Origin of the sequence: Paracoccus sp. 22332 (genome assembly GCF_052045125.1) — a bacterium.
GTDB classification, from domain to species: Bacteria; Pseudomonadota; Alphaproteobacteria; order Rhodobacterales; family Rhodobacteraceae; genus Paracoccus; species Paracoccus haematequi_A.
On sequence record NZ_JBQEOI010000002.1, the window covers coordinates 245,838 to 358,966 of the forward strand.

Sequence of the window (113,129 nt, forward strand, 5' to 3'; positions counted from 1 at the left end):
GCCAGGCCGTACAGCAGGCGGCTGGCCATCAGCATGTTGATCAGCGCGGAATTCGCCACCGCGAACATGCCGATGAAGGGAAAGATCGTGTCGAAGGGCAGGTTCGGCGCGCCCGCGCGGACCACCTGCGTCAGTGCCGACCCAAGGTCGGGGTTCGACAGGTCGCCGACCGGCACCAGGGCCACCGCGCAGATCGACACCAGGATATAGATGACCCCGGTGATGCCCAGGCCGGTCAGCATGATGCGGGGGAAGATGCGGACGGGATCCTTGACCTCTTCGGCCATGTTCACGGAATCCTCGAATCCGACCATGGCAAAGAAGGCCAGCGCGGTCGCGGCGGTCAGCGACAGGAAGGCGCCCTTTTCCTGGGACGAATGAAAGACCATCACCTCGGAAAAGTCGGCGCGGCCCTGGGCCATCGCATAGAAGCCCACGAAGATGATCATCAGAAGCCCGGTCAGTTCCACGCAGGTCAGGACGACGTTGGCCTTGACGCTTTCGCCCACGCCGCGCAGGTTGATCGCCGCGACAAGCGCCATGAAGCCAAGCGCGATCAGCAGGATCCCCGCGCTGCCCTTGGCGAAGCCAAGCCGGAAGCCGTCATTCAGGAACCCCGCGAAGGCGTTCGACGCGGTCGAAGCCGAAGTGATCCCCGAACACATCACCGTAAAGGCCACCAGGAAGGTCAGGAAATGGACGCCGAAGGCCCGGTGAGCATACAGCGCGGCGCCCGCCGCCTGGGGATAGCGCGTCACCAGTTCCAGATAGGACATCGCGGTGATGGTGGCGACCAGGAAGGCCACCAGGAAGGGCGCCCAGGCCGCGCCGCCGACCTCGGCCGCGACGGTGCCGGTCAGGGCATAGACCCCGGTCCCCAGGATGTCGCCGACGATGAACAGCAACAGCAGTTTCGGCCCCATGACGCGATGCAGTTCCGGCTGATGCGTGGCCGGCGCGGCGGTCCCTACGTGAGTGTCTGGCATGTCCCACCTCCTTGACATCACATTAATGTCAAGTCTGTGCCTCCGGTTGCATCGCGGCAAGCGGAATCGCCGGGACTGGGCGCACCAGTTCCGATCCGCGCGCTCGCAGGCTGTCGGTCAGAAAGGCGATGACCGCCCGCTCGCGGCGCATCGCGCGCACGTCGCGATGGCAGGTCAGCCAATAGCTGCGGGTCAGCGTCACCTCGTCCGGCAGGACGATCCGCAGTTCGGGATATTTCGACGCGATGTAATGCGGCAGCACCGCGATCCCCAGGTGATTGCGCGCCGCAGCCAACTGGTTGAAGATGCTGCTGCTTTTGATCGAGGCGCGGATCCCCGGCAGGATTTCGTTCAGATAGTCCAGGCCGGGGGCGAAGATCATCTCCTCGATATAGCCGATGATGCGGTGCGGACGCAGGTCGTCGCGCCCGGCGATGGGCGGATTGTCGGCCAGATAGGCGTCGGTCGCATAGAGGTGCAGGGTATAGTTCGCCATCCGCTCGGATCGGTATGGCCCGTGGGAGATCGGGTCCAGCGTCACCGACATGTCCGCCTCTCGCCGGGACAGGGACAGCACCTGCGGCATGGTCACCAGCTCCAGCGAGATCAGCGGAAACTGCGCGATGAATTCGGGCCAAAGATGCTGTGAAAACAGGCTGGCAAAGCCCTCCGGCGCCGCCAGCCGCAGCGGCCCGGCCTGCCGCGACGCCGCGCCCTGCTCCACCGGGATCTGGTCGGCCGCCTCCTCCATCCGCTCGGCGGTCTCGATCAGGCGGCGGCCGGCGGGGGTGGGTTCGTAGCCGCGCGGATTGCGTTCGAACAGCCGCGCGTTCAGCGCCTGTTCCAGCCGGTCGATCCGGCGCGAGACGGTGACATGCGACGTGCCCAAGATCCGCGCCGCGCGCGACAGTTGCCCTTCGCGGGCGACGGCAAGGAAAAACTGAAGGTCGTCCCAACTGAGCGTCATTGTTCAAATTTGTACAGAACCTGAACGAAATTAGACCGTATTGAACGCTTGTGTCAAAGTGACTTTAGGGTCATCCTTTCGTCGAACGACGGCTGGAGGAGAGGCTGTCGTCACCAGGAACAGGGCATCATTCCGGCTTGCGGCATCGACCGCGGCGCTGCGGTGTCATGCCTAAGGGAGGTTGAATGCGTAAACTTTTGTTGTCGGCAGCATCCGTCGGGCTGATCGCCGCCCCCGCCGTGGCCGAGGTCTCGGACGGCAAGGTCAAGATCGGCATCCTGAACGACCAGTCCGGCGTCTATTCCGATTTCGGCGGCAAGAACTCTTATGAAGCGGCCCTGATGGCGGTCGAGGATTTCGGCGGCACGGTTCTGGACGCCCCGGTCGAGGTCGTGACGGCGGACCACCAGAACAAGGCCGACATCGCCTCGAACATCGCGCGGCAATGGTACGACACCGAACAGGTGGACAGCATCATGGAACTGACCTCGTCCTCGGTCGGACTGGCGGTTCAGGCGCTGAGCCGCGAGAAGCAGAAGATCACCATCAACACCGGCGCGGCGACGACCGAACTGACCGGCGCGCAATGTTCGCCCTATGGCTTCCACTGGGCCTATGACACCCACGCACTGGCGGTGGGGACCGGCGGCGCCCTGGTGCAGGAAGGCGGGGACAGCTGGTTCTTCCTGACCGCCGACTATGCCTTCGGTTATTCGCTGGAAGAACAGACCACCGCCTTCGTCACCGAAAAGGGCGGCAGCGTGGTCGGATCGGTGCGCCACCCGCTGGCCTCGACCGACTTTTCGTCGTTCCTGCTGCAAGCGCAGGCTTCGGGCGCCAAGGTGATCGGGCTGGCCAATGCCGGGGCCGACACGCAGAATGCGATCAAGCAGGCCGCGGAATTCGGGATCACCCAGGGCGGGCAGAAGCTGGCGGCGTTGCTGTTCACGCTGGCCGACGTTCACGGCCTGGGGGCCGAGGCCGCGCAGGGCCTGAACCTGACCGAAAGCTTCTATTGGAAGCGCAACGCCGAATCCGAGGAATTCGGCCGCCGCTTCCTGGAGCGCACCGGATCCATGCCGAACATGGTCCATGCCGGCACCTATTCGGCGGTTCTGTCCTATCTGAAGGCCATCGAGGCCGCCGGCACGGACGAGACCGAGGCGGTTGCCGCCAAGCTGCACGAACTGCCCGTCAACGACGTGTTCGCCCAGGACGGCAAGGTCGGCGCCAACGGCCGCATGATCAAGGATGTCTATCTGATGGAGGTGAAGGCCCCCGCCGACATCACCGAGGACTGGGACTATTACAACGTCCTGGCGACCATTCCGGGCGATCAGGCCTATCTGGATCCCGCGAAAAGCGGCTGCCCGCTGGTCACGCAGTAAGGCGCGCCCATGACCGTTGCGCCTGTCATGACGCAATCCGAGCCGCGGGCGGTGTTGTCCGCCCGCGGTCTGGGAAAGGATTTCGCCGGGTTCACGGCGGTCAACAACGTCGATCTGGATGTCGAACACGCGCGCATTCATGCGCTGATCGGGCCGAACGGGGCGGGCAAGACCACGGTCTTCAACCTGCTGACCAAGTTCCTGCAACCGACGCGCGGCAAGATCACGCTGCTGGGCCAGGACATCACCCGGACCAAGCCTGACAAGGTGGCCCGGATGGGGCTTGTGCGGTCCTTCCAGATCTCGGCCGTCTTTCCGCATCTGACGGTGCGCGAGAACGTCAAGGTCGCGTTGCAGCGCCCGGCGGGGCTGGCCGTGCAGTTCTGGAAGCCCTTGTCCGCGCTGGACCGGCTGAACGCACGGGCGGACGAGTTGATCGACCACCTGGGCCTGACGCCCTATCGCTATCACCGCGCCGCCGACCTGTCCTATGGCCGCAAGCGCGTGCTGGAGATCGCGACGACCCTGGCGCTCGACCCGCAGGTGCTGCTGCTGGACGAGCCGATGGCCGGCATGGGCCAAGAGGACGTGCGGATGGTGGCCGACATCATCCGCGATGTCGCGCAGACCCGCGCCGTGCTGATGGTCGAGCATAACCTGAACGTGGTCGCCGACATCTGCCACCACGTCACCGTCCTGCAACGCGGAGAGATCATCGCGACCGGCGACTATGCCACCGTGTCCGCCGATCCGCGTGTGCGCACCGCCTATATGGGAACCGAGGAATGACGGCGCCGCTTCTGGAAACCGCCGGGCTTCAGGCCTGGTATGGCGAAAGCCATGTGCTGCACGGCGTCGACCTGCATGTCCACGAAGGCGAGATGATCTGCATCCTGGGCCGCAACGGCATGGGCAAGACCACCACGCTGCGCACGATCATGGGCATCCTGCGCAAGCGCACCGGCCGGATCACCTTCGCCGGCCAGGACATGATGTCCGTGCCCCTGCACAAGACCGCCCGCGCGGGCCTGGGCTTCGTCCCCGAGGAGCGCGGCATTTTCGCGACCCTCTCGGTCGAGGAAAACCTCATGCTGCCCCCCAAGGTCGCCGATGGGGGCATGTCCGTGGCCGAGCTCTATGACCTGTTCCCGAATCTTCGCGAACGCCGCAACAGCCCCGGCACCAAGCTGTCGGGGGGCGAACAGCAGATGCTGGCGATGGCGCGGATCCTGCGCACCGGGGCGCGCTGCCTGCTGCTGGACGAACCGACCGAGGGCCTGGCCCCGGTCATCATCAACGCCATCGGCGAGGTGCTTCGCAAACTGAAACAGCGCGGCATGACCGTGGTGCTGGTGGAGCAGAACTTCCGCTTCGCCGCCAAGGTCGCCGACCGCTTCTATCTGATGGATCACGGCACGATGACCGCCGAATTCCCGGTATCGGACCTTCCGAACCGGATGGACCTGCTGCATCGGGAACTGGGGGTATGACATGACCATGATCTTCGGTATCCCCGTCCAGGCGCTGTTGGGCCAGCTTCTGGTCGGCCTGATCAACGGTTCCTTCTACGCGCTGCTGTCGCTGGGCCTTGCAGTCATCTTCGGCCTGCTGCGCGTGATCAACTTCGCCCATGGCGCGCAATACATGCTGGGCGCCTTTACCGCGCTGCTGCTGCTGACCGTGGGCGGCGTCAACTACTGGCTGGCGCTGATCTTGGCGCCGCTGATCGTCGGGCTGTTCGGCGCCATCATCGAACGCACGATGCTGTCGCGCCTGTACAAGCTGGACCACCTGTATGGGTTGCTGTTCACCTTCGGGCTGGCTTTGGCCATCGAGGGCACCTTCCGGTATTTCTACGGCGCCTCGGGCATGCCCTACGCGGCGCCCGGCGCGCTGACCGGGGCGGTCAACCTGGGCTTCATGTTCCTGCCGATCTATCGCGGCTGGGTGGTGATCGCGTCCCTGATCGTCTGCCTGGGGGTCTGGTTCCTGATCGAGAAGACCAAGCTGGGCGCATACCTGCGCGCCGCGACCGAGAACCCGACCCTGGTGCAAAGCTTCGGCGTGAACGTGCCCTTGCTGCTGACGCTGACCTATGCGTTGGGCGCGGGACTTGCGGCCTTCGCGGGGGTGCTGGCGGCGCCGGTCTATCAGGTCAGCCCGCTGATGGGATCGAACCTGATCATCATCGTCTTCGCGGTCGTCGTGGTCGGCGGCATGGGTTCGATCCTGGGGGCCATCGTCACCGGCTATCTGCTGGGCGTGGTCGAGGGGCTGACCAAGGTCTTCTACCCCGAGGCCTCGAACATCGTGATCTTCGTCATCATGGCCATCGTCTTGATCCTGCGCCCGGCGGGCCTTTTCGGAAAGGATGCCTGATGTCCGGCAAATCCGAACCCATCGCCACCGAACAGATCGCCGTCCATCCCAAGGCCGGCCAGATCCAGCTGGCGCTGCTGGCGGTGATCGCGGCCGCGCTGCTGCTGGCGCCGCAGTTCCTGTATCCGATCTTTCTGATGAAGCTGCTGGCCTTCGGCCTGTTCGCGGCGGCCTTCAACCTGCTGCTGGGCTATACCGGCCTGCTGTCCTTCGGCCACGCCGCGTTCTTCGGCGGGGCGGCCTATTTCACCGCCCATGCGGTCAAGGTCTGGGGCTGGCCGCCCGAGGCCGGGATCCTGCTGGGCGTCCTGGGTGCCGCCGCCCTGGGGTTGGTGATGGGCGCCATCGCCATCCGCCGCCAGGGGATCTATTTCGCGATGATCACCCTGGCCCTGTCGCAGATGTTCTTCTTCTTCTGCCTGCAAGCGGGCTTCACGCATGGCGAAGACGGCATCCAGTCCGTGCCGCGCGGCCGCCTGTTCGGCCTGTTCGACCTGTCCGACACGATGACCATGTATTACTTCGTGCTGGCGGTGTTCATCCTGGGGCTGCTGATCATCTGGCGCTTCGTGAACTCGCCCTTCGGGATGATCCTGAAGTCGATCCGGGAAAACGAACAGCGGGCGATCTCGCTGGGCTATTCGGTCAGCCGCTACAAGCTGGGGGCCTTCGTCATGTCGGCGGCGCTGGCCGGGCTGGCGGGGGGCGTCAAGGCGCTGATCTTCCAATTCGCGACGCTGACCGACGTGTCCTGGCAGATGTCGGGCGAGGTGATCCTGATGACCCTTCTGGGCGGCATCGGCACGCTGGCGGGCCCGGTCGTCGGCGCCGGGCTGGTGGTGACCTTGCAGAACTACCTCGCCACGTCGGATTTTCCGGTCACGATCATCACCGGCGTGGTGTTCATGGTCTGCGTCCTTGTCTTCCGCCGCGGCCTGATCGGCGAATTCTTCGCCAGCAAGCTGGGCCGCAAGCTTGGGTTCAGGGCCGAAAACTGATGGAAAGCTACGATTACATCGTCATCGGCGCGGGGAGCGCCGGTTGCGTCCTGGCGAACCGCCTGTCCGCCGATCCCAGGGCGCGGGTGCTGTTGCTGGAAGCGGGTGGCCGAGACAATTACCACTGGATCCATATTCCGGTCGGATACCTGTACTGCATCGGCAACCCGCGCACCGACTGGGGCTTCAAGACCCAGGCCGAGGAAGGGCTGGGGGGGCGGTCGCTGCTTTACCCGCGCGGGCGGGTGCTGGGCGGCTGTTCGTCGATCAACGGCATGATCTATATGCGCGGTCAGGCAGCGGATTACGACCACTGGCGCCAGCTTGGCTGCACCGGCTGGGGCTGGGACGACATCCTGCCGCTGTTCAAGGCGCAGGAGGATTTCTATCGCGGCGCCGACGACGCCCATGGCTCGGGCGGCGAATTGCGGGTGGAAACTGCCCGCGTCCGCTGGGCCGTTCTGGACGCCTTCATGGACGCGGCGGAACAGGCGGGCATCCCGCGCACGGATGATTTCAACCGGGGTGACAACGAGGGCGGCGGCTATTTCGACGTGACCCAACGCGCCGGATGGCGGTGGAGCGCGGCCAAGGCCTTCCTGCGCCCGGTTCTGTCGCGCCCCAACCTGCGCGTGCTGACCGGAGCCGAGGTCGAGCGGCTGGTGATCGAACAGGGCGAAGTCAGGGGCGTCGTCTTCCACCATCAGGGCCAGCGGAAAGAGGTCCGGGCGGTGCGCGAGACCGTGCTGTCGGCGGGGGCCATCGGATCCGTCCAGGTGCTGGAACAATCCGGCGTGGGCCGGGGCGAGGTGCTGCAAGCCGCAGGCATCGCCCCGCAGATCGATGTGCCGGATCTGGGCGAGAACCTTCAGGATCATCTGCAACTGCGGCTTGTCTACAAGGTCAAGGGCGTACCCACACTGAACGAAAAGGCCTCGCGGCTGCTGGGCCGCGCGTCTATCGGGTTGGAATACCTGCTGAAGCGGTCCGGTCCGATGTCGATGGCCCCCAGCCAGTTGGGAATCTTCGCGAAATCCGGCCCCGACAAGGCCACGGCGGATCTGGAATTCCACGTCCAGCCGGTCAGCCTGGACAAGTTCGGCGATCCGGTCCACCCCTTTCCGGCGATGACCGCCAGCGTCTGCAACCTGCGGCCCGAAAGCCGGGGTTCGGTCCATGTCACCGGCCCTGATTTCCGCGCCCATCCGGCGATCCGGCCGAATTACCTGTCCACGCCGGGGGACCGGGACGTGGCCGTGCGCGCGATCCGGCTGGCGCGCAAGATCGCCGCGCAGCCCGCCTTCACGCGCTTCGATCCCAGCGAGCATGTGCCGGGCATCGCCTTTCAGACCGACGACGATCTGGTCCGCGCGGCGGGCGCGGTGGGCACCACGATCTTCCACCCGGTCGGCACCTGCCGCATGGGCACGGATGACGGCGCGGTCGTGGATCCGCGCCTGCGGATGCGGGCGCTTGGGCGGTTGCGGATCGCGGATGCCTCGATCATGCCGACTATCACCAGCGGCAATACCAACGCGCCGGTGATGATGATCGCCGAAAAGGCCGCGCGGATGATGCTGGAGGATGCGCGGGGTTGATCCCGCCTTCCCCCGCCGCCTAAGCTGCCCGCGAAAGACGGGAACAGCATGGCCTTGCCCTTCACCTGCGAAAAGCGCCCCGCCAGCGGCGCCCTGGGCGTCGTCGTGACGAACGCGCCGTTGGGTTCGGTCGCGGGGTCGGAAATGCTGGCGGTCGGCGGCAATGCCGTGGACGCCGCCGTGGCCGCGCTGCTGACGCTGACGGTGGTGGAACCGATGATGGTCGGCATTGCGGGCGGCGGCATCGCCCATCTGCGGCTGGCGGACGGGCGGCATGTGGTGATCGACGCGCTGTCGGTCGCGGGGCAGGGCGCGCGGCCGGACATGTTCACGCCGGTCTCGGACCTGCCCGACGCTTACATGGAGACCGAGGGTCGGCGGAACCGGGTCGGCCCTTCGGCGGTGGCCGTGCCGGGCAATCTGCGCGGCTGGTTCCTGATGCAGCGGCGATACGGGCGGCTGCCTTGGGCCGATGTGGTCGAACCGGCGGTCCGTGCTGCCACGCGCGGCTTTGCGGTCAGCCCCTATCTGCACGGCGCGATCCGCGAACACGAGGCAGACCTGCGCGCCGATCCCGAAATCGCCCGCTTGCTGCTGCCGGACGGTGCGCCGCTGGCGCCGGGCGCGCGGCTGGTGATGGGCGACTATGCCCAAAGCCTGCGGCTGATCCAGGCGCAGGGTGACGCGGCGCTGCACGGAGGCGATCTGGGCCGCGCCCTGGCGGACCGGCTGGCAGACGGGGGCCATGTCACCCTGGCCGATCTGAAAGACGCGGGCGCCGTTGAACGCGTACCGATCTTCGGCAGCTATCGGGGCCACACCATCGTCGGCCCGCCGCCGCCCGCGTCCTCGGGTGTCCATATCGTCCAGATGCTGAACATGCTAGAACCCTTCGACCTGCGCGGCATGGGATTCGGCCATCCCGACACGATGGATCTGATGGCGCGGGCCATCGCGCTTGCGTTCGAGGATCGGCGCGCCGCATCCGGCGATCCCGATTTCGTGGATGTGCCGGTGGATCGCTTCACCAGCAAGGACTATGCCCGGCGGCGGTTGCCACATGAAAGCCGCGACACGACCCATGTCACGGTGGCTGACCGCGACGGCATCATCGTCAGCGCCACGCATACGATCAACGGGCTGTGGGGCGCCTGCTTCATGGTGCCGGGGACGGGGATCATCCCCAACAACTATATGCTGAACTATGATCCCCGGCCGGGCCGCGCGCTGTCGGTGGCGCCGGGCAAGCGGGTGCCGACCTCGATGGCGCCGATGATGGTGCTGCGGAACGGACGGCCGCTCTATGCGCTTGGCCTGCCGGGGGCGGTGCGGATTTTCCCGTCCGCCATGCAGGCCATCGTCAACCTGATCGACCACGGCATGACCCTGCAACAGGCGGTCGAGGCGCCGCGCCTGTGGACCGAGGGCCATCACCTGGAGCTGGAACCCGCCTATGCCCCGCAGGCCGAGGCCATGCGCGCGCGGGGCCATGACGTGCGGCTGGTCAAGACCATCGGCGGCGGCATGAATGCCATCGGCCTTGTGCCGGACGGGATGATGACCGGCGCGGCCTGCTGGCGCGCGGACGGCACCGTGATGGCGCAGGGCGGCGGATTGGCGCGGCCCGGCATCCGCTTCGTGATCTGAGGTGACATGACACGGGTTGTTCTGCTGGACCCCGCTGCCCCCGACCGGCTGGATCGCATCCGGCCGTTTCTGCCGCAGGGCTGGGTGCTGACCACGGCGGCCTCGCGCAGCGTGCAGGACCAGCTTGCGGCGCTGCAAGGGGCCAGCTTTGCCATTACCGGCGACATGCCGGTAACGGCGGCGATGATGGCCGTGCCGGGGCTGCGGGCGGTTCACAAATGGGGCGTGGGCTATGATTCCATCGACCTGGACGCGGCGCGCAGGCATGGGGTGCGCGTGTTCCGCACCACCGGGTCGAATGCGGTCGCGGTGGCGGAAACGACGCTGGGCCTGATCCTGGCCGTCAACCGCAACATCGCGCGCGGGCATCTGGGGATCGCCCAGGGCGGCTGGCCCAAGGGGCAGGTGGCGCCAAGCTCTGCCACGCTGTCGGGGCGCACGGTCGGCATTGTCGGCATGGGCCATATCGGCAAGGCCCTGGCGCGGCTGCTGCACGGCTTCGGCTGCCCGATCCTCTATACCAAGCGCACCCCCTTGCCCGCGGATGAGGAAACCGCGCTTGGCCTTCGCTTTGCGCCGCTGGATCAGTTGCTGGCGGCCTCGGACGTGGTGACGCTGAACTGCGATCTGAACGACAGCACCCGCAACCTGATCGACCGCGACCGGCTGGCGCTGATGAAGCCCGACGCGATTCTGGTCAACGCCGCGCGCGGCGGGGTTCTGGTGGAATCCGATCTGGCCCAGGCCATCCGCGAAGGCCGCCTGCGCGGCGCCGGCATCGACGTCTTCTCGGTCGAGCCGATCCAGCCCGACAATCCCCTGCTGGGCCTGGACCGCGTGGTCCTGACCCCGCATCTGGCGGCGCTGGATGCGGGCGGTTTTGCGCCCTCGGTCAGGCGGATGATGACGAACCTGCTGGCGGTGCAGCAGGGCACGCCGCCCCAGGGGATCGACGTGCTGGTCTGAGCCACGGAAAAAGGCGCCGCATCGCTGCGGCGCCTTTCGGGGTGGGTGGCGGCGGATCAGTCCGCGCTGGATTCGCCCAGTTGCAGGCCGGCGGGATGCACGGCCAGGCCGGTGACGGGCGAGGCATAGCCGCCGTCGGCGCGGCCGCCCAAAGCGGCCTCGAACTGGTCGCGGTCGAAGGCGCCGTGCCAGCGGCTGACGACCACCGTGGCGACCGCGTTGCCGATGAAGTTGGTGATCGACCGGCATTCCGACATGAAGCGGTCAACGCCCAGGATCAGCGCCATCCCGGCGACGGGAACGGTCGGCACCACCGACAGCGTGGCGGCCAGGGTGATGAAGCCCGCCCCGGTAACGCCCGCCGCACCCTTGGACGACAGCATCGCCACCAGCAGCAGCAGCACCTGTTGTTGCAGCGTCAGGTCGGTATTCGTCGCCTGGGCGATGAACAGCGCGGCCAGCGTCATGTAGATGTTGGTGCCGTCCAGGTTGAAGCTGTAGCCGGTCGGCACGACCAGACCCACCACAGGGCGCGCGCAGCCCGCCTTTTCCATCTTCTCCATCAGCGAGGGCAGCGCCGATTCCGACGAGGACGTGCCCAGGACCAGCAGGATCTCGGCCTTGAGATACGAGATCAGCCGGAAGATCGAGAAGCCGTTCAGCACGCAGACAGTGCCCAGGATCACGATCACGAACAGGGCCGAGGTCAGGTAGAAGGTGCCCACCAGCATCGCCAGGTTCATGATCGACGCGATGCCGTATTTGCCGATGGTGAAGGCAAAGGCCCCGAAGGCGCCGATGGGTGCGGCCTTCATCAGGATGTCCACCACGCGGAAGATCGCGAAGCTGGCCGATTCCAGGATGTTCAGGACGGGCTTGCCCTTTTCGCCGACCATGATCAGGCCGATGCCGAACAGGATCGCGACGAACAGCACCTGCAGGATGTTGCCCTCGACGAAGGCCGAGACCAGCGTGTCGGGAATGATCCCCATGACGAAGCCGATCAGCGAGGTTTCATGCGCCTTTTCCGCATAGCCCGCCACGGCCGAGGCATCCAGCGAGGCCGGGTCGATGTTCATGCCCGCGCCCGGCCGGACCACGTTCGCCACGATCAGCCCGACGATCAGCGCCAGGGTCGAGAAGGTCAGGAAATAGGCGAACGCCTTGCCCACCACCGAACCCACGCCGCGCAGCGATCCCATGCCTGCCAGCCCGGTCACGATGGTCAGGAAGATCACCGGCGCGATGATCATCTTGACCAGCTTGATGAAGCCGTCGCCCAGGGGCTTCAGCGCCTCGCCCGTCTGCGGATAGAAATGGCCCAGCAACGCGCCCGCCGTGATCGCGATGATGACCTGGAAGTACAGGTGCCGATAAAACGGCCGCTTGTCATGGGCCACGGGGTGCGCGGATGTATCCAGCTGCATGGGAAGGCCTCCTCCTGCCTGTATGTCGATTGGATGACGCATCTTAAGACTTTGGCAGGGCAGCCCAAAAAACTTGCGGCATAGCGGCAATGCGCTGAAAACATGGCTGTTTCTTGCAATTGGGGTGGCGAATCCGTGTGGTTTTCCGCACAGGAGGATCCTGTTAGTGTGGAAAGGGAAACACCTTGCCAAAAAGCCGGAGGCGCGCGGATTTGCAGGATGCCTTGCCCAGGACCGACGATTCGCCGCCCTTGTCGCGCGCGGCGGGATGGCTGGCGCTGCTGGCCCTTGCGCTGCTGGTGCTGGTTCCTGCGGCGGTCTTCTGGGGCGTCCGGGCGGGCGCTCTGGACAACCTGCGGGACGAGGGCATGGCCGCCGCGCAGTCGCGGGCGCTGACGCTGGAAAGCATCCTGGACCGGCAGCGCGCCGTGGTGGCGATTCTTGCGGATGACGCGATGATCCGGGCCACGCTTCGGCAGGGTTCCGACACCGACGACGCCGCATCCGCCAAGCTGGAGCGGCTGCGGGCCGAGACGCAAAGCACGGTCCTGTACCTGATGGACCCCACCGGGCGCACCATCGCCGCGTCGAATTGGAACCAGCCTGACAGCTTTCTGGACCACGACTACAGCTTCCGCGACTATTTCCGGCGCGCCAACCCGACCGCGATGGAATTCGCGCTTGGCACCGTCAGCGGGCAGCCGGGGCTGTATCTGTCCCATGATATCCGGGACGGCGCGGCGTTGCTGGGGGTGGTGGTTGTCAAGGTGCAATTCGACGCGTTGGAGGCCGCCTGGGCGCGCAGCCCCAATGCCACCCATGTGACCGAAGCCGGTGGCCGCATCATCATCACCACCGAACCGGGGCGGCGTTTCACCAGCGGACCCGTGGCCCAGGATGACAGCCTGGCCATCGCCCTGCCGGTGCGCGGGACGGGCTGGACGCTGTCCATGAACCTGCCGATGCACGAGGCGCGGCAGACCGCGCTTTATGCCGCCGGTGCGGCTGCGCTCGCGGTGCTGCTGCTGGCCGCGCTTGCCGAACAGGCCCGGCGGTCGCGGCTGCGCGCCGCACGCAGGGCCGATGCCGACCGCGCCTATCGCGCCGAACTGGAACGCGCCGTCGCCGAACGCACCCGCGACCTGTCGCAAGAGATGCGCGAACGCCAGCTGGCCCAGCAGCGGCTGGCGCAGATGCAAGCCGACCTGGTGCAGGCGAACAAGCTGGCGACCATGGGCCAGATCACCGCCGGTGTCGCGCACGAGATCAACCAGCCGCTGGCGACGATCCGGTTGCTGGCCGAGAACGGCCAGGCCATGGCCCCCGATGGCCCGGCGGTCGACAACCTGGCCCGCATCACCCGCATGGCCGACCGGATCGGCCAGATCACTGACCAGCTTCGCGGCTTTGCCCGCAAGGCCACGGGTCAGGTGGGCGCCGTGCCCCTGCGCCCGGTGATCGAGGCGTCGCTGCTGCTGACCGCCAGCCGCCGCAAGGCCAGCGACATGCCGGTGCACCTGCCCGACATTCCCGAAGGGCTGGCCATCCTGGGCGAGCGGGTGCGGGTCGAGCAGATCCTGGTCAACCTGCTGACCAACGCCTTCGAGGCGCAGGAGGACCGGCCCGATCCCTGGGTCCGCCTTGCCGTCCGCGCCAAAGGCGACCTTGTGACGCTGACCGTCGCGGATAACGGTCCGGGCCTTTCGCCGCAGGTCAGGGACCAACTTTTCGCGCCCTTCGCCACCAGCAAGGCGCAGGGGCTTGGGCTGGGGCTGGTCATCTCTCGCGACATCGCGCGCGATCTGGGCGGCGATCTGACCGCCGACGATCCGGTCGGGGGGCAGGGCGCCACCTTTCGCCTGACGCTGAGGAGAGCCGCATGACAGGACTGGTCCGGCTGGTCGAGGATGACGAGGATCTGCGCGCGGCCCAGGTCCAGACCCTGCGGATGGCGGGCTTGCAGGTCCAGGATTTCGGCCTTGCCGCTGATGCGTTGCGCGGCGTGACGCGCGATTTTCCCGGCGTGGTGCTGTCCGACGTAAGGATGCCCGGCATGGACGGGATGCAACTGTTCCAGCACCTGCACGCCATCGACCCCGATCTGCCGGTGATCCTGCTGACCGGGCATGGCGACGTGCCGATGGCGGTCGCGGCGCTGAAGGCGGGGGCCTATGACTTCCTGACGAAGCCCGTGGCGCGCGACGTGCTGCTGGCGGCGCTGAACCGGGCGCTGTCGGCCCGCGCGCTTGTGCTGGAGAACCGGGAATTGCGGCAGGCCAGCCATGACGCCTCTGACAGCTTTCCCGAGCTGGCGGGCGGCAGCGAGGTGATGGACCATCTGCGCGCCGCCCTTGACCGCGTGGCCCAGGCCGGGGGCAATGCCCTGCTGACCGGCCCGGACGGGGCGGGCAGGCTGATCGTGGCCCGCGCCATCCACCGCCAGGGCCCGCGCCGCGCCCGCGCCTTCGTGCATCTGGCCTGCGACGCCCTGGACGAGGCGCGTTTCGACGCCGATCTGCTGGGCGGCGACGCCATGGGACCGCGCGGCACCCGGCAGGCCGGGCAGTTGGAGCGGGCGCAGCGGGGCGTGCTGTTCCTGGACCGCGTCGACGCGCTGTCGCCGGCGATGCAGGCGCGGCTGTCGGCCATCGTCGAGGCGGGCGAGTTCTGGCCCGCCGGCGCCGCCGCGCCGCGGCCGATGGACGTGCAGCTTCTGGCTTCGACCCAGGCCGATCTGTCGCAGCGGGTGGCCGAGGGGCGGTTCGACGCGCGGCTGTTCTATCGCCTGTCGGGCACCGTCCTGCCGGTCCCGTCCCTGGCGGAGCGGCGCGAGGACATCCCGGCGCTGTACCGCCATTTCCTGCTGGCGGCTTGCGCGCGGCTGGACCGGCCCGCGCCTGCGATGACGGGCGCGGTCAAGGCGCGGCTGTCGGGGCATGGCTGGCCGGGAAACCTGCCCGAACTGCGCGGCTTCGCGGAAAGCCAGGCCATCGGCGTGACGCCCTTCGACGCGCCCGAAGGCGGCGATGCGCCGGGCCTGCCGGATCTGGTCGCCGCCTACGAGGCCGAACTGATCCGCGATGCGCTGCGGCTGGCGGGCGGCAACGCGACCGCCGCGATGGCGCGGCTGCGGTTGCCGCGCAAGACCTTTTACGACAAGCTGGCGCGGCACGGGATCAGGCCCACCAATTTCCGGCGCTGATCAGCGGGTCCGCCCCTCCAGCACGGTTTTCAGCACCAGCACCACAAGCGCGATCAGCGTCAGCGTGGACGCGGCGGCAAAGGCGCCGACGATGTTGAGGTCGTTGAACAACAGCTCGATCTGCAAGGGCAGGGTCATGGTCTGGCCCCGGATCGCGCCCGACACCACCGACACAGCGCCGAATTCCCCCACCGCCCGCGCCGTCGCCAGCACCGCGCCGTAAAGCAGCGCCCAGCGGATATTCGGCAGCGTCACCCGCCGGAAAATCTGCCAGCCCGACGCGCCCAGCGTCAGCGCCGCCTGTTCCTGTTCGGACCCCTGCGCCTGCATCAGGGGCAGCACCTCTCGGGCGACGAAGGGGCCGGTGACGAACAGCGTCACCATGACGATGCCGGGCAGGGCGAACAGGATCTTCACCTCGCCCGCCGCCAGCAGCGGACCCAGCAGCCCCTGCCGTCCGTAGAGCAGCAGATAGCAGACCCCTGCGATGATCGGCGAGATGGAAAACGGCAGTTCGATGATCGTCAGCAGCGCCTTGCGGCCCGGAAAGGTGAACCGCGCGATCAGCCAGGCCGAGGCGATGCCGATGGCAAGATTGATCGGCAGCGTGATCGCCGCCACGACCGAGGTCAGCCAGATCGCGTGCAGCGTGTCGGGCGCCAGGATGTTATGGGCGAAGACCGCAAACCCGCCAGAAAACGCCCGCCAGAAGATATAGACCAGCGGCACCACGACGATGAACAGCGTCAGCGCGACCGCCAGCCCGATCAGCAGGCGCGCGCCGCCCGGGTCGGGGCGCGGGGCGAGGACGGCGCTCATGCGGGCACCCTGCGCCGGGTCAGCCGCGCTTGCAGCCAGTTCGACAGCCCCAGCAGCACCATGGCGATGGCGACCAGGGTCAGCGCGATGGCGGCGGCGCCGTTATAGTCGTATTCCTCAAGCCGGATGACGGCCAGAAGCGAAGCGATTTCCGTCTTCATCGGCAGGTTCCCGGCAATGAAGATCACCGCGCCGAATTCGCCCAGCGAGCGGGCGAAGGCGATGGTCGTGCCGACCAGGAAGGCGGGCAGGATCGCCGGAAAGATCACCCGAGCGAAAATCTGCAAGGGCGTAGCACCCAGGGTCCGGGCAGCTTCTTCCTGACTGAGGTCCAGATCTTCCAGGATCGGCTGGACGGTGCGGACCACGAAGGGGATCGAGGTGAAGGACATGGCCACCGCCACCCCCCAGATCGTATAGACGACCGGGATTCCGGCAGGGGCCAGCACCTGCCCGTACCAGCCGTTTTCGGAAAACAGCGCGGTCAGCGCCAGGCCAGCGACGGCGGTCGGCAGGGCGAAGGGAATGTCCATCATCGCGTCCAGCAGCCTGCGGCCCGGAAAGCGATAGCGCACCAGAACCCAGGCCATCAACAGGCCATAGAGCGCGTTGAACGCCGTCGCCAGGGCGGCGGCGGTCATGGTCAGCCGCAGCGCGGCCAGGGTGCGGGGGGCGGTCACGATGGCCCAGAAGCGGGCGGGGCCGATCTCGGCCCCTTTCAGGAACAGGGCGATCACGGGCAGCAGCACGATGATGCCGACATAGGTCAGCGTCAGACCCATCGTCAGGCCGAAACCCGGCAACACGCGCCGCTGCCGCCCGCTGGCGGGAAGGGCCGCCGTCATGCTCATTGATTGACGAACACCGTGTCGAGGATGCCGCCTTCCGCAAAATGGTCGGCCTGCACCTTGTCCCAGCCGCCGAACACGTCATCGACCGTGACCAGCTTCACGTCGGGGAAGTTGGCGGCGAATTCGGCGGTGATCGCCTCGTCATGGACGCGGTTGAAGTTCTTGGCCAGGATGCGTTGCGCGTCGGGCGAATAGAGGAAATCCAGATAGGCCTTGGAAACCTCGGTGGTGCCTTTGCTTTCCGTGTTCGCGGTCACGACGGCGACGGGGAATTCCGCCAGCAGCGACAGCGACGGGGTGACGCGTTCCAGCCTGGCATCGGCATATTGCTGGGCGATGCCGCCGGTCTCGGCCTCGAAGGTGATCAGCACGTCGCCGATGCCGCGTTCGGCGAAGGTCGCGGTAGCCGCGCGCCCGCCCTGGTCGAAGACCGGGACATTGGCGAACAGCGTCTTCACGAAGTCCTGCGCCGCCGCCTGGTCGCCGCCGTTCTTGTCCAGCGCATAGGCATAGGCCGCCAGATAGGTATAGCGCCCGTTGCCGCTGGTCTTGGGGTTCGGGAAGATCACCTGCACGCCGTCCTGCGTCAGGTCGTCCCAGTCGTCGATATTCTTGGGATTGCCCTCGCGCACCAGGAAGGCGGGCAACGAATAATAGGGCGAGGCTTCGTTGGGGAAAGCCTCGCGCCAGTTTTCGTCGACCAAGCCGTCCTTGGCCAGCACGTCGATATCGGTTACCTGGTTGAAGGTCACGACATCGGCGGGCAGCCCTTCCAGGATCGCGCGGGCCTGTTTCGACGACCCGCCATGCGATTGGTCGATGGTCACGGTGCGGCCGGTTTCCGCCTTCCATTTTTCGGCAAAGACCGGGTTCAGTTCGGCGAACAGTTCGCGGGCAATGTCATAGGAGACGTTCAGGATCGCGTCCTGGGCCGCCAGGGGCGAGGCAAGGCTCAGCACAACGGCAAGCGCGGCAGACAGGCGGGTTTTCACACGGATCGTCACGGACGGGACTCCTTCAGGGCCTTGGGTGTTTCGACAGGGGCGGCGTCGGCGGGCGCGGCGCCGCCGGGAAAGATCTGGCCCGCGATGACGCGCAGGGCGACGGGTTGGTCCTTGCGCAGGTCGCGGCCCTGGCGGCGCGGCATCTCGGCCTCGATCCGGCAGGCGGCGGCGTTTTCCGCCACGATCCGCAGCAGCGCCCCGGTCGAGGCGATTTCCGTCACCCGGAAGGGCGCGGCGGGGTCGGGGACGGGCTGAATGTCGGCGGGGCGCAGGAACAGCGTGGCGGGGCCGTCCGGCAGGGCGCGGCGGGGCAGGGCGGTCAGGTCCAGGCCCGCCGCCTGCGCGCGGCCCGACCGGATCGTCACCGGCACCTCGACCGTCAGGCCCAGGAAGCGGGCGACGAAGGGTGTCGCGGGATGGTCATAGATCTCGTCCGGATGGCCGGTCTGTTCGATCACGCCGCCGTTCATCACCACCACGCGGTCGGCCAGTTCGAAGGCTTCCTCCTGGTCGTGGGTCACGAAGATGGTGGTGGTCCCGGCGCTGTCGTGGACGCCGCGCAGCCAGCGGCGCAGGTCGCGGCGGACCTGGGCGTCCAGTGCGCCGAACGGTTCATCCAGCAGCAGCACGCGCGGCTCGATCGCCATGGCGCGGCCCAGGGCGACGCGCTGGCGCTGCCCGCCCGACAATTCGGCCGGATAGCGGTCCGCCAGCCCGTCGATCTGAAGAAAGGCAAGCAGCCGGTCCACGGTGGCGGCGATCTGCGCCTTGCCGGGCCGGTCGGCGCGCGGCAGGACGGTCAGGCCGAAGGCGATGTTGTCGCGCACGGTCATGTGCGGAAACAGCGCGTAATGCTGGAAAACGAAGCCGATCCGGCGTTCGGCGGCGGATTTCGCCAGCCAATCGGTGCCATTGAAGGACAGCGCGCCCGCATCCGGCCAGTCCAGCCCGGCGATGATCCGCAAAAGCGTCGTCTTGCCCGATCCCGAGGGGCCAAGCAGGGCGATCAGCTCTCCCTTCCCGACGGTCAGGTCGATGCCGCGCAGAACCTGGGTCGCGTCGAAGCGCCGGGCAAGATGCGAGATGGCAAGCGACATGGGCGGACCTTCCTGATTGCGCGCCACAGTTAGCAATGCCGCGCAGGCTTGCCAAGGAACGGGGCTGGGCGTTCCAGGGGCCCGCCGGAGAACGGCATTCTTCGCGGACAACGCTGGGGAAAATCCCGGTCCGCCATGGGCCGTGACGCGCAGGCCTGGTTCGCGAAAGCGGGGACGGCGGCGCGACATTGTCCCTTTTTGCGCGCTCAGCGCCGCCAGATCCAGCTGTGCCCGGCCATGCCGCCTTGCAGCTTCGACAGCAGGCGCAGCATGGGCGTGCGCGGGCCGATGCCGTGGCGCAGCCGGTCCACAGCGACCTCGACCGGGCAGGGCAGCCCGGTCACCGGGTCGCGATAGCGGGGATAGGCGACCAGGCAGGCATGGACCAGGGCGGCCAGGTCGGGCCGTGCGACGCGGCGCGGCGGCACCGGCCCTAGGTCGCGGGTCAGGCCCCAGCCCGCATAAAAGGGCGCGCCCAGGGTCGTCACGGGGACGCCGCGCAGCAGCGCCTCGAACCCCATGGTCGAGGTGATGGTCCAGACCTGATCGGCAAGTGCCAGCAGGGCGACCGGGTCGGCGTTGACGGCCACCTCATCCGCAAGGCCCGAGGCGTCGATGGCGCCCCGCCGCAGCCCGGCCTCGACATCGGGATGGGGCTTGAAGATCAGATGCGCGTCGGGGTTCTCGCGGCGGACGCGGCGCAGCAGGTCCAGGTTCGTGCGTTCCGCCCCCGCGCCCAGCCGGATCGAGGCGTCGTCCTCGACCTGGCCTGGAACCAGGATGCGCGGGCGGTCGGTTGCGGCGGGGCGATAGCTGCCGGTCAGGTTGTATTTCGACAGGCCAGCGGCCCGGATCGCCGCGATCAGCCGTTCCGCGCGCGCCGCCCCGCCAGGAGGCGGACCGGTGGCGATCAGCCGTTCCAGGCGGCTTTCGCGCGCCGGATCGTAATAGATGCCCAGGTCGTCGGCCACCAGCGACAAAGGCGGCGTCAGGGCGGCCCCCAGCCCGCGCGACCGCAGGAACCCGTCCTCGACCCGGATCGCGCCCGGCACCGCGGCGGCCGCGCCCGCCCAGGCCAGGGTCACGCGGGGCGAGGGCTTGCCGGTAAAGCGGACGCCCGCCCCGTCGCCGAAGGCGCGGGCGATGGTCGGGCGTTTCCACAGCCGCATCCCCCCGGCCAGATGCCCGTCGCGATCCTGGCGAAAGGCCTGCGCCTCGGCCTCGATCTGGTCCAGGGCGCCGTCGAAATCGGTCAGGCGGTCGCGGCAGGGATCGTACCAGACCGGGGCGGACAGGTGGCTTGCGGCGAACAGCGCCTCGGGCGTGGCGGGGCCGCGCCGTCCGGGGGGCAGGGGATATTCGTCCTGGCTCAGCCCCCACCCGGCATGGAAGGGCTGTCCGAACAGCCGGGGGCGGTGGCCGGCGAGGATCGCCTCGTATCCCAGCTGCGAACTGACCGCATAGACGGCATGGGCGTTTTCCAGCAGCCGCCAGGGCGAGATCTCTTGGTCGCACAGGGCCTCGCCGGGCGCCAGGTCGGCGCGGTCCAGATGGCCGGGCCGCAGCCCCCGGATGGTTTCGGGATGGCTGCGCAGCAGGATCGGGCGGCCCGGATGTTCGCGCCGCGCCGCGTCCAGCATCGCCAGGAACCTGTCGCGCCCCGCGCCCATCAGCGACGCATCCCCGCACGTCTGGTCGATCACCAGCACATAGCCCGGACTGGGCGCGGGCAGGTCGGGCCGATGGGCGTTGTATTTCGACAGATCCGCCGCGCGCAGCCGTGCGATCCCGTCGCGGGCGCGCTGTTCCTGGGCCGAGGGAACACCACGCAGCACCAGGGTTTCGATCAACGAAGGGCGCGACGGGTCAAAATGCACCCCCAGCAGGTCGATCAGCAGGCCGACCGGTCCGCGCCGGGCGACATGACCCCGCGCGCGGCCCGGCAGGATGGACCGCAGGAAAGCGTCCTCGACCGTGACCAGGGCCGCGCCCCTGCGCCGGGCGACGGCGCGGCCGCGCCAGGCGGTCGGGCTGGCGCCCCAGACCGCCACGCTGTCGCCGGGGCCGGGCAGTCCCAGCCGCAACTTCCAGCCCGCAAGCGCCAAGATCCGGCGCAGGCGCGGTTCCCGCCAGAAGCCGCCGTTGAATGCGAAAAGCCGCCGGTGCTTGGCGCCGGCGGCTTGCGTTTCGTCCCTCACCCGTCTGTCAGTCGGTCAGGTTCTGGACGGAATTGGCAGAGTTGATCGGCCCGATCAGGGCTGCCAGCCGCTTCTGCCACTGAACATAGGGCGCCTCGGTCACATAGACCGTATCCTCGTCCCGGATCAGGAAGTCGCGGGCCAGGAACAGCCCGTTGGGCCGCGTGAGATCCAGGACATAGGCAATGCGCTGCGATCCCTGCACCGACTTGCCCAGCACGCGCGAGGCGACCTGTTCGGGTTCGTCGCGCAGGATGAACACGCCGGTCGGATCGGCCAGGTGAGAGTTCAGCCCCCCGACCATGGCGACGGCCTCGACGGCGTTGATCGATTCATTGCCCAGCGGAACGCGGGTCTGACCGCCAAGCGCGCCCAGGGCGGTGAAGCTGCGCTGATCTTCTTCGACCAGGATCACGTCGCCGGGGCGCAGCGCGATGTCGTTACTGGCGTTGGAATACAGATCCGTCAGCCAGACCTTGCCGGTGTTGTTGCCGCGTTTGACGGTGACCACCGCGATCTCGGGTTCGATGGACACGCCGCCCGCGCGCGCCAGCATCGCCGACAACGACCGGGTGGGCCGCTCGATCGGGTAGACGCCCTGAGCCGTGACCTTGCCCATGACCGATACCGTGGCGCCGTTGCCGGCCACCCGCGTCACCGTGACCTGCGGATCGGGCGTCTGGGTGGCAAGCCGTTCGGTGATGATCTGGCGCAACTGATCGGGCGTGTTGCCCGCCGCCTGGACCCGGCCCGCATAGGGCACGAAGATATAGCCGCCGCTGTCCACCTGGATTTCCTCCAACGCGGTCGAACTGTTCCCCAGCGAGGTCAGCAGCCCGTCATCCACGTTTTCCCAGATGGACAGGCCCAGCACGTCGCCCGCGCGGATCTCGTCGGCGCCGACCTGCCCGGCGCCCCGGAAGCTGTTCGAGAAACCATAGGACGGGGTGAAGTTCGTCGTGCGGGCAACGTGATCGTTCACATAGATCACATGCGTATTGCCGCCCTTTTCGACCGCCCCGGAATAGATCTCGGACTTGCTGGGGCCGGACCGGGGCAGGCTGCACGCCGCCAGCAGCGTCATCGCGGCAATCAGCGTCAGGCGCGCGGCCAGACCCGCCGCCGAACGGGCAGGAGAAAGCTTCACTGTCACCTCTCGAAACTCCTGTTCCTTTGCCCGGACTTGCTGTCCGGTTGTGCGCGCAATTCTAGACTGCGCGGTCGGCGGGCGCCACACCTTCCTGCGCGCTAGTCCAGAACTTCGCCGATCTGCTGGCGGCGATGACAGCGGCCCGCCGCCAGCGCCTGATACGGATCCTCGGGTGCCAGGATCAGATCGGCCACCAGCCGCAGCGCATGGGCGCGCGAACGGCGGGAATAGAACCCCCCCGGCACCTGGCTGGTTTGCAGCAGATAGTCGCGGAACAGGCGATAGGCGGCGGTGTCGGGCCGTTGGGGATGGGCCATGAAGTCGGCCAGCGCCTGTTCCGACACCAGCCCCGGCTTGCAATAGACGGCGCGACCCAGGGCCTTGACCGGCAGGCCGCGCCACAGCGCCTGCTGGGCCGCCGTCGAATTGACGGTGATCACCGCGCGGGCATGGGCGATCATGTCCGCCAGCTTGCCGCCCCGGACGTAATGCACCCGATCCGCCACGCCGTGCCGTGCCGCCGCGTCGCGGATCGACCGGCGGTTCCGGGCGCGCCCGTCCTCCAGCGGATGGGCCTTGAACAGCAGGTGGTGGTGACGGGGGGCGGAACGGGCGAATTCCGCCACCACCTGTTCGATGAACTGCCGGTTCAGGGAAAACGGTGAATGGCCCAGCATGTTGGAATCGTGTTCCAGTTGCATGGGCACCAGCAGATAGGGATCGCCCGACAGCCGGAAGCGTCGCCACTGGACCGCGCGGGTCAGCGAATGGACCGGCGTCAGGATCAGCCGGCCGAGGTTCAGGCGGAATTCGTCGAAGACCGGCAGGGCACGGTGGCTGGCGAACTGGCGATAGCGGCGGTTCGCGACCAGCACCAGGAAATGATACAGCGCCCCATAGGCCTTGTGCTGGCGCATGTCGCCCCAATGGGCGGGCGGGCGCCGGACCTCGGACGCGGTGTCGCGCAGCATCGCGCGCATGTCCGACAGAGAGATATTCAGCAGCGGCGAATACCCGTTCGACCCGCCGCGTTCATAGCTGATCCAGTACGGGCGCAGATAGCCTTCCTCGAACACGTGCAGCCGCAGGTTCAGCGCCTGGGCGGCGTGGCGGGCGACGGCGTGGATCGGGCGCATGTCGCCGTAAAGAACGATGTCCGTCACCCCCTTTTCGGCCAGGATCATCGTCAGATGGGCGGGCCAGTCCGCGCTGCTGCCGGTATGGCGCAGCAGATGCACGGGATCGGACCAGAAGAATTCGTCCCCCGCGTTGAAGGCGCATCGCCAGACCTGCGCGCCCGCCGCCCGCAGCAATCGGCCCAGCCGGTCGAAGAACGGGCCATGCGGTCCCTGCAACAGCAAGAAGACGCGCTGCGGGGACGCATCCCGCTGAACTTCCTGCATCGCACTGAAATCGTTACGAACTTGGAACACTGGGAGAACCCCACGAAGCGCAACACACGCGCGACACAAATTTTTCACAGGAAGGTTAACAAAGATTTAACGGCATGCCGGACTTGCGCCGGTTCAGGCCATCGCCTAGGTCTTTTCGCTGGAAACATGGGGTGCGCAGGTGTTCACAGGTATCATCACGGATATCGGCACGGTCGCGTCGGTGGAAATGCGCGGCGACATGCGCGCGCGGATCGATTGCGGCTATGACATGGCGACCGTGGACTTGGGCGCCTCGATCGCCTGCGACGGGGTCTGCCTGACCGTGGTCGACAAGGGGCCTGGCTGGTTCACGGTCGACATCTCGGCCGAGACGCTGTCCAAGACCAATATCGGCGCGAATGGCTGGCAGGTCGGGCGCAAGCTGAACCTGGAACGCGCACTTCGCGTGGGCGACGAACTGGGCGGCCATATCGTCAGCGGTCATGTCGACGGCGTGGCCCGCGTGGCCGAACTGCACGAAGAGGGCGACAGCCTGCGCCTGACGTTCGAGGCCCCGGCCGCGCTGGCCCGCTTCATCGCGCCCAAGGGATCGGTCGCGCTGAACGGCACGTCGCTGACCGTGAACGAGGTGGCAGGCAACCGCTTCGGCGTGAACCTGATCCCGCATACCCGGCAGGTGACGACCTGGGGCGGCGTCGCCCTGGGCGATGCGGTCAACCTGGAAATCGACACCCTGGCCCGCTATGTCGCCCGGCTGGCCGAGGCGATGGCCGCGCCGCTGCCCGCCGGGGCTTGACGCGGGACGGCTTTCGCGACATTGCAGCCGGTCTCTGTGACAAGGCCCGATCCATGACCGTGAACGACGACAAGCAGACCGACAAGCGCGCCGACCGCCGGGCGAAAAGCAGCGGGGCGCGCTTCTACGCCGTTCAGGCCCTGTATCAGATGGAGGCCGCCGGTCAGTCCGCTGACCGGGTGACGCGGGAATTCGAACTGTATCGCCTGGAGGCCGAGGACGAGGATGGGCAGTATCTGCCCGCCGACGAAGGGCTGTTTTCCCGCCTTGTCGATGCGGCGGTGACCTGGCAGTCGCGCATCGACCAGGCGACCGATCGCGGCCTGGTCGCCAAATGGCCCATCGACCGGATCGATCCCGTACTGCGCGCCCTGTTCCGCGCCGCCGGGGCGGAGCTGGTCACGCCGCAGACCCCGCCCAAGGTGGTCATCACCGAATATGTCCGCCTGGCCGAGGCGTTCTTTCCCGAGGGCCGCGAGCCGAAATTCGTGAACGCCGTCCTGGATCACGTCGCCCGAGAGCTGCGCCCCGAGGCCTTCTGACGCAGGCCCCACTTCCTGCTGCTTTTCTGTCGGAAATACCCTATATCCTGGATCTGTCGTCCGATTTGGGGTGCGTCATGCCGATCATGGTTCGTGTCTATATCCGCAGCGTCCTGATCGGCGCTGCGCTGGCCTGTTGCTTCGTGGCCGCGCTTTTGGCGCTGGATGTTGCGCATCTGCGGCACCTTGTCCTGAACAGCACCGTGGGCTGGCTGGCCGTGGTCATGCTGATCGCCTTCAACACCATCGTCTTTTCTGGGGTTCAGTTCGCCATCACCGTCACGGGCCAGGCCGAATCGCCGCCGTCGTCCGGCCGCCGGTCATGGATCGGGCGTCCGCCGACGAAAGAGGCGGTTCGGGTGCCGGTCACAACGGGGCCGCGAAAATAAACCTACTCTGGTTCCTGCGGCGCGATTGGGTGTGATATCGTGTCGATTATGCAACAGCTGGACACGTTGCCACGGGACAAAATTCCGCACAGATTTTAGGCAATCACGGGATTATTTCATCCACCTTGCCGGGCCACTGGCAAGCCAGCGAGATGCCGATGACCGATTTGGTTAATCGCGCCAAGAGGTTCCAAAGCATCGAATTGAGTTCCCGACTATCCTATCACCCGCATGTTTCGGCGGAATTTTGCCTGTTTTGTCTCTGTTCAAACCCTCTCACGTTTTCGGGACGTGCAGACGTTTTTCGCGGCCCTATGAACCAGGGCAGGGGGGGATTACTTCATCTTTCGCAGAGATGCTCTGGCGTCCCACAGACGTTCAGAACAACAAAACTCAGCTCGTGAGGAAAAGATGAAAAAAGTTACGCTGCTGACCGGCTCCGCCGCTCTGATCGCCGCACTGTCGGCTCCGGCATTCGCCCAGACCGAGATTGCGGCGGGTGCGGATGCGACCGGGATCTCGGGTATCAACGACCGGATCATCGATGTCGAGGACGCCGTTCAGGACGATTTCGACCGTGATAACGACGACGCGCGCTTCGGTAACCCGGATCGTCGCGAAGGTCTGTTCGGTTCGATCGCGTTGACTTATGCTGGCAGCACCGGCAACACCGAAAGCCAAGACTTCTCGCTGGCAGGACGTGTTTCGAACAATGCCGGTCCCTGGCAGCAGTCGGTAGGGATGCTGATCGAATTCGGTGAAGACGATTTCGGCAACAAGGACAAGGAAGAAGTGTCGACCATCTATGATGGTGCTTACTACTTCAACGACCAGTTCTATGCCTTTGTCCTGGGTCGCTTCAGTGTCGATGGTCTAGCCAACGGCGAGGCTGATTACGACGGCCAGCCCGACAACGAGATTGCCGAAAAGCTGGGCGATTTCGCCCGCGACGGCTTCATCGGCGTGGGTCCGGGCTATCGCGTGATCAACACCGAAACGACCGCTTGGCGGGTTCAGGCGGGTATCGGTTATCGCTATACCCAGACGGGCGCCCAGAAGGCTGGCTTCGATCTGGAATACGATCCGGTGACCGACAGCTACGACCGTGTTGCGGTCAACGATTCGTCCGATAGCGGCGTCGGCTATATCGTGTCGTCGCGTCTGTACCACCGCTTCAACGACATGGTGTTCATCACCAATGACACCGACTATCTGTCTTCGAAAGATTCGGATGACGTGATCACCAACCAATTCGGCGTCAACTTCCAGATGTCCGACCAATTGGCGACCCGCGTCAGCTACACCACCGAGTACCAGGAAAACCGTCCGATCCGTACGGACAACACCCTGGGCGTGTCGGTCGTCTACGGGTTCTGATCGCAGCCACAGTCATCGAAAGGGCGGCCCGCAAGGCCGCCCTTTTCGCATGTATTCGGTATGGAAAAACTGCCGATGCCAAGGGCTGTTGGGTCGGGTGGCGGGAACCGCAGCAACCGCGGCGGCGCGAGATTTCCCGAAAGCCTGGATTACCAGGTGGGCGCCGGGTAACGAGACCAGGGTCACGCCAGAGCCAGCCCCCTCGGAAAAGTTATAGGCCAGTGGAAAAATGGCCGCGCGCGAGAGGAGCAGAAACCCGCCATCCCGAGAGATAGGCGCGAGGCAGGGCCACTTCAAGCGCCTTGAAGGATGTTGCCGCTTCGTTCTATAAACGGGCCATGACCCATCTGGATCCGACCCTTCCCGCCATGCCCGGCCACCGTCTTGCGCGCGGCGTGGGTCGGCTGTTGCGCAGCATGGATCACGCGGTGCTGACCGAATTCTCGCCCAGTCGCGGCCTGCGGGTGGATGTGATCAGCATGGGCCCAAAGGGCGAATTCTGGATCGTCGAATGCAAAAGCTGCCGAGCGGATTTCATGGGCGACCGCAAATGGCAGGGTTACGTCGAATGGTGCGACCGCTATTTCTGGGCGGTCGATTGCGACTTTCGCTCGGAACTTCTGCCCCCCGACACCGGGCTGATCTGCGCCGATGCCTATGGCGCCGAAATTCAGCGCATGGCCCCCGAGACCCGGCTGGCAGGCGCGCGCCGCAGCAAGATCATGCGCGACTTCGCCCGCGCCTCGGCGTTGCGCCTGCAAGGCTTGACCGATCCCGATGCCCTTACCGCCGGGGTTTTTTAGGCTTCCCCCCGGTCTTTCCCATGCTACGCGCGGCTTCGGCCGCGGCCAGCAGTTCCTCGGCGATTTCGGTGGCTTCCTCGGGATCGAAATCCAGCGGCAGGTCGATCCCTTCGGCTTGCAGATAGATGCGCACCATGCCCTGATCGGTGGGGCCGACTTGCAGATTGGCCGCAATGTCGCTTTGGCTGTTGATGCTCATGACCGTCATCCTTCTGTGATGGGTTTCTGTAGCCTGCATGAATTTTCACGGCAAGTCGGGCTTGCAACGGGACCGAACCGGCGTTACAGAACGCATCCGTGCCGCCTTAGCTCAGCTGGTTAGAGCGCTAGATTGTGGATCTAGAGGTCCCCCGTTCGAGCCGGGGAGGCGGTACCATTTCCCCAAGGTCCGGCATTCAATTAATCTTCTGCGGTGCGGAACAATGCCCTTGTTCCATGTGTTTAAGCCCTGATGGTGACAATCACACCGGAGGACATTTTCCATGGCTGAACACAATCCCACCGCGAACGACCTGAAAAAAGACGCCGCCGCCGCAGGGCAGCAGGCCAAGCGCGACCTGAACGAGGGCGCCCGCAAGATCGGCGAGGATATCCGCGATACGGCCGAAAAGCTGGCAAACAACTCGGGCGCCGAGAACCTCAAGGAACGCGGTGCGGAACTGGCGCAGAATGCCCGCGAAACCGCGCAGGATTACGTTCACCGCGCCCGCGAGGTTGGCGGCGAATATGCCGGCCGCGCCAAGGCCGAGGCCGAGCGGCTGTACGAGACGGGCCAGCAGAAGGCTTCCGAGGTCGCCCATTACGCCGAGGAGCGGTATGACGAAGTGTCCGAAATGGTTCGGCGCAATCCCGCGCAAGCCCTGGGCATCGCCGCCGGTATCGGCTTCCTGGTCGGCCTGATCCTGGCCCGTCGCTGAGGTTTCCCATGTTCGACTATGCGCAGCGTCTTCAACTGGCTCTCAAGGACACGGCGCGTCGGTCGGTCATGAAGGCGGCGGCCGGGGTTGTCCTGGCCGTCGCCGTTGGGTTCCTGATAGCAGCCCTATGGTCGTTCCTGGCCCATAATCTGGAATTCGGACCGGCCTTGGCGTCTCTTGCGGTAGCTGTCCTGTTCATCCTGATCGGCCTGATCCTGTTCGCGATGTCCAAGGCCACCCGTCACGAAATGCCGACGACAGACGATCTTCGCAAAGAGGTCGAGGCTCGGGTCAGTCTGGCAGCCGATGCGGCGGTCGAAAAGGCGCGTGCCGAGGCCGAACGGGTCGTGGACATGGCGGGCCAAAAAGTGTCGTCTTTGATGGACGAGGCCAGCTACAAGGTTACGAAGCTGGCCGATGACACAGAACGTCGGGTCTTCGGCGCGGCGCGTCATGCGGCGCAGGCCGTGGGGTTCACGCAAGGCAACCTGGATACCGTGCGGTCCAAGGTCGAAGGCGCGACCGAGACGCTGTCCCGCGCGCACAACAGCAACGCGGGCAGTATGGCCAAGCTGTTAGGAGCTTTTGCCATCGGCGTTACCTTGGCGGCCAAGTTGAAGGAACGACAGGACGATGACGATTACGACTATCAGGATGACATCCTGTAAACTGAACGGGCCGCCCAAGAAGGCGGCCCGCTTATGTTTAAAATCCGATCGGATCAGGCGTTCGCTTCGCGAATCTTGTCCGCGGCGGCCTTGTCATAGGACACGCCCTTCTGGTCGAACAACTGATCCAGTTCGCCCGAAAGGGTCATCTCGGTCACGATGTCGCATCCGCCCACGAACTCTCCCTTGACATAGAGCTGCGGGATCGTCGGCCAGTCCGAGAAATCCTTGATGCCCTGGCGGATATCGTCATCGGCCAGCACGTTCACGTCGCGGTAATCGACGCCCATATAGTTCAACACGCCCGCGACGCGGCTGGAGAAACCGCATTGCGGCATTTCCTTGGTGCCTTTCATGAACAAGACGACATCCGCATTGTCCACCAATCCTTGAATTTTTCCAGTTACTTCCGTCATGTCTTTCATCCTGTGTCTGATGGTCTGGCCAAGGGGCAGGGGCCTCAGTCAGGCGCTTTGGTGGTCAATGCCAAGGCGTGAAGGGCGCCCGATTTGCCCGCCATCTTGTCCTGCAACGCCGCATAGACGGCGCGCTGCTGCTGGACGCGGTTCTGACCCCGGAAGCTTTCGTCGATCACCTCGGCGGCATAGTGATTGCCGTCGCCCGCCAGGTCGGTGATGGTGATCTGCGCGTTGGGAAAGGCCACGCGGATAAGGGCCTCGATGTCATGCGCTTCCATCGCCATGGGATTGTCCTTCTGCCTTTGCTTTTCTGATGTAGGGGAAGCCGAAAGCTCTCGCAAGACCAACGCCGAACGGCCGCGACTGGCGCGGCCGTTCAGGACGTGGTTTCAAAGATCAGTTCGCGGTCGCTGCGCCCACGGTTCCGCCGACGATCGCGCCCGCAGGCCCGGCGACAACCGCGCCGCCAATGCCGCCGGTCGCCGCGCGTTCCGTCGCCGTATTGCCGCAGGCAGCCAGCATGAAAACGATGCTGCCGCAGAGACTTGCCGTCAGTATCCGCATCAGATTGTCCTTTCTGCGCACCCAATTGCGCCGCTATTTCAGAAAGCGTCGGAACTGACAAAAGTTCCGCAGGGGCAAGCCCAAATGCGACTTTGGCTGCCGGGAAAGTTTCTGGCGTCGGCAGTCGCGTTCGGACTTTGCCGCAGCCTGCAATTTCGCGCGCCGGCGCAGGGCAAGATGCTAGGGCGCCCCGGTCACGTCCCTCCAAGTGGTGTAACGTCCGGGGTGGCCCCAGGGCATGAGACAGCTTTTTGCGAGAATGCTGAGAATGGGACCGATCTTCTCCTTCTGGATCTGAGCGAAGGCCTTCGTTATGTCGGCGGCACAGGCAGTCCGCCTGCATGACAGATGCCGTCGCTAGATCGTCGGGGCGGACAGTCCCAGCCGGTCGCAATCGGCCCGCACCCAGTCGCGCAGGATCGTCAGCACCGCGTCGTCGAAGCGCGGCGCGGAATTGGCGGTGATATGCAGGTCGGCGGGCGTTCCCGGCACGCCATAGGCATGGATGCCGACGCAGACCGGCGGGCTGTCCGGGGCATCCTGCGCCCAGACCGGCGCCCCCGACTGGCCGCTGACCGTGTCGATGTCATAGAACAGCCGCCGGGGCGTCACCGCCATGATCCGGTTCGCGTGGTGATACTGCGTTTTGGCCAGTTCCTTGTCGGTCGGATAGCCCGAGACGTTGACCATCCGCCCCAGCAGGTCGGCATCCGCAAGCTGCCGGATCGGGAAGATCCCTGTCCGGTCGCCCAGCGGTTCGGGCAGGTGGATCGCGGCGATATCGTGATCGGCGGCCTGGCCGTCGACCCAGACGTTGAGGGTCGAGAAATGCGCCGCCTCGACCTGGCCGAAGGGAAAGCTGGCGCCGGTGCGGCCGGCGGCGACCACGATCCGGTCGGCCCAGCCGCCGAAGAACATCGGATAATGGACGCAATGCCCGGCGGTGACGACGGTCGCCGGTCCGGCCAGCCAGCCGGTGCCCTTGAAGATGCCGCGCGGGCCGATCAGGTCAAGCTGGCAGATCCGCTTCCACGGATCGGCGCCCGCGTCGGGCACCCGCTGGCGTTCGTCGTTGCCGATCACGGTTTCCAGCCCTGTCACGGGATTGCGGGCGCGGGGGCCGGGGCGGGGCGGCTGGAAGCCCGCCGCGGGAACTGGCCCAAGGGGCGCGGCGGCGGGCGCCACCTGGCCCGCCTCGACCGGGGCCAGCGGTTCACGGGCGGGTGCGGGGGCGTCGAAGGCGCGGTTGCTGACGCTGAACAGATCCATGCCGGTCACCGGATCAGCGACACGCGGCCCACAGTGATCTCGGGCAGCGCGCCTGCCTCGACACCCGTGGCCTCAAGGGGCGCTCGGGGCACGATCCGCACGTCGATAGCGCCGCCGTCATAGATGCCCGCGCGGATCTGGCGGTCGATCAGACCGCTGACATCGAAGGCCTCGTCATAGGTGTCGCCGCCCTCGGGCGGGGTGAAGGGCGCAAACAGGCCCACGAAATAGGCCGGATCCCTGTCGCGGGCCGCGCCTTCGGGGGCGTTCAGATAGACCTCGAACACGGTGCGGGGCGGCGTGTCGAAGCGGATGTCGTCCAGCCGCAGCACGACCGGCTGGGACAACTGGTCGGGCGTGGTGGTCGCGAACAGGTCCGGCCCGCCGGCCTCGACCACGGGCTGGGTCTGGATGGTGACGCCCTCGCGCGACAGGGTGACGGGACCGGCCGATGCCGCCAGTTCGCTGACCGGCGCCCCCGCCTCGACCCCGCTGTCCGCCTGGGCCAGGGTCACGGTCCCGGCTTCGGGCGCGGCCGCGTCGTCATAGCGGTAATCCAGCCGCGTGACGGTATCCATCACCTCTCGGGTGGTCATCTCGACCAGGTGGCCATCCTCGTCCCAGAAGCGGTGGACGCGGCCCAGGAAGGCGCCGTCGCTGACATTGGTTCGCCCCCGCGCGTTCCAGCGGGCCCACAGCCGGTCGATGTTGCAATGATGCAGCCAGAAGATTGGGTCCAGGGCGGCGGTCGCGGGATCGGACATCAGCCCGTCGCCGCCCAGCGTCACGTGGATGATGTTGTGAGGCTGGCTTTCGATTTCCTGGTAGAAGCCCGGCCTGGCGCCGGAGGGCGCGGCCGAGGTTTCGTTGAAGGCCCCCGATGTGCTGACCGATCCGCTGTCCAGGGCCGTGCCGCTGTTGATGCCCGGCGCGCGGGCGCTGCGGAACAGGGCGTTGGCCGCTTCGGTCGCGGGGTTGCGGAATGCCTCGGGCAGGGCGCGTTCGGCGGAGCTGTCGGTATAGTTCCAGTAGGGCAGCATGAAATCGGCCTTGCCCGAGGCTTTCCGCACGATCCGTTCGAAGAAATAGACATACATCCGGTGCCAGGGCAAAAACCGCAGGTTGCGGTGCTGGCACAGGTTCGTGCGGTCCAGGTAAAGCTGCAATTCCACCGGCAGAGCGTTGAAATCGTGCGCGTCCGCCGGGTTCGGCAGGTGGATCGCCGCCTGGAAGCGCCAGCTTGTCACGTCGGAATAGGGCTTGGCCATCATCGCCTTGACGCCGTTGCGATAGGCCTCGATCATGGCGCGACCTTCGGCGGTCTGGGCCAGGGCATAGATGTTGCGCCTGACCCGCGTGCCCTGCGAGGTGCCGCCGCCCGACCCCCCGGATCCGCCCGATCCGCCGCCGGGCTGGGCCGGGACGCTGGCGGGCCATGCCATCCCGATGGCTGCGGCCCCGCCCAGGGCGGCGGTGCCCAGAAAGCCGCGCCGGGACAGCGCGGCGACATGCGGGCCGGGGCGGGCCGGATCGTGATCGGATGTCATGGAGATCCTCCTTGCAGGGGCGCCGGGGCCGGGTGGCGCGGCGGGATGGAATCGGGGACATGGAACGGGACGGGCGCGGACAGGCGGCGTTCCAGCCAGCCATCGGCGTGAAGATAGATCGCCGCCCGCAGGCCGCCGTCCCGGCGCAGGGTCAGGGTGTGCAGGCTGCGCGGGGCGGTGCCGTCCCGCCGCAGCGCGGCCATCAGCGCCAGCGCAGACGCGGCGGACAGGCCCAAGCCGTCGGCCCAGGCGGCGATTGAGGCTGTCTCGTGCCCGCCGCGCCAGGTCACGCCCTGGGCTGCCTGGGTGGCCAGCGTCAGTTCTGGGACCACGCCCCGGACCGGATCGACATGGACCGCCAGTCCCGACAGCCCGCGCAGCGCCGCCGCTGGGCTGGCGATGCCGGGGATTTCAGGGGTAAAGCCGGGCGGCAGCGCCAGTCCCAAGGCATCCGCCAGCCGCCCGACCGCCGCCGCGTCATGGCCCGGCAGTTCCCAATAGACCTTGGCCCCCGCAAGCCCCTGGGCCGTCAGCGCCAGTCCCATCTGCTGCGGACGGCCCGCCGCCAGGGCCGCATCCAGCGCCAGCAGGTGAGGACCGATCGCCGCGCCCCCCGCCGACGCGACGATCCGCGCGGCAAGCGCCAGCCGACAGGCGGGATCGGGACCGGCCACAGCCAGGTTGGCATAGGCTTTCAGCACCGGCTGCGGTCCCTGCGGGCCGTCCGTCAGATCCAGCCCGCCCCAGATCAGGAACCGCTCGGCCGGATCGGCCCGGCGGGCCTGGGCGATCAGCGGGGCCAGGCCCGCCTGCAACGGCAGAGGATCCATCCCCAGCACCTTCGCCGCCCGGATCAGCGCCGCGCGCGCGGTCCAGGCCCGCCCGCCCGGAGACAGGCGCGGGTCGCCCAGGTCGCAGGCCAGCCGCAGCGCGGGCCGGTGATCGGGATCGAGCGTGGCCGAGAATTCGACCGGCCAGCCCCGCGCGAGGCTTGAGACCGCTTTGTTCGGCCAAGGCAGCGGCGCGCCCAGCAGCGGGTCCAGCAGGGCATGGCCCGCGTGATGCGCCAGCCGGGCGGCCTGGGGCGACAGGCCGAGGGTCCGGGCCAGTGGCTCCAGATCCTGTGCGACGCGGGGCGCCGGGCGGGGGTGTGCGGGTCGGGTCCGGGGATCGGGCAGCGCCGCAAGGGCGCGCAGGGCGGCGGCGGCGGTCAGCGCGCCGCGTCCCTCGGGGCTGGAATCGCCCGGCGGGGATGCCGGATGGCGGGGCGGAGCCAGCAGGACGGCATCCGCAGGCCAGCGGCCAGGCCCCGCCATCCGCGCGCAGGCGTCGGCCAGGGCGTGGGCGCCCTGCGCCGCATCCAGCAGCCCGCGCGCCTGGACCAGCGTCACGGCGTCCAGGGCGGGCATCGCTGGCGTGGCGGGATCGGGGAGGCGCGGGCGCGGGGCGGGGCGGCCAGCGGCGGCCCAGACCTCGACGGCGGCCAGGGTGGCGGTGCCGGGGCCGGGCCACCAATAGGCGCGCCAATGCCCCGCGTCGTCCTGGGCCAGGGCCAGGCGCTTGCGCCACAGCGCCGCCAGGTCGTCGCGGTCCAGTGCCTGGGCGGCGAACAGCGCCAGGGCGGATGCGGCGTCGACCTCGGGGCAGGGCAGGGACCAATGGTCCCAGGACCGCATCGGGCCATAGGTCGCCCAGCCCTGGGCGGGATCGCCCTGCATGGCCAGGAAGGCGGCCGATGCGGGCGCGGTCCGCCCAAGCGCCGCGAACAGGCGCAGCACGGCGGCGGTGCTGTCGCTGTCGGGGGGGACCGCCCCGTTGTAGCCCCAGCCGCCGCCGGGGCGTTCGCGCAGGCGCAGGGCATCGGCGGCGCGTTCGGCGCGCGCCCGCGCCGCAGCCGCCAGGGCCGGTGGCAGGCGCCCCGATCCCGCCGCCTCGGCCAGGGCGAGGGCCGCCACGGCGCCCACCCAGTCGCGGCTTTCGCCGGGGCGCAGGTGGAAGCCGCCCCACAGCCCGTCCGGTCCCTGCATCGCCATCAGTCGCCGGGCGGTCGCGGCAAGGGCGTCCGGGTGCCTCATCCCGTGCCCCCGTCCAGCGGCGGCACGAAGACGAACAGCGTGTCGCCGACATGATCGGCCGGATCGCTCCACCCGCCGAAGCCGCCGGGCCAGACGCCCCGCGCCGTCACCGACAGGCGCAGGAAGCCGTCGCCCGCCGTTCCGCCGGCGGTCCCGGCGGGGATCAGGTCGTCCAGGTTGCGTGGAAAGGTCACGCTGCGTTCGGGTTCGGACGCCATCAGCGTCACTTGCACGGGGGCGGCGCCGTCGCGGGTCATGCGCACCTCGACCGCGACCATCCGGTCGGGGCCGGGGCTTGCGGCAGCCTGGGCCAGTTGCGGCGACAGGATCCGCAAACGCCAGCCCGCGGTTCCCGGAGGCGCCAGCGCGTGGATGGCCCGCAGCGCCGCGTCGGGATCGACGGCGGCCGTCACGCCGGTCAGCACCGGAACCACGGTGTTCCAGACCGCGCCTTCCGGGGCGGCGACGGGGGCGAAGGTCAGCGTCGCGCTGCCGCCTGCATCTATGGTCAGGGGGAAGGGCTGGGCGGGCCGTGCAGCCAGCACTGCGGCAGGCAGCAGGGCGTTTTCGTCCAGCAGCAGCAGCGATGCCTCGGCCCCCGCGACGGTGACGGGCTGGGCGGCGCGGTTGGTGATGTCGACGCGTTCGGGATTGATCGTCGCGGTCGCCACGAATTCCGTCAGCGGCAGCGCGCCCAGCCGCTGGAAGGTCAGGACCAGCGGCACGCGGCGCAGCGGTGCGGCGGCGCCGTTGACGGCGGGGGCCAGCGTCACCTCGACCGTTCCGGTCAGGCCGACCGGGCCGGTCAGGATGGTGGTCAGCAGGGCGTAATATTCCTCGCTCACATCCAGCGTCAGATCGAAGGGCGAGGCCATGTCGATGGCCACGCCGTCGGCCTCGGCATCCTCGGCGACGGCGATCTCCTCGGGGAAGATGGTGCGCAGGGTCAGCCGCGCGCCCGCGACGCCCCCGGCGATGACCTGGGGATGCAGATAGATGCCGCCGCTTTGGCGCGACAGCGCGGCCTGAAGCCCTGCGACGCGGGCCGGGTCGTACCAGGGTTCGGTCCGCAGCATCACCCGCAACCGGCGGCTGCCGTCGGGGGCCGCATACTGGACCGGCAGCATGTGCGGAAGCCCGCGCGCGGCGTCATAGGCCAGCCGGTATTCGTGCGGAATCAGATAGACGGTGTTGACGAATTCCGCCGGGCACAGCGTGCCCCATTCGCTGTCCTGCCAGTCGCCGGGCAGCGTCGCCGCGCCCGAGATCGCCCGGAACACCCCCAGGTTCTGGTCCAGCGTCCGGTCGAAGAAGAACGGCACCCGCCGCGTGAACGTGGTCGAGACGCCGCGGTCCTGGGGCGCGCCTGGACCCACCCAGATGGGCATGTCGATGATCTGCAAGTCCTTCCAGCGGGCCAGCAGTTCGGGCGAAACCAGCGCCCCCTTGGCGATCAGCGCCGGGTTGATCCCGTGCAGGCCGCCTGCGCCGGTGCGGGGGGCATTTCCCAGGATGACCGCCAGCGGCACCCGGATCCCGGGCGGCTGGAACCGCGATTCCACGGTGATGATGTCCGCGCCGGTGCGTTCGCGCGGCAGGCGGATGGGAAAGCGGGGGCGTTCGACGGGTTCCCGTGGCGGCGGGGGATCGTCGGTGCGAGGCGGGTCGTTCGGCACGAAGATGACGGGCGGGTCTTCGCGGACGCGATAGGATGCCGCATAGGTCGCTGTCAGCGCGCATCCCGCCGCCGGATCGGTCATCGCCTGGACCAGCAGCGCCACCTGGTCGGGGGCCAGCGGGGCCAGGATGCGCATTCCGCCCAGGATCCCCTCGTCGCCTTCCATCGGCGTCGGCTCGGGCAGCACGAATTCGCCGCCCGCCCAAGTGAGGCGAAGCGGCCCGGTCAGGACGCCCAGGGTTGTCGTCCCGTCCGGCACGCCCCCCGGCAGGCTTTCGCGCAGGCCGATATGCAGGAACACAGACCCGTCGATTTCCTTCAGAAAGGCCACATCGGGACCGGGAAAGCTGCCGCCGCGCTGCCCAAGCGCCAGGGTCGGGCGCGCGAAGCTGATGCCGTCGATGGCCGGATAGGCGCGGTCGTCCCCCACCGGCTCGTTCGCGGGCAGGAACACCGGCTCCAGCCGCATCGCCATTTGCAGGGCGCGCATGACGATGCCCATGTCCGCCGCCGCGCGGTGGGGGCGGGGCGTCACCTGCACCCGGCGCGAGGGTTCCTGAACGATGCTGAACAATGCGTTCGCCATGGCCGCGCCCTACCTGAGAACCACGAAGGGATCGTCGGTCTCGACCGGTGGCTCGATCAGGTCGTCGGTCGCGACCCGGCCCACCCGCCGCACGGAATAGCGGAAGCCGCGCCGGGCGGGATCGGCGATCAACCAGGACCAGGTCTGGACCTTTTCGCCGCTGTCCGCGAAGAGCAGCGGCTTGCGCAGGGAAATGCCGTGAGCCGGATCCTCGTATTCCAGCGTCACCATCATGCGGGCATAGCGGGTCCAGTCCACCATTTCGGTGTCCACCACCACCTCGACCGCGCCGGCGCCGCTGGGACCGACGGTGATGATGTCGCCCAGCGTGCCGGAATGGTCGGTCGTCGCCTCGGATCCGTCGAGGCGCAGAACCTTCACCCGGTAGTCGAAGCGGGTCAGATCCTTGTCCACCTGGCGCACCGTCCAGTCCCGGTTGCGGGTGGCGGCGTCCAGCGTGAAGGTGGTGTGTTCGACCAGATCGTGGGCCGGATCGGCATAGGTGGCGGTGACGACGATCATCGCCACGTCGGTGCCGAAATCGCCGCGCCCGGCGAAGGTGGTCGTCACCTGCGATTCGAACGGGCTGGTGATGGTCAGCGCCTCGGCCGCGTTGTCCTGGGGCGGCAGGGTCAGCGTGGATCCGTCCATCATGCGATAGACGCGTTCGACCCGATAAGGCCGAATGGCGCCGCCCGCCGGGACCGAAACCAGCCAGCTTGCGGTCGGGCTTGCGGGCGACAGGGTGACGGTCTTGACCGCGCCGCGCGCCGATGCGTCGGGATAGGTCAGCGTCACATCGACCGAGGACACCTCGGGCGGCATCGGTCCCAGCAGCAGGTCCACCTTGACCTGGCCCAACTGGGCATAGCTGATGACCAGGACTTCGCCGGTGCCTTCGCTCCAGCCCCCGGCGGGCGGATGTTCCACGGTCGCCATGGATCCGGTGAAGTGGACCACGGTGCGGTATCGGTAATTGGCCTTGGCCGCCCGATCCGGCCCCATCGCCAGGTCGAAGCGGAACTGCTGCGGCCCGTCGTCGCGGCTCAGCCGGATCTGCTTTTGCACGCGGACACGGCTGTTCTTGATGTCGTCGAATTCGTCATAGTCGATGAAGACGCTGACCAGCAGGATCGGATCAACCTCGAAATTGATGTTGGGCACCACCGTCAGCGTCATCACCGGGATGTTGGGCTGGGACAGGCTGGCATAGCGGATGGCGGCGGCGGCCTCGGCCGGGGTCAGGTTGGCCCCCAGGATGGCGTTGGCGCCGTGTTCGATCTGCACCACGTCCCGGCGGCTGATGGTCACATCGACGACGCCGGTATCGGTGGTGGTTTCCCGGAACCAGTAGCCGCGGCCCTTTTCATCGGCCGATTCATCCTCGGACGGGATGGCGGTTTCGAAGAAGCTGGGCAGGATGTTGTTCTGAAGGATGGTCAACGCCATCTTTTCCAGTTCCTGAGTCAGATCCTCGGACGGGTCGGCGTCTCGGAAATCGCCGTCGTCTATTTCCACGGTCAGGCTGTGATGGGTGTCGCGAAAGCTGGACAGGGTGGGCGGCGCATACCAGACCAGCCGGTGAATGAAGGCGCCGTGGACGGTCAGGAAGCGGCGCATGAAGGCGTGCTGGCGCGCTTCCTCCAGAAACTCGCGCCGTTCGCCATGAATGCGGATGGTGATGGCGGGAATGCGCGCGATCATCATCAGCTTGTCATAGCGGACCTGAATCGGCAGGGCGCCTTCCTCCATCGTCTGGCGGATCAGGCGGGCGCCGCTTTGCGTCAACTGATAGGAAAAGCTGGCGCTGTTGATGCCGGTGGCCAGGATCGGGCAGGTGCCCTGGGCCGCGATCTGCAAGTCGGCGCCGAAGGTGGTGGCGGTGGCGGTGCCGCCGATGAATTGCGGCGCATAGCCCAGTTCCGGCTCTCCCGGCCGCAGCAGGATGCCCAGGAAGCGGAAGCCCCGGTTCAGTTCCTCGGCCAATCGCTGGCGCAGGAAGGCGCGGATCCGGTTCTGGTCGGCCTGGCTGATTTCCAGTCCCACGGTCATCTGCAACATGCCGCGTTCGACATCCTCGGTCGCGGGGATGGGCTGGGAGTGGTCGCGGGTATAGGCGATCAGGTCGATCATCGGGCGGCTGGCCGGGTCGCGCGGATCGCTGCGCAGGATCTTCGGCTTGCCCGAGACCATATAGAATTTCCGCGCGTTTTCATCGTCGCGATAGATGACCACGTCGGGGACGCCGGGGACGGTAAAGCTGCCGTAAAGCGAAAGCATGTGCGTCGGTCCTTATCCTGTCAGGTTCGGTCGAATCCGGCCCAGATCACGTCGCGGCCCCGCGGCAGGCGCAGGGGGTGGTCCCGCCGGATGGTCAGGACCGCCACGCCCTGCCGCCGCGTCGTGGTGCTGCTGGAGGTGCTTTCCAGCGTCAGGTGCCCGTCGCCGCCCGACAGGCGCAGCGTTTCGTCAAGGCTGATCATCGCGTCGGGCTCGCCCATGCCGCGCAGGGTCAGGGTCATCTGCGCCACCCCGTCGGGCAGGCCGCGATCCCAGGCGCGGGCCAAGGCCTTGCCCGCATCGCCCACAGGCGCCTCTCCGTTCAGGGCGACGGTGCCGCCGCGCCAGGCCGTGACATGGGCGGTGGCGGCGGTTTCAGGGTCTGGCATCAACACCGCGCGCAGGTCCAGGTCGGCCTCGGCCATCAGCAGGCGGGGGGGCGGGACGTCGGGCCGGACCAGCTGCGCGGTGATCGCCGTCAGGTCGGACGGCGGCGCGTCGCCGCGCAGGGGCAGCGTCCAGAACCCGCCCAGGATCCCCTCGGCCCTGTCCCTCGGCCCGCGTCCCATGATGGTCAGGGACGGCGGGCCGTCGCCGGTCAGATCCAGCGGCAGGACGTGGTGCGCGTTCGGATCGGCGTCGTCGCCGAACACCAGCAGGTTGGCCCGGCCCGTGACCGCCCGCAGGGTTCCCAGGGCGATCATGATGTCACCGGAACGCCGATATTGCCGGTCAGCATCAGCACCAGGTCGGATCCCCAGCTTTGGCGGCTGTCCACCTCGAACAGCGCGTCGGCTGCCAGCCGTTCCACGGTGGACAGGGTGGGGACCGCGACCGGGGTCGAGATCCGCTGCAACGGCCCCTGCGTGCCGCCTTCGGGGATGGCGAACCAGCGGTTCAGCGCCGCCGTCAGATCGGGTTCCGCCGCGCCGAAGATGCTGTCCCACAGCTGGCGGCGGAAGGCGGGGACGGCGGCCTCGGCCTCGTCCATGAAGGCGAAGCCGTGTTCGAAATCGGTGAACTGCGACCGGACCGAGAAGTTGGGCGACCCGACGAAGCCCCATTTGTCGTCGGCGATGGCGATCTTGCAATGCACCACCTTCGACGAATGGTTGAAGATCGCCACCCGCGCCTTCTGCGCCGCCGTCAGCCCGCGCATCAGGTGGAAGTTGATGGCCCGCGCGCGTGTCCAGGATCCGATGTCGCTGGGCCGGTCGTTCGGATCGAACCGGCCCGTGACCAGCACCACGCGGAAATCGTCATCCGCCCGCAGCCGCGCGTTCAGCGCGTCGCACAGGGGTTGCGAGGACAGCATCTGATCCTCGACATAGTAATAGGTCTCGGCCCCGCCGATGGCCGCGCGCCAGCCGCGATCCACGTCGAAGATGCCGCTGGGTGCGAAGGTGCAGGTGTCGTTCATCGGGATGGGCGAGAATCCGAACAGCGACGGGAAATTGAACTGCGGCACGGTGCGCAGTGATTGCGCGTGGATCCGCCCTGTGGACGGACGGCCCGCGCTGCGCGCGGGGATCGCCGCCGCTGCCGCCGTGCGGTTGTCCAGGTTGATCGCATGGATCTTGCCGCCCAGGGTCACCGAAAAGGACAGCGGCTTGACCGGGCGGGACTGCACCTCGTTCCACATCTCGCGCCAGAAATCGAAGGCGGGCTGGGCGGCGGGGCCGGTCAGGCGCAACTGCACGTCGCGCCAGATCGGATCGTGGCGGTCGTTCACGCAATCGAGGCCCCCGGTAAAGACCGTCATCTGGTCGTCGTTGCCGACGATCGCCATCTTGGCATGGACCGCCCCCGCCGGATGGGACAGCGTGTTGCAGGCCACCTTGTTGGCAAGCGCCGGTTCGGTGCGCAGTTCCTTGACGAAGCGCATGGTGCCATAGCTGGTGCGGAACGCCTCGGCCGCTTGGGACTGGACGATGCTGGATCCCATCATCTCGGGCGCCAGAACCCAGCCCAGCACGCGGACATCGATGCCCGCCCGCGCCTTGGCTTTCAGCAGCGCGGTCAGTTCCGGCCCGCCGGTCATCGCGTCGAGCGAGAACAGCGGCGTGAACCACCAGCCCGCCAGCCACAGGATCGGATTGCCGCTGGCGGGCAGCGCGTCGATGGCGGCCTTGAGGCGGGCGAAATAGGCCGGACCCATCAGCAGGGGTTCGACCTCGTTCCCCAGGTGGATCGGGACAACGGGATTGGCCGTGCCGTCGCCCCCGCCGCTGCCAAGGATGCCGCTGCCGCCCGCCGGTTCCGAGGTGAACATGTAGCGCTGCTTGTCTGTATCGAAACTCATGATCGCGCTCCGGTCTCAGGCGGTGATCTGCAAAAGGACAAGGCTGTTTTCGGTGGTGACTTCGGGCAAGGCGCGCTGCTGGCCGGTTTGCAGCATCAGCGTGGCCTGCCAGGTAAAGCTGCGCGCCGCGCGGTCCTTGAGCCGGACGACCCAGCGGGCGGGTTCGGCGGCCTCGACGAACAGGCTGGCGGTCTGGCGGAATTGGGGGTCGTCGTCGGGGGTGGCGTATCGCAGCGTGACCAGGATCCCCAGCACGCCCAGCGTGGCCATCGGTGGTCCCAGGTAGCGCAGAGTCACCTCCATCACGTCCGCCGCCGGGACGCCGACGAGGGCGAGGCCGTCTGTCAGGGGGTGGAAGTCCAGCGTCTCGATGCCGCCCCGGTCGAAGATGCGGCGTTCGCGAAGGCGGACCTCGGGCAGGGGGGCGGGGTTTGGCAGAACCACGGTGACGGGGACCGCGCGCAGGGGCTCGGTCACCTCGACCGCCGCGGCGGCGATCAGGGTTCCGCCCTGCCTGACCTCGTAATCGACCAGGACGGAGCGCAGTTCGTCCAGCGGATCGGACAGCATCACGGAAAACTGCGCGGCGGGACGCTGCGGCACCGGCAGGACGACCAGATCCAGGGGCTTGGCGCCTGCGAGATCGGGGCGCATCTCCTCGGCCAGGGGCTTCGTGGTGCCATCGGCGAAGACCGCCTCGGCGGTGATGCGGGCGGCGTCGTTGGCGTCGGCGAAGCGGATATTGGCGATGGCGGGCGCCCCGCCGGGGGTCAGCACGAAGCTGCGGCGGTCGTCGATCACCCCGTCGGGATCGACATAGGCGATGGTCGCGCGCACCTCGGACAGGTCTGGCGGCACGACGCGGGGCAGGGCGAGCGTGATCGGCTGGCGGCGCGCCAGCATCGAGGGGTGGACCGACAGTTGCCGCGCCTCGGTCCGGGTCCAGGGGCCGGTGACGGTCTGGCGCGTGTCGCCCAGGCCGAAGTCCGGCAGATAGTGCAGCGTCAACTGGTATTCATAGCCCATGTCGCCGCCGGGGTCGCGGGCGAAGACGAAGCTCGCGCGATCCTCGGCGCTGTCCAGGATCACGTCGGCGGTTTCCTTGGGCAGCCCGTCAGGGCGGCGGCCATAGCGCAGGTTGACGGTCATGGCCCGGATGCCTTCCGCCGAGAAATCGGTGCCGCCCGCGTCCACGTCGATGCGCAGCCGCGCGAAGAACGGGTGGTTCAGGCTGATCTTGTGGATCCGTGCGCGGATCTCGCGCTCCGATCCCATGAACAGCAGCGGGTTCTGCGGGCCGGTGCTGCGCTGCATCGCCGTGGTGCGCGACAGGTCATAGACCACGGTGCGCAACTCGCGCTGTTGCAACTGGCGCATGGTGAAGGTGGCCGTGGGATGGCCCAGGGCGGACGACTGTTGGGCGACCTGGCTGTTGGCTGCGGGGGCGGGCGTGCCTTCGCCCGGTTCGGGGGGCGGGGTGTTGATGTCGGTGGCGGTGGCCATTTCCCGCGCCGTCACCGCCTGGCCCATCGCCTGGCCGATGGCGGCGGGCAGGCCCTGCCGGAACATGCCGGTCGCAGCGCCGGCGGGCGGGGCGAAGACGCTGCTTTCCTCGACGGCAGGGTCGCCCAGCTTCAGGGACGGCGCGAAGAACGCCCCGGTCGCCAGTTCCTTGACCAGAGCGTCGATGCGGGTCTGGCGTTCCTTCATCGCCTCGGGCGTGGACAGTTCCAGGCTGCGCACGGTGTCGTCGATCTTGATCGCCTGATTGTCGCGCAGTTCCTCGACGATGGTGTCGATTTCGCCCGCCACGACGATGGCGTTGAAGCCGATCCGGGTGCGCAGGAAATCATAGACGCGGGAATAGTCGATCTCGATCCGCAGGCTCTCGACCTCCATCAGCCCGGTGTATTTCAGGTCATAGATGGCGATCAGCGGGCGGGCGCTGCGCCCCTGTTCTAGCAGGTCGGCGAAGAAGGCCGCGCCGTCCTGGGACAGTTGCAGCGAAAAGACCGCGCGGTTGTCGCCGTCCAGGTTGGGCACGGTGGCCCCGAACACCTTTTCCACCAGCCGGATGCCGGTGGGGCCGGGATCGCTGGCGGGCGGGCCGCTGCCGTCGGGGTTGATCGGCGCCACGCCCGTGTCCAGCCCCGCCAGCCGCACCGAGCCTTCTGTGAAGGGGATCGACACCAGCCGCGCATTGTCCCCGAACTGGCGGCGCAGTTCCCGCAGCAGCGGCTGTTCCAGCGAGCCAAGTCCGGTCGAGATCGCCAGCGTCAGGAACCCCCCGGTTTGCAGGTCGTCGGCCTGCCCGCCCTTTTCATACAGCATCAGGTCGAACATCAGCCCGGCCCGGTCGCGCGCGATGACCGGGTTCTGGGGCAGGAAGAAGAACACCTCGGGCTGGTCGGCGTCGCGATACAGCGTTACGCCCAGAAGCTCGAAACGGGTATTCAGGTCCAGCATGGTCGTGTCCCCTTAAAGGGTGCGTATCGAGATGATGAGTTGCAGGGCGTCGGTGCGGGTCTGCCACGGGCTGACGGCGGATTCGCCCGTGCTGCGGAATGTCTGGGTGCGGAAGTCGTAGGTCATCGGCTGGCCGGGGCGGCGGATCAGATCGACGGTCGCGGACGGCGTGTCGGTGGGGCCGAAGAACAGTTCCGTGGTGCGGGGGACGCCGGTCTCGTCGGGCGCGCGGATTTCCACCAGCACGGCGTCCAGCCCGGCACCGGCCAGGTCGCCGCCGATCAGCCGCACGGTCAGCGCGTCGGGCCGGGCGGCGTCCGTGCCGACGACATGGGTGGTCTCACTCCAATCCACCCAGTCGCCCTGCGAGACGATGCCGCCCTCGCGCACGGTGGACCGGATGCGGACGGTGCGGCGGTCCTCGTCCAGGATCGACCAGGACAGCGACAGCGCCGCGAAAGGCGGCGTCAGCGTGGCGCGGAAGCGGCGGCGGTAATCGGCGGGCGCGTCGTCGTATTCGATTTCCACGTCGATGCCCTCGACCGAGGGCGACAGCACGTTCGGCTGGACGATCAACTGCCGCTGCGCGCGGAAGGGCGCGTCCAGCGTGAAGAACGGCGGGTCAGCGATCTGCTGCGGCGCGGTCCAGACGCCGCCCTCGGCAAAGACATAGGTGGGCCTCAGGCGGAAGGTGCCGGGGCCTTTCTCCTCGGTTCGGATGGTCCAGTCGGCGCCGTCGGGGGCGATTTCCGCGATGGCGCGGTTGAACGGCGCCGTCAGGCGGAAGCCGCGGCTGGCGGTGAAGGCGCCCGAGGGCGTGGCAAAACCGGCCTCCAGGCTGATCTCCGCCACATCAGCGGGGATCCGGCCGGGCCGCAGCGTCAGGCGGCGATAGCCGAAATCGCCGCGCGGGTCGATCATCACCGACCGGCTGGTCGAGGTCCGGCGCGGCGTGACATAGCGGCTGCGGTCCACGGTGGCGTCCACCGGGTCGTCGAATTCATAGGCGATGTCATAGCTGACGGCCATGCTCGGCCGCCCGTTGCGGTGGAAGGCCAGCACGCGGTTGCGCTCGCCCCCCGGCCGGCAGATCAGCGGCGGCTTCACGTCCGGCGGGCGCGACGGATCGTCGTCGCCATAGGACATGCCGACCACCGCCTGGCGCAGGTTCATCTCGGCGAAGGTCTCGTCCTCGGGCAGGGACACGATGGCCTCCACGCGGTCGAAGAAGGCCGAGGCGGTGCCCAGGTTGACGACCGTGGTGTGTTCGTCGTGATCGTCGGGATCGATCAGGGTTTGCAGGAACGCCTGCGGCGCATCGGTGCGGGTGACCGGCATCCGCGACTTGTAACTGAAGGTGCCCGACAGATGCGCGGTCTCCTGTTCGAATTTCAACGTCAGGCCCAGCGATCCGCCGCTAGCCGCACCCGCCGCCGCCCCGGCCGCGCCGCCCGCCGCGTTTGCCGTTCCCGCGCGGGCCAGGGCGGCGATGGCCTGGCCCAGGCCCTGGCCCGGCGCGGGCTGCGGCGGCTGCGGCAGGGAGGGGCGGAACATCTGCTGGATCAGATCCTCCTTGAACAGGGCGATGGCCTTCTGTTCCGCCTCGCGCGCGGCATCGCTGTCGATGAAGGTCGAACTGTCGATCTGGACGACGTTCGTCTGCACCAGATGATCCACGGCGGCCTGGATGTCGGCCTTGAACCACTGCACCTGGCCTTGCAGCCCGCCTCCGAAATGACGCCGCATCTTGTCCATGTCGGCGGTGACGGTGACGTTGACGGCGGGGGACAGCCCCTCGAAGGTCAGCTCATAGACGACGCCCACGGGGGGCGAGGTCGCCTCGAACATGCCGGCCATGAAGGCCGCGCCGTCGTCTGACAGCGACAGCGAGAAGATGGATTGCAGATCGCCCAGCAGCGCGGGCACCCCGGCGCCCAGGATCGCGGTGACAAAGCGGGGCCGCCCGGCATTCGGATCGGCACCGGCCGGATCCGGCGTCACCGTGCCCAGTGTGGTATTGTCCAGCGCAAGGATGCTGGCCTTGCCCTCGGTATAGGGGATCGGCGACAGCTTGACGGCATCCTCGTCGGCCCCCGTCGCCCGCGCGACGGCCTTGCGCGCCTCTCGCAACTCGCGGTCGGTGCGGCGGCAATTGACGCCCAGGGTCAGGAAACCGCCGCCCATCTCGTCGGGGATGCGGGTGCCGGTCAGGAAGTTGTGAACCAGGGCCTCGGTATAGACCCACAGGTCGAACATCGGGCGGCCTTGGGGGCCGACCGCCATCTGCGGCGCCCCGGCGCTGTAATACCACAGCAGCGGATCCTCGTGGTCCGGGAACAGGATCACCCCGTCAGCTTCGATATGCGGCGTCTCGAAGCTGAGCATGTTCCGTCTCCCTATGCCTGGAACGTCATCTGCGGAACGCGGACCAGGACCAGATCGCGGGTCCAGTCGGTCCAGCCGCTGCCGTTCGGAAAGCCGTCGGCATCGCGCCAGTCGGCTCTGATGCGCAGTTTCGCGACCTCGGGGGCGAAGCGCGGAAAGGTCCAGGTGCCCAGGTCGGTGCCCGCCTGGTCGCCCGCGACCGCGATGCGGTGCTGGTGCCGCAGCGCGCCGTCGGACCCCAACGCCTCGGCCTGAATTTCCATCTGCGACAGGCGGTGCTGCGACAGGGGCAGACCGACCGCACGGAACCGCACGGCGCGCATCTCGACCAGTTCGCGGCCCAGGGCGATGGTGGTGTCGGTGGTCTCGCGCCAGTCGCCCTGCACGAAGCCGCGCCCCGGCATAAGCGCCGTCAGGCGATAGACCAGGGCGGCCACGGTGGGATCGGCGATGGCGTAATCGCGCTCGATCAGCGGCTGGTCGGCGGACAGGGCGATGCGTTCGTCGATGCGGACGCCGTTCGCGGCATCGTCATAGCGGATTTCCAGGAAGGCCATCGTCACCTCGGCCCAGGGCAGGGCGACGAAGAAGGTGGCGCGGCGGCGATGCGGCAGGGGATCGGGCAGGGTGATGCGCAACCCGGTCTCGGCGCGCCAGTCCAGGGCAACCGGCCCGCCCTGCGGCATCGGACGTTCGAATTGCAGCCGGTATTCGAACCGCTGCGGATCGTCGCCATGGCCGCGAAAGGTCCATTCGGATTCGGGGCTGTCCAGGGTCAGGGCCAGCATGGCGCGCTGCGTCTCGGCCCCGTCCTCCGTCCGGCGCAGGTCCACGGTGACTTGCGGGAACTGCGCGAAGGGAAAGCCCGGCGCGGCGCCGATCACCGGCTGGCGCAGGCGATAGGGACCATCGACGCGGGGGTCCGCGATCAATTCGCCCGCCCGGCCTTCGACCCACGGGCCGGTTTCCGATGGGCGCTGGCCGAAATCGGACGCCGGGTCGTAATGGCAGCGCAGCCGATAGCGATAGGGGTCGGTCAGCAGCGCGGGGTCCGCGTCCAGCAGGTTGACCGCGTAAAGCTGGCGGTCCGTGGCGTCGTGAAAGACGAAGGTTTCGGGATGCAGGTCGCCCGCGCCGCCGGGATCGGGCAGGGCGATGTCCACCTCGACCGCGAACAGGCCGTCGCTGGCGAAACGGTCCATGACGCCGACCTGAACCTCGCGCCGGGGGATCGAGGCGATGTTAACGCCGCCGATCAGCCGGTCGCGCAAGGCGGGCCAGCCGGGGCGCTGATTGCCGTCGTCGTCCAGGCGGCGGGCGAAAAGCTCGTGCCCAAGCGTCGCCTGGAACACCAAGTCGCGGCGGCGGACGGTGGTGCGGTTCAGCACCGCGCCGATCTGGCGCACGTCGCTTTCGCGCCGGGTCTTCAGCGTGAAGGAGGCGCCGGGCATCAGCGTGTCGAACAGATCCGTCACCGTCCCGGCGATGGAATCGACCAGCGTCGGGGCGGGCGGGGGCGTCGTGCCATAGGCGGGATCGAAATAGCTGTCGGTGATCCAGTCCAGCACCGCGCGTTCGGCCGCCGCCGCGTCATCCGCCGCCTCGCCGTCCATGATGACGGTATCGACTCGCACACCCGCGTTGGACAGCGCCTCGCGGGTCTGGGCCGCGATGTCGGCGCGGACATACCAGGCATTGGCCCGGAACCGCGTGTCCAGTTCCCGTTCCAGCCGCGACAGGTCGCCCGACACGCTCACCCGATAGGCCGGGTGCAGCCCCGATAGCGCCATGCGATAGACGACAAGCGCGGGCAGGGTGGGATCGCCCACGCCCGCCTCGACAAAGGCTGCGGCTGCGGCGTTGAGCGCGATCTGGAAGGTCGCGGTGTTGTTTCCCGCCATCGACGGGCGGGCGCTGCCCAGCACCGTCACCTGAAACGGGGTGCCGGGCGTGGCACCGGCGCCCTGGCCCAGCAGGGTCAGTTCCACCTGCCCGTCATCGAACAGCGGCAGGGACAGGCGCACGGGCCGCCCCAACTCGTCCGACAGGCGTTGCGCGATCCGCTGTTGCACCAGGGCAGGCACCGCCAGTTCCGTTGCCAGCGACAGGAATCCGCCCGCCACCACCGCCCCGCCCGGTCCGTCGCCCAGGTATCGCATCAGCCCGAAGGCCGGGTCGCCGTTCGGCGCATCCGCCAGCGCCGGGGCGGCGGGCAGGACGTGGAACAGGCCCGCGTCCTGGTGGTCGGCAAAAACCGGATGGCCTTCGATCAGCCGTATCGGTGGGGCAAAGGACAGCATCGCGCCCGCCCCCGCGTCAAGGCGCTGGCGGTTCGACGAACAGCCAGTCCTCGGGGTTGGTGAAGCTGGCGGTCCTGTCCTGCCCCGCGATCCGTTCGCCCGAAGCCAGGAAGTAATCCGCGCGATAGGTGTAATCCAGCTTGGCGGGATCCGCCAAGGCGACCGTCCAGACCGAGCTTTCGCCCGGCCCGCGCAGCACCGCGCCGTGCATGTCGGTCACGTCGTTGGCCGGATCGTCATAGCGCAGCGTCACCGCCACGCGCCGAACCTCGGTCCCCAGGGCCACGTCTTCGCCCGAGATGGTCAGCCGATAGACCCCGCCCGGCGCGTTGCCGACGACCACCGGCACGCCGGTCGCGTCGATGGTGCGCACCGGCAGGCTGCGGGCCGCGCCGGACTTGAACAGATGCGTTTCCGCCACCGACACGGCGCGTTTCGCCGGATCCTTCAGGGGCGCGATGAAGGTCTTGATCTTGCCCACATCGTCGGGCGCGAAGAACAGCGACTGCTGGCTGCGCACGTCGTTCGCCGCGTCCTCGTAGGTCAGCGACACCAGGATGCCGCTCAACTCGTTCCAGTCGGCGGACGGCACCACATCCAGGCGCAACTCATCCTCGAACGGGGTCGAGACCTTGATGTTCGTGGTGCCCGCAGGCGCCTCCAGCCAGGGGGTCGAGATCTTCTGCGTCGGGAAGACATGGGTGATGCGATAGCGGAAGGGCTTGACCTCGGGCGAATAGACAGGGCGCTGGATCTGGACCTGCGGGGCGTCCTTGGTCAGGCTGCGTTCCTCGGTGAAGGGGGTGACGCCGTTCCTGCGGTCCTCATAGGCCAGTTCGATGTCGATGGATTGCAGGTCGCCGTCGAAGCCTGCGGCGGGGGCGGAAAAGGTCACGTCGATCTCGCCCGGATTGGCCACCGCGATCACCTGCGCGGGGGCGACGGATGTGGCGTTCAGCAGCCGCTGCTTCAGGACCGGGCCGTTGCGGTAATGTACCTCGGCCGTGACCTGGTATTCGTTGCTGCGGCCCTTGGCTGTGACGAATTTCTGCGGCTTGTTGTCATCCTTGGTGAAGATGAAGCTTTCCGACTTCTGGATCCGCCGCCCGGTGTCGTCGGCGCTGTCATAGGACAGGTCCACGACGATGGAATGGACGTAATCCTCGAACCGTTCGAAATCGAAGCTGGTCGAGACATCGACCTCCAGCCGCTTGAAGAACGGATGGGCGATGGTGTCGACGATGATCAGGTAATCGGCGACATCGGCGGAAATGAAGGTGGGGTCGATGGTGGCGCTTGGGTTGTACTGGCGCAGGATCACGTCGGACTGGGTCAGCACCAGGTCGAAGTTCTTCTCGAAATCCTCGTTGATGAATTCCAGCCATTCGCTTTGCAGCTGTTCGGGTGTCAGGATGCCGCCGACGTTCAGCCATTGTTCGTTGATGAACTTGTCCATCGCCCCCAGGGCGAAGTCGCGCAGGTCCGAGATCATGTCGTCGTCCAGCTCGACCTCGGCGGAACCGGCACGGATGTCCAGTTCGACCAGGGAATTCTCGCGCAGGAATTCGCTGTATCCGGTGCGCTTGCGGACCTCGGTGGTGGTGTCGCCGCCCCAGAAATCCTCGTCCACGACCTGCTGGGTGGTATAGGTGGCCACCACGTTGCGGACGCGCGCGGAACTGATATGGGCCTCGATCACCACAGCGGGCAGGCGCACCTCGAATTCCAGGTTGTATTCGACTGCCGCGATGGCCCCGCCCTGACGCAGCACGTCGGCAAAGACCTGCGCGCCCTCGAAGGGCATGTCGGTGACGATGGACACGGTGTTGCGCCCGAACAGGGACGGCTTGCCCAGGTCGATACTGGTGACAAGCTGGCTGCCCGGCCCCCTGGCGATGCGCAACGCGGCGGTGCCGCTGGTGAAGTTCACCGGCCGGATCTTGGGCGTGGGGATCGGCGCGCCCGGCGAAGGCGCCTCGGCCCGCAGGATCTTCTGCGCCTCGGTCATGGCCTTGGGGCCGATGATGTCGGCGGGGGCGGTCAGGACGGTGGTCATGACCATGAAGCCGCCGCCCTGCTGCTTGCCCTCGATCGGCAGCCCGGCCTGATACAGCACGAACTGGAACTGCGGGGATCCGTCCGGGTTGCGGGCAAGCTCTACGGTGTTGGGCAGGTAATAGAAGGTCTCTTTCGCCTCGTCGTCACGAAAGAAATCGACCCCCTCGATTGAAAATCCGTCGGTCAGCGACAGCATCCGTGCGCACCCATGAAAGGTCAGGTGCCGCCGATGCGGTTCCTGACGTAAGACGAAATTGCGAAAAACAGGGATATTGCATATTTATTGACTCTGGCAGTGATGAAAGTAAAGCAATTCTTTTTGCATTATGTCGGTGTAATTGTTTTTTGAATTGCAAAGCGCATTTTATTAACAAAATCGGCATCTGGATTATTTCACCGGCACGCTTTTCGGCATCTTCGTTTCAACGTGTTAACCGATTTTGCCTATCCCTGCGGCGGCAGGCGCGCTGCGGCGGGCCTTTGCCGATGACGACATCGCGACGATGTGAACGGAACGCCGGGGGGCCGCGCCCGTTGGTCTTCACCTGGTCAGCCAGGGCCGCCCAACCCATCGGGGACCGAATGACCGACGAACCCAAGCCCGACGTTCTTCCGCTGGTGGAAGAACGGGTCGCCCTGACCAAGCGGACCATCCCGACCGGCCGCGTGCGGGTCGAGACCCGGACCGAAACCGTCCAGCAGCACCTTCCCGCCCAGCTTTCCAGCGAAGAGGTCGAGGTGGTGCGGGTGCCGGTGAACAGTCGGGTGGATGCGATGCCCCCGACTACCACCGAGGGCGACCTGACCATCATCCCGGTGGTCGAGGAGCGGCTGGTCGTCACCCGCGAACTGTATCTTCGCGAGGAGGTCCATGTCCGCCGCATCCGGCGGCAAGAAACGGTCGAAATCCCGGTCGAGACGCGCCGGCAAACTGTTCACATCGACCGTCTGTCCCCCGACGGCCAAATCCAACCCAGCAGCAAGGACCATCACGATGACCTATGACAACGATTTCGCCGCCACGGGCGGAACCTCGGTGACCGCTCTGTTCGACAGCCGCGACGACGCGCAGCGCGCCGTGGACCGGCTGACGCAGGCGGGCATTCCCACGGCCCGGATCAGGCTGGTCTCGGGCGGGTCGGACGCCGCGACCGCAACCCCCTCGCGCGACGAGGACAAGAGTTTCTGGGACAGCCTCAGCGATTTCTTCTTCCCGGACGAGGACCGCTATGCCTATGCCGAGGGGCTGTCGCGCGGCGGCTATCTGGTGACTGTGACGGGGCTTGAGGCCGCGCAATACGACACCGCCCTGGACATCCTGGACGATGAAGGCAGCGTCGATCTGGACGAGCGCACGGAAAGCTGGCGGTCGGAAGGCTGGGGCGGGTACGAAGGCAGCGACTATGCCATTCCGGCCGCCGGGGCCGGGACGCTGGCGGGCAGCCGCGCCGCGGACGATCTGGACGCGCAGACCGAATACGGCGGGCATTCGGACCAGCGGGGCATCGGCTCGGACGACGAAACGATCCCGGTCGTCCAGGAACGCCTGCGCATCGGCAAGCGCGACACCAGCCACGGCCGTGTCCGCGTCCGCGCCTATACGGTCGAGGAGCCGGTGAGCGAAAGCGTCGATCTGCGCGAGGAACGGGTGGACATCGAACGCCGCCCCGTGGACCGCGCCGTCAGCAGCGCCGACGCCGCCTTCCAGGACCGCACCCTGGAGGCCGAGGAATACCGCGAGGAAGCCGTCGTCCAGAAGGAAGCCCGCGTGGTCGAGGAAATCGGCCTGCGCAAGACCAGCGACACGCATCGCGAGACCGTTTCGGACACCGTGCGCCATACCGAGGTCGAGATCGAGGATGACCGCGACGGCACCGGCACGATCCGTCGCGACCCCGACCGGACCCTGTAAGATCGAAGGCGGCGCCCCCAGGGGCGCCGTTTTCCCTCAGCCGCGCAGCCGCGCGCGGCGCAGCCCCGCAAGATCGGCGCTGCCGGTGCAGAAACAGGCGGTGCGCAACTGCCGCAGCACGATGTCCAACTGCCGTTCCAAAGCCTGCGGCCCGTCCAGGGCCGAGGCCAGCACCGCCCCCGCCAGCGAGACCACATCCGCGCCCAGCCGAATCGCCCGCGCCGCGTCCAGTCCGGTGACGATGCCGCCCGATCCGATGATCGTCGCATCCGGGGCGGCCGCCCGTGCGGCCCGGATCGCCTCGGCGGTCGGGATGCCCCATCCCGCGAAACAGGCCGCGACCTGGGCTGCGGCGGGATCGGGCGCCCGCGCGGCCTCGACCCGCGCCCAGTCGGTGCCGCCCGCGCCCGCCACGTCGAAGATCGCGACGCCCTCGGCCGCCAGGCGGGAGACGACGCTGGCGGACAGGCCCATGCCGACCTCTTTCACGACGACCGGCACCGGCAGGTCGCGGGCCAGGGCGCCGATCCGGGCGGCCAGCCCGCGCCAGTCGCGGTCGCCCTCGGGCTGGACGGCCTCTTGCAAGGGGTTCAGGTGCAGGATCAGGGCGGATGCGCCGATGGCCTCGATCGCGCGCAGGGCCTGATCGCGGCCGAAGCCCCGGTTCAACTGCGCCGCGCCGAAATTGGCCAGGATCGGGATGTCGGGCGCCAGTTGCCGCAGCGCGCCGTCCAGGCCCGCCGCCGCGCCGCCTTCGATCATCACCCGCTGCGAGCCGACCGCCAACGGCAGGCGCAGGTGCTGGCAGACCTGCGCCAGCGTTCGGTTGATCGCGCCGGCGCGGGCAGGCCCCCCGGTCATCGACCCGATCATCACGGGGGCGTCAATGGCGTATCCCAGAAATTTGGTGGACAAATCGACATCGTGCCATGAAACTTCGGGCAGGGCGACGTGTTCGAACAGGACCGTTTCCAGTCCGGTCGTCACCGCTGCGCCCGCTTGTCCCGCAAGCACCACGTCCAGATGCTGTTCCTTCCGAGAGGTGAGTGTGAGATCAGAATCATCGTCTTGTCCAAGCGACGGATCGGGGTGGGTCATGCCTGTCAGCCCTTGTCGGTTCGCGACGGCCCGGTTCGGGCGCCGCACGCGGTGAACGACAGTCTCATGCACCGGCAGGCAAGAAACAAGGCAGGCCCGGCGTCCGATGCCCAAGTGGGCTTTGTCCGCAGGCTTGACGCGCGGATCCTGCATCACCTGTCGCATCTGTCCCCCGCCCCCGCGCGCCTGGTCGAGGCCGCGCGCGACGCGATGGGCAGCGGCAAGCGGCTGCGCCCCTATCTGCTGCACCTCGTGGCGGGCGATGACGCCGACGGCTGCGCGGTGCTGGACATGGCCGTGGCGCTGGAGATGGTCCATACCGCATCGCTGATCGTCGACGATCTGCCGTCGATGGACAACGCGACGCTGCGGCGCGGACGGCCCACCACCCATGCCCGCTTTGGCGAGGCGACCGCGATCCTGACCGCCATCGGGCTGCTGAACCAGGCGATTTCCATCGCCAACGGCCTGCCGGGCTTGGCCGACGGCCAGCGGGGCGCCCTGGTGGCGATCCTGTCGGGCGTGATGGGCTGGCAGGGGCTGGTCGCCGGGCAGGAACTGGATCTGCACGGCTTTTCCGACGCCGACCAGACGGACGGCGCCCTGGACCGCATCACCCGCATCAACGCGCTGAAGACCGGCGCGCTGCTTTGCGCGGCGGTCGAGGCGGGGGCGATCCTGGGCGGGCGCGCAGACGAGGAACGCAGCCTGCTGCGCCGCTTTGGCGAGGATCTGGGCCAGGCGTTCCAGATCGCTGACGACTTGGCCGACATGCTGTCCGACAGCGCCGCGACGGGCAAGGATTGCCGCCAGGACATCGGCAAGGAAACCTATCTGGCGGTCTTCGGCGCGGACGAGGCGCTGCGCCGCTGCCGGGCGCTGCTGGCCGCTGCGGACGACGCCCTGCTGGGCGCGGGCCTGGATCCCGGCCCGTTCCGCCACATGATCGACGCCATCTTTCAGCCGATGCTGGATCGCGTGCCGCAGGCCCGCCCGGCAAGCGCCGCGCGATGACCTGGCTGGCCCCCCTGCTGATCGTGGTCCTGACCGTCGCGGCGATGGAGTTCGTGGCCTGGTGGACCCACAAATATGTCATGCACGGTTGGGGATGGGGCTGGCACAAGTCGCATCACGAACCCCATGACGGCGGGTTCGAACTGAACGATCTTTACGCCGTCTTTTTCGCGGCCGCCTCCATCGGGCTGTTCTGGTGGGGGCAAAGCTGGTGGCCCGCGACCTGGCTGGGGGCGGGCATGACGCTGTACGGGCTGCTGTATTTCATCGCCCATGACGGGCTGGTCCACAAGCGCTGGCCCTTCACATATATCCCGCGCAAGGGCTATCTGAAGCGGCTGTATCAGGCACACCGGCTGCATCACGCGGTCGACGGCAAGGACGGCTGCGTCAGCTTCGGCTTCATCTACGCCCCGCCGGTGCCGACCCTGGTCAAGCAGTTGGACCGGAACAAGGCCGCGCTAGGGCCGGATGTAAAGTCCGCTCCGGTCGATGGCGCGGGGACGCCGCCGCAGGATCGTTGATCCAACCGCCCGAGCCGCCAGCCGCAGCTTTTCGCCCCTGGTGGTGGACAGCCGTCCGGCCCAGGCGTCCGGCCCCTGGGCGCGCAGCTTGACGCCGATCTGGCGATAGATGTTGTGGGCCGCGGCGATGGCAAGCGCCGGGCGCCGGGGCAGGGCGGCGATGCCGGTGTCGGCGCTGCGGTAATAGATCTCGGCCTGATCCAGCAGGCACAGGGCGACCCGGTGAAGGGCCGGGCGTTGGCCGGGGTCGTCTGGGTCGATCCGCTCCAGGCCTTCGGACCGCAGCAGGTCGCGGGGCAGATAGGTCCGCCCGATGCGGGCGTCGTCGATCACGTCGCGGGCGATATTGGTCAGCTGGAACGCCAGCCCCAGGTCGCTGGCGCGGTCCAGAACGCCGTCGTCCCGGACGCCCATGATCCGCGCCATCATCACGCCCACCACCCCCGCGACGTGATAGCAATAGTCCAGCAGGTCGGTCATGTCGCGATAGACGCGGCCCTCGACGTCCATCGCGAAGCCGTTCAGCAGTTCATCGACATGCCGGTGCGGAATGTCCCGCGCCGCCACCACGCGGGCCAGCCCGGCATAGACCGGCGCCGACGGCTGGCCTGCCAGCGCGCGGTGGGTCAGGTCGCGCAGTTCGGCCAGCCGCGCGGCAGGGTCGTGCGCCGCGCCCGTGGCAAAGCCTGCCTCCTGCCCGTCGATCACGTCATCCGCGTGGCGGCACCAAGCATACAGCATCACGCAGTCGTCGTGCATTCCGGACGGCAGGAAGCGCGAGGCCATGGCGAAGCTTTTCGACCCGACCGCGATGGATTGCCGGGCCTGGTCCAGCGTTGCATCGGTCATCGGGCATCCTTCAGCATCAGCGAGGCGGTCGCCTCGGCCGAACCCACCACGCCGGGGATGCCCGCGCCGGGATGGGTGCCCGCGCCGACGATATACAGGTTTTCCAGCCGGTCGTCGCGATTATGGGGACGGAACCAGGCGCTTTGGGTCAGGATCGGCTCGATGGAAAAGGCCGATCCCAGATGGGCGTTCAGTTCCGACCGGAAATCCAGCGGCGTGAAATGCCGCACCGTCATCAGATCGCGCCGCAGGTGCGGGATATAGCGGGCCTCCAGATAATCCAGGATCCGGTCGCGATACGCCGCCGCCGCCTGGTCCCAGCCGGGATCCACGGTTCCCAGATGCGGCACCGGGGCCAGGACGTAATAGGCGCTGCACCCAGGCGGGGCGAGGTCCGGGTCCGTGACCGAGGGGGCATGCAGATACAGCGAGAAGTCCTGGGCCAGTTCCTTACCCGCGAAGATTTCTCCAATCAGTTCGCGATAGCGCGGGCCGAACAGGACCATGTGATGCCGCAGATCCGGCCGCAGCCCGCGCAGGCCGAAATAGACCACGAACAGCGACATGGAATGGCGTTTCGCCGCCAGTCTGTCGCCCTTGGAATCGTCCAGCAGGTTGCGATAGGTGTGGACCACATCGGCATTGCTGGCGATCATGTCGAAGGCATGGCGCGCGCCCATGGCGTGAACGGCGGTGGCGCGGTCGCCTTCGGTCTCGATCCGGTCGATGGGGGCTTTCAGGTGGATGGTGCCGCCCAGTTCCCGGAACAGCCGCACCATGCCCGCGACCAGCGCGCCGGTGCCGCCTTTGGCGAACCAGACGCCGCCCTTGCGTTCCAGCGCGTGGATCAGCGCATAGATGGACGAGGTGGTGAACGGGTTCCCCCCCACCAGCAGCGTGTGAAAGCTGAAGGCCTGGCGCAGGCGTTCGTCCCGGATATGCCGCGCCACCATGGAATGAACCGACCGCCAGGCTTGCAACCGCGCCAGTTGCGGGGCGGCACGGATCATGTCCGAAAAATGCAGGAAGGGGACGGCGCCCAGCTTTTCATAGCCTTCGCGATAGACATCGCGGGAATAGGCCAGGAACCGGCGATAGCCCTGGACATCGGGCGGGTTGATCGCGCGGATCTGACGCTCGATCGCGTCCTGGTCGTCGGCATAGTCGAAGACGGTGCCGTCTTCCCAGCACAGCCGATAGAACGGATCGACCGGCAGCAGCGTCACATGGTCCGCCATGTCGCGGCCGGACAGGCGCCACAGCCTCCCAAGGCAATCGGGATCGGTGATGACCGTCGGCCCGGCGTCGAAGGTGAAGCCCGCGTCGTGATAGACATAGGCACGCCCGCCCGGCTTGTCGCGCTTTTCGAAGACCGTCGTGGCCACCCCCGCGCTTTGCAGCCGGATGGCAAGCGCCAGTCCGCCCAGCCCCGCGCCAATGACGGCGGCCGTCTTGCCGGAGGGCTGCGTCATGCGGGATCCGCCCGCAGCGCGCCGGGCAGGCAGCGCAGGGCGCGGCCCACCGGGACGGGCGGACGGCCCGTCAGGATGCGGGCCTTGTCGGCCAGGGTGCTGCGCCCGGCATAGAACCGCTCGATCAACGGTTCGGGCAGGCCATAGAAGCGCGCCATCACGCGGCGGCGTTCGTCGGGGGCGGCGGCCTCGAACAGCATCCGTGACAGCAGGCGGTAAAAGCCCTGCGCCCTGGCGTCGGCCAGCGAGGTTCGGCGCAACTCTCGGGCCAGCGCGCGGGGGCCCTGGCGCCAATGCCGCGCGATCAGATCGGCGTCGCGCACCGCATGGGGCAGGCTGTAGCCAGTCAGCGGATGGAACCGCATCGCGCGCAGGCCGATGGTGGGAACGTCCGCGGGCAGGCCGCGCCAGAAGGCGTCGGGGTCGAAGCGCAGGGCGATGGGCAGCACGCCGCTTTCCTCTCGGATCACCTCGGCCACCTGCCAGCCCTGGCCGGCGGCATAGGCGGCGATGGCCGCGCGCTGATCGCTGGCCGACAGTGCGGCGGCATCCGAATAATAGGTCGCCTCGACCAGCAGGCGGGTGTCGTCGAAAGGCAGCAGATAGAAGAAGCGGTATCCGTCCAGCTGCGGCACGGTCGCGTCCATGATGACGGGCCGGGTCAAGCCGTGGGGCGCGGCCAGGCGCAGTTCCTGGCCCAGGAATTTCTGGAACCGCACCTGGATCGCCGGATGGGGAACGAAGCCGCGCGCGTCAAGGACCAGATCCGCGTCGATCCGCCTGCCATCCGCCAGCGAGACGCCCCCCGCGTCGACCGACGCGACCCTTGCCGTCAGCCGCGCCACCCCCGGCACCCCTGCAAGCGCAGCGCCCAGGCTGTCCGCGTCCAACGAGGCATAGCCGGATCGCAGCCAGCGCGTCCGGCCCGGAAAACGCACCTGCTGGCCGTCCCAGGCGCGGCGGATCGCGGGGGCCAGCCAGGCGCGCTGGCTGGCGTGGATATCGCCCGCATGGAAGGACCAGGTGTGGCCCGCCAGCGGATCGGCCCTCTGATCGATCAGCAGCACACGCGCCGCCCCTGCCAGCCGCAGCGCCGCAAGCGAGGCCGAAAGCCCCGCGCCGGCAATCACGACCTGGGCGGCCTGATGTGTCATAACCCCTTGGATCTCTGGCCTCTTGCCTCTGCTGTCCGCAGCCTTACTGTGGTAACGATGACAAACGAGAACCGTTCCGTCCCGCCGTTTTCCCCTGAACGATCCGCCAGCCTGACGCTGGATGCAAGCGAATTGCCGCAACCGCGCGGACGGGGGCGGCAGGCCGCCCTGCTGATCGGCCTCGCGCTTCTGGGCAAGCTGGTGTTGCTGGCGATCCTGGGTCGCCCGGCAGGCTGCGATTGCGGGCAGATCTGGGCCATGCCGGGGCAGGCGGGGCTGAATTCGCGGACCCTGCTGGATCCCTATAGCCTGCTGCACCTGATCTTCGGCGCGGTGCTGGTCAAGCTGGTGCGGTGGAAGCGGCCCGACTGGCCGTTGTGGACGCTGCTGGCGGCGGTGATCGTCAGCAGCACGGTGTGGGAGGTGGCCGAGAACCTGCCTTTCACCATCGCGATGTTCGGCTATGACCCTGGCGATCCGCTGGCCTATCGGGGCGACAGCATCGCCAATTCCTTCAGCGACACGGCCGCCGCCGCCCTGGGGGCGGTCCTGGCCCTGCCGCTGGCCGGATGGGTCGTCGCCGCCGCCGCCGTGGCGGTCGAGCTGGGCCTGTCGCTGTGGATCGGCGACGGCTATCTGATCACGCTGTGGCGCGCCCTGGGGTTCTGATCGCGGCCTCGATCCGGTCTACGGCCGCCGCCGCCCCGCCCCAGCCGTCGGCCTGTGCGGCGAATCCCTGCGCGGTCCGGCGGTAACGCGGATCGTCCAGCACGTCTCGCACCGCCTGCGCGATCGACGCCGTGCCGCGCTGCCAGGGATGCAGCCGCAGGCCCGCGCCGCAATGGGCGATGCGCGCGGCCACGCCCGGCTGGTCATGGGTCAGCGGCAGGGCCAGCATCGGCACGCCCGCCGCCAGGCATTCAAGCGCGGTGTTCAGCCCGGCATGGGTCACGCACAGGTCGGCGCGTTCCAGCACCGCCTGCTGCGGCACGAAGCCGCGCACCCAGTCGGCGGGGATCGCCTGCGCCTGGGCCTCGGTCAGCGACCCGGCATGGGACACCAGCACCTGCGCACCCCTCTGCCGGCAAGCCCGCGCGATCCGCGCCAGAAGCCCGGCGCGGTGCCCCTGCAAGGTGCCAAGCGAGGCATAGACGAAGGGCCGTGCCGGATCGGGCCGGATGTCGGCGGGAAAATCCTGTGTTGCATGGCCGCGCCGGAAGGGGCCAAGCTGGGCGATATGCGCGCCGTTCAGGGGGCGGGGATAGTCGAAGCCCGGCGCCATCTGCGACAGCGTCAGGCCGGGGGACAGGCAGTCCTGCAAGCGGCGCAGATCGCCCAGGCCCAAGGCCCGCGCCCAGCGGCGGATCGTCCGCGATTGCGGCGTCATCAGCAGGTCGGCCACCCGTTCGCCCCCGGCATTGCGGCGCAGTCCCTGGGCGGTGGGATCGTGCGGCCAGCCCAGGAACGGCAGGGGGATGCCCGGTTCGGGATCCATCGGCACCGCGCAGGCGACCGAGACCAGCGGCACCCCGACTGCGCGCGCCAGCAGGCCCGAGGCAGGCTCCATCTGGTCGCCCAGGATCAGGTCGGGCGACAGGCCGCGCAGAACCGCCAGGCCGTCGCGGCACAGACGGTCGGTGCGGCGCGCGCCCGCGACGATCTCGGCCAGCAGGCGGCGGGGCTGGGGGCGGACGGGCGGGCCGGGCAGGGTCACTTGTGCCGCGCCGCCTTGCACGGCGGTGCCGGGTTCGGTCAGGAAGATCGCCTGATGGCCCCGGCGGGTCAGTTCCTGGGCCAACGCCTCGAAGGCGCGCAGGTGGCTGGGCAGGGGCGGGCAGATCAGGACGGCGCGCATGGAACCTCGGGGGATAGGGGCAGGGCCGTCCTGCCACAAACGCCGCCGGGTTGCACTTGTGCTTTCGCGCCGGATCGCCTCTGGTCAGGGGCAGGGGGGACCGTGACCATCGATCTGATCATCTTCGATTGCGACGGCGTGATGGCCGACAGCGAGGTTCTGTCGGCCGCGGTCCTGATCGACCAGCTTGCAGTGCTTGGCATCGTCGTGACCGCCGCCGACGTGCGGCGCGATTTTCTGGGCCGCAGCTTCCCGACCGTCGCGCAGTCGATCCGCCAGCGGTGGGGGCGGCCTTTGCCCGACAGTTTCGAAGCCGATTACCGCGCCCGCCTGCTGGACCGCTTTTCCGCCGAGTTGCGGCCGACGCCCGGTTTCCCGGCGGTGCTGGACGGGCTGGGGATCCCGGCCTGCGTCGCCACCTCGTCCAGCCCGCAGCGGGTAGGGCATACGCTGCGGGTGCTGGGGCTGGCCGATCGGTTCGGGGACCGGGTCTTCACCGCCAGCCAGGTCCGCCATGGCAAGCCCGCGCCCGACCTGTTCCTGCTGGCCGCGGCGCGGATGGGCTGCCCGCCCGCATCAACCCTGGTGATCGAGGACAGCGCCCCCGGAATCGCCGCCGCCCTGGCCGCCCGAATGCGCGTCCTGCATTACGCGGGCGGCGCGCATCTGCGCGGGGCCGAGCCGATGGCGCTGCCGCGCGGCGTCCGCTCCTTTGACAATTGGGCAGAGTTTCCGCAACTGTTGGCAAACCTTCAGCAAGAGGCGGCGACCCGGTGAACGCAGGACGATTCAGCCCCGAAGCGGTGCGCCTGGACGATGCGGCGCGGGCCGGCTGGCTGTATTACGTCGCGGGCAATACCCAGGACGAAATCGCCCGCAAGCTGGGCGTCAGCCGCCAGTCCGCGCAGCGCCTTGTGGCGATGGCGGTCAGCGAAAAGCTGATCAAGGTGCGGCTGGACCACCCCATCGCCCGCTGCATGGATCTGGCGGGCGCGCTGTCGGAGCGCTTCGGGCTGATGTCCTGCGAGATCGTGCCTTCGGACCCGGATGCGCCGGGGCTGATCACCGGCGTCGCCATCGCGGCGGCGGCCGAACTGGAACGGGTGCTGAAATCGCCCGACCGTCGCATCGTCAGCCTGGGCACGGGCCGGGCGCTGAAGGCCACGGTCGAACAACTGCCGCGCATGTCCTGTCCGCAGCATGTGGTGGTGTCGCGGCTGGGCAACATGATGCAGGACGGATCGGCGTCACCCTATAACGCGACGATCAGCCTGGCCGAGCGGATCGGCGCGCCGCATTACCCCTATCCCCTTCCGGTGCTGGCGCGGAACCCCGCCGAACTGGCCGCCATGCGCAACCAGGAAGCGGTGCGGAACACCATCGATCTGTGCCAGCAGGCCGACCTGTCGTTGGTCGGCATCGGCCAGATGGACCGCAGCGCGCCGCTGTTCGTGGACGGTTTCGTCAGCGCCGAGGAAATGGACCAGCTTGCCGCCCTTGGCGCGGCCGGTGAGATCACCAGTTGGGTCTATGACAGCGAAGGCCGGGTGATCGACTGCGCCTTCAACGCCCGCGTCGCCTCGGCCCCGCTGCCGCGCGCGGCGGAACGCCCGGTCATCGCCGTCGCCACCGGCGAGGCGAAGCTGCCGGCGATTCGGGCGGCCCTGGTCGGACGGCTGGTCAACGGCCTGATCACGTCCGAGGCCACGGCGGAACGCCTGCTGACCCTCTGAACCCCTTTAGCCTTGTGAAGGTTTGCGCCTGGGCAGATGCCCCGGCCGGGCAAATTTTGCCGATTGACAGAGCGCGTGCGGTTTGTGAATATTTGCCCGTCGATGTGGCAAATGCCCAAACGACAAGGGAGGATAGCATGACCATCACTCTTCGCGCCCTGCTGGGTGCGACGGCGCTGTGCGCCACCGCCGGCATCGCGGGCGCGCAGGACAATGTGACCCTGACCGTCGCCACGGTGAACAACGGCGACATGATCCGGATGCAGGGCCTGACCAGCGAATTCACCGCAGCCAATCCCGGCATCACCGTCGAATGGGTGACGCTTGAGGAAAACATCCTGCGCGAGCGGGTCACCACCGACATCGCCACGCAGGGCGGGCAGTACGACGTGCTGACCATCGGCACCTACGAGGTTCCGATCTGGGCCAAGCAGAACTGGCTGGTGCCGCTGGAATTCGACGACGCCTACGGGGTGGACGACCTGATCCCGGCCGTGCGGGACGCGCTGTCGGTGGACGGCAGGCTGTATGCCGCGCCCTTCTATGCCGAATCGGCGATGGTGATGTACCGCACCGACCTAGCCGAGGCCGCCGGGGTGACGATCCCCGAAAATCCGACCTGGACCGACATTATGACCGCCGCCAAGGCGATGACCGACAAGTCCAAGGAACAGTACGGCATCTGCCTGCGCGGCAAGCCCGGCTGGGGCGAGAACATGGCCTTCCTGACCGCCATGGCCAACAGCTATGGCGCGCGGTGGTTCGACACCGACTGGAAACCCCAGTTCGACAGCCCCGAATGGCAGGCCACGCTGACCGATTACCTGACGATGATGAACGAATACGGCCCTCCCGGCGCGTCGTCGAACGGCTTCAACGAAAACCTGTCGCTGTTCCAGCAGGGCAAGTGCGGCATCTGGATCGACGCCACCGTCGCCGCCAGCTTCGTGACCGACCCCGAGGACTCGACGGTCGCCGACAAGGTGGGCTTCGCCAAGTTTCCCAACAAGGACGGCGTGGACAACCACGGCAACTGGCTGTGGGCCTGGAACCTGGCGATCCCGGCCTCGTCGGACGCGCAGGACCCGGCCAAGACCTTCATCGCCTGGGCCACGTCCAAGGGCTATACGGACCTGGTCGCCAGCAAGGAAGGCTGGCGCGCGGCGCCTCCGGGCACCCGGACCTCGCTTTACGAGAACCCTGAATACCAGAAAGAGGCGCCCTTCGCGGCGATGACCCTGACGGCGATCAACGCGGCCAATACGCAGAAATCCTCGGTCCAGGACATTCCCTATACCGGCGGGCAATTCGTGGCGATCCCGGAGTTCCAGGGGATCGGGACCGCCGTGGGGCAGCAGTTCTCGGCGGCCTTGGCGGGGCAGGCTTCGGCGGCTGATGCCCTGGCTGCCGCGCAGGCCAACACCACGCGCGAGATGACGCGGGCCGGCTATATCAAGTGACGCATGACCCGCGCCGCCTGGGGAACCGGGCGGCGCGGATCCGGGGGCGCGCCTGTCGCGCCTGGGAGGATAGAGGAGTTTCGGCCATGGCCACTCGCCAGACCCAGGGGCTTGCCCGGCTGATGCGCGCGCCCGCCATCATCCTGCTGTTTCTGTGGATGATCGTGCCGCTGGGCATGACGCTGTACTATTCGTTCCTGAACTACAATCTGCTCACTCCCGGCATGACCAGTTGGGCGGGCTGGTTCAACTATCAGTATTTCTACAGCGATCCGGCCTTTTTCGCGGCCATCTGGAATACGCTGGTGCTGGTGCTGGGGGTGCTGGCGATCACCGTGATCGGCGGGATCGCCATCGCCATGCTGATCGACAAGCCGATCTGGGGGCAGGGGATCGTGCGGATCCTGGTGATCAGCCCGTTCTTCGTGATGCCGCCGGTGGCCGCGCTGATCTGGAAGAACATGATCATGCACCCGTCCTATGGGGTGCTGGCCGACATCGCCCGGTTCTTCGGCGCCAGTCCGGTGGACTGGTTCGCGCAATATCCGCTGACCTCGATCATCCTGATCGTCGCCTGGCAATGGCTGCCCTTCGCGACGCTGATCCTGCTGACCGCGCTGCAATCGCTGGACACCGAGCAGATGGAGGCGGCCGAGATGGACGGCGCCCCCGCCCACGCCCGGTTCCTGTACCTGGTGCTGCCGCACATGGCGCGCGCGATCACCGTGGTGATCCTGATCCAGACGATCTTCCTGCTGGGCATCTATGCCGAGATCCTGGTGACGACCAATGGCGGCCCCGGCACCGCATCGACCAACCTGACCTTCCTGATCTATCGCGCCGCGCGCCTGAACTTCGACATCGGCGGGGCGGCGGCGGGGGGCATCATCGCCGTGATCCTGGCCAACCTGGTCGCGATCTTCCTGATGCGCGCCGTCGGCCGCAACCTGGACTGAGGGGGAACACATGGCCCGCGCAACGTCCAAGAATGCAAGGATCGGCTGGACCGTCGCCGCATGGTTCGTGGCCCTGCTGATCTTCTTTCCGATCCTTTACACGATCATCACCAGCTTGAAGACGGAACAGGAAGCCATCGCGGGCTTCAACCTGATCCCATCCTTCACGCTGGAAAGCTATCAGACGGTGCAAAGCCAGAACAATTACTGGCGGCCCTTCACCAATTCGGTGATCCTGGCGGTGGGATCGACGCTGCTGGCCCTGGTCGTGGCGATCCCGGCGGCCTGGGCGATGGCGTTCTCGCCCACCAAACGCACCAAGGACATCCTGATGTGGATGCTGTCCACCAAGATGATGCCTGCGGTGGCGGTGCTGGTACCGATCTATCTGATCTTCCTGCGCACCGGCCTGATGGACACCCGCATCGGCCTGACGATCCTGCTGATGCTGATCAACCTGCCGATCGTGGTCTGGATGCTGTATACCTATTTCCGCGAGATTCCGGGCGAGATCCTGGAGGCCGCGCGGATGGACGGCGCGTCCCTGCGCGACGAGATCCTGTATGTGCTGACGCCGATGGCGGTGCCCGGCATCGCGTCCACGCTGCTTCTGAACATCATCCTGGCCTGGAACGAGGCGTTCTGGACCATCCAGCTGACCACCACCAACGCGGCGCCCCTGTCGGCCTTCATCGCCAGCTTCTCCAGCCCGCAGGGGCTGTTCTGGGCGAAGCTGTCGGCGGCGTCCACCATGGCGATCGCGCCGATCCTGATCCTGGGCTGGTTCAGCCAGAAGCAACTGGTCCGCGGCCTGACCTTCGGCGCCGTGAAATAAGGGGAACGACATGGGACAGATAACCCTGCAAGGCGTGGCCAAGCGCTTCGGCGAGGTCGAGGTGATCCCGCCGCTGGACCTGGCCATCGACGACGGCGAGTTCGTGGTCTTCGTCGGCCCGTCCGGCTGCGGCAAGTCCACCCTGCTGCGCCTGATCGCCGGGCTTGAGGACGTGAGCGGCGGGCAGATCCTGATCGACGGCAAGGACGCCACCGATGCCTCGCCTGCCAAGCGCGGGCTGGCGATGGTGTTCCAGTCCTATGCGCTTTACCCGCACATGTCGGTCAGGAAGAACATCGCCTTTCCGATGAAGATGGCGGGCGTGCCGCAGGACGAACAGAACCGCCGGATCGAAGCCGCCGCCAAGGCGCTGAACCTGACCGACTACCTCGACCGCCGCCCCGGCCAGTTGTCGGGCGGGCAGCGCCAGCGCGTGGCCATCGGCCGCGCCATCGTGCGCGAGCCGGCGGCGTTCCTGTTCGACGAACCGCTGTCGAACCTGGACGCCGCCCTGCGCGTGGGGATGCGGCTGGAAATCAGCGAGTTGCACAACCGCCTGAAGACGACCATGATCTATGTCACCCACGACCAGGTCGAGGCGATGACCATGGCCGACAAGATCGTGGTCCTGCAAGCGGGCCGGATCGAGCAGGTGGGCAGCCCGCTGGATCTGTATCACAGCCCCCGCAACGTCTTCGTGGCGGGCTTCATCGGCAGCCCGAAGATGAACCTCTTTTCCGGCGGCCCGGCGGCGGAATACGGCGCCCAGACCATCGGCGTGCGCCCCGAACACATCCGCATCTCGGCCACCGAGGGCAAGTGGAAGGGCCGCATCGGCGTCAGCGAACACCTGGGGTCCGACAGCTTCTTCTATGTCGAGGATACCGGCCTGGCGGAAACCGTCACCGTCCGGTCCACCGGAGAGGTCAACCTGCATCACGGCGACACTGTCTGGCTGACACCGGACGAAGACAAGATCCACAAATTCGACAAGAACGGAGACCGCATCTGATGCGACGACTGGACGGCAAGCGCGCGCTGATCACCGGCGCGGCGCGGGGCATCGGGCTGGAATTCGCCCGTGCCTATCTGGCCGAAGGCGCCCGCGTGGCGATCTGCGACATCAACATCGACGCGGCGCGCCAGGCGGCGGATGGTCTGGGCGAAGGCGCCATCGCCGTGCGGCTGGACGTGACCGACCAGGCCTCCATCGACGCCTGCGTGACCGAGGTCGAAGGGGCCTTCGGCGGCATCGACATCCTGGTCAACAACGCCGCCCTGTTCACCGCCGCGCCCATCGTGGAAATCGCCCGCGCCGATTACGACCGCATCTTCGCGGTCAACGTGTCGGGCACGCTGTTCATGATGCAGGCCGTCGCGCGCGGCATGATCGAACGCGGGCAGGGCGGCAAGATCATCAACATGGCTTCCCAGGCCGGGCGGCGGGGCGAGGCCCTGGTGGCCGTCTATTGCGCCAGCAAGGCCGCTGTCATCAGCCTGACGCAATCGGCGGGGCTGAACCTGATCGGGCACGGCATCAACGTCAACGCCATCGCGCCCGGCGTGGTGGATGGAGAGCATTGGGACGGCGTGGACGCCTTCTTCGCCAAGTATGAAGGCAAGGCCCCCGGCCAGAAGAAGCGCGAGGTCGGCGCCGCCGTGCCCTTCGGTCGCATGGGCGCCGCCGCCGACCTGACCGGCATGGCGATCTTCCTGGCCTCGTCCGAGGCCGAATACATCGTCGCCCAGACCTACAACGTCGATGGCGGCAACTGGATGAGCTGAGGCTTGTCCCCCAGAAGAAAGGTTCGGCCATGGCCGTCTCATTGAACGCATCCGCCCTGCATGACCTTCCCGATTCCGTTGGCCGCCCCCGCTACGACCGCGCGGCGCTGCGCCCCGGCATCCTTCATGTCGGCGTCGGGAACTTTCACCGCGCGCATATGGCCTATTACCTGGACCGTCTGTTCGACATGGACGCGGGGCAGGACTGGGCGCTGATCGGCGCGGGTGTGCGCCCCGGCGATGCGGCGATGCGCGACCGGCTTGCCGCGCAGGACTGGCTGACCACGGTGGTCGAGCTGGATCCGAACGGGCTGAGCGCCCGCGTGATCGGGTCAATGATCGACTTCGTGCCGGTCGATCCGCAGGCGGTCATCGCCGCCATGGCCGACCCGGCGATCCGCATCGTGTCGCTGACCATCACCGAAGGTGGGTATTACGTCGATGCCAAGACCGACGGGTTTGATGCCGCCCATCCCGACATCGCCCATGACGCGGCCAATCCCGACGCGCCGAAGACGGTTTTCAGCATGATCCTGGCCGCGCTGCGGCGCAGGCGGGATGCGGGGATCGAGCCTTTCACGGTGATGTCCTGCGACAACCTGCCGGAAAACGGCCATGTCTGCGCGCGCACGGTGACGGAACTGGCGCAACTGTCCGACCCCGATCTGGCCGAATGGGTCCGGCGCAAGGTGGCGTTCCCCAATTCCATGGTCGACTGCATCACCCCGGCCACCTCGGACCGCGAACGCGCCCTGGTCCGCGACCGCTTCGGCATCGCCGACGCAGCCCCCGTGGTCTGCGAGCCGTTCCGCCAATGGGTGCTGGAGGATCACTTCCCCCAAGGCCGCCCGCCGCTGGAGAAGGTCGGCGCCGAATTCGTGGCCGATGTCAGCAAGCATGAACTGATGAAGCTGCGGATCCTGAACGGGGGGCACGCGGCCATCGCCTATCCCTCGGCGCTGCTGGGCCATCACTTCGTCCACGACGCCATGGCCGACCCGCAAATCGCCGCCTGGCTGCGCGCGGTCGAGGAACGAGAGATCATTCCGTCCCTGCAACCGATCCCCGGCGTCAGCTATGACGACTACCTGGATCTGATCGTCAGCCGCTTCGCCAACCCCGAGGTGGGCGACACGATCCCTCGCCTGTGTCTGGACGGGTCGAACCGGCAGCCGAAATTCATCCTGCCGACGCTGGCCGACGCGCTGAAATCCGACGCGGTTATCGACGGCCTGGCGCAAGAGGTCGCCTTCTGGTGCCGTTACTGCGAACGGACGGACGAGTCCGGGAACCAGATCGCGCCCAATGACGACAACAGCGACACGCTGCGCGACTATGCCCTCGCCGCGCGCCGCGACCCGCTGGCCTTTCTGGCGAACGAGACGGTGTTCGGTCCGCTTGCCGCCAATCCGCGCTTCCAAGAGGCTTTCGCCCGCAGGCTGAAGATCGTGCAGGATCAGGGCGTGCGCGCCGCCATCGACAGCTATCTGTCGGGCAAGTGAAAAAAAACCGGCCCGCATGGGCCGGTTCTTCGTCGATCACGGTCGTCGTTTCAGTTCCGCAGCGTCTGGATCGTGACATAGCCCAGGGCCGGGCCGACCCATTGGCGCGACACCGGGATCTGGCCGCCCTGCACCATATAGCTGTTCTGGAAGCGGGCGCCATGGCCTTGGCAGGATTCCACGATCACGCCGGGGCGGGGGCCTGCGCCCACGGTGCAGGCGAACTGCAAAGGCCGCTCCAGCCCGTCGCCCGACAGATAGCGCATGACGCGCGTGCCGCTGCCTGAACCGCCCGCGCGGATCAGCCCTTCGGTTCCCGGCTCGGCCACCGACAGGTCGTTGCCCAGCCCGCGTGTGCCGACCAGCATTCCGTTCCGCAGGATCACCGCTTCTTCGGACGGGGTCATGAAGGTGCGCATGGCGCCGTTCTGGCCTGTCATCGCCATGACCTGCGTGCGGTCCAGGTTCTCGAAGCCGACCTGAATCAGCGGACCGGGATTGATGCGCAAGGCCTCGGCCGCCGCTTCCTGAGGGGATTTGGCGGGGGCGGCAGGCTGACCCCCGGCGCGGCGTTCGGCCACCACCTGACCGGCGGTCTGGGCCAGCATGCCCAGCGGACCCGGACCCCGGCCATCGTTTCCGCAGGCCGCAAGCCCGGCCAGCACGGAAGCCGCCAGCGTGATCTTCAACGCGCCGTTCATCATCGCCAGAACCTCCCCCAGCCTTCGTAAAGTTCGACGGAATGGCTTTCGCGAACCCGTTCATACAAGCGGTCGTTGACATTCAGTTGCGCCCCGCCGTCGCGCGACAGTGACCGCAGGCTGGAATTCACCCGTTCGCGCGACGCCTGTCCGGTTGCCCAGCCCAGCGGGATCGACAGGCTGACGCCCTTGTCGAAGCTGCCTTCGCCGAATTCCTCGGCCGATAGGTCGGTCTTGGTCGCATAGGCGCCGACCCGCCAGCCATTCGCGAATTCGCGGGACAGGCTGATGGTCGCGCCCTTGTCGCCCGCCAGATACTTGCCGACATCCACTTGCGCGATGAAGCCTTGGAACTCGTAATAGGCCGAGACATGGCCCATCGTCACCTCGTAGTCGCGGAAATCGAACAACTGGTCGAAGTCGCGTTTCTTGACGTGATTGATCTCGGCTCCCAGTGCCAGGGGCGATCCCGCAGGCTTCCACAGCACCTCGGTCGAGACGCCGCCGAAGGCGCGTTCCAGCAGACCGGCGGTCACGCGGGTATAGACAGTGGGGGTGGGCTTCGCGAAATAGGCCAGCGTCAGTTCCGGGATCACCGGATTGGGGTTGTCGCTGTACATGCGGGCATCCGACCGCACCCGGGGCATCCCGTCGGGCGTGGTTTCCAGCGAGGGGTCGGCCAGATATTCGTCATAGCTGTAGCGCCGACCGTCGATGGTGGGACCGCGCCGTTCGATGTTGCCGAAGGCCCGCTGGCGCAGAGCGCCGGTCGCGACAAGCCCCGGCATGATCTCGTAGCTGGCGCGGGCCTGGGCGCCCGCCTCGTAGCTGACCCCGTCCTGCGCGCTGAAGACGCCCAGACTGAAATACGGCCTGACGGACCAGCGGAAGCGCGGATAGACCCCTTCGCTGCGCACCAGGCCCGGCGCGCGGGCCGGAGCATCCGTCAGGGCCGAGGCATTGGCGATCTGGCCTGCCTCGGTATTCTCAAGCCGTTCCACATCGGACCGGCGCAGGGTGACCGAGGAGGTGGGAATGCCCTCGGTGGTCGAGGTGATCACGAAGGTCTCGACCGAAGGGGGCAGGGCGCGGGTCATCAGGCGCGCGGTGCGGCCGATGGCCTCGGCCTGGCTGATGTAGCGCCCGTTGCGCAGCCGGACCTCGGCCCGGTTGGCCGTCAGCGCCATGCTTTCCAGCGTCTGGCCTTCCTTGCGCATCGCATCCCCAAGGGCGGTCTGGATGGCGGGCTGCGCGGTCGGATCCTGCGCCCAGACGCCCGACCAGCCATCGGGATCGGCCTGCGGGGCCGGGCGCGGGCGCACCGGCGCCGGAGCCTTTTCCAGACCCGAGGGGTAGGGCGATTGGCGTGGGTTCAGCAGCAACGAGAACTGCGCCCCGAAGGTCTGCCCCCCGATGGTGTAAAGCCCGGCCTCGTAATTCTGGCCGAAGCGGTAATAGGCGGCCAGGTTCAGGTTGCTGCCCGGCTCCTCGCCCTGCTGATAGACCGCGCCGTTGCTGTATTTCGCGATATAGTCGTTGTTCGAGTATTCCGCGACCAGGTTCAGTCGGTCATTGACCTGCCAGCTGACCGAGGCAAAGGGCTTTGCGCCGCCCCGGAACCAGTCGTCCACATTGGGTTTGCCGCCCTCGTCGTCGATGTCGATCGTGCGAGGCTTGCCCGCCAGGACGCCCCAGCCCAGACCGGCCGAGACGCGGATGCTGGGCGTCACCGACTTGGTGGCGACGATATATTCCCCCGAGTAGACGCCGGTGCCCAGCAGATCCTGCAAGCCCACGGCGACGGCCGGGCGCCAGCCCTGCTCATCCAGCACCTGATAGCGCAGGTCCAGCGACCGGTCCGTGATCGCATTGTTGTCGGCCTCCGGGATGCCGTCGACCCGCGAATACCGCAGGACCGTCGTCAGCTTCGGAAGCGCCTGGAACACCACGCTGCTGCGGCGGCTGTAGTCAGACCAGGACACCGTCGCGCCCAGCGTGCCGTCCGGCAAGGTTTCGGCCGTCGGCGTGTCGATGCCGCCCGCCAGACCATAGGTGGACATGTTCCGCGCATACAGCGGATCGGCCACGGCGGTGGTGCCGGCCGACCCCAGCACCAGGGCCACGGGCAGGGTTGTCGCCATCAGGCGTCGGATAAGGGGAGATCGGCGCATGGCGTGTCCTCGTTTCGGCTTTGGCCGGATCATAGACGGCAAACCGCCCCGCCGACAGCCCGCCGCGCACCAGGCTTTGCCGGGTGCGGCATGGCTGCCGCAGGGCGGCCGGGTCGTCATTCGGCGGGTTCGGTTGGCGTCGGCGTCGCTGAGTCCGAGGCCGCGCCGGTCGATCCTGCGGGCGGCAGGGTGCGCAGTTCGGGGACGATCGGGGCGGATGCCCCGGTTTCCGCAGCCGGGGAGGCGGGCGCGGAGTCCGGCGTGGCTGCCGCGGCGGGCGGCGGAGGCAGGTCGCCGGTGCCCTCGGATGCCGGGGCGGGGGTCGCTGCGGGCGCCGGGGTGGTCGCCGTGGGGGTGGGTGTCGTCGCTGCCGGTGCGGCGGGCGCGGTCTCGGCCGGTGCAGGCGTCGGCGCGGGGCGCGTTGCCGCCGGGCGGGTGGCGACCGGGGTTGCGCGCGGGGCCGCCGGGGCGGGCGCCTTGATGGCCGCGACGGCGGTCGCCACCTCGGGCGCGGCGGGGCCTGCGCAGCCTGCGTTTGTCTTGCCCGATACGGTCAGCCGCGCGGTGAAGGGGAAGTCCTGTCCCGACATGCTGTCCTGGCATTCGCTGGCCCGGATGTTCAGCACGAAGGGACGGCCTGCATGGACGCCTACATATTCCACGCCCTGCGCGAAATTCAGGCGGTTCACGCGGATCGCGCGGCCCTTCTGGTTGTCGGGCGTCTTGTAGATCGCGGTGCTGCCGGCCACGTCCACGGCCCAGAACGGCTCGTTCCCGCGCGCGCTGAAAGCGGCGGTGTTATAGGTCGCGGCTTCGGCGGTGGATACAGGCCTGGCCTCGGTCCCGGTTTCGATGGGCTGTTCCAGAGGGGACACGCCGGGGGGGCCTTTGTGGCCTTCGACCTGGGGCGCGGCCGCCGTGGGAAGGCCCGGAAGGGTCACGCCCTCGCAGGCGGCCAGAGGCAGGGTCATCAGCGCGATGAGTGCAAGACGCGGTGTCATCGGTCAGCCTTCTTTGGGGATCACTGTCACCCCAGCGTTAGCAACCGCCGCGCGGCGGCACAAGCGGATGGCGGCCCTGGCGGCGACAGCCCGCCGCCAGGGCGATCAACAATTCGGGACGTTGACCGCCAGCCCGCCCAGCGATGTTTCCTTGTATTTGTCCGACATGTCGCGGCCCGTCTGGCGCATCGTCTCGATGGCGGCGTCCAGCGGCACGAAATGGCTGCCGTCGCCGCGCAGGGACAGGCTGGCTGCGCTGACTGCCTTGATCGCGCCCAGACCGTTTCGTTCGATGCAGGGCACCTGCACCAGGCCGCGCACCGGGTCGCAGGTCATGCCCAGGTGATGTTCCAGCGCGATCTCGGCCGCGTTTTCCACCTGTTCCGGCGTGCCGCCCAGGACCGCCGCCAGACCCGCCGCGGCCATCGCCGACGCGCTGCCGACCTCGGCCTGGCACCCGGCCTCGGCGCCCGAGATGCTGGCGTTGTGCTTGACCAGCCCGCCGATGGCCGCCGCCGTCAGCAGGAATTCGGGAATGTCGCGTTCGGACGCGCCGGGCACATGGTCCAGCCAGTAGCGGATCACGGCGGGAACCGTGCCCGCCGCGCCATTGGTGGGCGCGGTGACGACCTGGCCGCCAGCCGCGTTCTCCTCGTTCACGGCCATGGCATAGGTGGACATCCAGTCGTTGATGACATGGGGCGCGGTCAGGTTCATGCCGCGTTCGGCCCGCAGCTTTTCGTGGATCGCCTTGGCGCGGCGCCTGACCGACAGCCCGCCTGGCAGGATGCCGTCGGTGGTCAGCCCCCGGTCCATGCAGTCCCGCATCACCTGCCAGATCCGCATCAGCCCGTCGCGGATCTCGGCGTCCGAGCGGAACACCCGTTCGTTGTCATGCTTCATCCGCGCGATGGACTTGCCCGAGGACGCGGCCATCTCCAGCATCTCGGCTGCGCTGGAGAACGGGTAGGGCACCTTGGGCGCATCGTCGCTGCGTTTTTCGTCCCCCTTGCGGGCCAGTTCATCGTCGGTCAGCACGAAGCCGCCGCCGATGGAATAATAGATGCGGTGGAAGATCACGTCGCCTTGGGCGTCGGTGGCCGACAGCGTCATGCCGTTCGCATGTCCCGGCAGCGCATGGTCGAAATCGAAGCGCAGGTCGCGGTCGGGGTCGAAGACCAGATCGCCCAGCCCCTCGGGCGACAGGATGCGGGTGGCGCGGTTTGCGGCAAGGGCGGATTCGGCGGCATCGGCGTCCAGGGTGGCCGGCACGAAGCCTGCCAGGCCCAGGATCGTCGCGCGGTCGGTCGCATGGCCTTTGCCGGTAAAGGCAAGGCTGCCGTGCAGGCTGGCCTTCAGCCCATGCGCCCTGAAGGGCTGCTGGCGCAGCTCGTCCAGGAACCGCGCACCCGCCACCATCGGCCCCATCGTATGCGACGACGACGGGCCCACGCCCACCTTGAACAGATCGAAAACCGACAGGAACATGCGTCCCCCTTGCAATGAAGCCTCTATCTAAACATGTGCAGGGCCGGGCTGCCACGGTGATTGCGGCAAGGCTGCGGGATCTTCGCGACAGGACGGATCGCGCTGGCCCTGCCTTAAAATCGGGCTTATTGATTAAAATACAGGCAGCTCTGCGGATGGTTAAAGAAGCGGCATCCCTGCCCGCAACCGCTGGCTTGCGGCCCGCTTGGGTCAAGGCGAAGGAACAGGACATGCAGTTCGGCGAACCGATCATTCTTGGCGACATGCGGCTTGGCCCGCCGGTGTTTCTTGCACCGATGGCGGGAATCACCGATCTGCCGTTTCGCCGCGCCGTTGCGCGATACGGCGCCGGGCTGATGGTCAGCGAGATGGTCGCCTCGACCGAAATGGTGACGCCGCGCCCGTCCACCCGCGCGGCCGTCCGCGCCAAGGCCCTGACCGAAGGGGCGCTGCCCGTCAGCGTCCAGATCGCCGGTCGCGAGGCGGGGGCGATGGCCGAAACGGCGCGCATCGTCGCGGGCATGGGCGCGCGGATCGTCGACATCAACATGGGCTGCCCGGCCAAGAAGGTCACCGGCGGGCTGTCCGGCGCGGCGCTGATGCGCGATCTGGACCACGCGCTTGGCTTGATCGACGCGGTGGTGGGCGCCGTATCCGTGCCTGTGACGCTCAAGATGCGGCTGGGCTGGGACGAGGATTGCCTGAACGCCGCCGATCTGGCCCGCCGCGCGACCGATGCGGGCGTCAGGATGCTGACCGTACATGGCCGGACTCGGGCGCAGTTCTACAAGGGCCAGGCCGACTGGACCCGGATCCGGGCGGTGGCGAACCTGCCGGGCCGCCCGCCGCTGGTCGCCAATGGCGATGTCGTGGACGCGGCCTCGGCGCGGGCGGCGCTTGCGGCCTCGGGCGCCGAGGCGGTGATGGTCGGGCGCGGCGCGCAGGGCGCGCCCTGGCGGCTGGCGCGGATCGCCCACGACCTGACCGGCAGCCCCGCGCCGCAGGTGCCGCAGGGCGATGCCCTGGCCGACGCGGTGGCCGAGCATTACGAGGACATGCTGGATTTCTATGGCACCGACCTGGGCCTGCGCGTCGCGCGCAAGCATCTGGGCTGGTATGCCGATGCGAACGGGGCGCCGCTGCGCGACCAGATGCTGCGCGCGGACAGCCCGGCGGCGGCGCTGGCCCTGATCCGCCAGGCCTTTTCCGACGCGCCGGTGGCCGCATGACGCGGGGCAGCCCGACCGGATTTGCGCAGGCGCGCCCTGGTCCGGGCTGGGACGCCCTGCCGTTGCCCGCCCTGGTCCTGGACGACCAGGGCCGGGTCGCCGCCATGAACGACGCGGCCGAGTTCTGGCTGAACATGTCGCGCAACTCCACCATCGGGCGGGTTCTGGACAGCGACGACATGCGGACCCGGCTGCGCATTCAGCCGTCCCTGTCGCCGCTGGTCGCCCGCGTGATGCGCAGCGACGAGGCGCTGTATCAGCCCAATGTCTGCTTCGAGATCGGCGACCGCGCGGGCGGCCACCAGGAACGCCGCGCCGCCGTCCATGCCGGTTCCGCCGCCGATATCGGCGGGGCGGTGTCCCTGCTGCTGGTGCCGCTGGACGAGGCCGGGCTGCAATCGCAAAGCCGCGCCGTGCGCACCGCCGCCCGCAGCGCCATCGGCATGGCCGAAATGCTGGCGCACGAGATCAAGAACCCCCTGGCGGGCATTCGGGGCGCGGCGCAGCTGATCGGCATGAACGCCCCGCCCGAGGACCGCGAGATGGCCGAGATGATCGTCAGCGAATCGAAGCGCATCGTATCGCTGCTGGAACAGGTGGAACGCTTCGGTGACACCTCGGCCCCGAACCTGCGGGCGATCAATGTCCATGACGTGCTGGAAAAGGTCCGCCGGTCCGCCGCCGTGGGATTCGCCCGCAAGATCGGCATCGTGGCGGAATACGACCCGTCCTTGCCCGACGCCCTGGCCGATGCCGACCAGTTGACCCAGGTTTGCCTGAACCTGGTCAAGAACGCGGCCGAGGCGCTGAAGGACACCGACCAGCCCGTGATCCGCCTGCGCAGCTTCTATGATCACAGCCTGCGCCTGCCCCCGGACGAGACCGACCCGACCGGACGCCCGCTGCCCCTTCAGATCGAGATCGAGGATAACGGCCCCGGCCTGCCCCCCGCCATCGCCGATCAGGTGTTCGAGCCCTTCGTGTCGGGCCGGGAAAACGGTACCGGGCTGGGGCTGGCGCTTGTCAGCAAGATCATCACCGACCACGGCGCGCTGATCCGGGTGGACTCGCGCCCCGGCCGCACCGTTTTCCGCATCTCATTGCCCAAGGCATAAGGACCGACGCCATGGACGGAACCGTTCTGATCGCCGACGACGACCGCACCATCCGCACCGTGCTGACCCAGGCGCTGACCCGCGCGGGCTGCCGGGTCCATGCCACGGGCAGCCTGGCGCAGCTGTCGAAATGGGTCGAGGAAGGGCGCGGCGATCTGGTCATCACCGACGTGATGATGCCCGACGGCAACGGCATCGACCGCATCCCGGCGATCCGCGACGCGCGGCCCGACCTGCCGGTGATCGTGATCTCGGCACAGAATACCATCGTCACCGCCATCCGCGCGACCGAGGCCGAGGCCTTCGAATACCTGCCCAAGCCCTTCGACCTGCCCGACCTGATGGCCAAGGCGAACCAGGCGCTGTCGCGCCGCCCGCGCAAATCGGACCCGCTGCCCGATGCCGCCGCCCCGCGCCCCGCCGCCGATCCGGCAATGCCGCTGATCGGCCATGCCCCGGCGATGCAGTCGCTGTTCCGCATGGTGGCGCGGATCCTCAATGCCGATCTGCCGGTGCTGATCGCGGGCGAACCCGGCGTCGGCAAGACCACGATCGCGCGGTCCTTCCACGACCTGTCCGACCGCCGCGACCAGGGGCTGGCGATCCTGACCTCCGCCGATGCGGGCGACGAGGCGATCTCGCGGGCCGCCGACAAGGCGCGGGGCGGCACGATCCTGATCGAAAACCCGGCGGGCTTCGACGCCGCCGCGCAGGCCCGCCTGATCGGGCTGATCGAATCGCTGGAAAGCGGACCGGACCGCGCCATGGCGCCGCGCATCGTCGCGACCACCGGGCCGGATCCCCAGGCGGACGTGGCGGCGGGGCGACTGCGGTCGGATCTGTATTACCGGCTGGCCGGTGTGACGGTCACGGTGCCGCCGCTGCGGGCGCGGGTCGATGACATCCTGCCGCTGGCCGCGCATCTGCTGGCCCGTGCGGCGACCCAGGGCTTGCCCGACCGCGCCCTGGGCGATGACGCGGCCGCCCTGCTGCGCGTCCATGCCTTTCCCGGCAATGTGCGCGAGCTGGAAAACATGATGCGCCGCCTGGCCCTGACCGCCAGCGGCCCCACCATCACCGCCGCCGAGATGCGCGAGGCCCTGACCCAGCAGGGCGCCACCCGCGCGGCCCCCCTGACAGTCGTGCCCGCGCCGCCGCCGTCGTCGGCGGCCGAGGGCGCCGGTCCCGCGCCTTATCAACTGGGCGGCGGCAACGGCCCCCTGTCGGATTCGGTCGAGGCGCATCTGCAACGCTATTTCGACCTGCATGGCGACAGCCTGCCGCCCCCCGGCCTCTATGACCGCATCCTGCGAGAGATCGAGCGTCCGCTGTTGCAGGTCGCCCTGGACGCGACCGGCGGCAACCAGCTGAGATGCGCCGATCTGCTGGGCATAAACCGCAATACCCTGCGCAAGAAGCTGACCGAACTGAATATCGAGGTGACACGGCGCCGCAAACTGATGTAAAACCGCCACAGGGGCAGCGCCATCCGTATCGGCGCTGCAACAGAAAGCCGCGTCAGACGGCAGGCGGGGGCAATGGCAGGTGCCGCATCAGGGCTGAGCTGGGACAGGCTCGCACGGGTTACGTTGCCGCGTCATTGGCGCGGCGCCATGGCGTTCGGCATGCTGGCCGTCGGGCTGCTGCTGGCGGGCGCCACGATGACGGTGCTGGGGCCGCTGGCCCAGGGCGCCGAAAGCCGGATGCTGCGGCTGATCCTGCTGCTGGATCTGGCCTATCTGATCGTTCTTATCGGGCTCATCGTGCTGCGCATGGCGCGGCTGATCACCGCGCGGCGCAAGACCGCCGCCGGATCGCGGCTGCACGCGCGGCTGGTGCTGATCTTTGCGGGGCTGGCCCTGGTTCCCACGGTGCTGGTCGCGCTGTTCGCGGGGTTTCTGGTCAATATCGGGCTTGAAGGCTGGTTCTCGGGTCGGGTGCAGCAGGTGGTCACCACATCCCAGGCCGCCGCCGAAGCCTATCAAGAGGAACACCGCCGCGACCTGATCCAGGACGCCACCGCCCTGGCCAGCGTGCTGACCCAGGCGGGCCGCGCCAATCCGATGATCGAGGACGCCGAGATGCGGCAGCTTCTGGTCCAAGGTCAGGCGCTGATCCAGCGGGGCCTGCGCGAGGCCTATATCATCAACGGCGCAGGCGAAATCCGCGCGCGGGGCGAACGGTCCTATCTGTTCTGGTACGAGGCCCCCGACAGCGGCGACCTGGACCGTGCCCAGTCCGACGGCGTGGTCCTGATCGAGGATTGGGAGAACAACGAATTCCGCGCCCTGGTGGCCCTGCCGCCGCTGGCCGACCGTTACCTGTATGTGACCCGCGATGTGGACGGCGCGCTGCTGGGGCTGGTGGATGACACCCGCGCGACGGTCGGCAGCTATCGCCAGCTTGAACAGACCCGCAGCCAGGTACTGTTCGAATTTTCGCTGGTCTACCTGGCCTTCGCGCTGCTGCTGGTCGCGGCCGCGGTGCTGCTGGGGCTGTGGTTCGCGTCTCGCCTGTCGCGGCCCATCGGCCTGCTGGCCCAGGCCAGCGAACGGGTGGGGCATGGCGACCTGGACGTGCAGGTGCCCGAACCCGATACGGGGGACGAGATCCAGACCCTGGGCCAATCCTTCAACCGCATGACCCGGCAGCTCAAGGCGCAGCGGGCCGAACTGGTGGACAGCTATCGCGTCAGCGACGAACAGCGGCGGCTGTTCGACAACGTGCTGTCCTCGGTCACCTCGGGCGTGATCGGGCTGGACGCGGCCGGAGAAATCGATTTCGTGAACCGATCCGCCAGCCGGTTGCTGGGGCTGGACCCGAAACGCGACATCGACGCCCTGCTGTCCGAGGCCGTGCCGGAATTCGCGCCGCTGTTCGACCGCCTGTCGGCATCCGTCGCGGAAACCGTGCAGGACGAGGTGCGCCTGATGCGCGAAGGCCGCGTGGAAAGCCTGCTGGTGCGCATGGCCGTGCGGCGCGGCACGGACGGCGATCTGGAGGGCTATGTGGTGGCCTTCGACGACGTGACCGAGCTTGTGACCGCGCAGCGCATGGCCGCCTGGGGCGACGTCGCCCGCCGCGTCGCGCACGAGATCAAGAACCCGCTGACGCCGATCCAGCTGTCCGCCGAACGCCTGCGCCGCAAGTTCGGCAGGCTGGCGTCGCCCGAGGACAAGGCCTCGCTGGATCAGTATACCGACGTGATCATCCGCCAGACCGGCGACCTGCGCCGGATCGTGGACGAATTCAGCCGCTTCGCCCGGATGCCCGAACCCGACCGGGCCGAGATCGACTTGGCCGGGCTGCTGCGCGAGGTTGCGCTGCTGCAGCAGGACGCGCTGAAAGGCGCGCTTGCAACCGACATTCCCGACCAGCCGGTGATCGTCGATTGCGACGCGGGAATGCTGCGCCAAGCCTTCACGAACCTGGTGAAGAATGCCGGAGAAGCTGTTGAGGAAAAATCGGAAAACCCGCCCGAAGACTGGGCGCCCCAAATAACGGTCGACATGCGGGCCGACCACGACGCGGTGACGATCCGCATCGCCGACAACGGCCCCGGCCTGCCCGCAGATCGTTCGCGGCTGTTCGAACCCTATGTCACCCTGAAGGCGGGGGGTACCGGACTGGGCCTGCCCATCGTCAAGAAGATCGTCGAGGAACATGGCGGCAGCCTGTCGCTGTCCGACCGGCCCGATGGCCAGGGGGCGGTCGCCGAAATCCGCCTGCCGCGGGAACGCCATCCCGTGCGCGGCGCGCAACGCAAGATAAAAGCAAAAGAAGACGAGGCAGCACCGATATGAGCGATATCCTGATCGTTGACGACGAACGCGACATCCGCGAACTGGTGGCGGATATCCTGAAGGACGAGGGGTTCGAGACGCGCGTCGCCGCGAACTCGGACGAGGCGATCGCCGCCCTGAACGATCGCCAGCCCGCGCTGATGGTGCTGGACATCTGGCTGAAGGACAGCCGCATGGACGGCATCGACATCCTGAAGCAGGTCAAGCGCAACAACCCCGACGTGCCGGTCATCATCATCTCGGGGCATGGCAACATTGAAATTGCGGTCGCGGCGATCAAGCAGGGCGCCTATGACTTCATCGAAAAGCCCTTCAACATCGACCAGCTGATGGTGGTGGTGAACCGGGCGATGGAGACCAGCCGCCTGCGGCGCGAGAACAGCAGCTTGCGGCGCGGCGGCGACCGGGCGGCGGAAATGCTGGGCCAGTCCGTCGCCTTCAAGCGGCTGCGCGATGCCCTGGACAAGGTCGCCAAGTCGAACGGCCGGGTGATGCTGGCGGGCGAGCCGGGCACGGGCAAGGAAATGGCCGCCCGCTATATCCACGCCCACAGCCCGCGCGCCTCGGCCCCCTTCGTCACCGTTCCCTGCGCCACCATCGAACCGGAACGGATGGAGGAGGTTCTGTTCGGCCGCGAGACAGCCGAGCGCGGCATTGAACCCGGCCTGCTGGAACAGGCCCATGGCGGTGTCATCTATTTCGACGAAGTCGGCGATATGCCCATGGGAACGCAGCCGAAAATCCTGCGCGTGTTGACCGAACAGCAGTTCGTGCGGGCAGGGGGGGCGGACCGGGTGCGGGTCGATCTGCGGGTGATCTCGTCCACCAATCGCGATCTGCCGGCGGAAATCGCGGCGGGCCGGTTCCGGCAGGAACTGTACGACCGGCTGAACGTGGTGCCGGTGGCCGTGCCCTCGCTGGTGGAACGGCGCGACGACATCGGCCTGCTGGCGCGCCATTTCATCGACCATTTCCACCGCAGCCAGGGTTTGACCCCGCGCGAACTGCCCGAGGAAACCGTGGCTGCCCTGCAATCCATGCGCTGGCCGGGCAATATCCGCCAGTTGCGCAACGTCATCGAACGCGTGCTGATCCTGGCCGAGGAAAGCGGCCCGATCCAGCCCGCCGAACTGGAACCCCAGGGCGCCACGCCCGACAACAGCGACGCCCTGGCCCTGGGTCCGCAGATCACCGCCATGGCCCTGCGCGAAGCGCGAGAGATGTTCGAACGCGAATACCTGGTGGCCCAGATCAACCGCTTCGGCGGCAATATCAGCCGCACCGCGCAATTCGTGGGAATGGAGCGCAGCGCATTGCATCGCAAGCTGAAATCGCTGGGCGTGGTCGGCGGAATGCGGGCCGAGGACGAATTGCTGATGGGCAAGTAGCACGGTTGCGCCATGCGCGGCGGCACCGTAGGCAGGGGGCGGCTCGGGCGGCAGGGGGACGGCCATGAAGATCATCATCTGCGGCGCGGGACAGGTCGGCTGGCAGATCGCCCGCCACCTGTCGGGCGAACGCAACGACGTGACCGTGATCGACAACAATGCCGAACTGATCCGCCGCGCCACCGACGCCCTGGACGTGCAGGGCGTCACCGGCTTTGCCAGCCATCCCGACGTGCTTGACAGCGCGGGCGCCCGCGACGCCGACCTGATCATCGCCGCCACCCATTCGGACGAGGTGAACATGGTCACCTGCCAGGTCGCCCATTCGATCTTCCAGGTGCCGCGCAAGATCGCCCGGTTGCGCAGCAGCGCCTATCTGGATGCGATCTATTCGGACCTCTACAGCACCTCTCACCTGCCCATCGACGTGGTGATCAGCCCGGAACGCGAGGTCGCGAACGCCGCCCTGCAACGGCTGTCCGCGCCGTCCACCTTCGACGTGGAAACCTTCATGGGCGGCAAGGTGCAGCTTCTGGGCATCCTGCTGGAGGAGGACTGCCCCGCGCTGAACACCCCCCTGCGCCAGCTGAGCGACCTGTTTTCCAGCCTGCGCGCCATCGTCGCCGGGGTCCGCCGCCAGGGGCGGCTGTTCGCGCCGGAACCGGGCGACCAGCTGTTCGCCCATGACCAGATCTATGTTTTCAGCCATCGTGAGGATGTGGGCCGCACGTTGGAGATCTTCGGCAAGCCGCCGTTGAAGCAGGAACGCGTGGCGATCATCGGCGCGGGCAATGTGGGCCTTGCCGTGGCCCAGGCGCTTGAGGCGCGGCCCGACCGGATCCGCGCCAAGCTGATCGAACGCGACCGCAGCCGCGCGGAATTCGCCGCCGACCGGCTGGAACGGACCATCGTGCTGAACGGCGACGGGCTGTCCGCCGAACTGCTGGAGGAAGCGGCCGTTCCCACAGCCGACGCGGTGCTGGCGGTGACGGACGACGACAAGACCAACATCCTGGCCTCGGTCCGGGCCAAGCAGGCGGGGGCAAAGCTGGCCATCGCGCTGATCAACGACCCGACCATGGTGCCGCTGATGGAGGTGCTGGACATCGACGCCTATATCAACCCGCGCGCCACCACCGTGTCCACCATCCTGCGCCATATCCGCCATGGCCGGGTCCGCGACATCTATTCCATCGGCGACGCCGAGGCCGAGGTGATCGAGGCGCAGGCCCTGTCGACCTCGCCCATATCGGGCCGGGCGATCCGCGACATCGAATTTCCCGAGGGCGTGCTGATCGGCGCGGTGCAAAAGGGCGACCGCATCGTCAAGCCCGCCCCCGACACCCGCATCGAGGAGGGCGACGTGATCCTGATGTTCGCCCTGACCAAGGACGTGCCAGAGGTCGAGCGCCTGTTGCAGGTCTCGATCGACTTTTTCTGACGCGCCATGGCCGTGCTGCTGCGCCTGCCGCTGTTCGTCCTGCTGGCCGCGATGACCGGGCTGGCGATGATGCTGCCCGCAGCCTATGCCTCGGTCCACAACAACGACGCACTGGCGCGCGACTTCTTCTATTCGGGGCTGCTGGTGCTGGTCGTGGCGGGGCTGATCGGGCTGGCGACCGCCGCCAATCCGCGCCGGACGCGCCCGCGCGACACGCTGCTGACCATGCTGGCCGTCTATGCCGGGATGCCGCTGATCATGGCGCTGCCCTTTTCCGAGGCGATGCCCGATACCGGCCTGTTCAACGCCTGGTGGGAAATGACCTCGGCGCTGACGACCACCGGGGCATCGCTGTATTCGGCCGACCTGCTGCCGATGCCGCTGCATCTGTGGCGGGCGATGGCGGGCTGGATGGGCGGGTTCTTCATCCTGGCCGCCGCCACCGCGATCCTGGCGCCCCTGCATATCGGCGGGTTCGAGATCATGGCCCAGCCCTATGGCCGCCGCGAATATCTGGAACGCCTGCCTCGATCCGCCGATCCGCTGGACCGCAACCCGCATCTGTCTGCGCCCGGCTTCCAGACGGTGCTGACCCATCCCCATTACCGGCTGATGCGATCCGCAACGGCGGTCTTTCCGGTCTATGCGGGGCTGACGCTGGCCCTGTGGCTGATCCTGCTGGTGCTGGGCGATCCGGGCCTGATCGCATTGTGTCGGGCGATGGGAACGCTGTCGACCAGCGGCATTTCCCCGGTCCTCGGCCCGCCCGGCGTCAGTTCGGGACTGCCGGGCGAGATGGCGGTGTTCCTGTTCCTGATCCCCGCCTTGTCGCGCCGCTTCTGGCCCGGCGGCGGCGCCCTGCGCGCCACCGACCGGCTGGTCGACGATCCCGAACTGAAGATGGCGGCGGGTTTCGTGGCCCTGGTCGCGCTGTCGCTGTTCGCCCGGCATTTCCTGGGGGCCATCGACAGCGCCCGCGCGCCCGACGGATCGCCGGAAATCCTGCACGACCTGCGCAGCGGGCTTGCCGCCTTCTGGGGCGGGCTGTTCAACAGCCTCAGCTATCTGACGACGACCGGCTGGACCTCGATCGACTGGCAGGGCGCGCGGGCCTGGTCGGGACTGACCTCGCCCGGCCTGATCCTGGCGGGGCTGGCGATGATGGGCGGTGGCGTCGCCACCACGGCGGGTGGGGTCAAGCTGCTGCGGGTCTATGCCCTGGCGCGGCACGGGCAGCGGGAAATGGAACGGATCGTGCATCCGAACTCGATTGCCGGCGGTGGCCAGATCGCCCGGCGGCTGCGGCGCGAGGGGGCCTATCTGGCCTTCATCTTCTTCATGCTGTTCGCGACCTCGATCGCGGTCTGCGTGGCCCTGGTGTCGATCCAGCGGATCGAGATCGAGACGGCGACGATCCTGTCCATCGCCGCGCTGACCAATACCGGCCCGCTGGCCGCCGCGATCCCCCTGACCCCCGCTTTCGAGGCCACGGCGGGCATCGCATCCGCCCCCTGGGAGGGCTGGTCGGGCCTGCCGCCCTTCACCAAGGCGGTGCTGGCAGGGGCGATGATCGTCGGGCGCATGGAAACCCTGGCGGTCCTGGCGCTGTTTTCGCCGCAGTTCTGGCGCCGTTAGGCCGTAACGGTCCGGCAGCCCGACACGCTTGCAAGGGCCGCATCAACCGCATAGATGTGAAATTCGACCGGGACAGTAAAAAACGGAAACAAGAATGGCTGGCGACAAGCAGAACTTGCAGGACGCATTTCTCAACCATGTCCGCAAGGCGAAGGTGCCCGTCACGATCTTCCTGATCAACGGCGTCAAGTTGCAGGGCGTCATCACATGGTTCGATAATTTCTGCGTTCTGCTGCGCCGCGACGGCCAGTCCCAGCTGGTTTACAAGCACGCCATCAGCACGATCATGCCGGGCCAGCCCATTTCGCTGTACGAAGGCGAGGACTGATTGGCCGAACCCACCCCGACCGAGGCTCGGCCGACCCGCGCCTATGTCATCCATCCCGACCTGGCCGCGCGCACCCAGCGGCGCGAACCCGAACATGCCCTGGCCGAGGCGGTGGCGCTGGCCCATGCCCTGCCGGGCATCGAGATCGTCGGAGACGAGGTCGCGCGCCTGCGCAAGCCCGATCCGGGCCGGTTGTTCGGCAAGGGCAAGCTGGCCGAGATCGGCGAGCGCCTGGACGCGGCCGAGGTCGATCTGGTGTTGATCGACGGCCCGGTCAGCCCCGTGCAGCAGCGCAACCTGGAAAAGGACTGGGGCGTCAAGCTTCTGGACCGGACCGGGCTGATCCTGGAAATTTTCGCCGACCGCGCGCGGACGCGGGAGGGCGTGTTGCAGGTGGAACTGGCCGCGCTGTCCTATCAGCGGACGCGGCTGGTGCGCGCCTGGACCCACCTGGAACGTCAGCGGGGCGGGCTTGGCTTTGTCGGCGGTCCCGGCGAGACGCAGATCGAGGCCGACCGCCGCGCCATCGACGAACAGATGACCCGGCTGCGCCGGCAGCTTGAGCGGGTCGTGAAGACCCGCACCCTGCACCGCGCCGCACGGGCCAAGGTGCCCTATCCCATCGTGGCGCTTGTGGGCTACACGAACGCCGGGAAGTCCACGCTGTTCAACCGCCTGACCGGGGCCGAGGTTCTGGCCAAGGACATGCTGTTCGCGACCCTGGACCCGACCATGCGGGCGATCCGCCTGCCCGGCGCCGGGGGCGGGCAGGGGCGCAAGATCATCCTGTCCGATACCGTGGGCTTCATCAGCGACCTGCCGACCGAACTGGTCGCCGCCTTCCGCGCCACCTTGGAGGAGGTGCTGGAAGCCGACCTGATCCTGCATGTCCGCGACATCAGCCACCCCGAGACCGAGGAACAGGCCGCCGACGTGGCCGAGATTCTGGAGTCTCTGGGTGTCGATGAGGATGTGGCACTGATCGAGGTCTGGAACAAGATCGACGCCCTGTCCGCCGACACGCGCGCGGCCCTGCGCCGTACGGATGAGCGCACCCAGGGCATCCAGGCAGTCAGCGCGCTGACGGGCGAGGGGTTGGACGACCTGACCTCGGCCATCGACGCGCATCTGTCCGAGGTTCTGGACGAACCGAAGACGACCGACACGGTGACGCTGCCCTTTTCTGACGGCCGCCGCCGCGCTTGGCTTCACGAGGCTGGCGTGGTTCAGCGCGAGGAATCGGCTGAGAACGGCTTGACGCTGCATCTGTTGTGGACCGAACGCCAGAAGGCGGGCTTCGAGGCGCTGTAGCGCGTCATCGCGCCGCCCAGTCGACCGGCTGCCGCCCCTGCTGTTCAAGCCACGTATTGATCCGCGAAAACGGCCTGCTGCCAAAGAACCCCCGCCGCGCGGACAGGGGCGAGGGATGCGCCGTTGCGATCACCAGATCCTGCGGTCGGGGCAGGCCCGCCACCGCCTTCTGCGCATGGGCGCCCCACAGCAGGAAGGCCAGCGGCCCGTGCTTCTGCGCCTCGGTTACGGCATCGCGGGCCAGGCGGTCCCAGCCCCATTTGGCGTGGCGTCCGGCATCGCCCGGCGGCACCGACAGCGAGGTGTTCAGCAGCAGCACCCCCTGCCGCGCCCAACCCGACAGGTCGCCCGTAGCGGGGGCCTCGCCGATGTCGTCGCGCAGTTCGGTGAAGATATTCTTCAGCGACCGGGGCAGGGCAATGTCGGGCGCGACCGAGAAGGCCAGCCCGTTCGCATGGCCGGGCGTGGGATAGGGATCCTGGCCCAGGATCACCACGCGCACCCGTTCCGGTGGAGTCGCATCAAGCGCGGCAAAGACCAGGGCGGGGCCGGGCAGCCAGTCGTCCAGCCCTTCCAGCCGGTCGCGGATCGTGGGCCAATCCTGTTGGAAAAAGGGCAGGTGGTCCCAGGCCTTGGGGGGCCTCATGCCTCGGGCGCCCCGGTGACCTGGGCCAGCCGGTCCAGCCGCGCCTTGGCCGCGCCGCTGTCGATGGCTTCCGCCGCCATCGCGGCCCCCTCGCGCAGGTCCCGGACCTTTTCCGCGATCAGCAGCGCAGCGGCCGCGTTCAGCAGCACCGCATCGCGATAGGCACCGCGTTCGCCACCCAGCAGGGCGCGGAAGGCGGCGGCGTTTTCGTGGGGTTCGCCGCCGATGATCGCCTCGAACGGGTGGCGGGGCAGGCCCGCATCCTCGGGCGTGACGGTGAATTCGCTGATCTCGCCGTCCTTCAGCGCCGCGACATGGGTGTCGCCGGCGATGCTGATCTCGTCCGTGCCGTCCGCGCCATGGACCAGCCAGGCGGCGTCGCTGCCCAGATCGCGCAGAACCTCGGCCATGGGGCGGATCCATCGCGCGCTGAACGTCCCCGTCAGCTGCCGCCGGACCGAGGCCGGATTTGTCAACGGTCCCAGCAGGTTGAACACGGTTCTTGTGCCCAGTTCCGCGCGCGGCGGGCCGACATGGCGCATCGCCGGATGATGCATGGGCGCCATCATGAAGCAGATGCCCGCGTCGCGGATCGCCGATTGCGCGACCGCAGGTCCGCCCATCACGTTGATGCCCATCTGCGTCAGGGCGTCCGCCGCGCCCGATTTCGATGACAGGTTGCGGTTGCCGTGCTTGGCGACCGGCACGCCCGCGCCCGCCACCACGAAGGCCGTCGCGGTCGAGATGTTCAGCGTGCCCTTGCCGTCCCCGCCGGTGCCCACGATGTCGATGGCGCCTTCGGGGGCGTGGACGCGGTTCATGCGCTTGCGCATGGCACGGGCGGCGGCGGCGATTTCGTCGACCGTCTCGCCCCGCACGCGCAGGGCCATCAGCAGCCCGCCGATCTGGGCAGGCGTCGCCGCGCCGTCGAACAGGGCGGAAAAGGCGGCCTCGGCCTCGTCGGCGGTCAGGGGGCGGGTGGCGGCGATGCCGATCAGCGGGCGGATGTCGGTGGGGGTCATGCCGCCGCCTTTCGCGGCGCGCAGCGGGCCAGGAAGGTGCGGATCATGTCGTGCCCGTGTTCGGACGCGATGGATTCGGGATGGAACTGCACGCCCTCGATGGGCAGGGCCTCGTGGATCAGGCCCATGATGGTCCCGTCGTCCGAGGTGGCGGTGACGCGCAGGCAGTTGGGCAGGCTGTCGGGTTCGACCGTCAGCGAATGATACCGGGTGGCCGTCACCGGGGACGGCAGGCCCGCGAACACCCCCGTGCCGTCATGGCTGATCGCGTCGGTCTTGCCGTGCATGATGCGGTTCGCGCGCACGACCTTGCCGCCGAACGCCTCTCCGATCGCCTGGTGGCCCAGGCAGACGCCCAGCAGCGGGATCGCGCGGTCGGCGGCCGCCCGGATCAGGTCCAGGCAGATGCCCGCCTGCGCCGGATCGCAGGGACCGGGAGAGATCACGATTCCGTCAGGTTGCATCGCCAGGGCATCGTCCACCGTCAGGGCGTCGTTGCGGCGCACCACGACCTCGGCCCCGGCCTCGGCCAGGTAATGCACGAGGTTCCAGGTGAAGCTGTCGTAATTGTCGATCAGAAGGATCATGATGGGCGCCCTGATATGGTGGCGGTTTCCCCGCCTGAACGGGTCCGCTATAGATGGTCCAAAGCGCGCCGGGGGGTCAAGACCGGCGGGACAAGAAGGGGCATATGGCACGCGGTTTCTGGACAGGTTTGTTGCATGGCGGCGCGGTCAGCGTCGCCGCCGTGGCCGCGCTGTCGCTGGCCGCGCCTCTGCCGGTTCCTACGCCTGAAGCCGTGCCGCAGCCCGAACCGGCCACGGCGGCGGAACCTGCGGCCGAACCTGCGACGGCGGCCGTTCCCGAACCGGCCCCCGCCGCCGTGGAACCGCAGCCCGCCGATGCGCCGGTCGCGGAGTCGGTCGGCCTGCCGGTCGGGTCGGAATTCGGGCGGGGCGGCGATCTGGCGCTCAGCCTGCCCGCGCCGCTGGCCCAGGACCGCCCCAGCCAGGCCGAGGCGCCCGCCGTCGTGGCGCCGACCTCGGAACCCGCGCCGGTGGCGGTGACGGTCGCCGATCCGCGCCCGCAGCCTGCCGGCGAACGGGACGGGCCGGTGCAGACCGCGCCCGCTGAGGGCGAGGATGCGCCGCAGGTGGACCGCCCCGCCGTGATGGCCCAGCCCGCCGCGCCAGCCGCCCCGGACCGGGCGGTGGCGGATGCGCCGGACGCCGCGCCCGCGATGCCCGTCGATCTTCCGGCCGCACATCCCGCGCCGGGCCTGCCGGCCCCGGCGCTCGACCTGTCGCTGCCACCGGATCTGTCCGATCTGCAAGGCCTGTCGCGTGACTGATGCCGCCCCGCTGAACCCGGCTTTGGCCGCGACCTTCGCGCCCCCGGTGATGGATGCGCGGCGCTGGCTGGCGGGCGCGAGCTTTCCGCCCGATCGCCCGCTGATCAATGTCAGCCAGGCTGCCCCCGTCGACCCGCCGCCCCTGGCGCTGCGTCAGGCAATGGCCGATGCCGCGCTGAATCGGCCCGAGGCGCATCTCTATGGCCCGGTCCTGGGCAATCCCGACCTGCGCGCGGCGGTCGCGGCGGATTTTTCCCGCAGCTATGGCGGCGCGGTGGACTCCGCGCAGGTGGCGATCACGCAAGGCTGCAACCAGGCCTTTTGTGCGGCCATCGCCACGCTGGCGCAGGCGGGGGATCAGGTGATCCTGCCGACGCCCTGGTATTTCAACCACAAGATGTGGCTGGACATGCAGGGCATCGGCGCGCTGCCCTTGGCCTGCGGCGACGACCTGCTGCCCGATCCCGAACGGGCGGCGGACCTGATCGGGCCGCGCTGTCGGGCCATCGTGCTGGTGACGCCGAACAACCCCTCGGGCGCGGAATATCCCGCCGAACTGGTGGCGCGGTTCTTCGATCTGGCCCGGCGGCACGGGCTGGCGCTGATCCTGGACGAGACCTATCGCGATTTCGACACCCGCGGCGGGCCGCCGCACGACCTGCTGACGCGGCCCGGCTGGGACCGGACGGTGATCCAGCTTTACAGCTTTTCCAAGGCCTATCGCCTGACGGGACACCGGGTCGGCGCGCTGATCACAGCGCCCGGCCGGATGGCGCAGGTCGAGAAATTCCTGGACACGGTGGCGATCTCGACCTCGCAACTGGGCCAGATCGGTGCGCTGTGGGGGATGAAGCATCTGCGCGACTGGCTGGCCGGCGAGCGGGCCGAGATCCTGGCGCGGCGGGATGCGACCGTCGCGGCGATCCGCACGCTGCCGCGCTGGCGGGTCAAAAGCGCCGGAGCCTATTTCGCCTGGGTGGAACATCCGCTGGCCGAATCCTCGGCCGATCTGGCGCGACGCATGGTGACCGATATCGGCGTTCTGGCTCTGCCGGGCACGATGTTCGTGCCGCCAGACGATCCCGCCGGGCCACGTCATCTGCGTATCGCCTTTGCCAATATCGGCGCGGACGGGATCGCCGCCCTGGCTGAACGGCTGCGGGGCCTGTCCGGCTGACAGGCTTGTCGCGGCCCCCCGCGCGCCCTAAAGAAACCCGACACGATCACGAAGGAAGGCCGGGCCATGAAAAACCTGCGGACACACGGGAAGTCCACCATCGTCTGGGTGCTGATGGGCCTGATGGTTCTGGGCCTGGGCGGTTTCGGCGTGACCAGCTTTTCCGGCGGATCGACGGCCATCGGGTCGGTCGGGGACACGACCATCACCGCCGACGACTATGCCCGCGCGCTGCGCCAGCAGATGAACGCCTATCAGCAGCAGACCGGCCAGCCGCTGTCCATGGCCCAGGCCCAGGCCATGGGCCTGCCCCAGGCGGTGCAGTCCCAGCTGATCACCGCCGCCGCGCTTGAGGAACAGGCCCGCAGGATCGGCGTGTCGGTGGGCGACGAAAAGGTCCGCCAGACCATCCTGGAGGCCCCTGCCTTCCGCGGTCCCACCGGCAGCTTCGACCGTGCCGGCTATGCCGAAATCCTGCGCCGCGAGAACCTGTCCGAGGCCGAATTCGAACGCGAGGTCCGCACGGACGAGGCGCGGCTGCTGATCCAGCGGGCCGTGGCGGGCGGCGTCGATGCCCCCCCGGCCGCCGTGGACACCACCGCGAAATGGATCCTGGAACGCCGGGACGTGGCCTGGCGCGAACTGACCGCCGACCTGCTGCCCGCCCCCATTACCGAGCCGGACGAGGCGACGTTGAAAGCCTGGCACAGCGCCAATGCAGACCGCTTCACCGCGCCCGAGATGCGCAAGATCACCTATGTCTGGCTGACGCCCGAGATGCTGGCCCCGACCGTGCAGCTGGACGAGGCCGCGTTGCGCGCCGCCTATGACGCCAATATCGACGAATACCAGAAACCCGAACGCCGCCTGGTCAGCCGCCTGGTGTTCCCCTCGGTCCAGGATGCCGAGGCCGCCAAGGCCCAGATCGACGCCGGCACCGCCCCATTCGAGGCTTTCGTGCTGCAACGCGGCCTGCAAGCCGAGGATGCCGAACTGGGCGAGGTGTCCCAGGCCGACCTGGGCGCGGCGGGCGAGGCGGTCTTTGCCCCCGATCAGCCGGGCGTCGTCGGGCCGATCCAGACCGACCTTGGCCCGGCGCTGTTCGCCGTCCACGCCATTCTTGAGCCGGTGAACATCCCCTTCGAGGACGCGCAGCAGGATCTGCGCGCCGAGGCTGCGGTGGACCGGGCCGCCCGCACCATCGAGGACCGGACCGCCGAATACGAGGATCTGCTGGCGGGCGGCGCCTCGCTGGAGCAGGTGGCCGAGGAGACCGAGCTTGAGTTGGGCACGATCGACTGGTCCGCCGGCGCCGCGCCCGAGGAAGGCAGCATCGCGGGCTATCAGGCGTTCCGCGACCGTGCGGCCCAGATCTCGGAAGCCGATTTCCCCGAACTGGCCAGCCTGGACGATGGCGGCGTCTTCGCCCTGCGGCTGGACCAGGTGGTTCCGCCCACCCTGCGCCCCTTCGAGGAGGTCCGCGCCGAGGTCGAGGCCGACTGGCGCCAGGCGGAAACCCATCGCCAGCTTCTGGCCCTGGCCGAGGAGCAGCGCCTGTCCCCCGCTGCGCCCGAAGGCCAGCCCGCGCCGGAATGGACCGCTGCCCCCGACATCACCCGCGACGGCTGGATCGAGGGGATCCCGGCCGAGGCCGTGGCGCGCGCCTTCGCCATCGCCGAGCCCGGCGACATCGAGATCGTGGATGCCGAGAACCGCGTGATCCTGCTGCGTCTTGACGCCATCGACGAGGCTAACCTGACGGGCGAGGACGCGCAGCGCATCACCGATGCCGTCAGCAGCCGCCTGAGCCAGTCGCTGCAAGCCGACATCTTCGATTACTATGCCCGCGCGGTGCAGCGCGAGGCGGGGATCAAGCTGGACCAGTCCGCGATCAACGCCATCAACGCGCAGGTCCAGTGATGGAACTGACCCCCGATTTCGCCGCCTTCGAATCGGCGTGGAAGGCCGGGCAGAACCAGCTTGTCACCGTCCGCCTGGCGGCTGATCTGGACACGCCCGTCAGCCTGATGCTGAAGCTGACGGATGCCGCGCCGATGTCCTTCATGCTGGAATCGGTCACCGGAGGCGAAGTCCGGGGCCGCTATCAGATCATCGGCATGAAGCCCGACCTGATCTGGGATTGCCGCGACGGCCGCGCGCGGATCAACCGGCAGGCGCGGTTCTCGGACGACTTCGTGGCCGATGACCGACCGGCCCTCGACAGCCTGCGCGCCCTGATCGCCGAAAGCCGGATCGAGCGGATGCCCGACGGCATCCCCCCGATGGCGGCGGGGCTGTTCGGATACCTGGGCTATGACATGATCCGGCTGGTCGAACGCCTGCCGGACGTGAACCCCGATCCGCTGGACCTGCCCGACGCGATGCTGATGCGGCCCTCGGTCGTGGCGGTCCTGGACGGCGTGAAGGGCGAGGTGACGCTGTGCGCCCCGGCCTGGCACGACGGATCCGACAACGCCCGCGCCGCCTATGCCCAGGCCGCCGAACGGGTCATGGACGCGCTGCGGTCGCTGGACCGCCAGCCGACCGAACCTCGCGCGCTTGGCCACGACGCCCGCATCGGAGAGCCGGTGTCGAACTTTTCCAAGGCGGATTATCTGGCGGCGGTGGAAAAGGCCAAGGATTACATCCGGGCCGGGGATATCTTCCAGGTCGTGCCGTCGCAGCGCTGGCGGATGGAATTCCCGCTGCCGCCTTTTGCGCTGTATCGCAGCCTGCGCCGCACCAACCCGTCGCCCTTCATGTTCTTCCTGAACCTGGGCGGGTTCCAGATCGTCGGCGCGTCGCCGGAAATCCTGGTGCGGCTGCGCGACGGCGAGGTGACGATCCGTCCCATCGCAGGCACCCGCCCGCGCGGCGCGGACGAGGCGCAGGACCGCGCGCTCGAGGCCGACCTGTTGAGCGACCAGAAGGAATTGGCCGAACACCTGATGCTGCTGGATCTGGGCCGCAACGACGTGGGCCGCGTGGCCCGGCCCGGCACGGTCAGGCCGACCGAGCAATTCGTGATCGAACGCTACAGCCACGTCATGCACATCGTCAGCAACGTGGTGGGCGAGTTGCGCGAGGGCGAGGATGCGCTGTCCGCGCTGCTGGCGGGCCTGCCTGCGGGCACCGTATCGGGCGCGCCGAAGGTCCGCGCGATGCAGATCATCGACGAACTGGAACCCGAAAAGCGCGGTGTCTATGGCGGCGCGGTCGGCTATTTCGCCGCCAATGGCGAGATGGATATGTGCATCGCCCTGCGCACCGGCGTGCTGAAGGACGGTGCGCTGTATATCCAGGCGGGCGGCGGGGTGGTCTATGACAGCGACCCGGAAGCCGAATTCCTGGAAACGGTGAACAAGAGCCGCGCCCTGCAACGCGCGGCCGAGGGCGCTGCGCGCTTCGTTCGCGGAAACTGAAACGGGCCCCGCGATGGCGGGGACCGTGCATGTCGCGGTCCGGCGGAAGGGACGCCGGTTCAGTTGGCCGGGGCGGGTGCTGTGCCGTCGGCAGCAGGTTCGGCGGGCGGGGTCGCGGGCGTCTCGGCCGTATCCGCCGGGGCCGGGGCGCCGGTCGCGGCCGGATCGGACGTCATTGCGGGATCGGTGACGGCGGGATCCGTGGTCATGGTCCCGGCCGAATCAGGGGTTGCGGCAGGATCCGTCGCCATCGTGCCTGTGGGCGAAACGGCAGCGGGATCCGTCGTCGCGCCTGGGGCGGCCATGGCGTCGGGCGCGGCTTCCTGTTCACGGAAGACGTATTCCGGCGCGGCTTCGGCCTCTTCCTTGGTCAGGTCGCTGGTGATCTCTTGCGCGTCATAATTGATCGTCAACTGATCCCACGGAACCGCGATCTGCTTTTCGCCGATGCCCAGGAAGCCCCCGACGCCGATCACGGCGGCTTTCACGGTGCCCGCGTCGCCATCCACGATCACGTCGTTGATGTCGCCGATGGCTGTGCCGTCGGGTGCGTTCACGGTCGCATCGGTGATCCAGTCGATGCGCAATTCGTTGGCGGCCTGCTGCTGTTCGACCTTGCCGCTGGCGGCGACCGCGGCCGCGTCGGCGGCATCAGCGGCGGCTTCTGCGTTGTCTGCCGCGGGAGCCTCGGCCGCTGGGGCGGTGTCGGCGCCCATGGTCGTGGTGTCCTTGGTCATTGTGTCCGTGGTGGCGGCATCGGTCGCGGGATCGGCGGGGGCAGGCGTCGTCGCGGTGTCCTGTGCAAAGGCCTGGCCCATCACGAAAGGCAGGGCGAGGGCAGTGCTGAGCATCAACTTGCGCATGTCTTTTCCTCCTGAATATGGCGCATGACGTGCATGGCGCGATTGATGAGACAATGCCCGATCACCCTGCTGGTTCCGAAGGCAGTTCCGAAAAACCGCCCTGGGCGGGCTTCAGTCCTCGCCGCGATAGGGCTGGACGTATTGCAGCGCCATGTCCCAGGGAAAGAAGATCCAGGTGTCCTGGCTGACCTCGGTCACATAGGTCTGGACCATCGGCTTGCCCTTCGGCTTGGCATAGACGGTGCCGAAATGCGCCTTGGGATACATGGCCCGGATCAGTTCCAGGGTGCGACCGGAATCGACCAGATCGTCGATGACCAGGATGCCGTCGCCGTCGCCCATCAGGGCGGGGTCGGGGGTGTTCAGAACCTCAAGCTGGCCTTGGCCCGCCTCGGCCGCGACGCCCTTGTAGGACCGGATGGAAATCGTGTCGATCACCCGGATGTCCAGTTCGCGCGCGACGATCATCGCCGGGACCAGCCCGCCGCGCGTGACGGCCACCACCGCGCGCCAGTCGGTGCCGTCCAGCCTCCAGGCCAGGGCACGGGCATCGCGGTGCAGTTGGTCCCAGCTGACGTGGAAACCCTTTTCATGGGGCAGGCGGTCGATCATGGCGGCTCCTTTCAATGACGCAGGATCAGCGACAGGCCCAGCAGCCCCAGGGCCAGCCCGGCGATGCGGTCGATCCAGAATTTCGCCGCATAATACCTGCGCCGCAGCCAAGGCAAGGCCATCAGCGACGCAAGCGCGGTATAAAATGCCAGTTCCACCGAAACCGCCGTCGCATAGATCGCCAGCTTGTCGCCCGCCGACAGCAGCGCCGGAAAGATCGACAGCAGCACCGCCGAATAGAACAGCGCGGGCTTGGGGTTCGACAGATTCAGCATCATTCCGCCCAGAAACCCCATGCCCCGGCTGCTTTCCGCAGGGTCGGGCAAGGGGTCGGGGGCGTGGCGCCACATCTTGAAGGCGATCCAGACCAGATAGGCCCCGCCCAGGATCTTCAACGCGACATAGGTCCAGGGCAGGGCGCGAAACACCACCGTCAGGCCCAGCAGCGCGAAGATGCACCAGACCGACGCCCCAAGGGCCAGCCCCCAGCCGTAAGGCAGCGCGCGCCTGCGCCCCAGGGCGAAGGCCGCCTGGCTGACCGCGATGACGCCGGGGCCGGGCGACAGGATCGCCACGCCCAGGGTTCCCACGAACAGGGCAAGCTGGTCGGGGGTGATCGCCATTCCGGTCCGGTCAGTCCTTCTTGACGGTCGAGATGTCGGGCGCGTCCACCGCCTTCATCCCCACCACATGATAGCCCGCGTCGACATGGTGGGTTTCCCCCGTCACGCCCGCGCCCAGAGGGGACAGCAGGTACAGCGCGGAATTGCCCACGTCCTCGGTCGTGACGTTGCGGCGCAGTGGAGAGTTCAGTTCGTTCCACTTCATGATATAGCGGAAATCGCCGATGCCGCTGGCGGCCAGGGTCTTGATCGGCCCGGCGCTGATCGCGTTGACGCGGATGCCGTCCTTGCCCAGATCCTCGGCCAGGTAACGGACGCTGGCTTCCAGCGCGGCCTTGGCGACGCCCATCACGTTGTAATGCGGCATCACCCGTTCCGCGCCGTAATAGGTCAGCGTCAGCAGGCTGCCGCCGTCGGGCATCATGGCCGACGCATGGCGCGCGACCGCCGTGAAGGAATAGACGGAAATATCCATCGTCATCAGGAAATTGTCGCGGGTCGTGTCGGCATAGCGGCCGCGAAGCTGGTCCTTGTCGGAAAAGCCGATGGCATGGACCACGAAATCCAGGCTGCCCCAATCCTGACGCAGCGTCGTGAACAGCGCGTCGATGGACGCCTCGTCGCTGACATCGCAGGGCAGGACCAGGGTCGAACCCAGTTGCGCCGCCAGCGGATCGACGCGTTTCTTCAGCGCATCGCCCTGATAGGAAAAGGCAAGCTCGGCCCCCGCATCGGCCAAGGCGCGGGCAATCCCCCAGGCGATGGACTTGTCATTCGCCAAACCCATGATCAGGCCGCGCTTTCCAGCCATCAGCCCTTGCTTCTGCTCGCTTGACATGTGCTGCCTCTCGCGCTTTCAACCCTATGTGAAAGGTGCTTAGGCCAAAGGGTTGCAAGCATCAAGCGCAAGGAACCATCATGGCTGACAGGGACGGACTATTCGCGGGCGACGACCCGTTCGACATCGCCAGGCGCTGGCTGGCCGAGGCGCAGGCGACCGAGCCGAACGACCCCAATGCCATCGCGCTGGCGACGGTGGACGCCGAGGGGATGCCCGACGTGCGCATGGTGCTGCTGAAGGACATCGAGGGGCAGGGGACGGATGGTGGCTTCGTCTTCTATACGAATTACGACAGTGCCAAGGGCCGGCAGATCGCGGCCACCGGCAAGGCCGCTTTCGTGATGCACTGGAAATCCCTGCGCCGCCAGATCCGGGTGCGCGGCCATGTGACCCGCGTCGAGGGCGAACAGGCCGATGCCTATTACAACAGCCGCGCGCTGCAAAGCCGGATCGGGGCCTGGGCGTCGCGCCAGTCGCAGCCTTTGGAAAGCCGCGCCGCGCTGATGGCCGAAGCCGCCCGGCAGGGCCTGCGTCACGGCACCCGTCCGTCCCGGCCGCCCTTCTGGGGCGGCTTCAGGATCGCCCCCGCGCAGATCGAGTTCTGGGCCGATGGCGCTTTCCGGTTGCATGACCGGTTCCGCTGGGACAAAGAGGATTCGGGGGCCTGGATTGTCAGGCGGCTTTCACCCTAGGGCTTGACGAAAAGGTCTTGGTGGCTGACCATGGTGGATGGGCGCGACACTTGCGCCTTATCTGCCGTGAACGTCGCCACTTTGACGTTACAGGAATTGAACGGTGTATTGGTTGAATTCGAGGCAGGATAAGACGCGCTGAGCGCATGGTGGAATGATGACGGATGAGAAGGGACTGAAGCTTGTGTCGGGGCTGGTCAAGTGGTTTGACCCGTCCAAGGGCTATGGCTTCATCCTGAACGAGGAAGGCGGCGCGGATATCCTGCTGCACGCCAACGTTCTCAGGAATTTCGGACGCAGTTCGGTCGCCGACCAGTCGCGGGTGACGGTCTGGATGCAGCCCACGCAGCGCGGGCTTCAGGCGACCGAGGTGGTGTCGATCGAACCGCCGATCTCGGACGGGACAGCGCCCATCGCGGATCTGGACAACGGCGTCATCGAGCATCTTGAGGCGCTGCCGCTGCGTCCGGCCCGCGTGAAGTGGTTCGACAAGGCCAAGGGCTTCGGCTTTGCCAATATCTTCGGCCATCCCGACGACGTGTTCCTGCATGTCGAAGTCTTGCGCCATTCCGGTTTCGCCGATCTTGCCATCGGCGAGGCGATCGGGATCCGGGTCGTGGAAGGCCCGCGCGGACTGATGGCGGCGCAGGTGACCAGCTGGGACAGGGGCACCGAACAGGGCGCAAGCTCTCTGGCCGATGAAAATCTGGGCGACCAGGTGCAGGACATCAAGGATTTCATGGCGCATGTCGCCGAATAGGGTCGCGCTTGCGGCCCTTGTGCTGTCGGCGGCCTTCGCGGCGCCCGTGGCCGCGGAAATTGCTTGCGCCCCGGATCGGGCGGTCTTCCAGACCGACAGCGGCCCTGTCGCCTTTCAGGTGGAACTGGCTGATGACGAGGCAGAGCGCGCCCGGGGTCTGATGTTCCGGAGGGCGCTGCCGCAGGGCACCGGGATGTTGTTCATCTATGACACGCCGCGCCCGGTCAGCTTCTGGATGCGCAACACCTATATCCCGCTGGATCTGGTGTTCCTGGACGAACGGGGCGTGATCCGCCACATCCACCGCAACGCCCGGCCCCTGGACGAGACGGCGATTCCCGGCGCGGCCCCCGGCGATCCCGCCCCCTCTCGGCAGATGATCCTGGAAATCGGCGGGGGCGAGGCCGCGCGCCTGGGCCTGGCGGTCGGGCAGGCCATGGCCCATCCCCGGCTGCATCAGGATTTGGCCGAACTGCCCTGCGGCTAGGTCTTTTCCCGGCCGGCGCTATAGGCTAAGCGTAACTCGTCGGGGCGTAGCGCAGCCTGGTAGCGCGACGGTTTTGGGTACCGTAGGCCGGAAGTTCGAATCTTCTCGCCCCGACCACTGCTTACCCGTTACTCAAGGCTTCCGTTTTACTCTGCCGCCTTCGCCATCGGGTTGTTCGCATGGGTCGTCCAGTTGGCATAGGGCTGGACCGGGCGGCCGGTGCGCAGATCGATCTCTCCCAAGGCCAGTTCGCGCATGTCGATGCAGTTTTCGACCGGGCATACGTCGAGGCAGAGGTTGCAGGCGACGCATTCCTCCTCGATCACCTCGAAGACGCGGCCGGGCTTCATGGCGATGGCCTGGTGCGACGTGTCCTCGCAGGCGGCGAAACAGCGGCCGCATTTGATGCAGAGATCCTGGTCGATGCGGGCCTTGGTGACATAGTTCAGGTTCAGCTGGTTCCAGTCGGTGACGTTCGGAACCGCCCGGCCGACCAGATCGGACATCGCCATGTCGTGGCTGTCCAGATAGTCGCGCAGACCCGAGATCATTTCCTGCACGACCTTGAAGCCATAGGTCATCGCCGCCGTGCAGACCTGCACCGTGCCCGCGCCAAGCGCCATGAATTCCGCCGCGTCGCGCCATGTCGTCACGCCGCCGATGCCGCTGATCGGCAGGCCATGGGTGGCAGGGTTGCGGGCGATCTCGGCCACCATGTTCAGGGCGATGGGCTTGACCGCCGGCCCGCAATAACCGCCATGCGCCCCCTTGCCGTCGATGGTGGGCTGCGGTGCGAACAGGTCCAGATCGACGCTGGTAATGGAATTGATCGTGTTGATCAGGCTGACCGCATCTGCGCCGCCGCGCCTTGCCGCCTCGGCGGGTTTGCGCACGTCGGTGATGTTGGGCGTCAGCTTCACGATGCAGGGCATCCGGCTGTATTGCTTGACCCACCGCGTCACCATCTCGATGTATTCCGGCACCTGGCCCACGGCGCTGCCCATGCCGCGTTCGGACATGCCGTGCGGGCAGCCGAAGTTCAGTTCCACGCCGTCCGCCCCGGTATCCTCGATCCGGGCCAGGATGTCGCGCCAGCTTTCCTCGTCGCAGGGGACCATCAGGCTGATGACCAGGGCGCGGTCGGGATAGTCGCGCTTGACCTGCTTGATCTCGCGCAGGTTCACCTCCAGCGGGCGGTCGGTGATCAGCTCGATATTGTTGATGCCCAGGACGCGCCGGTCGGGGCCGTGGATCACGCCATAGCGGGGGCCGTTCACGTTGACGACGGGCGGGCCTTCGCTGCCCAGGGTCTTCCAGACGACGCCGCCCCAGCCGGCCTGGAAGGCACGGCGGACGTTGTATTCCTTGTCTGTGGGCGGCGCCGAGGCCAGCCAGAACGGGTTGGGGGACTTGATCCCGATGAAATTCGAACGCAGATCGGCCATGATGATGCTCCTCAGCCGGGGATCTCGACCGGACGGCCGGTCAGATGGGCGTCGATATCCTCGGCCGCGTCGCGGCCCTGGGCGACGGCGGTGACGGTCAGGTCGTCGCCCCCCGCCGCGCAGTCGCCGCCCGCCCAGACGCCGGGGATGCTGGTGCGGCCGGGTCCGGCCACGCCGATCTTGCCGCCGTTCAGCGCCAGTTCCTGGGGCACGCCGTCAAGCCGCTGGCCGATGGCGCGGAACAGCTGGTCGGCCTTCAGGCGGAAGCGGTCGTCAGACAGGTGCAGCCCGCCGTCGGGATCGACGGCGGTATAGGCAAACTCGACCTCGACCACGGCGCCGTTGCCGTGAACCTTGACGGGCGCCGCGTTGCAGATGATGCGGACGCCGGTCCGGGTCGCATGATCCTGTTCGTGGCGGCTGGCGCCCATCTGCGACCGGTCGCGGCGATAGACGATGGTGACGTTTTCCGCCCCCAGCAGTTTCGCCTGCACGGCGGCATCCACCGCCGTCATGCCGCCGCCGACCACCACCACGTCGCGGCCCACCGGCAGGGCGGTCAGGTCGGATGCCTGGCGCAGGTCGCGGATGAAGGACACCGCGTCCAGCACGTTGCGGCGTTCCTCGCCCTCGGCCCGCAGGGTGTTGACGCCGCCCAGGCCCATGCCCAGGAACACCGCGTCGAAATCTGCCCGCAGCGCGTCCAGCGTGATATCCCGGCCCAGCCGCTGGCCGTGGCGCAGGGTGATCCCGCCGATGCCCAGGATCCAGTCCACCTCGGCCTGGGCGAAGCCGTCCACCGCCTTGTAGCTGGCGATGCCGTATTCGTTCAGCCCGCCGGGCTTGGGCCGCGCTTCTAAGATGGTCACGTCATGGCCCTTGGCGGCCAGCCGATGCGCGCAGGCCAGACCCGCAGGCCCGGCGCCGACCACCGCGACGCGCTTGCCGGTGGGGGCGGCGCGGCGGAAGGGATGGCCCGGCTGCGCCATCAGCCCGTCGGTGGCGTATCGTTGCAGGGCGCCGATCTCGACCGGATCGCCTTCGGCCTCCATGCGGACGCAGGCGCCTTCGCACAGATTCTCGGTCGGGCAGACGCGGGCGCACATGCCGCCCAGGATATTGGCGTGAAAGATCGTCATCGCCGCCGCGTCGGGCGTGCCGGTGGCGATCTGGCGGATGAACAGTGGAATATCGATGCTGGTGGGGCAGGCCGTCACGCAGGGCGCGTCGTGGCAGAAGTAACAGCGGTCGGCGGCGACGCGGGCCTCGTGATCATCCAGCGGAGGGGCGACATCGGCGAAATTCGCCGCCAGTTCATGGGGTGTCAGGCGGCCGGGAACGACGCCCGGCGCCAATCTTGCTTGGGACATTCGCGTCTCCTGGCTCACCTGTTGGCAGAATCAGGCTGGCACAGGTCCGTTTTTTTATCAAATGGTAAAACCTGGGGTGCGACGGCCTGCGGATTTTTCAGGCAGGCAGGTCCAGAACCGCCGCCAGCCCGCCCAGGGACGACCGCTCCAGCCGCAGGCTGCCGCCGTGCAGCGCCGCCAGATCCGCGACGATGGCAAGCCCCAGGCCCGATCCCGAGGCGCCGTGTTCGTCCAGCCGCCCGCCCCGGATCAGCGCGCGCGGCGCGTCGGTATCCGCCATGCCAGGGCCGTCGTCCTGGATCCTGACGGTCAGGCGGTCGGCCTGGGTCACGGTGATCGACAGACGCGTCCGGCCCCATTTGACGGCGTTGTCGCACAGGTTGCCGATCATCTCCTCCAGATCCTGACGTTCTCCGGCGAAGGCGGCCTGGGGGGCGCAGTCGATGTCGGCGGTCATGCCCTTGTCGCGCATGGGCCACCGCAAGACCATCAGGATGTCGTCGATCACCGGGCGCACCGGGGTCCGTTGGCCCAGCACGCGCGGCCCCGCCGACCGGGCGCGGCGCAGGTGCCAGCCGATCAGCCGGTCCATGCGGGCGATCAGCGCCTGGCCCCGGTGATCGCCCGGCAGTTCGTTGGCCAGCGCCGCCAGCGGGGTCTTGAGCGAATGGGCCAGGTTTCCCAGATGCTGCCGCGACCGGGCCAGCAGGTCGGCATTCTGGTCAAGCGCGGCGTTGATTTCCACGGTCAGGGGGCGCAGTTCGCTGACATCCGGCAGGGCCAGCCGGTCCTTGCCGCCCGCGCGCACCTGGGCCAGATCGCGGCGCAGCCGGTCCAGACTGGCCAGGCCCGCAGTCACCTGCACGACGCTGGCCACCGCCACGACGATGCCCAGGACGGCAAGCGCGATCCCCAGCGGGCGGCTGATCTGGTGCAGGCTGTCGTCGATCTGCGCGCGCGGCGCGGTGACGGTCACGGCCACCCGCGTGTCGCTGTCGGGCAGCGTCACCTGCCGCCGCAGCACCCGCAGGGCCGCGCCATCGGCGCCTATCCCCGCCCCGCCCACGACGTTCCCGGACGGACCGCGCAGCAGGCCGTCCAGCAGCGAACCGGACCGCGCCACGACCGCATCGCCCGATTCGACCTGCCAGTACCAGCCGCTGAAGGGCAGGTCGAAGCGCGGATCGGCGGGGGGGTCGTCCAGCTCGATCCGGCCGTCGTCGCCGATCTCGACCGAGGCGATCAGCCCGTCCGCCGCCGCCGCCAGCTCCGCGTCGAAGCGGTCGGTGACGAAATCTTCGAGCAGCGAGGAGATGAATAGGAACGCCGCCAGCAGCGCCGCGCCCAGCCAGACGGCGGCCAGCAGCAGAAGCCGCCCCCGGATCGACCGCATCATCCGGCGGCCCGCAGCAGATACCCCTCGCCCCGGCGGGTCTCGATCACGCCGTCGCCGACCTTGCGGCGCAGGCGGCCGATCACGACCTCGATCGACTTGAAGTCGCGGTCGGCCTCGGCGTCATAGAGGTGGTCGGACAGTTCGGTGCGGGACACGACGCGGTTCTGGTGGTGGATCAGATAGGCCAGGATCCGCTGTTCGAATGCCGTCAGCTTCAGCGCGATGCCGTCGCGGGTGATGACGCCCAACTGGCTGTCGAGCGCCAGCGGACCGGCATTGATCACCGGGCGGGCATGGCCCGCGGCGCGACGGATCAGGGTCTGGCAGCGCAGCACGACCTCGTCCAGCCGGAAGGGTTTGACGGCATAGTCGTCGGCCCCGGCGCGGAACCCGGCCACCTTGTCGGTCCAGTCGCCGCGCGCGGTCAGGATCAGCACCGGCATGGCGATGCCGTCGTTGCGCCAGCGGGTCAGCACCTCGATCCCCGGCAGTCCCGGCAGGCCCAGATCCAGGATCGCCACGTCATAGGATTCCGTCGCCCCCAGATATTCGCCCTGCGTGCCGTCCGCCGCACAATCGGTGACGAAGCCCGCATCCGCCATGGCGGCGGCAAGCTGGGCGGACAGAACCGGGTCATCTTCCACGATCAGGGCGCGCATCGCCGGTCCTTCACTGTTGCGCCGCCTGGCGCGCGGCAAGCTGGCCCCGCCCCGACACGGACAGGAACCGTCCGGTGCGCGCGTCGATGCGGATGTCCAGCAGGTTCTGCTGCGGCGTGACCAGCCTGAACTGATAGACCAGTTCCGCGCCCAGGTCGCGTTCGGCGGGATGGGGCGCCCGCGTGTCGGCCGCCAGCAGCCGCCCGGCATAGCGTTCCGAAACCGAGGCCGCGACCTGATGCAGGGGCAGGGGCCGGAACTGGTCGATCACCTGGGGCGCGACATCCTGGGCCTGCGCGGGGGCGCAGGCCAGAAGGATCAGGGCAAGGGTGCGGATCAGCGTCATGCTGCCAGAATAACCCAAGAAACCGAAATGGAAACCAAACGGGCCATTGGCGATTCGTTCGGTGACGGGTTGATAGAAGGTGATTCGTCAGGGGCGGCTTGACCCCGCAGAAGTTGGAAAGGAAACGATATGGCTCTTCGCACATTCACCACCTCGGCCGCGATGCTGGCGCTGATCGCCGGGATCGGCACGGGCGCTTTGGCGCAGACCGCCCCTGCTGCGGGCGACCTGCCCGCGCCGCTGTCGCAACTGAACCTGCGCAATCTCGACATCGAGACCAAGCGCGACGGCATGCGCGAGGTCGAGGGGCGCACCGCCGATGGCGTCGATATCGAAGCCAGGATCGACATGGCCGGGAACCTGGTCGAAGTCGAGGCCGATGACGGCATCCTGCCGCAATCGCTGGTCGACGCCCTGGTGCCTGCCGATCTGCGCGGCCATCAGGTCATGGGCCTGTTCGGATCCGTCACCGAGGTCAAGCAGCGTCCCGATCATGTCGAGATCAAGGGCCGCCAGTCCACCGGGACCGAGATCGAGGCCAAGTTCGACCGCCAGAACACTCTGGTCGGGATCGAGGTCGATGATGCGGCGATCCCCGCCGATCTGGTCGGCACGCTGCTGCCCCAAGCGGTGCGCGACAACGAGGTGATCGGCCAGTTCGACCGCATTGAGGAGATCGTGAACCGCGACGGCCGCGTGATGGTCAAGGGCGAGGATGCGGGCGGCCGGGACATGCGTGCCGAATTCGACGCGGACGGCCGCGTGCTGCGCTTTGGCCGCGAGGATGGCCGGCGCGGCGATCGCGGGGCCGAGGGGCGCCATGCCGATCACGGCCCAGGCCATGACCGTGGTCCCGGCCATGAAGACCGCGGCCCGCGCCCCGGCCCCGACCGCACGGGCGACGGCCCGCGAGGGTCCGCCCCGGTCCCGGCCGATTTCGATTCGGTGGCGGTCAACCAGCGGCTGACCCAGGCAGGATACAGCGGCTTCGGTTTCCTGCGCGCCGAAGGTCCGCGCCTGCTGCTGGAGGCGACCAATCCGCAGGGCGAGGCGGTGACGCTGGAACTGGACCGGCAGGGCGAGGTGGTGCGGGAAACCGCGCGCTGATCGCGCCGCGACACAAAGGGGGGGGGGCGGGAAGCCGCCCCCTGCTTCATGCGATATAGCGGTCCTTGCGGTGGTTCACCGCGATGGTCAGGTTCAGCACGACGGCGCCCAGAAAGCTCCACCCCACGGTGACGGGATCGCGCAGGGTCAGGGCCACCAGGAACAGCGCCGCGTCGAAGATCATCTGCACCCATCCCGCCCGAAAGCCTGTGGCGTCCTGGATATACAGTCCGACGATGCCGATGCCGCCCAGCGACGACCCGTGGCGGAACAGCGCGATCAGGCCCACGCCGGTCAGGCAGCCGACCAGCAGCGCGCCCACGGCGGGGTGGGTGTCGCCGAAATGCAGATAGCGCGGCAGGATCACCGCCAGCACCGACAGGATCGCCACGGCGGCAAAGCTTTTCGCGACGAAGACCGGGCCGAAGCGGCGCCAGCCCAGCCAATAGAAGGGCAGGTTGATGACGAAGAACACCGGCCCGAAGGCCCAGCCGGTCGCATAGCTGATCAGGATCGCAAGTCCCGCCGTCTGCCCGGTGACAAAGCCCAGATGCGTCAGCAGCACCACGCTGACGGCTGCCATGAAGCTGCCGAAGGCGATGCCCTGGGCGTCGTCGATCAGGCTGTGTCCGGGGGGCGGCAGGCTCATGCCAGGTGCTATGCCGTGCCGCCCTGCCGCTGGCAAGAAAGAAGGGGGGCGCCGCCCCCCTTTCGGGTATTTGGACAAAGAAGAAGCCTAGTCGAAGGCGCGGTCGGTGATGATGTGGTTGAACGCGCCCTCGGGGGCTTTCGAGATCACGGGGTCCGAGCCTTCGGCCATCAGCGTGTCCACGGTGCGCTGATAATCGGCCTCGTCCAGAACGCCGGTGCTGCCTGCGGTCAGCTTGCCGATCTCTTGCACCATGCGGACCTGATGATCCAGCGTCTGGGCGCCGGTCTCGTCGTTGTCCAGGACGATCTGGGCGGCTTCTTCCGGGTGTTCCTCGGCGTATTTCCAGCCCTTCATGCTGGCGCGCACGAATTTCACCAGGTCGGTGACCTTGGCCTTGTCTTCCAGCGTGCTTTCCAGGACATAAAGGCCGTCCTCCAGCGTGGCGACGCCCTGGTCCTCGTATTTGAAGGTCACCAGATCCTCGGGCGCGATGCCCGCGTCCAGCACCTGCCCGTATTCGTTATAGGTCATGGTGCTGATGCAGGCCGCCTGCTTTTGCAGCAGCGGATCGACGTTGAAGCCCTGTTTCAGGACCGTCACCCCGTCCGGCCCGCCTTCGGTGGACAGGCCAAGCTGGCTCATCCAGGACAGGAACGGATATTCGTTGCCCGAAAACCAGACGCCCAGGGTCTTGCCCTTGAAATCGGTCTTGGGATCGGTGATGCCGCTTTCCTTCAGGCAGGTCAGCATCATGCCCGACGACTTGAAGGGCTGGGCGATATTGACCAGCGGCAGGCCCTTTTCGCGGGCGGCCAGTGCTGCGGGCATCCATTCGACGATCACATCCGCGCCGCCTCCGGCCAGAACCTGGGTGGACGCGATGTCCGGCCCGCCGGGCAGGATCGTCACATCCAGCCCCTCTTCTTCGTAAAATCCCTTGTCCTTGGCGACGTAATAGCCCGCGAACTGGCCCTGCGTGACCCATTTCAGTTGCAGGGTCAGGTCCTGCGCCTGAACCGCGCCGCCTGCCGCGATCAGCGCGGCGCCCAGCATCCATGTCTTCATCTTCCCTCTCCTGTCTGGGGCGTCAGCCCCGCTGATGGCGCTGCGACGGGTGCCAGAACGTCACCTTCTTTTCGATCAGCGCGACGATGCCATAGAACAGCGATCCCGCGATCGCCGCCACAAGGATTTCCGCCCAGACCAGCGGCAGATCCAGCCGCCCCACGGCGGTCGAGATGCGAAAGCCCATGCCGCGCGTCGGACTGCCGAAGAATTCCGCGACGATGGCGCCGATCAGGGCCAGGGTGGTGGTGATCTTCAACCCGTTGAACAGGAAGGGCATGGCGGCGGGCAGGCGCAGCTTCCACAGGCTGGCGGCATAGGGCGCGGCCCAGGTCGCCATCAGGTCGCGCTGCATGGGTTCGGTGGCGGCCAGGCCCGCGACCATGTTCACCAGGATCGGGAAGAACACCATGACCACCACCACGGCGGCCTTGGACTGCCAGTCGAAGCCGAACCACATCACCAGGATCGGCGCGATGCCGACGATGGGCAGGGCCGCCACGAAATTGCCGATGGGCAGCAGTCCGCGTTGCAGGAAGGGACTGCGGTCGATGGCGATGGCCGTGGCGATGGCGGCAAGCGCCCCGATCAGCCAGCCGGTCAGCGCGCCCTTGAGGATGGTCTGAACGAAATCGGTCCAGAGGATCGCTGTATTCTGTATGAAGCTGGCGCCGATCTGGCTGGGCGCGGGCAGGATCACCGGCGGGATCGCATAGATCCGCACTGCCATCTCCCACAGGATCAGGACCGTGGCGCCGAAGATCAGCGCCACGGCCAGCCGGGTCGCGCGGGTGCCGAAGCGGGCCAGCCAGGTGTTCAGCGCCATGGCGCCCAGCCAGACGGCGATGATCGGCAGCGCGGTCATCGCGCCAGCCCCATGCGGCGCAGCGTCAGCCGTTCTGCCGCGCCGATCAGCGCGACAAGCGCGGCGGCCAGGATGGCGGCGGCGAACAGCGCCGACCAGATCTGCACCGTCTGCCCGTAATAGCTGCCCGAGAGCAGCCGCGCGCCAAGACCGGCGGTGGCGCCCGCCGGCAGTTCGCCCACGATGGTGCCGACCAATGCGGCAGCGATGGCGACCTTGAGGCTGGCGAACAGGTAGGGCAGCGAACTGGGCAGCCGCAGCCGCCAGAACACCTGCGCGCGAGAGGCGCTCCAGCTGCGCATCAGGTCAAGCTGCATCCCGTCGGGCGTGCGCAGGCCCTTCACCATGCCGACCAGCACCGGAAAGAAGGACAGCCAGGCCGCGATGATCGCCTTGGGCAGCAGCCCGGTCACGCCTGCGCTGGCGAAGACCACGATCACCATGGGCGCGATGGCCAGGATCGGCACGGTCTGGCTTGCCACCGCCCAGGGCATCACCGACTGGTCCATGGCGCGGTTGTGGACGATCCCAACCGCCAGCCCGATCCCCGCCGCCGTGCCGATGGCGAAGCCCGCCAGTGTCGCCGACAGCGTGATCCAGCCATGCCAGACCAGGCTGCGCTTCGAGGTGATCTTCTGGCCCGCGATCCCGTCCCACAGCCCCGCCGCGACCTGATGCGGCGCGGGCAGGACCGGACGGTCCAGGGTCAGCGTCTGGCGGATCAGATCGCCGGGGGTCAGCGTGGCCTCGGCCCGCGCCGCCTGGTCGCGGACCCAGGGCGCGTTCATCCAGACCGCCGCCAGATACCAGATCGCGACAATCGCCAGCAGCACGGTCAGGATGGGCAGCAAGCGGTTCATCGCCGGGCCAACCTCCACACCCATCCCGACAAGCCGAAACCGCCGAATGCGATGGGAAGAAACGTCGTCGCCACGGTGCGGGCATCGCTGCATTGATTGCCGTCCGGGCAGACATGCTGCATGTCTCCAAGCGCGGCCAATCCAACCCCGAGAGGAAAAAGCGAAAGTATTGCGGAAAGCGCTGCGACCCATCCAGATCTGCGTCGCCGGTATCTTGCCTCAGTCATAGCCATGCCCCTCGCGCAAGCCGTCGCGGACCTGCTGGGCCAAGGCGATGAACTCGGGCGTGTCGCGGATCTCCAGCGGGCGGTCGCGGGGCAGGGGGCTGTCGATCACCCGCGTGATCCGCCCCGGACGCGGCGACATGACCACGATCCTGGTGGACAGATACACCGCCTCGGGGATCGAGTGGGTGACGAAGCCGATGGTCTTGCCGGTCTTGGCCCAGAGGTCCAGCAGTGCCTCGTTCAGGCGGTCGCGGACGATTTCGTCAAGCGCGCCGAAGGGTTCGTCCATCAGCAGGATGTCGGCGTCGAAGGCGAGCGCGCGCGCGATGGAGGCGCGCTGCTGCATCCCCCCCGACAGCTGCCAGGGATACTTGCCGCCGAAGCCGGCCAGATCCACCAGATCCAGCACCCGCCGGGTCCGCTGCGCGCGGTCGGCGCGGCCGAAGCCCATGATCTCCAGCGGCAGGCTGATATTCCCGGCAATCGTCCGCCAGGGATAAAGCCCCGGCGCCTGGAAGACATAGCCATAGGCCCGCCTGCGCCGCGCCTGGTCCGGCGTCATTCCCGCGACCTCCAGCGTTCCCGCCGTGGGGGTTTCCAGGGCGGCGATGGCCCGCAGGAAGGTGGTCTTGCCGCAGCCCGACGGTCCGATGAAACTGACGAAGTCGCCCTGGCCGATGGTCAGGCTCACGTCCTTCAGCGCATGGACCGGGCCGTCGGCAGTCTGAAAGGTCAGGGAAACGTCGCGGGCCTGGATGGCGGTCAAGTCACACCCCGCTTGCCGGAATGCCCGACCGTTCCACCGGACGCGGGGCGGTCAGTTCCTTCCAAGCCGACAGCGCCCGGTTCACGGTGCCGCGCGATTCCCGAGCGACGAATTCCCCGTGACCCTCTCGCGAATCCAGCGTGCCGCCGTCCACCGCGACATGCCCGCGCGTCAAAACATGGCGCGGCAGGCCCTTCACGCGCTGGCCTTCGAAAACGTTGTAGTCGATGGCCGATTGCTGGCTGCTCGCGGTGATGGTCTTCTCGGCTTCAGGATCCCAGATCACCAGATCGGCATCGCTGCCCACCAGAACCGCGCCCTTCCGCGGATACATCCCCAGGATCTTGGCGATATTGGTCGAGGTGACGGCCACGAATTCATTGGGCGTCAGCCGCCCGGTCGCCACGCCATGGGTCCACAGCATCGGCATCCGATCCTCAAGCCCCCCGGTGCCGTTGGGGATCCTGGTGAAATCGCCGATGCCGGTGCGCTTCTGCGCCGTGGTGAAGGCGCAATGATCCGTCGCCACCACCGACAGAGACCCCGATTGCAGCCCCGCCCACAGACTGTCCTGATGCAGCTTGTTGCGGAAGGGCGGCGACATGACGCGCCGCGCCGCATGATCCCAGTCGGCGTTGAAATACTCGCTCTCGTCCAGCGTCAGGTGCTGGATCAGCGGCTCTCCCCACACCCGCTTGCCTGCCGCGCGGGCGCGGCGGATCGCCTCGTGGCTGTCCTCGCAGGACACATGCACCACATACAGCGGCACCCCCGCCATGTCGGCCACCATGATGGCGCGGTTGGTGGCCTCGCCCTCGACCTGCGGAGGACGGGAGAAGGCGTGCGCCTCGGGGCCGGTATTGCCCTCGGCCAGCAGGCGGGCGGACAGTTCGGCCACCACGTCGCCGTTCTCGGCATGGACCATCGCGATCCCGCCCAGATCGCCCACCCGGCGGAAGCTGGCGAACAACTCGTCGTCGTTCACCATCAGCGCGCCCTTGTAGGCCATGAAATGCTTGAAGCTGGTGATGCCGCGATCGACGACCGCCTGCATCTCGTCAAAGACCTGCTCGCCCCACCAGGTCACCGCCATGTGGAAGCTGTAGTCGCAATGCGCCCGGCCCGACTTGTTGTCCCACATCTGCAACGCGTCCAGCAGCCCCTGACCGGGCGAGGGCAAGGCGAAATCCACCACCATCGTCGTGCCGCCCGCCAGCGCCGCGCGCGTGCCGCTGTCGAAATCATCGGCGGAATAGGTGCCCATGAAGGGCATCTCCAGATGCGTATGCGGGTCGATCCCGCCCGGCATGACCAGGCAGCCCGACGCATCCAGCACCCGATCACCCGTCAGCCCCTGTCCGATCGCGGCGATCTTGCCGTCCTTCACCAGCACGTCCGCCTTGTAGCTCAGGTCGGCGGTGACGACCGTTCCGCCCCGAATAACCGTCCCCATCGCCGTCCCTTTCATCTTCGTCCAAATATCCCGCGGGGGTCCGGGGGCGCGAAGCCCCCGGCTTCGATCTCAGCGCGCCACCTCTGCCGCGTCCAGGACCGCGTGCAGCAGCACATCCGCGCCTGCCTTGGCCCATTCCGGGCTGATCTCCTCGGCCTCGTTGTGCGACAGCCCGTCCACACAGGGGCACATGATCATCACCGTCGGCGCGACCCGGTTGATCCAGCAGGCGTCGTGCCCCGCCCCCGAAACGATGTCGCGGTGGCTGTAACCCAGCCGCTCCGCCGCCGCCCGCACCAGCCTGACCAGACCCGGATCGAATTCCACCGGATCGAAATGCCCGACCGGCTCGATCTCGATCCCCAGGCCCAGTTCACGGGCAATATCAGCAGCCTCGGCCTCGATCCTTGACCGCATAGAGGTCAGCTTGCCCAGGTCGGGCGATCGGATGTCGATGGTGAAGACCGCGCGGCCGGGGATCACATTGCGGCTGTTAGGCCAGACATTCGCCTGGCCCACCGCCCCCACGGCGTCGGGCTGATGATCCATGGCGATGCGATGCACCGCGTCGATGATCCGCGCCATGCCAAGGCCCGCATTCACCCGCATGGACATCGGGGTCGAGCCGGTATGCGCGTCCTTGCCGGTCAGCGTGACCTGTAACCACCACAGTCCCTGACCATGGGTGACGACGCCGATCTGCTTGCCCTCGGCCTCCAGGATCGGGCCTTGCTCGATATGGTATTCGAACATCGCGTGGATCCTGTGGTCGCCGGGAACCTCCTTGCCGCGCCAGCCGATCCGGTCCAACTCGTCGCCAAAGCGCCGGCCCTCGGCATCCTCGCGGCTGTTGGCGTAATCCTCGTCATGGACGCCCGCAAAGACGCCCGAGGCCAGCATGGCGGGGGCGAAGCGCGTGCCTTCCTCATTCGTCCAGTTCACCACGACGATGGGCCGGCGGGTCGCGATACCCATGTCGCGGATCGAACGGATCACCTCCAGACCTGCCAGCACGCCCAGAACGCCGTCGAATTTGCCGCCCGTCGGCTGGGTATCCAGGTGGCTGCCGATATAGACGGGATCCAGATCGGGCTCGGCCCCCTCATGGCGCATGAACATGTTGCCCATCCGGTCTAGGCCCATGGTCATGCCCGCATCCTCGCACCAGCG

Annotated in this window: 100 protein-coding genes and 2 tRNA genes (2 of these 102 cut by a window edge); 49 read left to right on the forward strand and 53 right to left on the reverse strand. The window is 67.9% G+C overall.

Annotation, left to right across the window (positions count from 1 at the left end):
- Positions 1-986 carry the 5' portion of an APC family permease gene (locus ACTJI6_RS03315; RefSeq protein WP_440797808.1) on the reverse strand. The gene continues 484 nt to the left of window position 1, outside the view, so 986 of the gene's 1,470 nt are visible here — the first part of the coding sequence; it begins with the start codon at positions 984-986; its stop codon lies beyond the left edge, outside the window.
- A gap of 28 nt (positions 987-1,014) precedes the next feature.
- Positions 1,015-1,953: a LysR family transcriptional regulator gene (locus ACTJI6_RS03320; protein WP_440797810.1), complete on the reverse strand. Its 939-nt coding sequence runs from the start codon at positions 1,951-1,953 to the stop codon at positions 1,015-1,017.
- Positions 1,954-2,138: 185 nt separating this feature from the next.
- Between ACTJI6_RS03320 and ACTJI6_RS03325 the strand changes: the two genes are divergently transcribed.
- From ACTJI6_RS03325 to ACTJI6_RS03360, 8 genes are read left to right on the forward strand one after another with little or no spacing between them, the layout of a single operon-like run.
- Positions 2,139-3,341, forward strand: a complete 1,203-nt coding sequence (locus ACTJI6_RS03325; RefSeq protein WP_126154497.1) for an ABC transporter substrate-binding protein — start codon at positions 2,139-2,141, stop codon at positions 3,339-3,341.
- A gap of 9 nt (positions 3,342-3,350) precedes the next feature.
- Positions 3,351-4,130, forward strand: a complete 780-nt coding sequence (locus tag ACTJI6_RS03330; RefSeq protein WP_440797812.1) for an ABC transporter ATP-binding protein — start codon at positions 3,351-3,353, stop codon at positions 4,128-4,130.
- Complete coding sequence (locus ACTJI6_RS03335; RefSeq protein ID WP_440797814.1) at positions 4,127-4,831, forward strand: ABC transporter ATP-binding protein; 705 nt, start codon at positions 4,127-4,129, stop codon at positions 4,829-4,831. The genes ACTJI6_RS03330 and ACTJI6_RS03335 overlap by 4 nt, the downstream gene beginning before the upstream one ends.
- Position 4,832: 1 nt before the next feature.
- The gene (locus ACTJI6_RS03340; protein ID WP_440797816.1) at positions 4,833-5,720 is read left to right on the forward strand and encodes a branched-chain amino acid ABC transporter permease; all 888 of its coding nucleotides are present in this window, start codon (positions 4,833-4,835) and stop codon (positions 5,718-5,720) included.
- Positions 5,720-6,718 carry a branched-chain amino acid ABC transporter permease gene (locus ACTJI6_RS03345; protein ID WP_440797818.1) on the forward strand — a complete coding sequence of 333 codons (999 nt, stop codon included), beginning with the start codon at positions 5,720-5,722 and terminating at the stop codon, positions 6,716-6,718. Before ACTJI6_RS03340 ends, ACTJI6_RS03345 begins: the two co-directional genes overlap by 1 nt.
- Positions 6,718-8,316 carry a GMC family oxidoreductase gene (locus tag ACTJI6_RS03350; RefSeq protein WP_440797820.1) on the forward strand — a complete coding sequence of 533 codons (1,599 nt, stop codon included), beginning with the start codon at positions 6,718-6,720 and terminating at the stop codon, positions 8,314-8,316. Before ACTJI6_RS03345 ends, ACTJI6_RS03350 begins: the two co-directional genes overlap by 1 nt.
- A gap of 48 nt (positions 8,317-8,364) precedes the next feature.
- Complete coding sequence (gene ggt, locus ACTJI6_RS03355; protein WP_440797822.1) at positions 8,365-9,963, forward strand: gamma-glutamyltransferase; 1,599 nt, start codon at positions 8,365-8,367, stop codon at positions 9,961-9,963.
- Positions 9,964-9,969: 6 nt separating this feature from the next.
- Positions 9,970-10,929, forward strand: a complete 960-nt coding sequence (locus ACTJI6_RS03360) for a 2-hydroxyacid dehydrogenase (protein WP_440797824.1) — start codon at positions 9,970-9,972, stop codon at positions 10,927-10,929.
- A 56-nt stretch (positions 10,930-10,985) separates the two neighbouring features.
- On the opposite strand, the gene ACTJI6_RS03365 is transcribed toward ACTJI6_RS03360, so the two are convergent.
- A complete protein-coding gene (locus ACTJI6_RS03365) occupies positions 10,986-12,356 on the reverse strand; it encodes a dicarboxylate/amino acid:cation symporter (protein ID WP_440797826.1) in 1,371 nt (456 codons plus the stop codon).
- A gap of 224 nt (positions 12,357-12,580) precedes the next feature.
- Here ACTJI6_RS03365 and ACTJI6_RS03370 point away from each other — a divergent pair, with 224 nt between their 5' ends.
- Together ACTJI6_RS03370 and ACTJI6_RS03375 are read left to right on the forward strand one after the other, a co-directional pair.
- Complete coding sequence (locus tag ACTJI6_RS03370; RefSeq protein ID WP_440797828.1) at positions 12,581-14,239, forward strand: sensor histidine kinase; 1,659 nt, start codon at positions 12,581-12,583, stop codon at positions 14,237-14,239.
- Positions 14,236-15,558, forward strand: coding sequence for a sigma-54-dependent transcriptional regulator (locus ACTJI6_RS03375; RefSeq protein ID WP_440797830.1), 1,323 nt, complete (start codon positions 14,236-14,238; stop codon positions 15,556-15,558). Before ACTJI6_RS03370 ends, ACTJI6_RS03375 begins: the two co-directional genes overlap by 4 nt.
- Here the strand turns inward: ACTJI6_RS03375 and cysW are convergent, their stop codons facing one another.
- The 7 genes from cysW to ACTJI6_RS03410 form a co-directional block, all read right to left on the reverse strand.
- Positions 15,559-16,377, reverse strand: a complete 819-nt coding sequence (gene cysW, locus ACTJI6_RS03380) for a sulfate ABC transporter permease subunit CysW (protein WP_440797832.1) — start codon at positions 16,375-16,377, stop codon at positions 15,559-15,561.
- Positions 16,374-17,222, reverse strand: a complete 849-nt coding sequence (cysT, locus tag ACTJI6_RS03385) for a sulfate ABC transporter permease subunit CysT (RefSeq protein ID WP_440797834.1) — start codon at positions 17,220-17,222, stop codon at positions 16,374-16,376. The genes cysW and cysT overlap by 4 nt, the downstream gene beginning before the upstream one ends.
- A 2-nt stretch (positions 17,223-17,224) precedes the next feature.
- On the reverse strand, positions 17,225-18,226 hold the full coding sequence (locus ACTJI6_RS03390; protein WP_440798022.1) for a sulfate ABC transporter substrate-binding protein: 1,002 nt from the start codon (positions 18,224-18,226) through the stop codon (positions 17,225-17,227).
- Between the two features lie 2 nt (positions 18,227-18,228).
- A complete protein-coding gene (locus ACTJI6_RS03395; RefSeq protein ID WP_440797836.1) occupies positions 18,229-19,329 on the reverse strand; it encodes a sulfate/molybdate ABC transporter ATP-binding protein in 1,101 nt (366 codons plus the stop codon).
- Between the two features lie 206 nt (positions 19,330-19,535).
- The gene (locus ACTJI6_RS03400; RefSeq protein ID WP_440797838.1) at positions 19,536-21,527 is read right to left on the reverse strand and encodes a capsular polysaccharide biosynthesis protein; all 1,992 of its coding nucleotides are present in this window, start codon (positions 21,525-21,527) and stop codon (positions 19,536-19,538) included.
- 7 nt (positions 21,528-21,534) lie between these two features.
- The gene (locus ACTJI6_RS03405) at positions 21,535-22,611 is read right to left on the reverse strand and encodes a polysaccharide biosynthesis/export family protein (RefSeq protein WP_440798024.1); all 1,077 of its coding nucleotides are present in this window, start codon (positions 22,609-22,611) and stop codon (positions 21,535-21,537) included.
- A gap of 164 nt (positions 22,612-22,775) precedes the next feature.
- Positions 22,776-24,080, reverse strand: a complete 1,305-nt coding sequence (locus ACTJI6_RS03410) for a capsule biosynthesis protein (RefSeq protein ID WP_440797840.1) — start codon at positions 24,078-24,080, stop codon at positions 22,776-22,778.
- Positions 24,081-24,249: 169 nt separating this feature from the next.
- Between ACTJI6_RS03410 and ACTJI6_RS03415 the strand changes: the two genes are divergently transcribed.
- From ACTJI6_RS03415 to ACTJI6_RS03435, 5 genes are all read left to right on the forward strand, one after another.
- Positions 24,250-24,867 carry a riboflavin synthase gene (locus tag ACTJI6_RS03415; RefSeq protein WP_440797842.1) on the forward strand — a complete coding sequence of 206 codons (618 nt, stop codon included), beginning with the start codon at positions 24,250-24,252 and terminating at the stop codon, positions 24,865-24,867.
- Between the two features lie 53 nt (positions 24,868-24,920).
- Positions 24,921-25,409, forward strand: a complete 489-nt coding sequence (gene nusB, locus ACTJI6_RS03420) for a transcription antitermination factor NusB (RefSeq protein ID WP_126154482.1) — start codon at positions 24,921-24,923, stop codon at positions 25,407-25,409.
- A 77-nt stretch (positions 25,410-25,486) separates the two neighbouring features.
- Positions 25,487-25,798 (forward strand): hypothetical protein, encoded by a 312-nt coding sequence (locus ACTJI6_RS03425; RefSeq protein ID WP_440797844.1) that lies wholly within the window; start codon positions 25,487-25,489, stop codon positions 25,796-25,798.
- Between the two features lie 411 nt (positions 25,799-26,209).
- A complete protein-coding gene (locus ACTJI6_RS03430) occupies positions 26,210-27,175 on the forward strand; it encodes a DUF481 domain-containing protein (protein WP_440797845.1) in 966 nt (321 codons plus the stop codon).
- Positions 27,176-27,513: 338 nt separating this feature from the next.
- Positions 27,514-27,978 (forward strand): MmcB family DNA repair protein, encoded by a 465-nt coding sequence (locus tag ACTJI6_RS03435; RefSeq protein ID WP_440797846.1) that lies wholly within the window; start codon positions 27,514-27,516, stop codon positions 27,976-27,978.
- Here the strand turns inward: ACTJI6_RS03435 and ACTJI6_RS03440 are convergent.
- A complete protein-coding gene (locus tag ACTJI6_RS03440) occupies positions 27,959-28,177 on the reverse strand; it encodes a DUF6324 family protein (RefSeq protein WP_440797848.1) in 219 nt (72 codons plus the stop codon). The genes ACTJI6_RS03435 and ACTJI6_RS03440 overlap by 20 nt on opposite strands.
- A gap of 100 nt (positions 28,178-28,277) precedes the next feature.
- Between ACTJI6_RS03440 and ACTJI6_RS03445 the strand changes: the two genes are divergently transcribed.
- From ACTJI6_RS03445 to ACTJI6_RS03455, 3 genes are all read left to right on the forward strand, one after another.
- Positions 28,278-28,354: transfer RNA gene (locus ACTJI6_RS03445), tRNA-His, on the forward strand.
- Positions 28,355-28,460: 106 nt separating this feature from the next.
- Positions 28,461-28,895: a DUF883 family protein gene (locus tag ACTJI6_RS03450; RefSeq protein ID WP_440797850.1), complete on the forward strand. Its 435-nt coding sequence runs from the start codon at positions 28,461-28,463 to the stop codon at positions 28,893-28,895.
- Between the two features lie 8 nt (positions 28,896-28,903).
- Complete coding sequence (locus ACTJI6_RS03455; protein WP_440797852.1) at positions 28,904-29,563, forward strand: phage holin family protein; 660 nt, start codon at positions 28,904-28,906, stop codon at positions 29,561-29,563.
- A 53-nt stretch (positions 29,564-29,616) separates the two neighbouring features.
- On the opposite strand, the gene grxD is transcribed toward ACTJI6_RS03455, so the two are convergent.
- The 14 genes from grxD to ACTJI6_RS03525 form a co-directional block, all read right to left on the reverse strand.
- Positions 29,617-29,979: a Grx4 family monothiol glutaredoxin gene (grxD, locus tag ACTJI6_RS03460; RefSeq protein WP_126154475.1), complete on the reverse strand. Its 363-nt coding sequence runs from the start codon at positions 29,977-29,979 to the stop codon at positions 29,617-29,619.
- Positions 29,980-30,023: 44 nt separating this feature from the next.
- On the reverse strand, positions 30,024-30,266 hold the full coding sequence (locus tag ACTJI6_RS03465; RefSeq protein WP_126154474.1) for a BolA/IbaG family iron-sulfur metabolism protein: 243 nt from the start codon (positions 30,264-30,266) through the stop codon (positions 30,024-30,026).
- A 112-nt stretch (positions 30,267-30,378) separates the two neighbouring features.
- Complete coding sequence (locus ACTJI6_RS03470) at positions 30,379-30,546, reverse strand: hypothetical protein (protein ID WP_164555205.1); 168 nt, start codon at positions 30,544-30,546, stop codon at positions 30,379-30,381.
- A gap of 357 nt (positions 30,547-30,903) precedes the next feature.
- Positions 30,904-31,815, reverse strand: a complete 912-nt coding sequence (locus tag ACTJI6_RS03475) for a trypsin-like serine protease (RefSeq protein ID WP_440797855.1) — start codon at positions 31,813-31,815, stop codon at positions 30,904-30,906.
- Between the two features lie 5 nt (positions 31,816-31,820).
- Positions 31,821-33,362 (reverse strand): tyrosinase family protein, encoded by a 1,542-nt coding sequence (locus ACTJI6_RS03480; protein WP_440797857.1) that lies wholly within the window; start codon positions 33,360-33,362, stop codon positions 31,821-31,823.
- Complete coding sequence (locus ACTJI6_RS03485; RefSeq protein ID WP_440797859.1) at positions 33,359-35,437, reverse strand: hypothetical protein; 2,079 nt, start codon at positions 35,435-35,437, stop codon at positions 33,359-33,361. The genes ACTJI6_RS03480 and ACTJI6_RS03485 overlap by 4 nt, the downstream gene beginning before the upstream one ends.
- Entirely contained in the window at positions 35,434-37,701 is a 2,268-nt protein-coding gene (locus ACTJI6_RS03490) for a hypothetical protein (protein ID WP_440797861.1), read from the reverse strand. Before ACTJI6_RS03490 ends, ACTJI6_RS03485 begins: the two co-directional genes overlap by 4 nt.
- 9 nt (positions 37,702-37,710) lie before the next feature.
- A complete protein-coding gene (locus tag ACTJI6_RS03495) occupies positions 37,711-39,981 on the reverse strand; it encodes a hypothetical protein (RefSeq protein ID WP_440797863.1) in 2,271 nt (756 codons plus the stop codon).
- A gap of 20 nt (positions 39,982-40,001) precedes the next feature.
- Positions 40,002-40,685: a hypothetical protein gene (locus ACTJI6_RS03500; RefSeq protein WP_440797865.1), complete on the reverse strand. Its 684-nt coding sequence runs from the start codon at positions 40,683-40,685 to the stop codon at positions 40,002-40,004.
- Entirely contained in the window at positions 40,682-42,283 is a 1,602-nt protein-coding gene (locus ACTJI6_RS03505) for a phospholipase D-like domain-containing protein (protein ID WP_440797867.1), read from the reverse strand. Before ACTJI6_RS03505 ends, ACTJI6_RS03500 begins: the two co-directional genes overlap by 4 nt.
- A gap of 15 nt (positions 42,284-42,298) precedes the next feature.
- Positions 42,299-44,749 (reverse strand): hypothetical protein, encoded by a 2,451-nt coding sequence (locus tag ACTJI6_RS03510; protein ID WP_440797869.1) that lies wholly within the window; start codon positions 44,747-44,749, stop codon positions 42,299-42,301.
- A gap of 12 nt (positions 44,750-44,761) precedes the next feature.
- Positions 44,762-47,134: a hypothetical protein gene (locus tag ACTJI6_RS03515; RefSeq protein WP_440797871.1), complete on the reverse strand. Its 2,373-nt coding sequence runs from the start codon at positions 47,132-47,134 to the stop codon at positions 44,762-44,764.
- 11 nt (positions 47,135-47,145) lie between these two features.
- Complete coding sequence (locus ACTJI6_RS03520; protein WP_440797873.1) at positions 47,146-49,434, reverse strand: hypothetical protein; 2,289 nt, start codon at positions 49,432-49,434, stop codon at positions 47,146-47,148.
- 16 nt (positions 49,435-49,450) lie between these two features.
- A complete protein-coding gene (locus tag ACTJI6_RS03525) occupies positions 49,451-51,688 on the reverse strand; it encodes a hypothetical protein (RefSeq protein ID WP_440797875.1) in 2,238 nt (745 codons plus the stop codon).
- A gap of 386 nt (positions 51,689-52,074) precedes the next feature.
- On the opposite strand from ACTJI6_RS03525, the gene ACTJI6_RS03530 reads away from it, so the two are divergent.
- Complete coding sequence (locus tag ACTJI6_RS03530; RefSeq protein ID WP_440797877.1) at positions 52,075-52,497, forward strand: YsnF/AvaK domain-containing protein; 423 nt, start codon at positions 52,075-52,077, stop codon at positions 52,495-52,497.
- The gene (locus ACTJI6_RS03535) at positions 52,487-53,404 is read left to right on the forward strand and encodes a DUF2382 domain-containing protein (protein ID WP_440797879.1); all 918 of its coding nucleotides are present in this window, start codon (positions 52,487-52,489) and stop codon (positions 53,402-53,404) included. The genes ACTJI6_RS03530 and ACTJI6_RS03535 overlap by 11 nt, the downstream gene beginning before the upstream one ends.
- Before the next feature lie 36 nt (positions 53,405-53,440).
- On the opposite strand, the gene fni is transcribed toward ACTJI6_RS03535, so the two are convergent.
- Positions 53,441-54,502 carry a type 2 isopentenyl-diphosphate Delta-isomerase gene (gene fni / locus ACTJI6_RS03540; protein ID WP_440797881.1) on the reverse strand — a complete coding sequence of 354 codons (1,062 nt, stop codon included), beginning with the start codon at positions 54,500-54,502 and terminating at the stop codon, positions 53,441-53,443.
- Positions 54,503-54,568: 66 nt separating this feature from the next.
- Between fni and ACTJI6_RS03545 the strand changes: the two genes are divergently transcribed.
- Complete coding sequence (locus ACTJI6_RS03545) at positions 54,569-55,516, forward strand: polyprenyl synthetase family protein (RefSeq protein ID WP_440797883.1); 948 nt, start codon at positions 54,569-54,571, stop codon at positions 55,514-55,516.
- Positions 55,513-56,040: a sterol desaturase family protein gene (locus tag ACTJI6_RS03550; RefSeq protein ID WP_126156230.1), complete on the forward strand. Its 528-nt coding sequence runs from the start codon at positions 55,513-55,515 to the stop codon at positions 56,038-56,040. Before ACTJI6_RS03545 ends, ACTJI6_RS03550 begins: the two co-directional genes overlap by 4 nt.
- Here the strand turns inward: ACTJI6_RS03550 and ACTJI6_RS03555 are convergent.
- The 3 genes from ACTJI6_RS03555 to crtY are packed head-to-tail and all read right to left on the reverse strand — an operon-like array spanning position 55,978 to position 59,515.
- Entirely contained in the window at positions 55,978-56,889 is a 912-nt protein-coding gene (locus tag ACTJI6_RS03555) for a phytoene/squalene synthase family protein (RefSeq protein ID WP_440797886.1), read from the reverse strand. The genes ACTJI6_RS03550 and ACTJI6_RS03555 overlap by 63 nt on opposite strands.
- Positions 56,886-58,361: a phytoene desaturase gene (locus ACTJI6_RS03560; RefSeq protein WP_440797888.1), complete on the reverse strand. Its 1,476-nt coding sequence runs from the start codon at positions 58,359-58,361 to the stop codon at positions 56,886-56,888. Before ACTJI6_RS03560 ends, ACTJI6_RS03555 begins: the two co-directional genes overlap by 4 nt.
- Positions 58,358-59,515, reverse strand: a complete 1,158-nt coding sequence (gene crtY / locus ACTJI6_RS03565) for a lycopene beta-cyclase CrtY (RefSeq protein WP_440797890.1) — start codon at positions 59,513-59,515, stop codon at positions 58,358-58,360. Before crtY ends, ACTJI6_RS03560 begins: the two co-directional genes overlap by 4 nt.
- A gap of 57 nt (positions 59,516-59,572) precedes the next feature.
- Here crtY and ACTJI6_RS03570 point away from each other — a divergent pair, with 57 nt between their 5' ends.
- Entirely contained in the window at positions 59,573-60,184 is a 612-nt protein-coding gene (locus ACTJI6_RS03570; protein ID WP_440797892.1) for a DUF2585 family protein, read from the forward strand.
- On the opposite strand, the gene ACTJI6_RS03575 is transcribed toward ACTJI6_RS03570, so the two are convergent.
- Positions 60,156-61,370, reverse strand: coding sequence for a glycosyltransferase (locus ACTJI6_RS03575; RefSeq protein WP_440797894.1), 1,215 nt, complete (start codon positions 61,368-61,370; stop codon positions 60,156-60,158). The genes ACTJI6_RS03570 and ACTJI6_RS03575 overlap by 29 nt on opposite strands.
- Before the next feature lie 102 nt (positions 61,371-61,472).
- On the opposite strand from ACTJI6_RS03575, the gene ACTJI6_RS03580 reads away from it, so the two are divergent.
- The 8 genes from ACTJI6_RS03580 to ACTJI6_RS03615 all read left to right on the forward strand — a co-directional run bounded on the left by ACTJI6_RS03580 (position 61,473) and on the right by ACTJI6_RS03615 (position 69,641).
- Entirely contained in the window at positions 61,473-62,147 is a 675-nt protein-coding gene (locus ACTJI6_RS03580) for an HAD family hydrolase (RefSeq protein WP_440797896.1), read from the forward strand.
- A complete protein-coding gene (locus tag ACTJI6_RS03585) occupies positions 62,144-63,103 on the forward strand; it encodes a sugar-binding transcriptional regulator (RefSeq protein ID WP_440797898.1) in 960 nt (319 codons plus the stop codon). Before ACTJI6_RS03580 ends, ACTJI6_RS03585 begins: the two co-directional genes overlap by 4 nt.
- A 137-nt stretch (positions 63,104-63,240) precedes the next feature.
- The gene (locus ACTJI6_RS03590) at positions 63,241-64,563 is read left to right on the forward strand and encodes an ABC transporter substrate-binding protein (RefSeq protein WP_440797900.1); all 1,323 of its coding nucleotides are present in this window, start codon (positions 63,241-63,243) and stop codon (positions 64,561-64,563) included.
- Positions 64,564-64,649: 86 nt separating this feature from the next.
- A complete protein-coding gene (locus ACTJI6_RS03595) occupies positions 64,650-65,519 on the forward strand; it encodes a carbohydrate ABC transporter permease (protein WP_440797902.1) in 870 nt (289 codons plus the stop codon).
- Between the two features lie 10 nt (positions 65,520-65,529).
- Positions 65,530-66,354 carry a carbohydrate ABC transporter permease gene (locus tag ACTJI6_RS03600; protein WP_126156239.1) on the forward strand — a complete coding sequence of 275 codons (825 nt, stop codon included), beginning with the start codon at positions 65,530-65,532 and terminating at the stop codon, positions 66,352-66,354.
- A gap of 10 nt (positions 66,355-66,364) precedes the next feature.
- Positions 66,365-67,366: an ABC transporter ATP-binding protein gene (locus ACTJI6_RS03605; RefSeq protein ID WP_440797905.1), complete on the forward strand. Its 1,002-nt coding sequence runs from the start codon at positions 66,365-66,367 to the stop codon at positions 67,364-67,366.
- On the forward strand, positions 67,366-68,139 hold the full coding sequence (locus ACTJI6_RS03610) for an L-iditol 2-dehydrogenase (RefSeq protein ID WP_440797907.1): 774 nt from the start codon (positions 67,366-67,368) through the stop codon (positions 68,137-68,139). The genes ACTJI6_RS03605 and ACTJI6_RS03610 overlap by 1 nt, the downstream gene beginning before the upstream one ends.
- A 29-nt stretch (positions 68,140-68,168) precedes the next feature.
- Positions 68,169-69,641 (forward strand): mannitol dehydrogenase family protein, encoded by a 1,473-nt coding sequence (locus tag ACTJI6_RS03615; RefSeq protein WP_440797909.1) that lies wholly within the window; start codon positions 68,169-68,171, stop codon positions 69,639-69,641.
- 50 nt (positions 69,642-69,691) lie between these two features.
- Here the strand turns inward: ACTJI6_RS03615 and ACTJI6_RS03620 are convergent, their stop codons facing one another.
- From ACTJI6_RS03620 to ACTJI6_RS03635, 4 genes are all read right to left on the reverse strand, one after another.
- On the reverse strand, positions 69,692-70,342 hold the full coding sequence (locus ACTJI6_RS03620; RefSeq protein WP_440797911.1) for a YjbF family lipoprotein: 651 nt from the start codon (positions 70,340-70,342) through the stop codon (positions 69,692-69,694).
- On the reverse strand, positions 70,342-72,513 hold the full coding sequence (locus ACTJI6_RS03625; RefSeq protein ID WP_440797913.1) for a YjbH domain-containing protein: 2,172 nt from the start codon (positions 72,511-72,513) through the stop codon (positions 70,342-70,344). Before ACTJI6_RS03625 ends, ACTJI6_RS03620 begins: the two co-directional genes overlap by 1 nt.
- Positions 72,514-72,629: 116 nt before the next feature.
- A complete protein-coding gene (locus ACTJI6_RS03630) occupies positions 72,630-73,514 on the reverse strand; it encodes a COG3650 family protein (protein WP_440797915.1) in 885 nt (294 codons plus the stop codon).
- A gap of 105 nt (positions 73,515-73,619) precedes the next feature.
- Positions 73,620-75,002: an L-serine ammonia-lyase gene (locus tag ACTJI6_RS03635; RefSeq protein ID WP_440797916.1), complete on the reverse strand. Its 1,383-nt coding sequence runs from the start codon at positions 75,000-75,002 to the stop codon at positions 73,620-73,622.
- 230 nt (positions 75,003-75,232) lie between these two features.
- On the opposite strand from ACTJI6_RS03635, the gene dusB reads away from it, so the two are divergent.
- The 9 genes from dusB to hflX all read left to right on the forward strand — a co-directional run bounded on the left by dusB (position 75,233) and on the right by hflX (position 87,252).
- Positions 75,233-76,231, forward strand: coding sequence for a tRNA dihydrouridine synthase DusB (dusB, locus tag ACTJI6_RS03640; RefSeq protein ID WP_440797918.1), 999 nt, complete (start codon positions 75,233-75,235; stop codon positions 76,229-76,231).
- Positions 76,228-77,346 carry a two-component system sensor histidine kinase NtrB gene (locus ACTJI6_RS03645; protein ID WP_126155327.1) on the forward strand — a complete coding sequence of 373 codons (1,119 nt, stop codon included), beginning with the start codon at positions 76,228-76,230 and terminating at the stop codon, positions 77,344-77,346. The genes dusB and ACTJI6_RS03645 overlap by 4 nt, the downstream gene beginning before the upstream one ends.
- A gap of 11 nt (positions 77,347-77,357) precedes the next feature.
- On the forward strand, positions 77,358-78,812 hold the full coding sequence (locus ACTJI6_RS03650; RefSeq protein ID WP_440797921.1) for a response regulator: 1,455 nt from the start codon (positions 77,358-77,360) through the stop codon (positions 78,810-78,812).
- Positions 78,813-78,884: 72 nt separating this feature from the next.
- Positions 78,885-81,149 (forward strand): ATP-binding protein, encoded by a 2,265-nt coding sequence (locus ACTJI6_RS03655; protein ID WP_440797923.1) that lies wholly within the window; start codon positions 78,885-78,887, stop codon positions 81,147-81,149.
- Positions 81,146-82,537, forward strand: coding sequence for a nitrogen assimilation response regulator NtrX (gene ntrX, locus ACTJI6_RS03660; RefSeq protein ID WP_440797925.1), 1,392 nt, complete (start codon positions 81,146-81,148; stop codon positions 82,535-82,537). The genes ACTJI6_RS03655 and ntrX overlap by 4 nt, the downstream gene beginning before the upstream one ends.
- 64 nt (positions 82,538-82,601) lie before the next feature.
- Entirely contained in the window at positions 82,602-83,978 is a 1,377-nt protein-coding gene (trkA, locus tag ACTJI6_RS03665; protein WP_126155323.1) for a Trk system potassium transporter TrkA, read from the forward strand.
- Positions 83,979-83,984: 6 nt separating this feature from the next.
- Entirely contained in the window at positions 83,985-85,613 is a 1,629-nt protein-coding gene (locus ACTJI6_RS03670) for a potassium transporter TrkG (protein WP_440797927.1), read from the forward strand.
- A 94-nt stretch (positions 85,614-85,707) separates the two neighbouring features.
- Complete coding sequence (hfq, locus tag ACTJI6_RS03675) at positions 85,708-85,941, forward strand: RNA chaperone Hfq (protein ID WP_020949330.1); 234 nt, start codon at positions 85,708-85,710, stop codon at positions 85,939-85,941.
- Positions 85,942-87,252, forward strand: coding sequence for a GTPase HflX (hflX, locus tag ACTJI6_RS03680; protein ID WP_440797930.1), 1,311 nt, complete (start codon positions 85,942-85,944; stop codon positions 87,250-87,252).
- Between the two features lie 4 nt (positions 87,253-87,256).
- On the opposite strand, the gene ACTJI6_RS03685 is transcribed toward hflX, so the two are convergent.
- Genes ACTJI6_RS03685 through ACTJI6_RS03695 form a run of 3 tightly spaced genes read right to left on the reverse strand, consistent with a single transcriptional unit; the run spans position 87,257 to position 89,507 of the window.
- Positions 87,257-87,898: a uracil-DNA glycosylase gene (locus ACTJI6_RS03685; RefSeq protein ID WP_440797932.1), complete on the reverse strand. Its 642-nt coding sequence runs from the start codon at positions 87,896-87,898 to the stop codon at positions 87,257-87,259.
- Positions 87,895-88,920: an anthranilate phosphoribosyltransferase gene (gene trpD / locus ACTJI6_RS03690; protein ID WP_126155319.1), complete on the reverse strand. Its 1,026-nt coding sequence runs from the start codon at positions 88,918-88,920 to the stop codon at positions 87,895-87,897. Before trpD ends, ACTJI6_RS03685 begins: the two co-directional genes overlap by 4 nt.
- A complete protein-coding gene (locus ACTJI6_RS03695) occupies positions 88,917-89,507 on the reverse strand; it encodes an anthranilate synthase component II (RefSeq protein WP_440797934.1) in 591 nt (196 codons plus the stop codon). The genes trpD and ACTJI6_RS03695 overlap by 4 nt, the downstream gene beginning before the upstream one ends.
- A gap of 104 nt (positions 89,508-89,611) precedes the next feature.
- Between ACTJI6_RS03695 and ACTJI6_RS03700 the strand changes: the two genes are divergently transcribed.
- The 4 genes from ACTJI6_RS03700 to trpE all read left to right on the forward strand — a co-directional run bounded on the left by ACTJI6_RS03700 (position 89,612) and on the right by trpE (position 94,870).
- The gene (locus tag ACTJI6_RS03700) at positions 89,612-90,271 is read left to right on the forward strand and encodes a hypothetical protein (protein WP_440797936.1); all 660 of its coding nucleotides are present in this window, start codon (positions 89,612-89,614) and stop codon (positions 90,269-90,271) included.
- Positions 90,264-91,448 (forward strand): aminotransferase, encoded by a 1,185-nt coding sequence (locus tag ACTJI6_RS03705; protein ID WP_440797938.1) that lies wholly within the window; start codon positions 90,264-90,266, stop codon positions 91,446-91,448. The genes ACTJI6_RS03700 and ACTJI6_RS03705 overlap by 8 nt, the downstream gene beginning before the upstream one ends.
- Positions 91,449-91,514: 66 nt before the next feature.
- Positions 91,515-93,368 (forward strand): SurA N-terminal domain-containing protein, encoded by a 1,854-nt coding sequence (locus ACTJI6_RS03710; protein ID WP_440797940.1) that lies wholly within the window; start codon positions 91,515-91,517, stop codon positions 93,366-93,368.
- Positions 93,368-94,870 carry an anthranilate synthase component I gene (gene trpE, locus ACTJI6_RS03715; protein ID WP_440797942.1) on the forward strand — a complete coding sequence of 501 codons (1,503 nt, stop codon included), beginning with the start codon at positions 93,368-93,370 and terminating at the stop codon, positions 94,868-94,870. The genes ACTJI6_RS03710 and trpE overlap by 1 nt, the downstream gene beginning before the upstream one ends.
- A gap of 59 nt (positions 94,871-94,929) precedes the next feature.
- Here the strand turns inward: trpE and ACTJI6_RS03720 are convergent, their stop codons facing one another.
- From ACTJI6_RS03720 to fabI, 4 genes are all read right to left on the reverse strand, one after another.
- A complete protein-coding gene (locus ACTJI6_RS03720; protein ID WP_440797944.1) occupies positions 94,930-95,733 on the reverse strand; it encodes a PRC-barrel domain-containing protein in 804 nt (267 codons plus the stop codon).
- 111 nt (positions 95,734-95,844) lie between these two features.
- Positions 95,845-96,345, reverse strand: coding sequence for a xanthine phosphoribosyltransferase (gpt, locus tag ACTJI6_RS03725; RefSeq protein WP_126155315.1), 501 nt, complete (start codon positions 96,343-96,345; stop codon positions 95,845-95,847).
- A gap of 11 nt (positions 96,346-96,356) precedes the next feature.
- Positions 96,357-96,968, reverse strand: coding sequence for a LysE family translocator (locus ACTJI6_RS03730; protein WP_440797946.1), 612 nt, complete (start codon positions 96,966-96,968; stop codon positions 96,357-96,359).
- A gap of 10 nt (positions 96,969-96,978) precedes the next feature.
- Positions 96,979-97,806, reverse strand: a complete 828-nt coding sequence (gene fabI / locus ACTJI6_RS03735) for an enoyl-ACP reductase FabI (protein WP_440797948.1) — start codon at positions 97,804-97,806, stop codon at positions 96,979-96,981.
- Positions 97,807-97,886: 80 nt separating this feature from the next.
- Here fabI and pdxH point away from each other — a divergent pair, with 80 nt between their 5' ends.
- The 4 genes from pdxH (at position 97,887) to ACTJI6_RS03755 (ending at position 99,865) form a co-directional block, all read left to right on the forward strand.
- Positions 97,887-98,501 (forward strand): pyridoxamine 5'-phosphate oxidase, encoded by a 615-nt coding sequence (gene pdxH / locus ACTJI6_RS03740; protein WP_440797950.1) that lies wholly within the window; start codon positions 97,887-97,889, stop codon positions 98,499-98,501.
- Between the two features lie 154 nt (positions 98,502-98,655).
- On the forward strand, positions 98,656-99,261 hold the full coding sequence (locus ACTJI6_RS03745) for a cold-shock protein (RefSeq protein WP_126155312.1): 606 nt from the start codon (positions 98,656-98,658) through the stop codon (positions 99,259-99,261).
- A complete protein-coding gene (locus ACTJI6_RS03750) occupies positions 99,248-99,748 on the forward strand; it encodes a DUF192 domain-containing protein (RefSeq protein WP_440797952.1) in 501 nt (166 codons plus the stop codon). The genes ACTJI6_RS03745 and ACTJI6_RS03750 overlap by 14 nt, the downstream gene beginning before the upstream one ends.
- A gap of 40 nt (positions 99,749-99,788) precedes the next feature.
- Positions 99,789-99,865: transfer RNA gene (locus ACTJI6_RS03755), tRNA-Pro, on the forward strand.
- A gap of 29 nt (positions 99,866-99,894) precedes the next feature.
- On the opposite strand, the gene preA is transcribed toward ACTJI6_RS03755, so the two are convergent.
- The 5 genes from preA to ACTJI6_RS03780 form a co-directional block, all read right to left on the reverse strand.
- Positions 99,895-101,193, reverse strand: coding sequence for an NAD-dependent dihydropyrimidine dehydrogenase subunit PreA (gene preA, locus ACTJI6_RS03760; protein ID WP_440797954.1), 1,299 nt, complete (start codon positions 101,191-101,193; stop codon positions 99,895-99,897).
- A gap of 11 nt (positions 101,194-101,204) precedes the next feature.
- The gene (locus tag ACTJI6_RS03765; RefSeq protein ID WP_440797956.1) at positions 101,205-102,563 is read right to left on the reverse strand and encodes an NAD(P)-dependent oxidoreductase; all 1,359 of its coding nucleotides are present in this window, start codon (positions 102,561-102,563) and stop codon (positions 101,205-101,207) included.
- 97 nt (positions 102,564-102,660) lie between these two features.
- On the reverse strand, positions 102,661-103,959 hold the full coding sequence (locus tag ACTJI6_RS03770) for a sensor histidine kinase (protein ID WP_440797958.1): 1,299 nt from the start codon (positions 103,957-103,959) through the stop codon (positions 102,661-102,663).
- Complete coding sequence (locus ACTJI6_RS03775) at positions 103,956-104,618, reverse strand: response regulator transcription factor (RefSeq protein WP_440797960.1); 663 nt, start codon at positions 104,616-104,618, stop codon at positions 103,956-103,958. Before ACTJI6_RS03775 ends, ACTJI6_RS03770 begins: the two co-directional genes overlap by 4 nt.
- Positions 104,619-104,628: 10 nt before the next feature.
- A complete protein-coding gene (locus ACTJI6_RS03780; RefSeq protein ID WP_126155306.1) occupies positions 104,629-104,964 on the reverse strand; it encodes a PepSY domain-containing protein in 336 nt (111 codons plus the stop codon).
- Between the two features lie 129 nt (positions 104,965-105,093).
- Here ACTJI6_RS03780 and ACTJI6_RS03785 point away from each other — a divergent pair, with 129 nt between their 5' ends.
- Complete coding sequence (locus ACTJI6_RS03785; RefSeq protein WP_440797962.1) at positions 105,094-106,071, forward strand: hypothetical protein; 978 nt, start codon at positions 105,094-105,096, stop codon at positions 106,069-106,071.
- Positions 106,072-106,117: 46 nt separating this feature from the next.
- Here the strand turns inward: ACTJI6_RS03785 and ACTJI6_RS03790 are convergent, their stop codons facing one another.
- The 7 genes from ACTJI6_RS03790 to ACTJI6_RS03820 form a co-directional block, all read right to left on the reverse strand.
- Positions 106,118-106,720 carry a YitT family protein gene (locus ACTJI6_RS03790; protein WP_440797964.1) on the reverse strand — a complete coding sequence of 201 codons (603 nt, stop codon included), beginning with the start codon at positions 106,718-106,720 and terminating at the stop codon, positions 106,118-106,120.
- Between the two features lie 87 nt (positions 106,721-106,807).
- The gene (locus tag ACTJI6_RS03795; RefSeq protein ID WP_440797966.1) at positions 106,808-107,788 is read right to left on the reverse strand and encodes an ABC transporter substrate-binding protein; all 981 of its coding nucleotides are present in this window, start codon (positions 107,786-107,788) and stop codon (positions 106,808-106,810) included.
- Between the two features lie 22 nt (positions 107,789-107,810).
- Positions 107,811-108,614, reverse strand: coding sequence for an ABC transporter permease (locus ACTJI6_RS03800; protein WP_440798026.1), 804 nt, complete (start codon positions 108,612-108,614; stop codon positions 107,811-107,813).
- A 35-nt stretch (positions 108,615-108,649) separates the two neighbouring features.
- A complete protein-coding gene (locus tag ACTJI6_RS03805; protein ID WP_440797968.1) occupies positions 108,650-109,513 on the reverse strand; it encodes an ABC transporter permease in 864 nt (287 codons plus the stop codon).
- Positions 109,514-109,732: 219 nt separating this feature from the next.
- On the reverse strand, positions 109,733-110,506 hold the full coding sequence (locus ACTJI6_RS03810; RefSeq protein WP_440797970.1) for an ABC transporter ATP-binding protein: 774 nt from the start codon (positions 110,504-110,506) through the stop codon (positions 109,733-109,735).
- A gap of 1 nt (position 110,507) precedes the next feature.
- Positions 110,508-111,959 carry a dihydropyrimidinase gene (gene hydA / locus ACTJI6_RS03815; RefSeq protein ID WP_440797972.1) on the reverse strand — a complete coding sequence of 484 codons (1,452 nt, stop codon included), beginning with the start codon at positions 111,957-111,959 and terminating at the stop codon, positions 110,508-110,510.
- Positions 111,960-112,028: 69 nt separating this feature from the next.
- A protein-coding gene (locus tag ACTJI6_RS03820; RefSeq protein WP_440797974.1) for a Zn-dependent hydrolase crosses the window boundary here: on the reverse strand, positions 112,029-113,129 show its 3' portion. The gene runs 165 nt beyond the window's last position; 1,101 of the gene's 1,266 nt are visible here — the last part of the coding sequence; its start codon lies beyond the right edge, outside the window — the gene reads right to left on this strand; its stop codon occupies positions 112,029-112,031.

What these genes read in the sequence shown, in the direction of transcription:
- ACTJI6_RS03320 (WP_440797810.1), bottom strand. Translation starts at nt 1,953, where the DNA reads ATGACGCTCAGTTGGGACGACCTTCAGTTTTTCCTTGCCGTCGCCCGC.
- ACTJI6_RS03325 (WP_126154497.1), top strand. Translation starts at nt 2,139, where the DNA reads ATGCGTAAACTTTTGTTGTCGGCAGCATCCGTCGGGCTGATCGCCGCC.
- ACTJI6_RS03330 (WP_440797812.1), top strand. Translation starts at nt 3,351, where the DNA reads ATGACCGTTGCGCCTGTCATGACGCAATCCGAGCCGCGGGCGGTGTTG.
- ACTJI6_RS03335 (WP_440797814.1), top strand. Translation starts at nt 4,127, where the DNA reads ATGACGGCGCCGCTTCTGGAAACCGCCGGGCTTCAGGCCTGGTATGGC.
- ACTJI6_RS03340 (WP_440797816.1), top strand. Translation starts at nt 4,833, where the DNA reads ATGACCATGATCTTCGGTATCCCCGTCCAGGCGCTGTTGGGCCAGCTT.
- ACTJI6_RS03345 (WP_440797818.1), top strand. Translation starts at nt 5,720, where the DNA reads ATGTCCGGCAAATCCGAACCCATCGCCACCGAACAGATCGCCGTCCAT.
- ACTJI6_RS03350 (WP_440797820.1), top strand. Translation starts at nt 6,718, where the DNA reads ATGGAAAGCTACGATTACATCGTCATCGGCGCGGGGAGCGCCGGTTGC.
- ggt (WP_440797822.1), top strand. Translation starts at nt 8,365, where the DNA reads ATGGCCTTGCCCTTCACCTGCGAAAAGCGCCCCGCCAGCGGCGCCCTG.
- ACTJI6_RS03360 (WP_440797824.1), top strand. Translation starts at nt 9,970, where the DNA reads ATGACACGGGTTGTTCTGCTGGACCCCGCTGCCCCCGACCGGCTGGAT.
- ACTJI6_RS03365 (WP_440797826.1), bottom strand. Translation starts at nt 12,356, where the DNA reads ATGCAGCTGGATACATCCGCGCACCCCGTGGCCCATGACAAGCGGCCG.
- ACTJI6_RS03375 (WP_440797830.1), top strand. Translation starts at nt 14,236, where the DNA reads ATGACAGGACTGGTCCGGCTGGTCGAGGATGACGAGGATCTGCGCGCG.
- cysW (WP_440797832.1), bottom strand. Translation starts at nt 16,377, where the DNA reads ATGAGCGCCGTCCTCGCCCCGCGCCCCGACCCGGGCGGCGCGCGCCTG.
- cysT (WP_440797834.1), bottom strand. Translation starts at nt 17,222, where the DNA reads ATGACGGCGGCCCTTCCCGCCAGCGGGCGGCAGCGGCGCGTGTTGCCG.
- ACTJI6_RS03395 (WP_440797836.1), bottom strand. Translation starts at nt 19,329, where the DNA reads ATGTCGCTTGCCATCTCGCATCTTGCCCGGCGCTTCGACGCGACCCAG.
- ACTJI6_RS03405 (WP_440798024.1), bottom strand. Translation starts at nt 22,611, where the DNA reads ATGACGCTGCTGGCGGCGTGCAGCCTGCCCCGGTCCGGCCCCAGCAAG.
- ACTJI6_RS03410 (WP_440797840.1), bottom strand. Translation starts at nt 24,080, where the DNA reads ATGCAGGAAGTTCAGCGGGATGCGTCCCCGCAGCGCGTCTTCTTGCTG.
- nusB (WP_126154482.1), top strand. Translation starts at nt 24,921, where the DNA reads ATGACCGTGAACGACGACAAGCAGACCGACAAGCGCGCCGACCGCCGG.
- ACTJI6_RS03425 (WP_440797844.1), top strand. Translation starts at nt 25,487, where the DNA reads ATGCCGATCATGGTTCGTGTCTATATCCGCAGCGTCCTGATCGGCGCT.
- ACTJI6_RS03430 (WP_440797845.1), top strand. Translation starts at nt 26,210, where the DNA reads ATGAAAAAAGTTACGCTGCTGACCGGCTCCGCCGCTCTGATCGCCGCA.
- ACTJI6_RS03435 (WP_440797846.1), top strand. Translation starts at nt 27,514, where the DNA reads ATGACCCATCTGGATCCGACCCTTCCCGCCATGCCCGGCCACCGTCTT.
- ACTJI6_RS03440 (WP_440797848.1), bottom strand. Translation starts at nt 28,177, where the DNA reads ATGAGCATCAACAGCCAAAGCGACATTGCGGCCAATCTGCAAGTCGGC.
- ACTJI6_RS03450 (WP_440797850.1), top strand. Translation starts at nt 28,461, where the DNA reads ATGGCTGAACACAATCCCACCGCGAACGACCTGAAAAAAGACGCCGCC.
- ACTJI6_RS03455 (WP_440797852.1), top strand. Translation starts at nt 28,904, where the DNA reads ATGTTCGACTATGCGCAGCGTCTTCAACTGGCTCTCAAGGACACGGCG.
- grxD (WP_126154475.1), bottom strand. Translation starts at nt 29,979, where the DNA reads ATGACGGAAGTAACTGGAAAAATTCAAGGATTGGTGGACAATGCGGAT.
- ACTJI6_RS03465 (WP_126154474.1), bottom strand. Translation starts at nt 30,266, where the DNA reads ATGGCGATGGAAGCGCATGACATCGAGGCCCTTATCCGCGTGGCCTTT.
- ACTJI6_RS03470 (WP_164555205.1), bottom strand. Translation starts at nt 30,546, where the DNA reads ATGCGGATACTGACGGCAAGTCTCTGCGGCAGCATCGTTTTCATGCTG.
- ACTJI6_RS03475 (WP_440797855.1), bottom strand. Translation starts at nt 31,815, where the DNA reads ATGGATCTGTTCAGCGTCAGCAACCGCGCCTTCGACGCCCCCGCACCC.
- ACTJI6_RS03480 (WP_440797857.1), bottom strand. Translation starts at nt 33,362, where the DNA reads ATGACATCCGATCACGATCCGGCCCGCCCCGGCCCGCATGTCGCCGCG.
- ACTJI6_RS03485 (WP_440797859.1), bottom strand. Translation starts at nt 35,437, where the DNA reads ATGAGGCACCCGGACGCCCTTGCCGCGACCGCCCGGCGACTGATGGCG.
- ACTJI6_RS03490 (WP_440797861.1), bottom strand. Translation starts at nt 37,701, where the DNA reads ATGGCGAACGCATTGTTCAGCATCGTTCAGGAACCCTCGCGCCGGGTG.
- ACTJI6_RS03495 (WP_440797863.1), bottom strand. Translation starts at nt 39,981, where the DNA reads ATGCTTTCGCTTTACGGCAGCTTTACCGTCCCCGGCGTCCCCGACGTG.
- ACTJI6_RS03500 (WP_440797865.1), bottom strand. Translation starts at nt 40,685, where the DNA reads ATGATCGCCCTGGGAACCCTGCGGGCGGTCACGGGCCGGGCCAACCTG.
- ACTJI6_RS03505 (WP_440797867.1), bottom strand. Translation starts at nt 42,283, where the DNA reads ATGAGTTTCGATACAGACAAGCAGCGCTACATGTTCACCTCGGAACCG.
- ACTJI6_RS03510 (WP_440797869.1), bottom strand. Translation starts at nt 44,749, where the DNA reads ATGCTGGACCTGAATACCCGTTTCGAGCTTCTGGGCGTAACGCTGTAT.
- ACTJI6_RS03515 (WP_440797871.1), bottom strand. Translation starts at nt 47,134, where the DNA reads ATGCTCAGCTTCGAGACGCCGCATATCGAAGCTGACGGGGTGATCCTG.
- ACTJI6_RS03520 (WP_440797873.1), bottom strand. Translation starts at nt 49,434, where the DNA reads ATGCTGTCCTTTGCCCCACCGATACGGCTGATCGAAGGCCATCCGGTT.
- ACTJI6_RS03525 (WP_440797875.1), bottom strand. Translation starts at nt 51,688, where the DNA reads ATGCTGTCGCTGACCGACGGATTTTCAATCGAGGGGGTCGATTTCTTT.
- ACTJI6_RS03530 (WP_440797877.1), top strand. Translation starts at nt 52,075, where the DNA reads ATGACCGACGAACCCAAGCCCGACGTTCTTCCGCTGGTGGAAGAACGG.
- ACTJI6_RS03535 (WP_440797879.1), top strand. Translation starts at nt 52,487, where the DNA reads ATGACCTATGACAACGATTTCGCCGCCACGGGCGGAACCTCGGTGACC.
- fni (WP_440797881.1), bottom strand. Translation starts at nt 54,502, where the DNA reads ATGACCCACCCCGATCCGTCGCTTGGACAAGACGATGATTCTGATCTC.
- ACTJI6_RS03545 (WP_440797883.1), top strand. Translation starts at nt 54,569, where the DNA reads ATGCACCGGCAGGCAAGAAACAAGGCAGGCCCGGCGTCCGATGCCCAA.
- ACTJI6_RS03550 (WP_126156230.1), top strand. Translation starts at nt 55,513, where the DNA reads ATGACCTGGCTGGCCCCCCTGCTGATCGTGGTCCTGACCGTCGCGGCG.
- ACTJI6_RS03555 (WP_440797886.1), bottom strand. Translation starts at nt 56,889, where the DNA reads ATGACCGATGCAACGCTGGACCAGGCCCGGCAATCCATCGCGGTCGGG.
- ACTJI6_RS03560 (WP_440797888.1), bottom strand. Translation starts at nt 58,361, where the DNA reads ATGACGCAGCCCTCCGGCAAGACGGCCGCCGTCATTGGCGCGGGGCTG.
- crtY (WP_440797890.1), bottom strand. Translation starts at nt 59,515, where the DNA reads ATGACACATCAGGCCGCCCAGGTCGTGATTGCCGGCGCGGGGCTTTCG.
- ACTJI6_RS03570 (WP_440797892.1), top strand. Translation starts at nt 59,573, where the DNA reads ATGACAAACGAGAACCGTTCCGTCCCGCCGTTTTCCCCTGAACGATCC.
- ACTJI6_RS03575 (WP_440797894.1), bottom strand. Translation starts at nt 61,370, where the DNA reads ATGCGCGCCGTCCTGATCTGCCCGCCCCTGCCCAGCCACCTGCGCGCC.
- ACTJI6_RS03590 (WP_440797900.1), top strand. Translation starts at nt 63,241, where the DNA reads ATGACCATCACTCTTCGCGCCCTGCTGGGTGCGACGGCGCTGTGCGCC.
- ACTJI6_RS03595 (WP_440797902.1), top strand. Translation starts at nt 64,650, where the DNA reads ATGGCCACTCGCCAGACCCAGGGGCTTGCCCGGCTGATGCGCGCGCCC.
- ACTJI6_RS03600 (WP_126156239.1), top strand. Translation starts at nt 65,530, where the DNA reads ATGGCCCGCGCAACGTCCAAGAATGCAAGGATCGGCTGGACCGTCGCC.
- ACTJI6_RS03605 (WP_440797905.1), top strand. Translation starts at nt 66,365, where the DNA reads ATGGGACAGATAACCCTGCAAGGCGTGGCCAAGCGCTTCGGCGAGGTC.
- ACTJI6_RS03610 (WP_440797907.1), top strand. Translation starts at nt 67,366, where the DNA reads ATGCGACGACTGGACGGCAAGCGCGCGCTGATCACCGGCGCGGCGCGG.
- ACTJI6_RS03615 (WP_440797909.1), top strand. Translation starts at nt 68,169, where the DNA reads ATGGCCGTCTCATTGAACGCATCCGCCCTGCATGACCTTCCCGATTCC.
- ACTJI6_RS03620 (WP_440797911.1), bottom strand. Translation starts at nt 70,342, where the DNA reads ATGAACGGCGCGTTGAAGATCACGCTGGCGGCTTCCGTGCTGGCCGGG.
- ACTJI6_RS03625 (WP_440797913.1), bottom strand. Translation starts at nt 72,513, where the DNA reads ATGCGCCGATCTCCCCTTATCCGACGCCTGATGGCGACAACCCTGCCC.
- ACTJI6_RS03630 (WP_440797915.1), bottom strand. Translation starts at nt 73,514, where the DNA reads ATGACACCGCGTCTTGCACTCATCGCGCTGATGACCCTGCCTCTGGCC.
- ACTJI6_RS03635 (WP_440797916.1), bottom strand. Translation starts at nt 75,002, where the DNA reads ATGTTCCTGTCGGTTTTCGATCTGTTCAAGGTGGGCGTGGGCCCGTCG.
- dusB (WP_440797918.1), top strand. Translation starts at nt 75,233, where the DNA reads ATGCAGTTCGGCGAACCGATCATTCTTGGCGACATGCGGCTTGGCCCG.
- ACTJI6_RS03645 (WP_126155327.1), top strand. Translation starts at nt 76,228, where the DNA reads ATGACGCGGGGCAGCCCGACCGGATTTGCGCAGGCGCGCCCTGGTCCG.
- ACTJI6_RS03650 (WP_440797921.1), top strand. Translation starts at nt 77,358, where the DNA reads ATGGACGGAACCGTTCTGATCGCCGACGACGACCGCACCATCCGCACC.
- ACTJI6_RS03655 (WP_440797923.1), top strand. Translation starts at nt 78,885, where the DNA reads ATGGCAGGTGCCGCATCAGGGCTGAGCTGGGACAGGCTCGCACGGGTT.
- ntrX (WP_440797925.1), top strand. Translation starts at nt 81,146, where the DNA reads ATGAGCGATATCCTGATCGTTGACGACGAACGCGACATCCGCGAACTG.
- trkA (WP_126155323.1), top strand. Translation starts at nt 82,602, where the DNA reads ATGAAGATCATCATCTGCGGCGCGGGACAGGTCGGCTGGCAGATCGCC.
- ACTJI6_RS03670 (WP_440797927.1), top strand. Translation starts at nt 83,985, where the DNA reads ATGGCCGTGCTGCTGCGCCTGCCGCTGTTCGTCCTGCTGGCCGCGATG.
- hfq (WP_020949330.1), top strand. Translation starts at nt 85,708, where the DNA reads ATGGCTGGCGACAAGCAGAACTTGCAGGACGCATTTCTCAACCATGTC.
- ACTJI6_RS03685 (WP_440797932.1), bottom strand. Translation starts at nt 87,898, where the DNA reads ATGAGGCCCCCCAAGGCCTGGGACCACCTGCCCTTTTTCCAACAGGAT.
- trpD (WP_126155319.1), bottom strand. Translation starts at nt 88,920, where the DNA reads ATGACCCCCACCGACATCCGCCCGCTGATCGGCATCGCCGCCACCCGC.
- ACTJI6_RS03695 (WP_440797934.1), bottom strand. Translation starts at nt 89,507, where the DNA reads ATGATCCTTCTGATCGACAATTACGACAGCTTCACCTGGAACCTCGTG.
- ACTJI6_RS03700 (WP_440797936.1), top strand. Translation starts at nt 89,612, where the DNA reads ATGGCACGCGGTTTCTGGACAGGTTTGTTGCATGGCGGCGCGGTCAGC.
- ACTJI6_RS03710 (WP_440797940.1), top strand. Translation starts at nt 91,515, where the DNA reads ATGAAAAACCTGCGGACACACGGGAAGTCCACCATCGTCTGGGTGCTG.
- trpE (WP_440797942.1), top strand. Translation starts at nt 93,368, where the DNA reads ATGGAACTGACCCCCGATTTCGCCGCCTTCGAATCGGCGTGGAAGGCC.
- ACTJI6_RS03720 (WP_440797944.1), bottom strand. Translation starts at nt 95,733, where the DNA reads ATGCGCAAGTTGATGCTCAGCACTGCCCTCGCCCTGCCTTTCGTGATG.
- gpt (WP_126155315.1), bottom strand. Translation starts at nt 96,345, where the DNA reads ATGATCGACCGCCTGCCCCATGAAAAGGGTTTCCACGTCAGCTGGGAC.
- ACTJI6_RS03730 (WP_440797946.1), bottom strand. Translation starts at nt 96,968, where the DNA reads ATGGCGATCACCCCCGACCAGCTTGCCCTGTTCGTGGGAACCCTGGGC.
- fabI (WP_440797948.1), bottom strand. Translation starts at nt 97,806, where the DNA reads ATGTCAAGCGAGCAGAAGCAAGGGCTGATGGCTGGAAAGCGCGGCCTG.
- pdxH (WP_440797950.1), top strand. Translation starts at nt 97,887, where the DNA reads ATGGCTGACAGGGACGGACTATTCGCGGGCGACGACCCGTTCGACATC.
- ACTJI6_RS03745 (WP_126155312.1), top strand. Translation starts at nt 98,656, where the DNA reads ATGATGACGGATGAGAAGGGACTGAAGCTTGTGTCGGGGCTGGTCAAG.
- ACTJI6_RS03750 (WP_440797952.1), top strand. Translation starts at nt 99,248, where the DNA reads ATGTCGCCGAATAGGGTCGCGCTTGCGGCCCTTGTGCTGTCGGCGGCC.
- preA (WP_440797954.1), bottom strand. Translation starts at nt 101,193, where the DNA reads ATGGCCGATCTGCGTTCGAATTTCATCGGGATCAAGTCCCCCAACCCG.
- ACTJI6_RS03765 (WP_440797956.1), bottom strand. Translation starts at nt 102,563, where the DNA reads ATGTCCCAAGCAAGATTGGCGCCGGGCGTCGTTCCCGGCCGCCTGACA.
- ACTJI6_RS03770 (WP_440797958.1), bottom strand. Translation starts at nt 103,959, where the DNA reads ATGATGCGGTCGATCCGGGGGCGGCTTCTGCTGCTGGCCGCCGTCTGG.
- ACTJI6_RS03775 (WP_440797960.1), bottom strand. Translation starts at nt 104,618, where the DNA reads ATGCGCGCCCTGATCGTGGAAGATGACCCGGTTCTGTCCGCCCAGCTT.
- ACTJI6_RS03780 (WP_126155306.1), bottom strand. Translation starts at nt 104,964, where the DNA reads ATGACGCTGATCCGCACCCTTGCCCTGATCCTTCTGGCCTGCGCCCCC.
- ACTJI6_RS03785 (WP_440797962.1), top strand. Translation starts at nt 105,094, where the DNA reads ATGGCTCTTCGCACATTCACCACCTCGGCCGCGATGCTGGCGCTGATC.
- ACTJI6_RS03790 (WP_440797964.1), bottom strand. Translation starts at nt 106,720, where the DNA reads ATGAGCCTGCCGCCCCCCGGACACAGCCTGATCGACGACGCCCAGGGC.
- ACTJI6_RS03795 (WP_440797966.1), bottom strand. Translation starts at nt 107,788, where the DNA reads ATGAAGACATGGATGCTGGGCGCCGCGCTGATCGCGGCAGGCGGCGCG.
- ACTJI6_RS03800 (WP_440798026.1), bottom strand. Translation starts at nt 108,614, where the DNA reads ATGGCGCTGAACACCTGGCTGGCCCGCTTCGGCACCCGCGCGACCCGG.
- ACTJI6_RS03805 (WP_440797968.1), bottom strand. Translation starts at nt 109,513, where the DNA reads ATGAACCGCTTGCTGCCCATCCTGACCGTGCTGCTGGCGATTGTCGCG.
- hydA (WP_440797972.1), bottom strand. Translation starts at nt 111,959, where the DNA reads ATGGGGACGGTTATTCGGGGCGGAACGGTCGTCACCGCCGACCTGAGC.